This is a genomic window from Enterobacter sp. UCD-UG_FMILLET (assembly GCF_000762975.1).
Lineage (GTDB): Bacteria > Pseudomonadota > Gammaproteobacteria > Enterobacterales > Enterobacteriaceae > Enterobacter > Enterobacter dykesii.
Genome location: NZ_JRJC01000006.1, coordinates 170357 through 285699, shown reverse-complemented (window position 1 = coordinate 285699; position 115343 = coordinate 170357). Strand labels below are relative to the sequence as shown.

Genomic DNA, 115343 nt, shown 5'->3' with positions numbered 1-115343 from the left:
CAAATTTCTCACGCGGAACCTGAGCAAGCGCTTCAAGCACGTGCTCGTCGCGGATCCCCTGCGCGCGGAGTTGTTCCAGAAGAGTTTGTACACGTTTGTTTACCATTGCGCGTTCACTCCTGCGCGTTCCAGCCAGCCCGACACCACATCATGCGCGCTATACGCGGTTAAATCTACGTGCAGCGGGGTAACCGAAACATAGCCTTCATCCACGGCGGCGAAGTCGGTATCCGGGCCCGCGTCGCACTTATCGCCGGGAGGACCAATCCAGTAAAGCGTGTTGCCGCGGGGATCCTGCTGGGGGATCACCTGATCGGCCGGATGGCGGCTCCCGCAACGCGTGACGCGAATGCCTTTAATTTCATCAAGAGGAAGATCCGGCACGTTGATGTTGAGGATGCGCCCGGTACGCAACGGCTCGCGGCCGAGCGCCCGCAGGATCGAACAGGTCACCGCGGCAGCAGTGTCGTAGTGCGTGTGGCCGTTTAACGAGACCGCCAGCGCCGGGAACCCCAGATGGCGCCCTTCCATTGCGGCGGCCACGGTACCGGAGTAAATCACGTCATCGCCGAGGTTAGGACCGGCGTTAATGCCGGAGACGACGATATCCGGACGCGGCCGCATCAGCGCGTTCACGCCCAGAAAAACGCAGTCGGTTGGTGTGCCCATCTGCACGGCAATATCGCCATTTTCAAAGGTAAAGGTGCGAAGCGACGACTCCAGCGTCAGAGAGTTAGACGCTCCACTGCGGTTACGATCGGGCGCCACGACCTGCACGTCCGCGAATTCGCGGAGGTGTTTCGCCAGGGTCTGAATACCCGGCGCGTGGATCCCGTCATCGTTACTCAGCAATATTCGCATAATCACCCGAGGTGTTGATAAGTTCCCTGACAACACTGGTGGCAAAGCTACCTGCCGGTAGCCAGAAGCGTAACTCGACGGTTACGTCATCCCACCAGTTCCAGCTTAACTGCTGCGGATAGAGCAGCATCGCGCGACGTGCCGCCTCGACTTTTTCCCGCACCAGCAAGGATTGCAATTCTGACCCATCCGCTACGGCGAACTGCTCGGCAGCCAGCGCGTCGCCCTGCGTTCCCCAGTCGCCCGTACCCGGCAACGCGGCGGTAATCATCAGCGCTTTTGCGTCCACGCGCGACTGCACATCGGCCATTTCTTCGGCCGTTGCCACAAACCAGCTTCCGCGTCCCGCTAATTGTAGCGCATCGCCAACAACAACTTGATTCGCGTCCGTTTTTTTCAGCCTTTCGCTCACAATCTGATTAAACAACGCGCTGCGGGCCGCCGACAACCAAAAACTGCGTTTATTCCTGTCGCGCACCGGGGCGTCGCTTTGCGCCCAGCGCAGCGCGCCCTGCAGGTTGCTGCCGCCAATGCCAAAGCGCTGCGCGCCAAAGTAGTTCGGCACACCGCGGTCACTGATGGCGTTCAGACGTTTTTCAACGTCTTCGCAGTCGGTCACTTCACGCAGCACCAGCGTAAAGTCGTTTCCCTTCAGCGCCCCCAGACGCAGTTTGCGCTTGTGGCGGGCGAATTCCAGTACCTTACAGCCCTCAAGCTCAAATTTGCTTAAATCAGGCATCGTATTGCCGGGAACGCGCGCGCAGAGCCACTGTTCAGTGACGGCGTGTTTATCTTTCTGTCCGGCAAAGCTCACTTCGCGGGCATGAATTTTGAGAAATTTTGCCAGCGCGTCGGCCACAAAGCGGGTATTGCAGCCATTTTTCAGAATACGTACCAGGATATGTTCGCCTTCGCCATCCGGCTCAAAGCCCAGATCCTCCACCACGAGGAAGTCTTCAGGGCTAGCTTTCAGCACTCCGCTCCCCTGCGGTTTACCGTGCAGGTAGGTCAGGTTGTCGAAGTCCGTCATTTGCTCGCCTTCACCAGCATCGCCACGGCTTCACAGGCAATTCCTTCGCCGCGCCCGGTAAAGCCCAGCTTCTCGGTCGTCGTCGCTTTGACGTTCACGTCATCCATATGGCAGCCCAGATCCTCTGCAATAAACACGCGCATCTGCGGAATATGCGGCAGCATTTTCGGGGCCTGAGCAATAATCGTCACGTCGACGTTGCCTAGGGTGTAGCCTTTCGCCTGAATGCGGCGCCACGCTTCGCGCAGCAGTTCGCGGCTGTCCGCGCCTTTAAATGTCGGGTCGGTGTCCGGGAACAGCTTGCCGATATCACCCAGCGCGGCCGCGCCCAGCAGCGCGTCGGTCAGCGCATGCAGCGCCACGTCGCCATCAGAATGCGCGAGCAGCCCTTTTTCATAGGGAATGCGCACGCCGCCAATGATAATTGGGCCTTCTCCGCCAAAGGCGTGTACATCAAAACCGTGTCCAATTCGCATTATACCTTCTCCTGATGGGTCGAACGGGTAAGATAAAATTCCGCAAGCTGTAAATCTTCCGGACGCGTCACTTTTATATTATCAGCGCGTCCTTCAACAAGCTCAGGGTGGAAACCGCAATACTCCAGCGCGGAGGCTTCGTCCGTGATGGTCGCACCTTCTTTAAGCGCTCGCGTTAAGCAGTCATGGAGTAATTCGCGGGGGAAAAATTGTGGCGTCAGCGCGTGCCATAAATCGACGCGATCGACTGTGTGGGCGATAGCCTGTTTGCCCGGCTCGGCGCGCTTCATGGTGTCGCGCACCGGCGCGGCCAGAATCCCACCGACCTTGCTTGTTTCGCTCAGCGCCAGCAGGCGCGCAAGATCGTCCTGATGCAGACACGGACGCGCCGCGTCATGCACCAGCACCCACGGCGCGTTTCCGGCGGCCTGAATGCCCGCCAGCACGGAATGGGCGCGCTCGGCGCCGCCGTCAACGACGGTAATGTTTGGATGATTTGCCAGCGGCAGCTGCGCGAAGCGCGCATCGCCAGGGCTGATAGCGATAATCACACGCGTCACCCGCGGGTGCGCCAGCAGCGCCGCCACGGCGTGCTCAAGGATCGTTTTATCGCCAATAGAGAGGTACTGCTTGGGACATTCTGTCTGCATGCGCCGGCCAAAACCTGCGGCCGGCACCACGGCGCATACGTCCGAAAAAGTTACTGCCATGTCGTAATCCTGGGCCTGATTATCGATTGTTTTGTGCTGAGCCCTGATTGCGTTTAGACGCATCCGGAACCAGACGATAAAAGGTTTCGCCCGGCTTAGTCATACTGAGTTCATTGCGTGCGCGTTCCTCAATCGCCTCTTGCCCGCCATTGAGGTCATCAATTTCAGCGAAGAGTTGATCGTTTCGCGCCTTAAGTTTGGCGTTTGTTGCCTGCTGAGCCGCGACGTCATCGCTTACCCGGCTATAGTCGTGCAGTCCGTTCTTACCGAACCACAGCGAATATTGCAGCCAGATTAGCAAAGCCAGCAACAGCAGCGTTAGTTTACCCATCCTGCCCCCTGAAAAACGACATCATCATCCCAAGACTTCCCCAGAGCACTACGCCGGGGTAACAGAGATGCCGCAACATCGCGGGCAAATGTACCACATTTTTTCCGCAGAATCGTCCTGCACAATATCGTTACACAGTTGGTTACGGTTTGAATTATGGCTGAAGTTAGCCCATGAGCCACAAAAATAACAGACCAAACATCAGAACCACCGTCACAATCGTGACCACGGTGCTGTAGAGGAGCTTACCGTTCAGCAGCGAGTGCAGCGCAATGCCGACGACAACCGCCACGGGCATCAGCGCCAGAAAGAAAGGCCAGGTGTAGAGAAAGAAGAACAGCGTGTTGCCGCCGTAGATGAGAAACGGAATGCCAAGCGCCAACAGCCATGAGACGAAGCCAATGATGGCCCCAGGAAATGACCAGGTCGTTTCGTCGTCGGTCGCTAGCGGCTCCGACCCGGTGGTGGTGATGTAATGTTCACTGTTGCGCATAGCTAATCCTGTGACCGTGACTCATCGTTCGGGAAGACAGCTCCCGAACGATACCGCCTCAGGATCTGATAATATCGTCCCGTCTGAGCAGGTCTAATAATTGGCTTACTAAATTTGTTACCAATTGTTGACCTTCAAGGTGAATCTCAGGCGATTCAGGCGCTTCGTAGACCGCGTCAATTCCGGTGAAGTTGCGCAGTTCTCCGGCACGCGCTTTCTTGTAAAGCCCTTTCGGGTCGCGCGCTTCGCAAATCTCCAGCGGCGTATCGACAAACACCTCGATAAAGCGATCCTGGCCCACGCGTTCGCGCACCATCTGGCGCTCGGCGCGGTGCGGAGAGATAAACGCGGTCAGCACCACCAGCCCGGCGTCAGCCATCAGGCTGGAGACTTCGCCCACCCGGCGGATGTTCTCTTTGCGGTCGTCGTCGCTAAACCCTAAATCGCTGCACAGGCCGTGACGCACGTTGTCACCGTCCAGCAGGTACGTGCTTACGCCCTGCTGATGCAACGCCTCTTCCAGCGCGCCTGCCACCGTCGATTTACCCGAGCCGGACAGCCCGGTAAACCACAGCACAACCCCACGGTGACCGTGGAGCTGTTCGCGCTGGGCGACGGTGACCGGATGAGGATGCCAGACGACGTTCTCATCATGGGCGGCCATTACTTGCCTCCCAGCAGATCGCGTGCGCCCCAGTGCGGGAAGTGTTTACGCACCAGCGCGTTCAGTTCCAGCTCGAAGGCGCTGAATTCAGACGTCGCGGCAGCCTGTTTAATCGGTTCGCGAACCATACCGGCCCCGACGGTAACGTTGGTCAGCCTGTCGATAAAGATCAGCCCTCCCGTTACCGGATTCTGCTGATACGGATCCAGCACCAGCGGTTCGTCGAAAGTCAGATCGACCAGACCGATGCCGTTCAGCGGCAGCTCGGTGACGTCACGCTGGGTCAGGTTGTTAATATCCACCTGGAACTGAATACCGTCCACGCGGGCGCGGGTTTTCTTGCCGGCAATTTTGATGTCATAGCTTTGGCCTGCGGTCAGCGGCTGTTCGGCCATCCACACCACGTCCACGGAAGCCCCTTGCACCGCCGCCAGCGTTTCCTGCGCGTCGACCAGCAGGTCGCCCCGGCTGATATCAATTTCGTCTTTCAGCACCAGCGTTACGGCTTCACCGGCGCCCGCTTCCTGCAGGTCACCGTCGAAGGTGACGATACGGGCGATAGTCGATTCCACGCCGGATGGCAGCACCTTGACGCGCTGACCTACCTTCACGGAACCTGACGCGAGGGTGCCCGAGAAACCGCGGAAATCGAGGTTTGGACGGTTCACGTACTGCACCGGGAAGCGCATCGGCTGGGTGTCGACCACGCGCTGAATTTCAACGGTTTCCAGCACTTCCAGCAGCGTCGGGCCGCTATACCAAGGCATGTTCGCGCTCTGGGAGGCGACGTTATCCCCTTCCAGCGCCGAGAGCGGCACAAAGCGGATATCCAGGTTGCCCGGCAGCTGTTCGGCAAAGGTCAGGTAGCTCTGGCGGATCTCCTCGAACTTCTCTTCGCTGAAGTTGACCAGATCCATCTTGTTGACCGCCACCACCAGGTGTTTGATCCCCAGCAGCGTGGAGATAAAGCTGTGACGACGGGTCTGATCCAGCACGCCTTTACGCGCGTCCATCAGCAGGATCGCCAGATCGCAGGTGGACGCGCCGGTCGCCATGTTGCGGGTGTATTGCTCGTGCCCCGGGGTGTCGGCGATAATAAATTTGCGCTTCTCGGTAGAGAAATAGCGGTAGGCCACGTCGATGGTGATGCCCTGCTCGCGCTCCGCCTGCAGGCCGTCCACCAGCAGGGCCAGATCGAGTTTTTCACCCTGGGTGCCGTGACGTTTACTGTCGTTATGCAGGGAAGAGAGCTGATCTTCATAAATCTGGCGCGTATCGTGCAGCAGGCGGCCAATCAGGGTACTTTTCCCGTCATCCACGCTGCCGCAGGTCAGAAAACGCAGCAGGCTTTTGTGTTGTTGCGCGTGCAGATACGCTTCCACGCCGCCTTCGTTGGCAATTTGTTGAGCAATAGTGGTATTCATGGCGGCTCCTTAGAAATAACCCTGACGTTTCTTCAGCTCCATGGAGCCTGCCTGGTCGCGGTCAATCACGCGCCCCTGTCGCTCGCTGGTGGTGGACACCAGCATCTCTTCGATGATCTCCGGCAGCGTCTGCGCGCTAGATTCCACCGCCCCGGTCAGCGGCCAGCAGCCGAGAGTACGGAAGCGCACCATCTGTTTTTTGATCACTTCGCCCGGCTGCAGGTCGATGCGATCGTCGTCGATCATCATCAGCATGCCGTCGCGCTCCAGCACCGGGCGCTCGGCGGCCAGATACAGCGGAACGATCTCGATGTTTTCCAGATAGATGTACTGCCAGATGTCCAGCTCGGTCCAGTTGGAGAGCGGGAAGACGCGAATGCTTTCGCCTTTGTTAATCTGACCGTTGTAGTTGTGCCACAGCTCCGGACGCTGGTTTTTTGGGTCCCAGCGGTGGAAGCGGTCGCGGAAGGAGTAGATACGCTCTTTGGCGCGGGATTTCTCTTCGTCACGGCGCGCGCCGCCGAAGGCCGCGTCAAAACCGTATTTGTTCAGCGCCTGCTTCAGCCCTTCGGTTTTCATAATATCGGTGTGCTTGGCGCTACCGTGCACGAACGGGTTAATGCCCATCGCCACCCCTTCCGGGTTTTTATGCACCAGCAGCTCGCAGCCGTAGGCTTTGGCGGTACGGTCGCGGAACTCGTACATTTCGCGGAATTTCCAGCCTGTATCCACGTGCAGAAGCGGGAACGGCAGCGTGCCCGGATAAAACGCTTTACGCGCCAGGTGCAGCATGACGCTGGAATCTTTACCGATGGAGTACATCATCACCGGGTTAGAAAACTCGGCTGCCACTTCGCGGATGATATGGATACTCTCCGCTTCGAGCTGCCGCAGGTGTGTAAGACGTTTTTGGTCCATAACCGTTCCTTAAGCCAAATTTACAACAGAAGAACCAAAGCCTTCTGTATCGGTTGTGTGTTGGAACCAGGCGAGCGTGCTGTGCAGCTGCACCACTTCTCCCACCACAATCAGGGCGGGCATCGGGGCGTCTTTCGCCAGGGTTGCAAGATGTTCCAGCGTGCCCGTCGCAACGTGCTGATCGACGCGCGTGCCGCGAGAAATGACGGCAACGGGCGTCGTCGCCTCGCGACCGTGCTGAATAAGCTGTTCGCTGATGTCCGCCGCCTTCATCGTGCCCATGTAGATCGCCAGCGTCTGGCGGCTCTGGGCGAGATGCGACCAGTCGAACGGCGTGCTGTCGGCCTTGTAGTGGCCGGTCACAAAGGTGACGCTCTGGGCGTAATCGCGGTGGGTCAGCGGGATACCGGCGTAGGCCGTAACCGCAGAGGCCGCCGTGATGCCGGGCACCACCTGGAACGGTACGCCCGCTTCGGCTGCCGCCTGAAGCTCTTCGCCGCCGCGACCGAAAATGAACGGATCGCCCCCTTTCAGGCGCACCACGGTTTTACCCGCTTTGGCGGCGTCAACCAGCATCTGGTTGGTGTCGTGCTGCGGCACCGAGTGCTCGCCAGCCCGTTTGCCGACGCAGATTTGCTCCGCGTCCCGACGGATCAGCTCGCGCACGCCGTCGGTGACCAGATGGTCGTAGAACACCACGTCGGCGTCCTGCAGCACCTGCAGGCCGCGCAGCGTCAGAAGTCCGGCATCGCCCGGCCCTGCCCCCACCAGAATGATCTCCCCGCCCGTGCTGCCGGGGTTATCCAGTTCGTCCTCGAGGATTTTCTGCGCTGCCGTCTCATTACCGGCATGCATCAGGCTGGCAAAGCGGCCGCGAAACACGCGTTCCCAGAAACGACGGCGTTCCGTCACGCTGGTCAGGCGCGTTTTCAGGTGGTTGCGCCAGTAGCTGGCTTTTTCCGCCATGCGCCCGAGGCTGGTCGGCAGCAGCGCTTCGATTTTTTCACGCAGCACGCGCGCCAGCACCGGTGCGGTACCGCCGGAGGAGATCGCCACCAGCAGCGGAGAACGGTCAACGATCGACGGGAAGATAAACGAGCATAACGGCTGGTCGTCCACCACGTTCACCAGGCGGTAACGGGCCTGCGCGGCGTCGGAAATCCGCCGGTTCAGGTCGCGATCTTCGGTCGCCGCAATCACCAGCACTACGGTATCGATTTGTGATTCGTCAAAATCCGCTTCTGCCACTACCCGCACCTGCGCCCCTGCGCGCTGTAGAAACGCGATTTTGCGATCGGCAATTTCACCCGTGCCAACAACCAGCACCGGCTTCTCTTTTATCGCGGCAAATAAGGGCAGATAGTCCACAAGCAACAACTCACTAACAACGAGGAATAAAGGGACTATAGGGGGCGGCTTAGACCGAATGAAATTACGAATTGGAATGAGTAGTTACTCAATGGAATAACGCCGTGAAAAAGCTAATACCAAAAAGTGCTTAACACGCGAAATTTCGGGCATTTAAGAGCAATTCAAATTGTGTATGGGCGATCACAGTTTCATACTAGGCGGGTTAATATTTTGCTCTGTTTTTAAGGACTCACTATGTTTTCCGCAACGCGCCACCGTATTGCTGCCCTGGCGCTCGGCGTTTGCTTTATTCTTCCTGCCCAGGCAAAAAACCAACCTTATGGTGAAATCGCCACTATGCAGGCGCGGCATATTGCCACCGTCTTTCCTGGCCGCATGACCGGCTCGCCTGCAGAGATGCTCTCTGCGGACTATCTTCGCCAGCAGTTTGCCGGGATGGGCTACCAGAGCGATATCCGGTCGTTTCACAGCCGCTACGTCTATACCTCACGAAATAAAACGAAAAACTGGCATAACGTGACCGGCAGTACGGTTATCGCGGCGCATGAAGGTCGCGCGGCTGAACAGATTATTATTATGGCGCACCTTGATACCTACGCCCCGATGAGCGATGCCGATACGGATAACAACCTCGGCGGGCTGACGCTGCAGGGCATGGACGACAACGCGGCGGGCCTGGGCGTGATGCTCGAACTGGCCGAGCGGATGAAAGATATTCCAACCCAGTATGGCATTCGTTTCGTGGCCACCAGCGGTGAAGAAGAGGGCAAACTCGGGGCTGAGAATCTCCTTAAACGCATGAGCGCTGAGGAGAAGAAAAATACGCTGCTGGTGATCAACCTCGATAACCTGATCGTCGGCGACAAGCTTTATTTCAACAGCGGGCAGAGTACGCCGGGACCCGTGCGGAAACTAACGCGCGACCGGGCGCTGGCGATAGCCCGCAGCCATGGCGTTTTTGCCACGACCAATCCGGGCGGGAATCCTGCTTTCCCACGCGGAACAGGCTGCTGCAACGACGGGGAAGTCTTCGACAAGGCGGGCATTCCGGTGCTGTACGTGGAAGCGACAAACTGGGCACTGGGCAAGAAAGATGGCTATCAGCAGCGCGCTAAATCGAAAGCCTTCCCGGACGGGACAAGCTGGCACAACGTGATGCTGGATAATCAGCAGCACATTGATAGCGCGCTGCCGCAGCGGATTGAGCACCGCAGTCGTGATGTGGTGAAGGTCATGCTGCCGCTGGTGAAGGAGCTGGCGAAGGCGGGGAAAGCCTGAGGTCGTTAAGCATAGCGCGGCCTGATGCCCTCACCCAAACCCTCTCCCACAGGGAGAGGGAGGATAAAGGATCACCCTTCGTGCAGCCCGCACTCGCGCTTCAGCCCAAAGAATCGCGTCTCTTCTTCCGCCATTCCCGGTTCCCATTTGCGCGTGGTGTGGGTATCGCCCACTGACAGATAGCCCTGGTCCCACAGCGGATGGTATTTCAGCCCGTGCTTTTGCAGATACTGATACACCGTCCGGTTATCCCAGTCGATAATCGGCAGCACTTTAAATACCCCGCGCTGGACCGCCAGCACCGGTAAGGTTGCACGGCTGCCGGACTGCTCGCGGCGCAGCCCCGCAAACCACGTCTGCGCATTGAGTTCTTTCAGCGCCCGGTTCATCGGCTCGACTTTGTTGATCTCATTGTATTTCTCAATGCCCTCAACGCCCTGCTCCCACAGCTTACCGTAGCGCGCCTCCTGCCAGGCCGCGCTTTCCGTCGCGCGGTACACTTTGAGGTTCAGCTTGAGCTTGTCCGTCAGCTCGTCAATAAACTGGTAGGTTTCCGGGAACAGGTAGCCGGTATCGGTGAGGATCACCGGAATGTCCGGGCTGATCTGATTCACCAGATGCAGGCTGACCGCCGCCTGAATACCAAAGCTCGACGACAGCACATAGTCTCCCGGCAGGTTTTCCAGCGCCCACGCCACGCGCCCTTCGGCGTCCAGCTTTTCAAGGTGGGCATTGGTTTCTGCCAGGGCCAGAATGCGTTCGACTTTCGGCAGATCGTTAAGGGCGTTTAGATCGAGTACGGACATAATTACCTCTCGTGGTTACTCCCAGAAATCCCTTGCGGGATCGAGCACCGGGCGAATGATGCCCGCACGCACCGTAAAGTCGCCGAAGCCTTCACCCGCTTCGCGCTCTTTCGCCCAGCGCCTGACAAGCTCGTCGATGGAATCAAGGATTTCCGGCTCGGTAATGTTCTCGCGGAACATACGCGGAATGCGCGTGCCGATACGGTTACCGCCCAGGTGCAGGTTGTAACGACCCGGCGCTTTCCCCACCAGACCCAGCTCGGCCAGCATCGCACGACCGCAGCCGTTCGGACAGCCGGTGACGCGCATAACAATATGCTCGTCCGGAATGCCGTGTTTTTCCAGAATCGCTTCCACTTTGTCGGTAAATGACGGCAGGAAACGTTCCGCTTCGGCCATCGCCAGCGGGCAGGTCGGGAACGATACGCAGGCCATCGAGTTTTCACGCTGCGGCTTAACCGCATCCATTAACCCGTGATCGCGCGCCAGCTTCTCGATCTTCGCCTTCTGGCCTTCCGGCACGCCGGCAATGATGAGGTTCTGGTTAGCGGTAATGCGGAATTCGCCTTTATGGATCTTAGCAATTTCCAGCAGACCGGTTTTCAGCGGACGGCCCGGATAATCCAGAATACGACCGTTTTCGATAAACAGCGTCAGGTGCCATTTATTATCGATACCTTTCACCCAGCCAATGCGATCGCCGCGACCGGTGAATTCGTAAGGGCGGATCGGCTCAAACTTGATGCCCGCACGACGCTCCACTTCCGCTTTGAACGTCTCCACGCCCACGCGCTCCAGGGTGTATTTGGTTTTCGCGTTTTTACGGTCGGTACGGTTACCCCAGTCGCGCTGCGTGGTCACTACCGCTTCCGCCACGGCCAGCGTGTGCTCCAGCGGCAGGAAGCCGAACTCGCTCGCGGTGCGGGCGTAGGTTTTCTTATTACCGTGCTCAATAGACAGGCCGCCGCCCACCAGCAGGTTAAAGCCAATCAGCTTGCCGTTTTCGGCAATCGCCACGAAGTTCATGTCGTTGGCGTGCAGGTCGATATCGTTCTGCGGTGGGATCACGACCGTAGTTTTGAACTTACGCGGAAGATAGGTCTGGCCGAGGATCGGTTCTTCATCCGTGGTGGCGACTTTTTCCTGATCGAGCCAAATCTCCGCATAGGCGCGGGTGCGCGGCAGCAGATGCTCAGAGATCTTCTTCGCCCACTCATAGGCTTCGGCGTGCAGCTCAGACTCATACGGGTTCGAGGTGCAAAGCACGTTACGGTTCATGTCGTTAGCGGTCGCCAGCGCGTCCAGCCCGACCGAGTGCAGCATCTGATGCACCGGCTTCACGTTCTTCTTCAGAATGCCGTGGAACTGGAAGGTCTGACGGTTGGTCAGGCGGATGCTGCCGTAGATCGTGTTTTCACCGGCAAACTTGTCGATGGCCTGCCACTGTTTGGTGGTGATCACCCCGCCCGGCAGACGGCAGCGCAGCAGCATCGCATGGCGCGGCTCCAGCTTCTGTTCGGCACGCTCGGCGCGGATGTCGCGATCGTCCTGCTGGTACATGCCGTGGAAGCGGATCAGCAGGAAGTTGTCGCCTTTGAAACCGCCGGTGAGACCGTCATTCAGATCTTCAGCAATGGTGCCGCGCAGATAGTTGCTTTCCAGCTTCATGCGCTCGGCGTCTGTCAGTTTACCTTCGACCACCAGTGGCCCTGGATGTTTTTCGCTCATTAGTAGACATCTCGCTGATAACGGCGCTCAACGCGCAGCTCACTTAAAAATTCATCCGCCGTTTCGGCATCCATACCGCCGAATTCGGCAATCACTTCCAGCAAAGTCTGCTCAACGTCTTTCGCCATGCGATTGGCGTCGCCGCAGACATAAATGTGGGCACCGTCATTGATCCAGCGCCACAGCTCTGCGCCCTGTTCGCGCAGTTTGTCTTGTACGTATACTTTTTCTTTCTGGTCGCGGGACCAGGCCAGATCGATGCGGGTCAGTACGCCTTCTTTTACATAGCGCTGCCACTCAACCTGGTAGAGGAAATCTTCGGTAAAGTGCGGGTTGCCGAAGAACAGCCAGTTTTTACCCGGCGCTTCATCTGCCGCGCGCTGCTGCATGAAGGCGCGGAACGGCGCAATGCCGGTGCCTGGGCCAATCATGATGACCGGGGTTTCCGGATTCGCCGGCAGGCGGAAGTTGTCGTTGTGCTCGATAAAGACGCGCACTTCGCCCTCTTCTTCCACGCGATCCGCCAGGAAACTTGATGCCCCACCCGCACGGGCGCGCCCTTCGATGTCGTAGCGCACCACCCCGACGGTAACATGCACTTCGCTCTCCACTTCGGCCTGCGAAGAGGCGATGGAGTACAGGCGCGGCGTCAGCGGACGCAGCAGGCCGATCAGCGCATCGGCATCCAGCTGAGCCGGAGAGAAACGGACCATATCGACAATTGGCGTCGTCGCGGCGTAATGCTGCAGCTTCGCTTTGTCGCCCACCAGCGGCAGCAGGGATTCGCTGCGCGTTAAGGTGGCATAATTTTCGACGATATTCGGGGTATTCACCGTCAGTTCGAAATGCCACTGCAGCGCCTCTGAAAGCGGCTGGGTTTTGCCGTCAACGGTGACGGGCTCGTCGCCCTTCAGCCACAGCAGCTCAACCAGCTCTTTCACCAGAGCCGGATCGTTCTGATACCAGATACCCAGCGCGTCGCCCGGCTGATAGCGCAGGCCAGAGTCGCCGAGATCGATCTCGATATGGCGCACGTCTTTTTCCGAGTCGCGGCCGGTGATTTTCTGATTCACCGACAGGCTCGCCGTCAGCGGCGCCTCTTTGGTGTAAGGGCTGGTGTGGATGTCGTTAACGGCACCCGTCGCGGTGAACGCGGCCTGCGCCGACGTCTCTTTCGGCACGCGCGCTTTCAGCACATCAACGATGCGCGCACGCCATTCGGCGGCGGCGGTCTGGTATTCAACATCTGCGTCAACGCGGTCCAGCAGGCGCTCCGCGCCCAGCTCCGCCAGCCTGCTGTCGAAGTCTTTACCGGACTGGCAGAAGAATTCATACGAGGTATCGCCCAGGCCAAATACGGCAAACGCCGTGCCGTCCAGCTTCGGCGCTTTTTTCGAGAACAGGAACTTGTGCAGCGCCACCGCTTCTTCAGCGGGTTCACCTTCGCCCTGGGTAGAGGCGACCACCACCAGCAGTTTTTCTGACGCGATTTGCTTGAATTTATAATCCCCGGCGTTGACCAGGTTCACGTTCAGTTTGGCGGCCAGCAGGTCGTCACGCAGCGCTTCGGCCACGCGGCGGGCGTTGCCCGTCTGCGAGGCGGAAATCAGGGTAATGGCCGGAATTTCAACGGCCGTTACCGGTACACCCGCCACAGCGCCAGGCTGCTGATTGAGCATTCCCCAGAAATAACCGGAGACCCAGGCAAGCTGAGTGGGAGAAAAATCAGAGGTGGCAGCCTGAAGGCGCGCCAGTTGCTCCGGGTTCAGGGGAAGCAAATTTGAAGGTGGGGCCTGTGTTGTCATGCGTCGTTATGTTCCAGTAGCCAAGCGGACTTTAAGCGAATAAATCCAAACTGAAGATAAGGTTAACGGCGAGGATAATAACAATTAAAGAAGGGATGGAAATAATAAATAACCAAATGGACTAACCTGTTTTAGTTGTCATACTTAGCGATAAAAGCGATTAATTAACCCACTGAAAATTATCGATAAAAACATCAAAAAACGCCCGTTAACGAGACGCCAGGCTTCAGAGCCGTTTTAGTTAATGCTAAAAATTGTGCTTTCCGGTACTATGCGGCGGTTTTTTCCGCATTACTGAGAGCGATCATGTCCACCACACTGTTTAAAGATTTCACCTTCGAAGCCGCCCACCACCTTCCGCATGTCCCTGAAGGGCATAAATGCGGCCGTCTGCACGGGCATTCGTTCATGGTGCGTCTTGAGATCACCGGTGAAGTTGATCCGCATACCGGCTGGATCATGGATTTTGCCGAGCTGAAGGCGGCGTTTAAGCCGACCTACGATCGTCTGGATCATTACTACCTGAATGATATTCCGGGCCTTGAAAACCCGACCAGCGAAGTGCTGGCGAAATGGATTTGGGATCAGATGAAGCCGCTGGTGCCACTGCTGAGCGCGGTGATGATCAAAGAGACCTGCACCGCCGGCTGCATCTATCGCGGAGAGTGATCCTCTTCATCACGCCCGTTTAGCGGCATGAACTCATAGAGCACGAGCGCGTTACTTTCCAGTGATTCTGTCATTTGCCAGCCGTCATTAAGCCGTTCATCGCGTAAGGAAAGCGTTGGACGCGCTTTGTGCGCAATCCAGCGCCACATCTCTTCATCAGGCCCGCTGTCGCTGCGTACCCCTTCCAGCAGCGGGTAGAGCGCACCATTGTGCCGATCGAAAAGATGGCGCCTGATGCGCCACTCGCCGCACATCCCCTGTAGCTGCAGATGATATTGCTGTTGAAAACGTTGGATGAAAGCCTCCTCGCTGGAGAGCAGCGGATTGAACACCACCACGTTACGCAGCAGCAGCTGATAGCCCCCCTGATGGCGGAGCAGCAGCACGCTCTTGTCGTTGATGAGCACTTCTCCCCGCAGGCGTTGCCACAGCCAGAGCACCCAGTAGATGGGCCGCGGAAGGCCGTGATTATACTGAAGCGCAAGGCTCGATGTATCGAGGGTGTTGTTCGCCCTGGCTTCCCCCTGCAAACCGGAATTCAGCCAGAATCCCGCCAGCCAGACCTGTTCTGAAAGCCCGAGTAAATTTTGCATAAGCAGCGCGCCGCGAAAAAACCAGCCGTTGGTTGCTCGCGTATTCCCGGTAAGGGTATTCCACGAGAGTAACCATACCGGCAGCGTGCGCTGCCGCTGGCGAAGGGCGGCGAGTATTTGGCGGATCTTTAGCACGGGATAGTTTTCAGCCGAGGAGAGATGTGCAGGATCCAGCCGCGCCAGATCGAGCAGCTCGTTGGCATCCGCCTGACAGGCGAGGAAATCGGCCTGGTCCAGAATGCCAGAATGGAACAGCGCGTCGTCGCCGAGTTCAGTACCCACGGGAGAGAAGCGATGCCACACCCCAAACTTTGCCTGTGGAAGGTAGGTCCCGACCGTCGCCCGCTGAGCCTGCCAGACGTGCTCCTGGGTTTCCGCGCTTGCCTGAGGAGACCAGTGCATCACGACGTGCCAGCCTGCGGTAATATCGGGTAAAAATCGGTTAACCGACAGCTGCAAAAAGCGCTTCAGAAGATCGCATCGGGTGGTGACCCCCGTATGCAGCAGGATCGTCCAGCCTTTTTTTGCTACCCAGGTAAACAGCTGCTGCAAATTGTACCAGCAGGCGTAACCCGCCATATGGGGATCGTCCCATCCCGTGGCGAACAGACGGCTGCTGAGAAAAGGTTCAGCGATATCAATCCCCTCAATTGGGATCGCCTCGTGAAGCGCCTCCAGATGCTGGCGAACATCCTCCCGCAGTAAATCGTCGAGCTCGCGCAGGGTGACGACCAGCCGCGCGCGGCGCAGCGCGGACGAGAGCGGATAAAGCTGCTGCAGATCAACTATTCGCTCCTGACGCGGAGAGTGGGTTAGCGGAGCGGGTTCCCAGCCGCGGTTCTCAGCGCCTCTAAGCAGGCTAAACAGCCTATCCACCGCGACGGGAAAGCGCTGCTCGCCCGTACCTGCCCGCTGCGGAGACGCATCGGAGCGATGCCGCCTGGCCTTACGAAACTCGCCCGGAGACATATTGTGATAGCGCCGGAACCGATCGGTCATCATGCGCGTGCTGGCAAACCCGTGCTCCAGCGCAATCTGATGCAAAGGACGGCTGGTGAGGCGCAGGGCGTCAGCCGCTTTTTCCAGCCGCAGGGCGGTGATGTACTGCATAAAACTGACACCCATCTCTTTTCGAAAGAGGCGGGAGAGCCACGCTTCGGAGACGAACTCACTCGCTGCAATTTCGGCCAGCGTAATGCGCCGGGTATAGCTGGCGTTGATCCGTTCCAGCACGCGGGCAATGCGCTTGCTGACGTCGGCGTGCTGGTCCCGGGGTTTCTGGCGGGCAGGCTGCTGAAAGCGGCCAATCAGCAGCAGCAGGATCTCGCTCAGCCAGCGATTTGCCTCCAGCCTGAAGCGGTGCGGATCGTTCACCAGCGTCACCACCAGAAGCTGACGCAGCAGGTGCCGAAGTTCGTCACACTGCGGCCAGTTTCCACCGGACTCTGTCGGAACCGCGTAGTCATGGGCAAAAAAGTCATTGTACAGCTTGATTACCCACCGCCCGGAGAGAACGACACGAAGCGTCACGTTCGCGCTCTGGCTACTGAAGCGCCAGCGCTGATAGCGGTTTATCACCGCAAGACCGTTATTTGACACCGTCTCGCGTCCTGCGGCGGTTTGCAGTTCGGCTTGCCCTTCCAGAACCCACAGTATCGTCAGCGAATCACCTTCATCCTGCGTGAGCAGGCGAATGTCTTCAACGACTACCGCAAACTCGTTCCCATGCTGCTCCATTCGGCTCCCCCGCATGGACAAAAAATGATGCGCCATTTTTTGTCATAACTGAATCGTATGAAAAACAATCAGAAAAAAGGCGTCGCTTTACAACAAAAAAGGGCATTTTCCGGCAATGCGATCGACATAAACTCGAAACTAACACCGTTTGGCAGGAAAAGGATAACAAAAATGACACATCCAATTGTTGACGCTCTGCGGGACACCGAAGATCGGTTCACTGAACTTCGTCGCGAATTTCACCGACACCCCGAAATTGGCTTCGAGGAGCACAAAACCAGCGACCGCGTCGCGTCACTCCTTCAACTGTGGGGCTATGAGGTCCACCGGGGAATGGCAAAAACCGGGGTGGTTGGCACCCTGAAGGTGGGCAACAGCAGCAAAAGCCTGGGCCTGCGCGCCGACATGGATGCGCTGCCAATGCAGGAAAACAGCGGCAAGGCGTGGAGTAGCACCGTCGAGGGAAAATTCCACGGCTGCGGGCACGATGGCCACACCACCACGCTGCTCTATGCCGCAGAATATTTGGCCCGCACCCGCAACTTTAGCGGTACGTTACATCTCATTTTTCAACCTGCGGAAGAGCTGCTGTATGGCGGACGCGTCATGCTGGAGGATGGCCTGTTTGAGCAGTTCCCCTGCGACCATATTTTCGGCCTGCACAATATGCCCTCCCAGCCGCTCGGGAAAATCGGCCTTCGCGATGGCGCCATGATGGCCTCTTCGGACACCGTTCATATTGAAGTCAACGGGGTGGGAGGACACGGCGCCGTTCCGGAACACACCGTCGATGCCACGCTGGTTGCCTGCCACATCACCCTCGCCCTGCAGTCGATTGTGTCGAGGAATATCACCCCGTTCCAGCCGGTCGTCGTGACCGTGGGCAGCATCCAGGCGGGTCATGCTCCGAATATCATCAACGACAAGGTGTTAATGAAGCTAACCGTTCGCACGCTGGATGAAACGGTGCGTCAAACCGTGCTGCAGCGGATCCATGATATCGCCGTGGCGCAGGCTGAGAGCTTCAACGCCACGGCCACGATCCGTCACGTGAACGGGAGTCCGGTGCTAAGGAATAACCCGCAGGCCAATGAAATGGTGCGTACGGTAGCGACCGACCTGTTCGGTCAGGATGCCGTCTCGTCGGTGAATGCCTTTATGGGAAGCGAAGATTTTGCGTTCATGCTCGAGAAAAATCCCAACGGCTGCTACTTCACCCTCGGTGCGGGAGATGAGCCTGAGCGCTGCATGGTGCATAACCCAGGCTATGACTTTAATGACAAGCTTCTCCTCACCGGCGCGGCACTCTGGTGCGCGTTGACCGAACATTATCTGCGTTAATTCTCGCCCACCCCGGAGGCTTGCACGATGAGTACCGTTCCCCTGACAGGCACACCGACCTACGCCGGTAACGATCGGCTGCTGGCCGGTATTGTGATGAGCGTTCTGACGTTCTGGTTATTTGCGCAGTCGGTGATTAACGTTGTCCCGGCAATGAAAAATAGCCTGACTATCTCCCTCGAAACCCTCACGCTGGCGGTCAGCCTCAGCGCCTTGTTCAGCGGCTGTTTTGTCGTTGCCTGCGGGGGATTTGCCGACAAGTTTGGGCGTATGCGCATGACCTATATCGGCCTGACGCTGAGCATCGTCGGAAGCGCCCTGCTTTTCATCTCGTGGGAGCCGGTCCTGTTTTTGCTGGGAAGAGCGATACAGGGGCTGTCAGCGGCCTGCATCATGCCCGCCACGCTGGCGCTGATTAAAACCTGGTATGAAGGAAACGCGCGGCAGCGGGCCATCAGCTTTTGGGTCATTGGTTCATGGGGCGGCAGCGGCCTGAGCGCGTTTGTCGGCGGGACTATTGCCACCACGCTCGGCTGGCGCTGGATTTTTGTTTTTTCCATGCTGGTCGCGGTGGCGGCGCTGCTGCTGATCCGCGGTACGCCGGAAAGCCAAAGCGACGCCGCGAGCCGCCATAAGCTGGATATCAGCGGCCTGGTGAGCTTTGTCTGCATGCTGGTGCTGCTGAACCTGTTTATCAGTAAAGGGCACAGCTGGGGCTGGAGCAGCGTTTTATCGCTACTTGTGCTGGGTGGCGCCGCGCTGGCAGCGGTCTGCTTTGTGCTTACCGGGCGACGTAAAGGTGATGTGGCGCTGATTGATTTTGCCCTGTTTAAAAACCGGGCCTACAGCGCGTCGGTATTCTCAAATTTTTTGCTCAACGGCTGCATTGGCACCATGATGATCGCCAGTATCTGGCTGCAGCAAGGACACCATCTTTCGCCGCTACAAACCGGCATCATGACGCTAGGATATCTGGTCACCGTGCTGGCGATGATTCGGGTCGGGGAAAAGCTGCTCCAGCGTTACGGGGCGCGCCTGCCGATGATGACCGGGCCGCTGCTGACCGCAACGGGTATCACGCTGATCTCCTGCACTTTCTTAAGCAAAGAGATCTATATTGTCACCGTTTTTCTCAGCAACATTTTATTTGGCCTGGGGCTGGGGTGTTACGCCACGCCGTCAACGGATACTGCGGTAATGAATGCGCCTGAAAACAAAGTTGGCGTGGCCTCAGGGGTTTACAAGATGGGCAGTTCGCTGGGCGGAGCAATGGGGATCGCCGTTACCGCGTCGCTGTATGCGCTGCTGCTGCCGCTGGGAATGGCCAGCGCCGCACAGTATGCGCTACTCTTCAACAGCGCAATTTGTCTCGCTTCGGCGGGAGTCACCTGGGCATTGCTTCCTTCAGAACGGGCCCCGCGATAGGCGGGGCCGCGCAACGATCAGGCAATATTCAGATATTTGTGCGTCTGCATCGACAGGCGCCAGTTATGCGCAATACAGGTTTCAATGCACAGGCGCGTTGCATCCTCTTTCTGGCTGATAGGCTGCAGGGCAATCACCCGCTGCTTTTCATCCGTCAGCGTGGCCAGCAGTTCTTCCAGCGCTTCGATATCACGCACGCGCCCTACCGGGTGCTTAATCTCATCCGCGCGCTCCAGCGCCTGAGACAGCACGTCATACCCGCCGCGCATATTCACTTTTGGCGATACCGTTACCCAGGTCGTGTGTGAACAGCGCACTTCATGGGTGCCGCTGGTTTCAATCTGGCAGCTGTAGCCGTTCTTTTCGAGCAGCTCGGTCAGCGGCGTCAGATCGTGGATGCAGGGTTCACCGCCGGTGATCACCACGTGGCGCGCCGTCCAGCCCTGACGACCAATAATGGCCAGCAGATCTTCAGAACTGCCCGCGCCCCACTTATCGCTCTCTTTGGTTTTCGCCAGAATGCTAAACAGCGACACTTCCCGATCTGCGAGCTTATCCCACGTATGTTTGGTATCACACCAGGCACAGCCAACCGGGCATCCCTGTAAACGAATGAAAATAGCGGGAACGCCGGTAAAGTAACCCTCGCCTTGCAGGGTCTGGAACATCTCGTTAATCGGGTACTGCATAGTCATCTCAGTAAAGGGGATAAACGATAAGTATCGCAGATCCCCGCCGGATGGTCATGCTCCATCGGTGCTTTGCGCGCCAATCGCCGCCATAAAACGCTCGGTAATTTGCTGCGGGCGGGTGATCGCGCCGCCGACGACGACCGTATGCGCGCCCAGCGCCAGGCATCTGGCCGCGCGTTCAGGCGTATCCACGTTCCCTTCGGCAACCACGGGAACCGTCACAGCAGCCAGCACGGCCTTCAGGAACGCGCAGTCACTCTCAGGAAGCGAATGGCCCGCCGTTTCCGCCGTATAGCCGTAAAGCGTGGTGCCGACGCAGTCGAAGCCCAGCGCCTGCGCCGTCACGGCTTCGTCCACGGAGGAAATATCGGCCATCAGCAGTACCGCGGGATAGCGCGAGCGGATGCGCGAGACCAGCGTTTCCAGGGATTCACCACCGGGACGCTCGCGCGCCGTCGCATCAAGCGCAATGATTTCCGGAGAGATGCTCATGAGCTCATCCACCTCTTTCATCGTGGCGGTGATAAACACCTCGCTTTCCGGGTAATCCCGTTTGATGATGCCGATAACAGGCAAAGAGACCTGCTGCTTAATGGCCTCAATATCGACCACGCTGTTGGCACGAATGGCCGCGGCTCCGCCCTGCGCCGCCGCCAGCGCCATCCGCGACATAATAAACGGGCTGTGCAGCGGTTCATTCTCCAGCGCCTGACAGGAGACGACCAGTTTTCCCTTCAGGTTATCCAGTACAGTTTTCATTACGATAAGATCTCTTCCACTTCGTTTTTGATAATCGTGACGTGCGGGCCATAGATGACCTGAACCCCGTTACCGCGCACGATAACGCCGCGCGCGCCGGTGGCTTTCAGCGCCGCGTCATTCACTTTGCTGCCGTCCTTCACCGTGACGCGAAGCCGCGTGGCGCAGGAGTCCACCTCTTCCAGATTCTCTTTTCCGCCTAATCCGGCGATTACCGCAACGGCGCGCTCGCTCTGCGAGAAGGTCACTTCACTGGCTATCGCCTCCTTTTCCCGACCCGGCGTGGCAAAATCGAAGCGGTTAATCAGGTAGCGGAAGGTGAAGTAGTAAAGGAAGAACCACGGCACGCCGACCAGCGGAACGAACATCCAGTTAGTTTTGGCCTCCCCCTGCAAAATGCCGAACAGCACGAAGTCGATGAAACCGCCGGAGAAGGTTTGCCCGATGGTGATATGCAGCATGTGCGCGAGCATGAATGCCAGCCCGTCAAACAGCGCATGAATGACGTAAAGCACCGGCGCAATAAACAGGAAGGAGAACTCGATAGGCTCGGTAATCCCGGTCAGGAACGAGGTTAACGCCGCAGAGAGCAGCAGGCCGGCAACGCGCTTTTTGTTCTCCGGTTTTGCCGTGTGGTACATCGCCAGACACGCGCCGAGCAGGCCAAACATCATCGTAATAAAGCGCCCGGACATGAAGCGCGACGTGCCCTCATAGAAATGCTGCGTGTTCGGGTCGGCCAGCTGGGCGAAGAAGATCCGCTGTGTGCCCTCAACGAGGTGACCGTTAACAATCTCACTGCCGCCGAGCGCGGTGGTCCAGAACGGCAGATAGAAGATGTGGTGCAAACCAAACGGGCCCAGCATGCGTAAAATAAAGCCGTACAGCAGGGTGCCAAGATAGCCGGTGGCATCCACCAGCCCGCCGAGACCAAAAATCAGCTTCTGGAAATGCGGCCAGATCACGGTCATGAGCGCGCCGACGAGTATCGCCGCCAGCGAGCTGATAATGGGAACAAAGCGCGAGCCGCCAAAAAAGCCCAGGAATTGCGGAAGTGCAATCTTGTTAAACCGGTGATGGAGCGCGCAGGTCACCAGCCCAATCACCACGCCGCCAAACACGCCGGTTTCCAGCGTCTGGATCCCCAGCGTCATGCCCTGCCCCACAGCGCCCGGGTTGTCGTGCGCCAGTTTGCCGGTGAGGATCAGCAGCGCGTTGATGGTGGCATTCATCACCAGAAACGCGAGCAACGCCGCCAGCCCAGCAGTGCCCTTATCGCTTTTTGCCAACCCGACGGCTACCCCAACCGCAAACAGCACCGAGAGGTTCGCAAACACGATTGAACCGGCGCTGCTCATGATGGTGAAAATGGCCTGAAGCCAGCCCACATCTAAAAACGGATAAGCCGCCAGCGTATTGGGATTCGATAGCGCACCGCCTATCCCCAGCAGCAGACCCGCCGCGGGCAGCACGGCGATAGGCAACATAAAGGATTTACCAAAGCGCTGCGCTTTTTCAAACCATCCCCCCGAAGAAGCGCCACTGAACATTTGCATCATTTTTTCATCTCCCCATTAAACGATGAAAATTTTTACCATATAAATTACATTCAGTGAAAATTATCATCAAAAACCAGGAAGCCGATCATACTTTTTCAAAATGACTGGCATCTTTCCCCTCCTTTCCGCCACACTAGTCGCAGCGAAACACATTAAGGACGTGGCATGTCGGACCATGAAAATCTGCTGCTGAAGCTCCGCCAGGAGGCTTCCGGGTACAGCCCAACGCAACAAAAACTCGGCGAGTTTGTCCTCAGCGATCCTGCCCGGGTGCTCTACCTGACGATCACTGAACTGGCGCGCGAGAGCCACACCAGCGAGGCCAGCGTCACGCGCCTTTGCCGGACGCTGGGCTGCAAGGGCTATAACGAATTTAAAATGGCGCTTGCGCTCGATATTCAGCAGGGCCAGCCCGCGCGTCAGGCGGGGGATGAGATTGATAACGTCGTGGATGAGTCGGTGCAGGCTTTGCAGGATACCGCCCGACTCCTCGACCGCACGCTACTTGAAAAGGCGGCGCTGGCGCTGCACCAGGCGCAATCCGTGCAGATTTATGGCGTCGCGGCCAGCGCGATCCTCGGGGAGTATCTGCATTACAAGCTGTTGCGGCTGGGCAAACCCGCACAGCTGTTTAGCGATATGCACCGCGCGGCCATGAATGCGACAACGCTTTCGAAAGAGACCCTGGTTGTGGCCATCTCCAGCTCGGGTTCAACGCGGGATTTGCTCCACGTGGTGAAGCTTGCCCGCAAGCGCGGCGTTAAGGTTCTGGCACTCAGCAATACGCCCCGCAGCCCGCTGGCGTCTCTGAGCGACATGCAGCTGGTTGCCGCCAAACCAGAAGGCCCCCTTAGCGCAGGTGCGCTCAATGCTAAGGTTGGGGTGATGCTGCTGGTCGAGCTGCTGACCACGTCCATGATTGCGCTGGATGGTCATTACGGCGACGTTAGCCAGCAAACAGCCAGCGCCACGCTTCCCCTTTTGCTCTGAAAATCATTCGCAGGCTAAATAAATCGGCCTGCGACTTATGTTGTCTGATTTGAGTTAAGTGGTATTTAAAACATTTATTCGATAGATGTTTGGTGTAACAAATTATTATATTTATTACATTTTGAATTACGTTCACCATTCGACGCAGAGTTCACAAAAGAATTTAAATTCAACTAGTTAGAATTTAAATTTTAATAGAGTGAATTTTTACCATTGCGATAGTGTCCAATATCTCCACCTGATTTCCTTTCCTTAAAATAAGCTTAAGACGCCATTGATTTCGGCGATTTATTATTTAAATGCCGTTTACTTTTGCGCGCCTACAATCCGCCTCATCAATCATAATGAGACGGTATTAATGAAGATGTTACTGATTACAGGCGTGACCGGATTTCTGGGCGGTGCAGTTCTTGAAAAAATCCTGACCAACGATCAATCCGCAAAACTCCTTTTGCTTGCGCGCGCCGGCGATCCGCAGAGCGGGCTGGAGCGCGTACTGGATAACATGCGCAAGTTCAACGTTCCCGAGGACAAACTGGCCTCCCTGAAGGTGGATAATATCCTGATTGGCGATCTCAGCCAGCCTGAAGCCTTTCTCAACGATCCCCGTCTGGATCGGGTTACGCATGTCGTTAACTGTGCGGCCGTCGCCTCATTTGGTAACAACCCGCTGATCTGGAAGGTCAACGTTGAAGGAACGCTGGCGCTGGCGCGCCGCATGGAGCAGGTCACGGGCCTGCAGCGTTTCCTCCACGTCGGCACCGCGATGTCATGCACGCCGGAGCAGGATTCCCTGGTCGCCGAAAGCGCTGAATTCAGAGAGAATGCTGAACACCTGGTGGAATACACGTTTTCGAAGTCAACCATCGAACAGCTAATGCGCCAGAAGTGCCCTAACCTGCCGCTGCTCATCGCCCGTCCGTCCATCGTCGTCGGCCATACCCGTCACGGCTGCACGCCGTCGAGCAGCATTTTCTGGGTCTTTAGCATGGGCCTGATGCTGCAGAAGTTTATGTGCTCAATGGAAGACAGGATCGACGTTGTTCCGGTAGATTATTGCGCCGACGCGATGTTAATGCTGCTCAACAGCAACGCTCGTCCGGGAGAAGTGGTACACATTTCTGCGGGAGAAGAGAACAGCGTTCGCTTTGCGGATATCGATCAGGCAATGGCGCAGGCGCTGGAGAAAGCCCCCGTCGGGGATAAATATGCGCAGGTCAGCTACGAAACGCTGGTCAGAATGCGCCGCGAGTTGAAACATATTTTTGGGCCGTGCAACGAACGTCTGATGCTGAAAGCCATGCGTTTATACGGTGCGTTTGCCACGCTTAACGTGCGCTTCAGCAACGATAAGCTGCTGAGCATGGGAATGCCGAAGCCGCCCCGGTTTACGGATTACATCGCCCGCTGCGTGCAAACCACCCAGGGGCTGACCATTCCGGAGCAAATGGCGGTCGATTTTAAATAGCAAAAAAAATGCCAGTCTTTCGACTGGCATTTTCATTTTAAGGCTTAAGCAATTATGCCTGGCCTTTGATCTCTTTACGACCGTTGTATGGTGCTTTTTCGCCCAGCGCTTCTTCGATACGAATCAGCTGGTTGTATTTAGCAACACGGTCAGAACGGCTCATAGAACCGGTTTTGATCTGGCCTGCAGCGGTACCCACAGCCAGGTCGGCAATGGTAGCGTCTTCAGTTTCGCCAGAACGGTGAGAGATAACAGCGGTGTAGCCAGCGTCTTTCGCCATTTTGATCGCAGCCAGAGTTTCGGTCAGAGAACCGATCTGGTTGAATTTGATCAGGATGGAGTTAACGATGCCTTTCTCGATACCTTCTTTCAGGATCTTGGTGTTGGTTACGAACAGGTCGTCACCAACCAGCTGGATTTTGTCGCCCAGTACTTTAGTCTGGTATGCGAAGCCAGCCCAGTCAGACTCGTCCAGACCGTCTTCGATAGACACGATTGGGTACTGTTTGGTCAGGTCTTCCAGGAAGTGAGTGAACTCTTCGGAGGTGAACGCTTTATTGCCTTCGCCAGCCAGAACGTATTTACCGTCTTTGTAGAATTCAGATGCTGCACAGTCCATCGCCAGGGTGATGTCTTTGCCCAGCTCGTAGCCAGCAGCTTTAACTGCTTCTGCGATAACGGCCAGCGCTTCTGCGTTAGAACCCAGGTTTGGCGCATAGCCACCTTCGTCACCAACAGCCGTGTTCATACCTTTAGCTTTCAGAACTTTAGCCAGGTTGTGGAACACTTCAGAACCCATACGTACGGCTTCTTTCAGGGATTTCGCGCCAACTGGCTGAATCATGAATTCCTGAATATCAACGTTGTTGTCTGCGTGCTCACCGCCGTTGATGATGTTCATCATTGGTACAGGCATGGAGTATTTGCCTGGGGTGCCGTTCAGTTCAGCGATGTGCTCGAACAGTGGCATACCTTTAGCAGCCGCAGCCGCTTTGGCGTTCGCCAGGGAAACGGCCAGGATTGCGTTCGCACCGAAGTTAGATTTGTTTTCAGTACCGTCCAGATCGATCATGATCTTGTCGATGCCAGCCTGGTCTTTGGCGTCTTTGCCAAGGATTGCCTGAGCAATCGGACCGTTTACAGCGCCAACCGCTTTCAGTACGCCTTTGCCCAGGAAGCGGGATTTGTCGCCATCGCGCAGTTCCAGCGCTTCGCGAGAACCAGTAGAAGCACCTGATGGAGCAGCAGCCATACCAACGAAACCACCTTCCAGGTGAACTTCGGCTTCAACGGTCGGGTTACCACGGGAGTCGATGATTTCACGACCGATGACTTTAACGATTTTGGACATTAGATTTTCCTCAGTACAAGTTAAACTAAAACTCCAGACAAACAACGCGTACCAAAGGTACGCGTTGCCGTTCTAACTTTTTTTACTTCGCCTGACGCTTCTGGTAGTCGCTGGCGGCCTTCACGAAGCCTGCAAACAGCGGATGCCCGTCACGTGGCGTTGAAGTAAATTCCGGGTGGAACTGGCAGGCGACAAACCACGGATGGTTTGGCACTTCAATGATCTCGACTAACTGATCATCCCCGGAGCGGCCCGCAACACGCAGGCCCGCGGCTTCAATAGGTTTCAACAGCATGTTGTTGACTTCATAGCGGTGACGATGGCGCTCGGTGATGACCGGCTCGCCATACAGCTTGCGAACCACGCTATCGTCAGACAGCTGGCAGGCCTGTGCGCCAAGACGCATGGTGCCACCCAGATCGCTCTTCTCGGTACGGACTTCGACGTTACCTTCTTCGTCACGCCATTCGGTGATAAGCGCCACAACAGGGTACTTACAGTCTGGCACAAATTCCGTAGAGTTCGCGTTTTCCATTCCCGCTACGTTGCGCGCAAATTCGATCAGCGCAACCTGCATACCCAGGCAGATGCCGAGGTATGGAATATTGTTTTCACGCGCATAGCGCGCGGTGGCGATCTTGCCTTCAACACCACGGTAGCCGAAGCCGCCAGGGATGAGGATAGCATCCAGATCTTTCAGGATTTCAACGCCACGCGTTTCAACATCCTGCGAATCAATCAGCTTGATGTTCACAGAAACACGGTTCTTCAGACCACCGTGTTTCAGCGCTTCGATCACTGACTTATAGGCATCCGGCAGCTCAATGTACTTGCCGACCATACCGATAGTCACTTCGCCTGCCGGGTTGGCTTCTTCGTAAATAACCTGTTCCCATTCAGACAGGTTCGCTTCCGGACAGTTCAAGCTGAATCGTTTACAAATATAATCGTCCAGGCCCTGCGATTTCAACAGGCCCGGGATTTTATAAATGGAATCGACATCTTTCATTGAAATAACGGCTTTTTCAGGCACGTTACAGAACAATGCAATTTTCGCACGTTCGTTCGCCGGAACCGCGCGATCGGAGCGGCAAACCAGGATGTCTGGCTGAATACCAATGGAGAGCAGTTCTTTCACAGAGTGCTGAGTCGGCTTGGTTTTCACTTCACCTGCGGCGGCCATGTACGGCACCAGAGTCAGGTGCATGAACAGCGCGTGCTCACGGCCGATATCTACCGCCAGCTGACGAATCGCTTCCAGGAATGGCAGGGATTCGATATCACCCACGGTACCGCCGATTTCAACCAGCACCACATCGTGGCCTTCGCCACCCGCAACAATGCGTTCTTTAATTGCGTTAGTGATGTGCGGGATAACCTGAACGGTTGCACCCAGATAGTCACCACGGCGCTCTTTACGCAGAACGTCGGAGTAGATGCGACCAGTCGTGAAGTTGTTACGACGGGTCATTTTGGTGCGGATGAAACGCTCGTAGTGGCCAAGATCCAGATCGGTTTCAGCGCCGTCTTCAGTAACGAACACTTCCCCGTGTTGGATTGGGCTCATGGTGCCCGGATCGACGTTGATGTACGGATCCAGTTTCATCATGGTCACATTGAGGCCACGGGCTTCAAGAATGGCTGCGAGGGAGGCTGCGGCAATGCCTTTACCCAGAGAGGATACGACCCCGCCGGTCACAAAAATATAGTTCGTTGTCATGCTGAACCTGAGAAGTTAGGGTGAAACGATGGAATAACCAGGACGGGAAAGTAGTATACCCGAACACGGCGAGCGCCACAAACTTTCATTCTCCGTCTCCATTCCAGGCCATGACAAACATAAGGAGTGAGAAAATAGCCCCTTTTGGGTAAATGTTTTTGACGCAAATCAAGCGCTTGTCATTTAAAAAATCACACAAATTGCGCTTGATCGCAAAATTTCGTTAGAGATCAGATTCCTGGCGCTTTACTTCCTGCCAGACTTCTTCCATTGCCTCGAGGTCAATTCCGCTCATTTCCAGGCCTCGCGAGGCGACAATCCGCTCAACTTCGCGAAAGCGCCGTTCGAATTTTAGGTTGGCTTTTTGCAGGGCGGTTTCCGCTTTTACACCCAGGTGGCGAGAAAGGTTGACGGTCGCAAACAGCAGATCGCCCATCTCCTCCTCAAGCTTTGCTTCATCCACCACCGCCTGCTGCGCTTCGTGCATGACTTCGTCAATCTCTTCGTGCACTTTATCCAGCACCGGGCCGAGGGAGGTCCAGTCAAAACCCACGGCGGAGCAGCGTTTCTGGATTTTGTGCGCGCGCATCAGCGCGGGCAGGCTCAGCGGAATATCGTCCAGCGCCGAATGCTGGGATTTTTCCGCTCGCTCGGCGCTTTTGATCTGCTCCCAGCGGGCCAGCACCTCCGCGCTGTTCCCTGCGGTGGCATCGCCGAAGATATGGGGATGACGGCGCTCAAGCTTGTCGCTGATGGCAGCGCAGATATCGTAAAAGTTAAAGCGCCCCTCTTCCTGCGCCATTTGCGCATAGAACACCACCTGGAACAGCAGATCGCCCAGCTCGCCGCGCAGGTCGTCAAAGTCTTCGCGGGAAATGGCGTCCAGCACCTCGTAGGTTTCTTCGAGGGTATAAGGCGCAATGGTGGCGAAAGTCTGCTCTTTGTCCCACGGACAGCCATTTTCCGGGTCGCGCAGGCGTTTCATGATGCCGAGCAGGCGGTCGATTTGAGTCATAGTGTTTTCCATTAAAAAACAAGCCGGGCGGCGGTAAAGCCTTACCCGGCCTACAGAAGAGTGTGTTTAACCGCCGTGCAGACGACGCGCGTCTATCACATCCGGCACCTGGTTCAGCTTGCCAAGCACGCGGCCCAGCACCTGCAGGTTGTAGATTTCGATGGTCATATCGATGGTGGCAAGCTGCTCGCGGGTATCGCTGCGGCTGGCGACGCCCAGCACGTTGACCTTCTCGTTGGCGAGAATGGTCGTGATGTCGCGCAGCAGGCCGCTGCGGTCGTTGGCAGTGACGCGCACCACCAGCGAGTAGCCAGCAGAATAGCTCTCACCCCAAACCGCTTCCACGATGCGCTCCGGCGCATGCGACTGCAGCTCGGCAAGCTGGTCACAGTCGGAACGGTGAATCGAAATTCCGCGTCCCTGAGTGATAAAGCCGACGATATCGTCGCCCGGGATTGGCTGACAGCAGCGGGCGATGTGGTGCATCAGGTTGCCCACGCCCTCGACCACCACGCGGCCGTTGTCTTTGCTGCGCTGCTGCGGCGCGTAGGTTTTCTGCTGCAGCTGCTTCAGCGCCGCCGCGTCCTGCTCTTCCGCGCTTGGCTTATTGAACTGCGCCTGCAGGAAGTTCACCATCTGATTCAGACGAATATCACCGCCGCCAATGGCCGCTAACAGCTCGTCAAGCTCGTTGAAGTTGTAGCGCGGCAGCAGGAATTTTTCCGCCTCTTTCAGGCTGATTCCGATATGCTCCAGCTCGTCGTCGAGGATCTGACGACCGGCAAGGATGTTCTTGTCACGATCCTGTTTACGGAACCAGGCGTGAATTTTCGAGCGCCCGCGGCTGGTAGTGACGTAGCCCAGGTTCGGGTTAAGCCAGTCACGGCTCGGGTTGGGCTGCTTCTGGGTAATGATTTCAATCTGGTCACCCATCTGCAGTTGATAGGTGAACGGTACGATTCGTCCGCCGATTTTCGCCCCGATGCAGCGGTGTCCCACATCGCTGTGGATGTGGTAGGCAAAATCTAGCGGCGTAGAGCCCGCCGGCAGGTCGACAACGTCCCCTTTTGGGGTAAAGACGTAGACGCGATCGTCAAAGACCTGGCTACGCACTTCGTCGAGCATCTCGCCGGAGTCGGCCATCTCTTCCTGCCACGCAATCAGCTTGCGCAGCCAGGCAATGCGGTCTTCGTGGCCAGAACGCGCTCCGCCGGACGTACCTTCTTTGTATTTCCAGTGCGCGGCAACGCCCAGCTCGGCGTCTTCATGCATCTGTTTGGTGCGGATCTGAATCTCGACCGTTTTGCCGCCAGGGCCAAGCACAACGGTATGGATAGACTGATAGCCGTTCGGTTTGGGGTTGGCGACATAGTCATCGAACTCATCGGGAAGATGACGGAAATGGGTGTGTACTATCCCCAGCGCGGCGTAGCAGTCCTGCAGACGCTCCGCCACGATACGCACGGCGCGCACGTCAAACAGCTCGTCAAAGGCGAGGTGTTTCTTCTGCATTTTGCGCCAGATGCTGTAGATATGCTTAGGCCGACCGTAGACTTCGGCGCGCACGTTCTCTTCTTTCATCGCCTGGCGCAGCCCGCCGACAAATTCCTCGATATAATGCTCGCGGTCGATACGGCGCTCGTGCAGCAGTTTGGCAATACGTTTGTATTCTGCCGGGTGCAGGTAACGGAAGCAGTAATCTTCCAGCTCCCATTTCAGCTGACCAATCCCTAAGCGGTTCGCCAGCGGCGCGTAGATATTTGTACACTCTTTGGCCGCCAGCACGCGCTCGTCTTCCGGCGCATCCTTCACCTCTCGCAGGTGGGCAATCCGCTCGGCAAGCTTGATGACCACGCAGCGGAAGTCATCCACCATGGCCAGCAGCATCCGGCGAACGTTATCGACCTGCTCAGATGAGACGGAATCGGTGTGCGCGGCTTTGAGCTGGCGAATGGCCGCCATATCGCGCACGCCGTGGATCAGCGCGACGACGGATTTCCCGACGCTGTCGCGCAGCACGTCTTCGCTGACCACGTCCGCATCCGCGAGGGGGAAGAGCAGCGCGGCCTGCAGCGTTTCAATATCCATGTTCAGCATGGATAAGATTTCCACCATCTCCACGCCGCGCCACAGGAGAAGATCGGCATCCGGATGCCCCTGCGTGGTGCGCAGACAATAGGCCCAGGTTTCGGTTAAGCGTTCACACGACTGCTGGCTGGAAATTCCCAGACTTGCGATCCATTTTTGTGGGTCAAACTCCCCAGCTTTATTGAGATGTGCACTTCTTACCGCAACCATTGTCCTCTCCTTTAGGGACCAGGGCCTGTCGAAGTCGACAAGCCAAACAAATTAGATGTGCTCGAACAACACCATCGATTCCAGATGTCCAGTGTGCGGGAACATGTCCAGCATTGCCAGACGCTGAATCTGGTAACCCGCGCTGAGTAATGCCTCGCTGTCTCGTGCAAGCGTTGCCGGGTTACAGGAAACATAGACCACGCGCTTCGGCGCGAGTTTAATAATATGTGCCATCACGCCCGGGGCACCGGCACGCGCCGGGTCGAGCAAAATTTTATCAAAGCCCTGTTTTGCCCACGGCTGTTGGGTGACATCTTCCTCAAGATTTTGATGAAAGAATGTCACATTTTGCAAGCCGTTCTGCTGCGCGTTCTCCTGCCCTTTCGCCACCAGCGCCTCAACGCCTTCCACGCCAACGACGCTGGCCGCTTTTCGCGCCAGCGGCAGCGTGAAGTTGCCCATTCCGCAGAACAGATCGAGCACCCGATCGCTTTTCTGAACGTCCAGCCACGTCAGCGCTTTCTCAACCATCAGTTGGTTAACGCCATCATTCACCTGAATGAAATCCCGCGGGCTGAACGTTAAGCGTAGCCCGTTTGACGCATACCAAGGCGCCTCACCGGTAACCTGCTCAAGTATCTCGCTTTGTGGTGCAAGGAAAAGCGCCAGGTCGTGGGAATGCGAAAAGCGTTCCAGTTTTTCGCGATCTTTTTTCGACAACGGCGCGGTATGGCGCAGGACCATCAGCGGTCCATTGTTGGCCATGACCAGTTCGACATGCCCGAGGTGGCGAACGCCGTCCAGCCCGGAAAGACAGGTGCGCACTTCCGGAAGCAATGCCTCAAGATGGGGCACCAAAATGGAGCACTGCTGCACATCGACAATGTCACTGGAACCGGCCTTGCGAAACCCCATCTCCAGACGATCCGTTTTTGGCTGATAGCTGAGGCTCAGGCGCGCGCGTCGACGATAGCCCCAGGGCTCGTCGGCGAGGATCTCATTAACGTCGTGTTTAAGCAGGCGCGCCAGCGCGCGGCTTTTGCTTTTTTGCTGTAATCCTGTGCTCGCATGCTGTTGCTGGCAGCCCCCGCAGACGCCAAAATGGGGGCAGCGAGGCACTTCGCGTTCCGGGCTATCGCTCAGTCGGCGCTTTACCTGGCCGCGCGCGTACTGGCGTTTATCTTCCGTCAGCGTAATTTCTGCTCGTTCTGATGGCAGCAAACCTGTTATAAACAGTGTCTTACCGTTGTGCCGCGCCACCCCCTGACCAAAAGGATCGAGGTCCGTGGCTTCAACAGTTATGATCTGACGCGTCGTCACGCGTCGCTTTGCAGAGTAGAATTGCGCCATCGCTGAGATTTTTCTCACATATAAACATAATTGTCCTAATTGTCCCATAACGGAACGCCATGACCAACTACAGCCTGCGTGCACGCATGATGATTTTGATCCTCGCCCCCACCGTATTGATCGGTTTGCTGCTGAGTATCTTCTTTGTGGTGCATCGCTATAACGATTTGCAGCGACAGCTGGAAGACGCCGGAGCCAGCATTATCGAACCGCTGGCGGTCTCCAGCGAGTATGGGATGAACCTGCAAAACCGGGAATCCATTGGTCAGTTAATTAGCGTCCTGCATCGTCGTCACTCGGACATCGTGCGGGCTATCTCCGTTTATGATGAAAACAACCGTCTGTTTGTTACCTCGAATTTTCACCTTGACCCGACGTCCCTGAAAATTCCTGACGGCACGCCGTTCCCGCGCCATCTCACCGTATTGCGGCGCGGCGATATCATGATCCTGCGCACGCCGATCGTGTCGGAAAGCTATTCACCCGATGAGTCAGCGCAATCCGACGCTAAATCCAGCAACAATATGCTGGGATATGTGGCGCTCGAGCTGGATCTCAAGTCGGTCCGGCTACAGCAGTACAAAGAAATTTTCATCTCTGGCGTGATGATGCTGTTCTGCATTGGCATTGCGCTGATCTTCGGCTGGCGCCTGATGCGCGACGTGACGGGCCCCATCCGCAACATGGTCAACACGGTTGACCGCATCCGCCGGGGTCAGCTCGACAGCCGTGTGGAAGGGTTTATGCTGGGCGAGCTGGATATGCTGAAAAACGGCATCAACTCGATGGCCATGTCGCTGGCGGCGTATCATGAAGAGATGCAGCACAACGTTGACCAGGCCACCTCCGACCTGCGCGAAACGCTGGAGCAAATGGAGATCCAGAACGTCGAGCTGGATCTGGCGAAAAAACGCGCCCAGGAAGCGGCACGTATTAAGTCAGAATTCCTTGCCAATATGTCGCACGAGCTGCGCACGCCGCTCAATGGCGTGATCGGCTTTACCCGCCTGACGCTGAAAAGCGAACTGAATCCTACTCAGCGCGATCACCTGCACACCATTGAACGCTCGGCCAACAACCTGCTGGCGATCATCAACGACGTGCTGGACTTCTCCAAGCTGGAAGCGGGCAAGCTGATCCTGGAAAGCATTCCGTTCCCGCTGCGCAGTACGCTCGATGAGGTGGTGACGCTGCTCGCGCACTCATCGCATGACAAAGGCCTTGAGCTGACGCTCAACATTAAAAACGACGTGCCGGATAACGTCATTGGCGATCCGCTCCGCCTACAGCAGGTCATTACTAACCTTGTCGGGAATGCCATTAAATTCACCGAAAGCGGTAATATCGACGTCCTGGTAGAGAAACGCTCGATCAGCAGTAATAAGGTGCAGATTGAAGTCCAGATCCGCGATACCGGCATCGGTATTCCGGAACGGGATCAGTCGCGTCTGTTCCAGGCGTTCCGTCAGGCGGATGCCAGTATCTCCCGCCGTCATGGCGGCACCGGTCTGGGGCTGGTAATCACGCAGCGTCTGGTGAACGAGATGGGCGGCGATATCTCTTTCCACAGCCAGCCAAACCGCGGTTCAACATTCTGGTTCCACATTAATCTGGACCTCAACCCGAACGTATTGACCGATGGCCCGGTGACGGACTGCCTGAAAGGCAAGCGTCTGGCCTACGTCGAACCTAATGCGGCGGCAGCGCAGTGTGCGCTCGATATTTTAAGCACCACGCCGCTGGAGGTGGTCTACAGCCCTACCTTCTCAGCCCTTGCCGTTGAGCATTACGACATTCTGCTGATGGGGATCCCGGTCACCTTCACCGGCGAACTGACCATGCAACAGGAGCGGCTGGCGAAAGCCGCATCGATGACCGACTATTTGCTGCTGGCGCTACCCTGCCACGCCCAGATTAATGCGGAGGAGTTGAAAAACGACGGAGCCGCCGCGTGTCTGCTGAAACCGCTCACCTCGACCCGCCTCCTGCCCGCGCTCACGGAGTATTGCCGTCATAGCCAGCATGCTCTCCCGCTGATTAACGACGAGCAAAAATTGCCGATGAGCGTGATGGCGGTGGATGATAATCCGGCCAACCTGAAGCTGATTGGCGCATTGCTTGAGGACCAGGTTCAGCACGTTGAGCTGTGCACCAGCGGCGCGCAGGCGGTTGAACAGGCGAAGCAGATGCAGTTCGATTTAATCCTGATGGATATTCAGATGCCGGGCATGGATGGCATTCGGGCCTGCGAGCTGATCCACCAGTTGCCGCATCAGCAGCAAACTCCGGTCATTGCGGTCACCGCGCACGCGATGGCCGGTCAGAAAGAGAAGCTGCTGAGCGCCGGGATGAATGACTATCTGGCGAAGCCCATCGATGAAGAGAAGCTTCATAACCTGCTGTTACGCTATAAGCCGGGTCACATTGGCGGGACATACACGGTTTCCAGCGAGCCGGTTGAAATCAGCGTTAACCAGAACGCCACCTTTGACTGGCAGCTCGCGCTGCGCCAGGCGGCCGGTAAACCCGATTTGGCCCGCGAAATGCTGCAAATGCTGGTCGCGTTTCTGCCGGAAATTCGCAATAAGGTGGAAGAGCAGCTGGTGGGTGAAAACCCGGAAGCGCTGCTGGAAGCAATCCACAAGCTGCACGGCAGCTGCGGGTACAGCGGCGTACCTCGGCTGAAAAATCTTTGCCAACTGCTGGAGCAGCAGCTGCGTTCCGGCACGCCGGAATCGGAGCTTGAACCGGAGTTCCTGGAGCTGCTGGATGAGATGGATAACGTAACGCGGGAAGCAACGAAGGTGCTGGGAAGCTGAGGTAAAAGCCCGGTGGCGCTACGCTTACCGGGCCTACAATTGCGGGTGCGGCCTGATGCCCTCTCCCACAGGGAGAGGGAGCACTACATTCCCTGCCCCACTTTCAGCACCGCCGCGATATTCCTGGCGGCCATCCTGACGTTCTCGCTGGCATTTTCCAGCGCATCCTCCAGCGAGCAGATGGTGTAGATCACGCTAAAAACCGCATCAATGCCGTGATCGTGTACCACGCCAACGTCCGCCGTCAGGCTGCCTGCAATGCCGATGACGGGTTTGTTAAAGCGTTTCGCCACTTTCGCCACGCCCACCGGGACTTTGCCGTGGATCGTCTGGCTGTCGATGCGGCCTTCTCCCGTGATCACCAGATCCGCATCGGCCACCTGGTCGGCCAGGTGTAGCGCATCGGTCACGATCTCAATGCCCTGGCGCAGCTGCGCGCCGCAAAAGGCGTACAGCGCGGCCCCCATGCCACCCGCCGCGCCGCCGCCAGCAAGGTTTAGCACGTCGATATCCAGATCCCGGGCAATGACTCTTGCATACTGCGCCAGCGCGTTGTCCAGGGTGACGATCATCTCGGGAGTGGCCCCCTTTTGCGGACCAAATACGGCTGACGCGCCATCCTTACCGGTGAGCGGATTCGTCACATCACAGGCGACCTCTATCCGGCACTCCGCCAGACGTCTGTCCAGCCCGCTCAGGTCGATACGCGCGAGTTTTCCCAGCTCGCCCCCGCCCTGCCCAAGGGGCTGCCCGCTGTCGTCCAGCAGCTTTGCCCCCAGCGCCTGCACCATCCCTGCTCCGCCGTCATTGGTGGCGCTGCCGCCAATGCCGATGATGATATGCTTAACGCCTGCGTCCAGCGCGTGACGAATAAGTTCGCCCGTCCCCCACGAGGTGGTTTTCAGGGGATTACGCTGTGAAGGAACGACCAGCTCCAGGCCGCTTGCCGCCGCCATTTCAATAAAGGCACTCTGCTCATCACCGGATAAGCCATAAAACCCTTCCACGCGCTCACCCAGCGGGCCGGTCACCGGAACATGCACAATGCGTCCCTGCGTTGCCGCGATCATCGCCTCAACCGTCCCTTCGCCACCGTCCGCGACCGGCAGTTTGACGTAAACCGCCTCGGGAAAGATCTCGCGAAAACCACGTTCTATCGCTGTCGCAACCTCAAGCGCACTCAAACTTTCCTTATACGAGTCCGGTGCGATAACAATTTTCATAAGCCATCCTTACGCATAGTCGTTACGTTAAGCATACACCACGTAAAAGACCGCCAGTGGGAGCGGTCCCAATGCGTTTATCGTACCATGCACGGGCGTTTATTGTCGAATGCCCAGTCGGGGATCAGATACTGCATCGCCATCGCGTCGTCGCGCGCGCCCAGACCGTGTTTTTGATACAGCTCATGGGCTTTCATGACCTGGTCCATATCCAGCTCAACCCCCAGCCCCGGCGTGGAAGGCACCTGCACCATGCCACCTATTATCTCAAAGGGCTGCTTAGTCAGACGCTGATTACCTTCCTGCCAGATCCAGTGCGTGTCGATAGCGGTAATCGTGCCCGGCGCGGCGGCGGCAACGTGCGTGAACATCGCCAGCGACACGTCGAAGTGGTTATTAGAGTGCGAGCCCCAGGTCAGGCCAAACTCGTGGCACATTTGCGCCACGCGCACCGACCCCTGCATCGTCCAGAAGTGCGGATCCGCCAGCGGAATGTCGACGGACTGCAATGACAGGGTGTGTCCCATCTGACGCCAGTCGGTGGCAATCATATTGGTCGCGGTCGGCAGCCCCGTGGCGCGACGGAATTCCGCCATAACTTCACGGCCCGAGAAGCCCTGTTCAGCCCCGCACGGATCTTCCGCATACGCCAGCACGCCTTTCAGCTGCTTGCCAATTTTGATCGCTTCATCTAGCGACCACGCGCCGTTCGGATCCAGCGTCACGCGTGCCTGCGGGAAACGTTTTGCCAGCGCGGTGACGGCTTCCGCCTCTTCCTCACCGGCCAGCACGCCGCCCTTCAGTTTGAAATCGTTGAAGCCATATTTTTCGTAAGCGGCTTCCGCCAGGCGCACCACCGCTTCCGGGGTCATCGCCTCGTCGTGGCGAAGTCGATACCAGTCGCATTGTTCATCCGCCTGGCTCTGATAAGGCAACGGCGTCAGCCTGCGGTCGCCGACAAAGAACAGATAGCCCAGCATTTCCACTTCGCTGCGCTGCTGCCCCTCGCCCAACAGCGACGCAACGTTAACGCCCAGATGCTGACCCAGCAGATCCAGCATCGCGGATTCAATCCCGGTCACCACATGAATGGTGGTGCGCAGATCGAAGGTCTGCAGGCCACGCCCTCCGGCATCGCGATCGGCAAAGGTATTGCGCACGGTGTTGAGGACATTTTTGTACTCGCCCAGCGCTTTGCCCACCACCAGCGGAATGGCATCTTCCAGCGTCCGGCGGATCTTCTCTCCGCCCGGAATTTCGCCCACGCCCGTATGGCCGGAATTGTCTTTGATAATGACAATGTTGCGGGTAAAGAACGGCGCATGCGCGCCGCTCAGGTTCATCAGCATGCTGTCATGACCCGCAACCGGAATGATTTGCATGGAAGTGACGACAGGGGTCGTAAAAGTACTCATCGTGTAATCCTTTTATCAGTGACGGCCAAAAACAGGGCGCTTGCGGTCAAATGTCCAGCCGGGGATCAGGTACTGCATCGGGCCCGCGTCGTTACGCGCGCCGCCCGGTAGCTTTTTATACGCCTCATGGGCTTTATGGATCTGATCCCAGTCAATCTCCACGCCCAGGCCCGGCGCATCCGGTACGGCAATCTTGCCATTGATGATTTCCAGCGGATTTTTCGTCAGGCGGGCTTCACCTTCCTGCCAAATCCAGTGGGTGTCGATAGCGGTCGGGTTACCCGGCGCCGCCGCGCCAACGTGGGTAAACATCGCCAGCGAAATATCAAAGTGGTTGTTCGAGTGACAGCCCCAGGTCAGCCCCCAGTCATCGCACAGCTGCGCCACGCGCACTGCGCCTGAAAGTGTCCAGAAGTGAGGGTCCGCCAGCTGTATGTCGACAGCGTTCAGCATCACCGCATGACCCATTTCACGCCAGTTGGTGGCGATCATATTGGTCGCGACCGGCAGCCCGGTGGCGCGACGGAACTCAGCCATGACTTCGCGGCCCGAGAAGCCCTGCTCCGCGCCACAGGGATCTTCCGCATAGGTCAGGACATCCCCTAGCCCTTTGCACAGGCTAATCGCTTCATCCAGCAGCCAGGCGCCGTTCGGGTCAACGGTGATCCGCGCATCCGCAAAGCGTTTTTTCAGCGCCCGGGCCGTTTCAATCTCCTGCTCGCCGGGCAGCACGCCGCCCTTCAGCTTGAAATCCTTAAAGCCGTAGCGATCCTGCGCCGCCTCGGCCAGACGCACCACCGCGTCGCTGGAGAGCGCTTCCTGGTGGCGCAGGCGATACCAGTCGTGATCGCCCATGGATCGCGCCAGATAGGGGAGATCGGTTTTATTGCGGTCGCCAACGTAGAACAGATAGCCCAGCACGGTGACCGCATCACGCTGTTTGCCGGGCCCCAGCAGCTCGCAAACCGGGACCTGGAGCGCCTTACCCAGTAAATCCAGCAGGGCGGACTCCAGCGCGGCGACCGCGTTGACTCGCAGTTCGAACGTCCAGGCACCTTTACCGAAGGTATCAAAGTCAGCAGACTGGTTACCCTTATGCACACGCTGAACGACCTTGTTCAGGCGGGCGACCTCCTGACCCACGACCAGCGGAATGGCATCGACCAGCGTCTGGTAGATCACCTCTCCGCCCGGGGCTTCGCCCACGCCGGTATTCCCTGCGCTGTCTTTCAGCACGACGATATTACGGGTAAACCAGGCGTTATGTGCCCCGCCAATATTGAGCAGCATGCTGTCCTGCCCGGCCACCGGAATGACCTTCATCTCCGTAACGGTTGGGCTCGATTGCGTTGTCATCATCCACGCTCCGCAACAGGTTTAAGTTCGACGCGTTTGATATCCCCTACCAGCACCAGGTAACTCAGTACCGCCACCAGCGCATGCACACCCACGTAGATTAGCGCACCGTTGAAAGAGCCGGTGGTGCCGACGATGTAGCCGATAGCGATCGGCGTAACAATTCCGGAGATGTTGCCGAACATGTTGAACAGACCGCCGCTCAGGCCGCTGATTTCTTTCGGCGCCGTATCCGCCATCACCGCCCAGCCCAGCGCGCCAATGCCCTTGCCGAAGAAGGCCATCGCCATAAAGCCGATAATCATCCATTCGGCGTTGACGTAGTTACAGAACACCATGGTCATGGAGAGCAGCATGCCGAGCACGATAGGCGTTTTACGCGCGATGTTCAGGGAACCGGTGCGGCGCATCAGCCAGTCGGAAATCACCCCGCCGAGCACGCCGCCGACGAAGCCGCAGATTGCCGGGACCGACGCGACAAATCCCGCTTTCAGGATCGACATGCCGCGTGCCTGCACCAGGTATACCGGGAACCAGGTGATGAAGAAGTAGGTTAAGGCGTTAATACAGTACTGGCCCAGATAGATACCGATCATCATGCGCGAGCCGACGAGCTGCTTGATCTGCGCCCATTTCTGGCTGAACGGGACTTTTGCTTTTGCGGATTTCTGATCCATGTTGATCAGCGCGCCGCCTTCCGCAATATACTCCAGCTCTTTTTTGTTCACGCCTGGATGCTGGTTGGGTTCGTGGATCACTTTCAGCCAGATAAAGCTGATGACGATCCCAAGCCCGCCCATAAAGAAGAAAACGTGTGACCAGCCCACCTCATGGGTCAGCCAGCCCATAATGGGCGCAAAGATCACCGTCGCGAAGTACTGTGCGGAGTTAAAAATCGCCACCGCCGTTCCCCTCTCCTGCGCCGGGAACCAGGCCGCCACAATGCGGCTGTTCCCCGGGAAGGAAGGTGCTTCCGCTAAGCCTACCAGGAAGCGCAGCGTGAAGAGCGCCACGATAATGCCGAAGCCGCTGAAGATATCGACGAAACCCTGCAACAGGGTAAACATCGACCAGATAAAGATGGACCAGAAATAGACGCGTTTAGATCCAAAACGGTCCAGCAGCCAGCCGCCAGGAATTTGCCCGATGACGTAGGCCCATGAGAATGCGGAGAAAACGTAACCCATGCCCACCGGATCAAGGCCGATATCTTTTGCCATTTCCGAACCGGCAATCGACAGCGTGGCGCGGTCACCATAGTTAAAGGATGTGACGATAAACAGCATCACCACTATCCAGTAGCGGGCATTAGTGCGCTTTTCAGCGCCGCTCGCTGCGTGGCTTAATGTACTCATTGTTGCACTCCTGAAACATAGCTTTCGCCTGGTTCATTCTGTACAGCACCGGTAGGGTAATCAGAATGAGATTGGTATTTGTCGTTTTGGTACGGCCTGACGCCGTTTTATAGTGACCGGAAAAGTATATGAAGGAGTGGTCCGTTCTCTCACCGTGCAAAAACACAGTTTTGAAGGGTGCATGAGAGGTTGTTTATGGCATAAGCCCAGGGGAATGGAAGGTGGTTCACGGAATTGGCGTTTGGAGCGGGGTGTATCGCCGGGTGGCGGCTAAGCCTTACCCGGCCAGGAGAACTATTTAAGGAGCGTTGCCCAGTGTTCGACCCACGGGTTTGATTCGCTTTCAGGTTCAGGGTGCTCACCCGCGTCAATCAGCAGCATCTCGCCGACGCGCTGGGCACTCTGCTCCTGCAGGAGCGCATCGAACTGCTTGCCGCCGCCGCAGAAGTTGGCGTAAGAACGGTCGCCCAGGGCAATGATGCCGTAGTGCACGTCCGGCTGATAGCCAAGCTGGTCTTTAATGCCCTGGTACAGCGGCACGATGCTGTCCGGCAGATCGCCCTGCCCGGTGGTGGAGGTCACCACCAGAATGTATTTATCTTTATACTTTTCCCAGTCTGCCAGCTCCGGGTCTTCATAGACCGTGGCTTTATGGCCCTGGCTGGCGAGTATTGCCTCAGCCTCTTCCGCTACCAGCAGCGAGTTGCCGTACATTGTGCCGACAAAAATGCCTACTTCAGCCATGCTATTTTCCCATATTGAATGCGCTTACTCTTCATCCTGAACGTTGCCCGGTACAAACTCAACCCTTTCATTTTCGGGGAGTTGTCCCAGCCAGCCAAACTGTGACAGCGCCTGCATCCAGACGTCGTCCAGCCCCGCGCGGATAGTCAGCGGCTCGCCGGTAAACGGGTGCGTCAGGCTCAGCTCGCTGGCGTGTAACATCAGACGATGGCAGCCAAAGTGTTCGGCCGCGCTGCGGTTCTGGCGTAAATCACCGTGTTTACTGTCGCCAATAATCGGGTGGCGCAGGTGCGCAAGATGGCGTCGCAGCTGGTGCTTACGCCCGGTTTTAGGCAGAAGCTCAACCAGGCTGTAGCGTGTGGTCGGGAATTTGCTGGTTGCCACCGGCATTTCGGTCGTCGCCATGCCGCGATAGTCCGTCACCGCGGGCTGCGGACCTTTGTCATAGCGGGAAAATTTATCGGCGATTTTGTCCAGTTCCTCCACCAGCGGATAGTCCAGCGTGGCGGCTTCCGTCAGCCAGCCGCGCACGATCGCGTGGTAGCGCTTTTGCATCTGATGCTGTTCAAACTGCTGTGATAGCAGACGCCCCGCCTCGCTGGAAAGCCCCATCAGCAGCACGCCGGAGGTCGGCCTGTCGAGACGATGGGCGGTAAAAACATGCTGACCAATCTGGTCGCGAACGGTCTGCATCACCACCACTTTCTCATCGCGATCGAGCCAGCTGCGGTGCACCAGCCAGCCTGACGGTTTATTCACCGCCACCAGCCACTCGTCCTGATAGAGGATCTCAAGCGTCATGCATCTTCACCGGCGAACAGGGCATCCAGTTTTTCCAGTTCGACCAGCATCACGTCGCGCGCAGGGTGCGTCGCCTCGAGCGCCATTTCATAGTAGGGAGAGACAGCAAACGCCTGCGGAAGCGGGTGACCGCCCTCAAGCAGGGCGTGCATGCGCGGGATTAACACCCACTGCAGCCACTCAAACGGGGCCAGCGTATCCAGGCAGAAGGGCTGGGTGCTCGCGAACGCTTCCGGCTGCGGCGCGGTCTCCTGCCACAGCTGATGTTGGCGCAAAAGGGCTTCGATGGCGTGCAACTGAGCACGAACGCTATCGTGTTGCGTCATAGTAACCTCAACTGAAAAAGTGAACGGCGCGCAGCATAGCATTGCGGAAGGCAGAAATAAAAAAAGGGAGCACTGTAAAAACAGTGCTCCCGGTTCGTTTCGCAGCATTCCAGCTACAATTCGTGCTCCCTGCTCATCCGTGACAACTTTTCCTGAAGCCCGAAGGCCTGGTCATCCGTAAGCCAATACATCCTGCACACATCTTCCTGACGTGTTTGTTTCATCCTGAAACGTCCTGGCCTTCCTGACCCACCGGCCATCCTGACCGGCTCTCGTTCTCCTTCCTGGAGGTGTCCCTTACGCATCCTGCGTTATCCACTTCGCTTCATCCTGAAGCCTTCCTGCAGCGCCATCCTGACGAGTCCTGTTTGAGAAACGCCATCATCCTGATGTTCGTTTGTCGTGTCGGCGTCCTGTCGACAGAAATAGAATCCGCTATTCCGCTTCGTCTTACAACCCACCCTTTCTGGGTTGTAAGCCGCAAGAAATCCCTGGAAACAAGACAATGAACAAGTAATTCGTTGAAAAATAGAGTGATATTAATCTGAATAAAATGAGGTAATACTGAATCTTCAGCGATCTCTCACAAACGTTGTAAGAGATCTCTCACACGCGCTATAGCATCATGGATTACAGAAGTGGCTCAAGTCGGGTGAGGAAATCCGCAAGAGAGGGGGCGAGAGTCTCGCGATTGCGGGTGCCGATAGTCTCTTTAACCACTTCACCTGACAGGTTACAGACGGAGATAACGTCCAGTTCGCTGTCCAGCGTGGCAATAAAGAGCGTAGGAGAAAGCTTAAGGCGTTTTTGCGTGACCAGATGACCAATCAGGTTTTCCTGAACGCGCTGCAGATCGTCTTCGCTCCAGGTCTGCAACAGCGTCAGCGTGATATCAGCAAAGCGCGCGGGCATATCCCCTGCTAACTGCGTGGTATAAAACGCATGAACCGCTGGTTGTACCACAATGTCCATTGCCCGTTCAACCGCATTTACATTTTGCTCGCCGTCGAAAGGTTTTGGCTGCCAGATAACATGATCGTCGACTGAAGAGATAATGCACGGCGAGGGTACGCCATACAAATCAGCACTTTGCGGCCATGTCTGGTGCTTTTCATGCCATGCGTCGCAATAGCGGGTCGTGAAGGTAGTGAGGGCATTTGCAGTTTCGATGTCCACCGATTTCTCTCTTCTTGTCAGACAGGATAAACTCAGGCCATAAGTGTACCTGTAAAGTGGCTATGAAACATGTCTTACGAAAATCATCAGGCGTTAACCGGCTTAACGCTGGGCAAATCGACCGATTACCGCGATACCTACGATGCAAGCCTGCTGCAGGGCGTGCCGCGCAGCCTGAACCGCGATCCTCTGGGTCTTCATGCAGACGCATTGCCGTTTGTCGGCGGTGACATCTGGACGCTGTACGAACTCTCCTGGCTCAACGCGCGCGGCCTGCCGCAGGTGGCAGTGGGCCACGTTGAGCTGGATTACGCCAGCGTGAATCTCGTCGAGTCCAAAAGCTTTAAGCTCTATCTCAACAGCTTTAACCAGACAAAATTCAACAGCTGGGAAGACGTTCAGCACACCCTGGAACGTGATTTAAGCGCCTGCGCGAAGGGAAAGGTAAGCGTTTCACTGTATCGCCTGCACGAGCTGGAGGGGCTGCCAGTCGCCCACTTCAACGGGACCTGCATCGACGATCAGGATATTGAGGTGGAGAATTATGAATTCAGCGCCGATTACCTCGAAAACGCCGCGAGCGGAAAGGTGGTCGAAGAGACGCTGGTCAGCCACCTGCTGAAATCCAACTGCCTGATCACCCACCAGCCGGACTGGGGCTCGGTGCAGATCCAGTACCGCGGCCCGAAAATTGACCAGGAAAAATTGCTGCGCTACCTGGTGTCGTTCCGCCATCACAACGAATTTCACGAGCAGTGCGTGGAGCGTATCTTTAGCGATATTCAGCGTTTCTGCCAGCCAGAAAAACTGAGCGTTTACGCGCGCTACACCCGCCGTGGCGGTCTGGACATCAACCCATGGCGCACCAACACCGATTTTGTGCCAGCAACGGGACGGCTGGTGCGTCAGTAATATAAATATTTTCACAATATGCGCGGTATCTTCCGCGCTTTAGGTTGTGAAACGTCACGCGCCAGGGCTATTGTAATCAACAGGGAAAGACGATAATCGTCCCGTAAGGAGCTCACTTGATTACACATATTAGCCCGCTTGGCTCAATGGATATGTTGTCGCAGCTGGAAGTGGACATGCTTAAGCGCACGGCCAGCAGCGATCTTTATCAACTGTTTCGTAACTGTTCACTTGCCGTACTGAACTCCGGAAGCCTGACAGATAACAGTAAAGAACTGCTGTCCCGCTTCGAAAGCTTTGATATCAATGTGCTGCGCCGCGAGCGTGGCGTGAAGCTTGAAGTCATCAACCCGCCGGAAGAGGCCTTTGTCGACGGGCGCATTATTCGTTCACTTCAGGCGAACCTGTTTGCCGTGCTGCGTGACATCCTGTTTGTTAACGGGCAGATCCACAACGCAGGCCGTTTCCAGCATCTCGACCTGGAAAGCTCAGTCCATATCACCAACCTGGTATTCTCCATTTTGCGTAACGCCCGTGCCCTGCACGTTGGCGAAGCGCCGAACATGGTCGTCTGCTGGGGCGGCCACTCCATTAACGAAACTGAATACCTTTATGCGCGTCGGGTGGGCACCCAGCTCGGCCTGCGCGAGCTGAATATCTGTACCGGCTGCGGTCCAGGTGCGATGGAAGCGCCAATGAAAGGTGCGGCGGTTGGGCATGCGCAACAGCGTTATAAAGAGGGGCGGTTTATCGGCATGACCGAGCCGTCAATCATTGCCGCTGAGCCGCCTAACCCGCTGGTTAACGAGCTGATTATCATGCCGGATATCGAGAAACGTCTTGAAGCGTTTGTCCGTATCGCCCACGGCATTATCATTTTCCCGGGCGGCGTGGGGACAGCGGAAGAGCTGCTCTACCTGCTGGGTATTCTGATGAACCCGGCCAACAAAGATCAGGTTCTGCCGCTGATCCTTACCGGGCCAAAAGAGAGCGCCGACTACTTCCGCGTGCTGGACGAGTTTATCGTACACACGCTGGGCGAAGCCGCGCGCCGTCACTATCGCATCATCATTGACGATGCCGCGGAAGTGGCGCGCCAGATGAAAAAGGCGATGCCGCTGGTTAAGGAAAACCGTCGCGATACCGGCGATGCGTACAGCTTTAACTGGTCAATCCGTATTGCGCCGGACCTGCAGATCCCGTTCGAGCCAACGCATGAAAATATGGCGAACCTGAAACTCTACCCGGACCAGCCGGTGGAAGTCCTGGCTGCCGATCTGCGTCGTGCCTTCTCCGGGATTGTGGCGGGCAACGTCAAAGAGATGGGCATCCGCGCCATTGAACAGTACGGTCCGTACAAAATCCACGGCGACCCGGAGATGATGCGCCGCATGGACGACATGCTGCAGGGCTTTGTCGCTCAGCACCGCATGAAGCTGCCGGGCTCAGCCTATATCCCTTGCTACGAAATCTGCACATAACGCGCAGCAGCATCTCATCAAAGCCGGGTCGCCGTGTCATGCGTCCCGGCTTTTTTATTAACGAGGTAATTCATACGCATCACTTATATCTTTTACAAACTATGCGCAAACGCAAACGATTACCTTGTTTTTTCAACCATAAATTATCAGCCTTAATCCAAATTACCTGCCAGAAAATACTAAAAACCCATTTCTTTACAGCTAAAGACACCTATATCACGGGTCAGTCTTTCAGCTCACATGTCGTTGGTGGTAGCCTTCGCGCCCGTAAATTCTCTTTGACGTTTTTTTAACAGAGAAATGGTCTAAAGATGCCCACTTCATAAGTGGATTATTGCATTTGGGATCAGGATCACTGATAGATTCATAACTAGAATGTATCTTTCCGCCCGCCAATAGTTACGGGCAAAAATTATTAAAAAACCGTCACTGAACGAATTTCATATTACCGTCAGGCACTTTTTCATCGGATTTGACTAAAAACCTGACAATTTGCTTCCTCCAGGAGATACAGATGGAAACCACTCAAACCAGCACCGTTGCTTCGATTGAATCCCGAAGTGGTTGGCGCAAAACGGATACCATGTGGATGCTTGGCCTTTATGGCACAGCAATCGGCGCTGGTGTACTGTTCCTTCCTATCAACGCAGGCGTCGGCGGTCTGATCCCGCTGATCATTATGGCTATCATTGCTTTCCCGATGACCTTCTTTGCACACCGCGGTCTGACCCGCTTCGTGCTGTCCGGTAAAAACCCGGGCGAGGACATCACTGAAGTTGTTGAAGAGCATTTCGGCGTGGGCGCAGGTAAACTGATTACCCTGCTCTACTTCTTCGCGATTTACCCTATTCTGCTGGTCTACAGCGTGGCAATCACCAACACCGTTGAAAGCTTCATGATGCACCAGCTGCACATGACGCCGCCGCCGCGTGCCATTCTGTCTCTGATCCTGATCGTGGGCATGATGACCATCGTTCGCTTCGGTGAGCAGATGATTGTGAAAGCAATGAGCGTACTGGTCTTCCCGTTCGTTATTGCTCTGATGGTACTGGCTTGCTACCTGATCCCACAGTGGAACGGTGCAGCGCTGGAAACCCTGTCCCTGAGCAGCGCATCGGCAACCGGTAACGGCCTGCTGATGACCCTCTGGCTGGCGATTCCGGTGATGGTGTTCTCTTTCAACCACTCTCCAATCATCTCTTCTTTCGCCGTTGCGAAACGTGAAGAGTACGGTAATGGCGCAGAGAAGAAGTGCTCCAGCATCCTGGCGCGCGCTCACATCATGATGGTACTGACCGTAATGTTCTTCGTCTTCAGCTGCGTACTGAGCCTCTCCCCGGCGGATCTGGCGGCAGCGAAAGAGCAGAACATCTCTATTCTGTCTTATCTGGCGAACCACTTTAACGCACCGGTCATTGCGTGGATGGCACCTATCATCGCGATTATCGCCATCACCAAATCCTTCCTGGGCCACTACCTCGGCGCGCGCGAAGGCTTCAACGGTATGGTGATTAAATCTCTGCGCGGTAAAGGCAAGAGCATTGAAATCAACAAGCTGAACAAAATCACTGCGCTGTTCATGCTGCTCACCACCTGGGCGGTAGCGACCCTGAACCCAAGCATCCTGGGCATGATTGAAACCCTGGGCGGCCCGGTCATCGCGATGATTCTGTTCCTGATGCCGATGTACGCGATTCAGAAAGTCCCTGCTATGCGTAAGTACAGCGGTCATGTGAGCAACGTCTTTGTGGTTATCATGGGTCTTATCGCAATCTCTGCGATCTTCTACTCCCTGTACACCATGTTCTGATTATCACCCGCGCCGTCTTCGGACGGCGCACTCCTCCCTCTCTGACTGAAAGCAATGGACGCATCATGATTAGCGTATTCGATATCTTCAAAATCGGTATTGGTCCTTCCAGCTCTCACACCGTCGGACCAATGAAAGCCGGTAAGCAGTTCACGGATGACTTGATTGCCCGCGGCATCTTGCATGACATTACCCGCGTGGTTGTCGATGTATACGGCTCGCTTTCCCTGACCGGGAAAGGCCACCATACCGATATCGCCATTATCATGGGCCTGGCGGGAAATCTGCCGGATACCGTTGATATTGATGCGATCCCTGGCTTCATCCAGGATGTGAACACCCACGGTCGCCTGCTGCTGGCGAACGGTGAGCATGAGGTTGAATTCCCGGTTGACCACTGCATGAATTTCCATGCGGACAACCTGTCGCTGCACGAAAACGGCATGCGCATTACCGCGCTGGCCGGCGACAAAGCGGTATACAGCCAGACGTATTACTCTATCGGCGGCGGTTTTATCGTCGACGAAGACCACTTTGGTCAAACCAATACCTCTTCTGTCGAGGTGCCGTATCCGTACAAAACGGCGGCGGATCTTCAGCGTCACTGCCAGGAGACGGGCCTTTCCCTCTCTGGCCTGATGATGAAAAACGAGCTGGCGCTTCACAGTAAAGAAGAGCTCGAACAGCACTTCACTAACGTCTGGGAAGTGATGCGCGGCGGTATTGAGCGCGGGATAACCACCGAGGGCGTTCTGCCGGGCAAGCTTCGCGTGCCGCGTCGCGCTGCTGCGCTGCGCCGTATGCTGGTGAGCACCGACAAAACGACGACGGACCCGATGGCCGTTGTAGACTGGATCAACATGTTCGCACTGGCTGTAAACGAAGAGAACGCCGCAGGGGGCCGCGTGGTCACCGCGCCGACCAACGGCGCCTGCGGTATCGTTCCGGCGGTGCTGGCGTACTACGACAAGTTTATCCGTGAAGTGAACGCGAACTCACTGGCGCGCTACCTGCTGGTCGCCAGTGCAATTGGTTCGCTGTATAAGATGAACGCGTCTATTTCCGGTGCGGAAGTGGGCTGTCAGGGTGAAGTCGGCGTGGCGTGCTCCATGGCGGCGGCGGGTCTGGCCGAACTGCTGGGTGCAAGCCCGACACAGGTGTGCATTGCTGCGGAAATCGGCATGGAACATAACCTGGGACTGACCTGTGACCCGGTTGCCGGACAGGTACAGGTACCGTGCATCGAACGTAACGCGATTGCCTCCGTGAAGGCGGTGAACGCGGCACGTATGGCGCTGCGCCGAACCAGCGAGCCGCGCGTCTGTCTCGATAAGGTTATCGAAACCATGTACGAAACCGGTAAAGATATGAACGCCAAATACCGCGAAACCTCTCGCGGCGGCCTGGCGATGAAGATCGTAACCTGCGATTAAGCCTCTCAGGAAGCCTCGTTTTGCGAGGCTTCTTCCTGTTTTCCCCACCATTCATAGTTTCACGCTGCTGACAGTGTTACCCTTCACGCATGAGATAGAAGGGAGATTATCTGTGGCCGTTCATTTACTTATCGTCGATGCTCTTAACCTGATCCGCCGTATCCATGCGGTACAGGGGACGCCTTGTAAAGACACCTGCCTGCACGCGCTGGAGCAGCTTATCCGCCACAGTGAGCCCACCCACGCGGTCGCGGTATTTGATGACGAAGCCCGCAACACGGGCTGGCGACACCAGCGTCTGCCCGACTACAAAGCCGGACGCGCCCCGATGCCGGACGATCTTCACGCTGAATTGCCCATGCTGCGCGCTGCATTTGAACAGCGGGGCGTTCCCTGCTGGGGCGCACAGGGAAATGAAGCCGACGATCTTGCGGCCACTCTGGCCGTCAAGGTGGCAAGTGCCGGGCATCAGGCTACTATCGTTTCAACTGACAAAGGCTACTGCCAGCTGCTCTCGCCGACTATCCGCATTCGTGACTATTTTCAAAAACGCTGGCTGGACGCGCCGTTTATTGCCAGCGAGTTCGGCGTCTCACCTGAACAACTGCCGGATTACTGGGGGCTGGCAGGCATCAGCAGTTCTAAAGTTCCGGGTGTCGCCGGTATTGGGCCAAAGAGCGCCGCGCAGCTGCTGACCGATTTTCAGAGTCTGGAAGGGATTTACGCCCGTCTGGATGAGGTACCGGAAAAGTGGCGCAAGAAGCTGGAGGCGCATAAAGAGATGGCGTTTACCTGCCGGGAGATCGCAACGCTACAGACGGATTTGCAGCTGGACGGGAATTTACAGCAGTTAAGGCTAGAACGTTAACGCTTTACTATAGGCCCGGTAAGCGTAGCGCCACCGGGCAATACAACAAGGACTATCGCTCGTCGCGACGTCCGCCGACCGCAGCCCACCAGCGACGAATATGCACCGTCACCTCTTCACGGTCGTGATACAGCTGACGCGCCTGGATCTCCACGTTAATACCGTGTTCGTCCATCTGCTCCTGAATGTAGGCCAGGTTCTGCGACACTTCCTCATAGCGCTTTTTCATCGGCAGCTTGAGGTTGAAAATGGTCTCACGACACCAGCCGTTCACCAGCCAGGAGGCCATCAGCGCGGCGACTTTTGCCGGCTTCTCAACCATATCGCACACCATCCACGAGATGTTGTTACGATTCGGGCGATAGCGGAAACCGTCTTCACGCAGCCAGGTGACCTGCCCGGTGTCCATCAGGCTTTGCGCCATTGGGCCGTTATCAACGGACGATACCCACATATTGCGTTTCACCAGCTGATAGGTCCAGCCGCCCGGGCACGCGCCGAGATCGACAGCGTACATGCCGTTTGCCAGACGCTCATCCCACTCATCCGCCGGGATAAAGACGTGAAACGCCTCTTCCAGCTTGAGCGTGGAACGGCTTGGCGCATCGGACGGGAAGCGCAAACGCGGGATGCCCATAAAGAAGGGAGAGTTGTTGGTGGTGTACGAATAGCCTGCATAGCAGCAGCCCGGTGCGATAAAGAAGATATGCACCACCGGACGCTTCGGCGTTTCGTAGTTCGTCAGCACGCCCGCATCACGCAGCGCCGCACGCAGCGGCACGGTGAACTTGCGGCAGAACTTCATCAGCTCTTTACTTTCGTTGGTATCCGCCACTTCAACGCGCAGATCGCCACCCTTCTCAACCACGCCCTGCAGCATGCCGACAATAGGCGTGATGCGGTCTTCCGGTGGAAGATCCTTCAGCAGCTCACCCGCGACAAACATCTGGCGAGCAAAGATCAGCGAGCTGAACGGCAGCTCGCGCGCCAGCTTGTCTGCGTCTTCAGGCTGGTAGCACTCGAATACCACATAGCCCGCGTTTTCTTTTACGCGGGCAAAGCCGAAGACTTCGCGCTTCGCCGCTTTATCGGTAATTTCCGCGGCGCACTCTTTCTCAAACCCCGGGCGACAATATAAAACAACCTTATTCATGAACAACGCCCTTGCGTTTCAGACGGATAGCTCCGATAAACATTAATACCCAACCCGCCAGGAAGCTGAAGCCGCCGACAGGTGTAACGAACGCCCACAGGCGCAGATGTGAGAGCGCAAGGCAGTACAGGCTACCGCTGAACAACACGGTACCCAGCGCCATAAACACGCTGCTCCAGTAAAACCAGATACTGATACGACGCTGCATCGCCACCGCCAGCCCAAAAATCGCCAGCGTGTGGAATGCCTGATATTCAAGACCGGTTTGGATCCAGCCCATCTCTACAGCGCCCAAAGACTTGCTTAATACATGTGCGCCAAAGGCGCCCAGTGCAACAAAAATAAAGCCACTCACCGCGGCAAAAATCAGCATGAATCGGCTGGTCATGTTTAAGTCCTGAGTTGATGCGTGCCCGGCACACAAACGTTATTGCTCATACCTGAAGCGGAATTTTTCTTGCTCGGTTGCCGCTTTCGCCAGTATCCACTGCCGGAAGGCGGCTATTTTACCCAGTTCTGCCTGACTGTCATGACAAACCAGATAAAACGCATTCTTGCTGACCAGTACATCATTAAAAGGGCAAACCAGGCGGCCTGCCTCAATTTCGGACTGCGCCATGACGTTGTTCGCCAACGCCACGCCCTGCCCGTGTATGGCAGCCTGTAACACCATCGCACTGTGGCTAAAAATGGGTCCCTGCTGCACGTTTATATGTGTAAGACCTAATTGACGTGTATAAGTTTGCCAGTCGCGGCGAGAGGCATCATGCAAAAGCGTATGCTGAGCCAGGTCAGCGGGTGACTTCAGCGCCTTCTCGCCTGTTAACAGCAGGGGAGAACAGACCGGCAGGAGATATTCTGCGTATAATTTTTCAACGCGCAAGCCCGGCCAGTTACCGCGACCATAAAAAATGGCGACATCCACGTCATCGGCCAGCTTGTCCTCCTGACGATCTACCGCCTGGATTCGAACGTCGATCCCCGGATAAGCTGAGTTAAAGCTTGAGAGTCTTGGAACAAGCCAATGAATGGCAAAACTGGGCAATAAACTGACGGTCAGAGCACCTTTTGCACTGCGAGCCTGCAGCTTACGCGTGGCTTCCGTAAGCTGGGAAAAAATCTCTTTAATATCCTGAAAATAGCTCTGCCCCTCTTCGGTCAACAGCAACGAACGGTTGCGTCGACGAAACAGCTTAAGGCCCAGAAAATCCTCAAGAGACTTGATTTGGTGACTTACTGCGGCCTGTGTCACAAAAAGCTCATCTGCCGCGCGGGTGAAGCTCAGGTGACGTGCTGCTGCATCAAAAACACGTAATGCATTAAGGGGTGGCAATCGCTTTGACATGGTTATCTGGCTTAGATGTTAACGGATTTTAACAAACAGGAAACAACGTTTAACCTATTAGTTTTTTTTATCTGAGCCATTATAATTTGTCCGTTGAGGAACTACCAGCAAATACCTATAGTGGCGGCACTTCCTGAGCCGGAACGAAGAGCTTTTTTCGGAATGCGTGTTCTGAAGGGCTTTTGGCTTACGGTTGTGATGTTGTGTTGTTGTGTTTGCAATTGGTCTGCGATTCAGACCACGGTAGCAACGCTACCAATTTTTCACTTCCTGTACATTTACCCTGTCTGTCCATAGTGATTAATGTAGCACCGCCAATTTGCGGTGCTTTTTTTTCGCCTGCGATCTGTTAATGCTCGATCTCTTTCATCTCTTTCACGTCCGTGCGGTTGATCTGCTGCTTGTTCCCGTTAGCATCTTTGTACGAAATCATCCCGGTATCATTATCGGTAGTCGGTTTCCCTTCCGAAACGATAGAACGACCATCGTTGGTGTGCATCACGTAGTTGTTACCAGAACACGCGCTCAGGGCAAAAGTAAACGCACAGGCAGAAATGATTGCAGCTGTCTTATTCATGATTATTCTCCTTTAGCAATTAATGCTATTCAAACCTCGATTTATAACAGGCTAAAACATCCGCCTAACACTATTTAGCATAACCTGCTTTTTTGAGGTCGTAAGGATAAGCAGACAATTCTGATAGATATCAACCTCCTTGCCCTGCCGCTGAAATTGCGCGACGATCGCTATATTGAAATGAGGAATCCCATGAACGCTTTCAGTCCTGCGCAGTTCCGCGCACAGTTTCCGGCCCTGGCCGATGCCGGTATTTACCTGGATAGCGCCGCCACCGCCCTTAAGCCACAGGCGGTGATTGAGGCCACGCAGCAGTTCTACAGCCTGAGCGCCGGGAACGTGCATCGCAGCCAGTTTGCCGAAGCGCAGCGATTAACCGCGCGCTACGAAGCCGCACGCGATCAGGTCGCGCGCCTGATCAATGCCGAAAGCGGGAAAAACATCGTCTGGACGCGCGGCACGACCGAGGCCATCAATATGGTGGCCCAGTGCTACGCGCGCCCGCTGCTTCAGCCGGGCGATGAGATCGTTGTCAGCGAGGCGGAACATCACGCCAACCTGGTACCATGGCTGATGGTGGCCGAGCAAACGGGTGCGCGCGTGGTGAAACTCCCGCTAGGTGCAGACCTTCTGCCCGACGTGGCCCGTCTCCCCAAGCTGATTACCCCCCGCAGCCGCATTCTGGCGCTCGGACAGATGTCGAACGTCACGGGTGGTTGCCCGGACCTCGCTCAGGCTATTCGCATAGCCCATGCCAGCGGGATGGTGGTGATGGTCGATGGCGCTCAGGGCGTGGTGCACTTCCCCGCTGATGTGCAGGCGCTTGATATCGATTTCTATGCCTTCTCAGGACATAAGCTCTACGGGCCAACCGGTACAGGAGCGTTGTACGGCAAGCCAGAACTGCTGGCAAAAATGACGCCGTGGCTGGGTGGCGGCAAAATGATCACCGAAGTGTCGTTCGATGGCTTCAAAACTCAGGATGTTCCCTATCGCCTGGAGGCCGGTACGCCGAACGTGGCGGGGGTGATTGGCTTAAGCGCGGCGCTGGAGTGGCTGGCTGAAACCGACATCGTTCAGGCTGAAAGCTGGAGCCGGGGGCTGGCGACGCTGGCAGAGGAAGAGCTCAAAAAGCGCCCGGGTTTCCGCTCGTTCCGCGTTCAGGACTCAAGCCTGCTCGCCTTTGATTTTGCGGGCGTTCATCATAGCGACATGGTGACACTGCTGGCCGGATATGGCATTGCCCTGCGTGCCGGACAGCACTGCGCCCAGCCGCTGCTGGCGGCGCTTGGCGTTAACGGTACGCTGCGCGCCTCGTTTGCGCCGTATAATACCCAAAGCGATGTCGACGCGCTGGTTGCCGCCGTTGACCGCGCCCTTGAAATACTGGTGGATTAATGACTAGCGCTGCTTTAGCCGGACATCCGTTTGGCACAGTCATCACTGAAGAGACGTTAAAACAGACCTTTGCCCCGCTTTCACAGTGGGAAGATAAATATCGCCAGCTGATTATTCTCGGTAAGCAATTACCAACCCTCTCTGACGATCTCAAAGCGCAGGCGAAAGAGATCGCAGGCTGTGAAAACCGCGTCTGGCTGGGGGTGAGCGTCTCCGGCGAGAAGCTCCACTTCTTCGGCGACAGCGAAGGCCGCATCGTCCGGGGTCTGCTGGCCGTATTGCTGACCGCTGTGGAAGGGAAAAGCGCGGCGGAACTGCTGGCACATTCGCCGCTGGCGTTATTTGATGAGCTGGGGCTGCGCGCGCAGCTCAGCGCCTCGCGCGGTCAGGGGCTGATCGCGCTCAGCGACGCGGTACTGGATGCCGCACGTCAGGCTCAGGCCTGACGTTCCGCTTTCGCCATCATCTTCTTCAGGGCGTGAGACACCGCCACAAAGCCAAAGGAGGCGGTCACCATGGTGGCCGCACCAAAACCTGAGGCGCAGTCCATTCGTTTTGGCCCTTCCGCCGTGCTTTTCATCGCGCAGACTGACCCATCCGCCTGCGGGTAGACCAGCGCTTCGGTCGAGAACACGCAGTCGACGCCGAGCTTGCCTTTGCTGTTCTTCACCACGTTAAAATCGCTCTTCAGGCGTTCACGCAGCTTGGCCGCCAGCGGATCCTGGATCGTTTTCGCCAGGTCGGCTACCTGGATCTGCGTCGGATCGATTTGCCCGCCCGCACCGCCGGTGGTGACCAGCGGCACCTTGTAGCGACGGCAGTATGCGATCAACGCCGCTTTTGGCCGCACGCTGTCGATGGCGTCAATCACATAGCTGTAGCCTTTGCTCATGTATTCGGCGACGTTATCGGCCGTCACAAAGTCGTCGATCACCGTCACGCGGCACTCCGGGTTGATCAAACGGATACGCTCCGCCATCACCTCGGATTTTGCCAGGCCGACGTTATCGCGCAGGGCGTGGATTTGACGGTTAGTGTTGGTGACGCAAACGTCATCCATGTCAATCAGCGTGATTGCGCCAATACCGGTTCTCGCCAGCGCTTCTGCCGCCCACGACCCCACACCACCAATGCCCACGACGCAGACGTGCGCATCCGCAAACAGCTGCAGGGCTTTTTCACCATATAAACGTGCCGTCCCGCCAAAACGCTGGCGCCAGGCGTCGCTGATTACCACAGACATAAAACCTCAGATGTAAAAAGGGTGAGGTTTTCCTCACCCTGAACAGTAATCCATATTGCGCTCAGAATACCACAATCAGCCGCTGAATACGTTTCCAGCACCCGGCGCCGCCTTCAGTACCCACACGCGTCCGTAGTGGTTATACCAGCCCGCGCGATGGCCTGCGTCAGGGCCAATACCCTGATAGATGTCGAAGTGCTGGCCTTTAATCGCCCCGCCGACGTCCAGCGCCACCATCAGACGCAGCTCATACTGGCCGTTGAACTTGCCGTTATTGTCCAGCAGAGGGACCTCAGCCAGCAGCGTAGTGCCTGCAGGAATAATAGAACGATCCGATGCTACCGACGCGCGGCCAATCAGCGGAACCGCGCTGGCCCCTTTCACCGGCGCGAAGTTTTGCGGTTTAAAGAAGACGAAAGACGGGTTCTGCTCCAGCAGCTCGCGCACCTCGGCTTCGCTGTGCTTTTCGCCCCACTCGCGGATCGCCTGCATCGACATATCTTCTTTCTTCACTTCGCCGCGGTCGATCAGTACCTTACCGATACTGCGATAGGCGTGGCCGTTTTTACCGGAATAGCTGAAGAAGTTAAGCGGTGAACCGTCGCCAAAATCAATGTAGCCGCTGCCCTGAACGTCCATGATGAAGTTATCCATCAGGGAGTTGCTGTAGGCCAGAACGTAGTTTTCGCTCAGCGCACCGGCGTAGATCTCGGCGCGCGACGGCAGACGACCGCGTTTTGGCGGCATGCGGTAGATAGGATACTGGAACTCGCCCTGACGCGAGTGTCGTGCCTGGATAACCGGGGTGTAGTAGCCGGTAAACTGGACGTTGCCGTAGTTATCGGCCCCTTCCATCTGCCAGGCGTCGATACCAAACTGGCGCATGTTGCGCGTATCACCGCCTGCTTTCAGCCAGTCCTGGACCGCGTTATACACGCTACTCTGGGTGCCATACAGACGCGGCGACGCGTTGCGGATCTGGTAGACCTGCTCGGAGAAATCACCGGCATTAATCGGTGCGCCAACGGCATCAGGCTGATTAACTAAAGAGAAAGGCTGGGATAACTTCCCGTCTTTATACTGTTGACCGCGATCGGTCGGTTTGGAAGAACAGGCCGCAAGAATCGCTACCATTGCGCCCGCCATCAGATACTTCGCCCAACGTCCTTTCATTATATCTCGTCTTTAAGTTGCCCATTTCCGCGTGATGAAGATAACAAACCGACAGGGCTAATGAAATGCGATCGCATGCCCTTTGGCAAATTTTGCGCAAAAAATAGTCCAAACAGCCCCATGTCGTTCAATTTGCATACAAAATCATGATAAATGTGAAAAAGGGGTTGCATCACAAACCTATCCGAGTATAGTGCGCATCCACGGACGCGGGGTGGAGCAGCCTGGTAGCTCGTCGGGCTCATAACCCGAAGGTCGTCGGTTCAAATCCGGCCCCCGCAACCAATTAAAATTTGATGAAGTATCTTCTACGACTGTAGAAAAACGGACGCGGGGTGGAGCAGCCTGGTAGCTCGTCGGGCTCATAACCCGAAGGTCGTCGGTTCAAATCCGGCCCCCGCAACCAATCAAATTTGAAGAAGTAAGTTTCTACACGAGTAGAAAGACGGACGCGGGGTGGAGCAGCCTGGTAGCTCGTCGGGCTCATAACCCGAAGGTCGTCGGTTCAAATCCGGCCCCCGCAACCAACACTTCTAAAACAATAAACACCCTTAAGGGTGTTTTTTTGTATCTGTCGTTTGTGAATTTGCCGGGCGTTTACCCGGCTGAAAGCATTATCCGCGTCGCGCCAGCGTCGCCCCGTCAGAGAAATATGCCCGTATCCCCGCCAGAATCGACTCCGCAACCTCCTGCTGGAATTTTGCCGTCTTGAGTTTACGCTCCTCTTCGACGTTACTGATAAACGCGGTTTCGACCAGGATGGACGGGATATCCGGTGCCTTGAGTACCGCAAACCCGGCCTGTTCAACGCTGTTTTTATGCAGCTTATTGATATTCCCCAGCTTGCCCAGCACCGCTTTACCAAACTTCAGGCTGTCGTTAATGGTCAGCGACTGCACCATATCGAACATAGTGTGGTCGACGTAGCGGTCGCCGCTTTTGCTCACGCCACCAATCAGGTCAGAGGCGTTCTGGGAGTCCGCCAGGAATCTTGCTGCGGTACTGGTCGCACCTTTAGTTGAGAGCGCAAACACCGACGAGCCGCTTGGCTGGCGGCTGGTAAAGGCATCCGCATGGATCGACACGAACAAATCGGCGCGCTGCTTCTGCGCTTTCGCCACCCGGACCTTCAGCGGAATAAAGATATCTTCATTGCGCGTCATATAGGCGCGCATATTGCCTTCTTTATCAATCAACGCCTTCAGGCGGCGGGCAATTTGCAGCACCACGTCTTTTTCACGCGTGCGGTATTTCCCCACCGCGCCGGAGTCTTCGCCGCCGTGGCCGGGATCGAGCATGATCACAATCGGACGATCGCGCCCTGCTTTCCCGGGCTGCGGGCCACTTTGCGCAGGCGGCACCTGACGCTGAAGATCGCCCTTGTTGTAGTCCTCCAGCAGAGCGAGAAGCGGATCCTGGATATCCGTTGCGTTGGCCGGGTAGAGATCCATCACCAGGCGCTCTTTAAAGGTCGCGACGGGCGCCAGGGCGAACAGCTGCGGCTTAACGTTCTGTTTAAGTTCAAACACCATGCGCACGGTTTGCGGATCGAACTGCCCAACGCGTGCTGATTTAATAAAAGGATCGTCGCCGCGGATCTGCGCCGCCATCCCCTTCAGAACGGAGTTGAGGTTAACGCCTTCGAGATCCACCACCACGCGTTCCGGGTTGCTGAGGGCAAATTGCTTATATTTCAGCACGCGATTGGATTCGACCGTCACGCGCGTATAGGTCGACGACGGCCAGACGCGCACCGCCACCACCTGACTCGTGGCGGCAAGACCGACCTGACTGACGCTAAGCAACCACATTGCCCCGGCCCCTTTTAACAAACGGCGGCGGCTTATTGCTGAATTGGATCCCGACATGCTTCTCCCGAGCAAGAACACTGACTGATATACAAAATGTCCAAATTGACCGAAAACTTTAACGAATGACGCATAAACTGTCATCTATAAAAGGGTAAACAATCATACGCTAACGCACGGATTACTTACCAATTTCTGTGGGTCGCGGAAAATTTGCACTTGCACACGCGGTCACAATCGAATAAAAATACATAAATTACGAATAAACATTCATTAAGGGTTGTGCCATGGTGAAGGAACGTAGAACCGAACTGGTCCAGGGATTCCGCCATTCTGTTCCCTATATCAACGCCCATCGGGGAAAAACGTTTGTCATCATGCTTGGCGGCGAAGCCATTGAGCATGAAAATTTTTCCAGCATCGTCAATGACATTGGCCTGCTGCACAGCCTCGGGATCCGCCTGGTGGTGGTTTATGGCGCGCGTCCGCAGATCGACGCCAACCTGGCCGCTCACCACCACGAGCCGATTTACCATAAACATACCCGCGTCACCGATGCCAAAACCCTGGAGCTGGTGAAACAGGCGGCGGGTCTGCTGCAGCTGGATATCACCGCGCGTCTCTCCATGAGCCTGAACAATACGCCGCTGCAGGGGGCGCATATCAACGTCGTGAGCGGCAACTTTATTATTGCCCAGCCGCTCGGCGTGGACGATGGCGTGGATTACTGCCACAGCGGCCGTATCCGTCGTATTGATGAGGAAGCTATTCACCGCCAGCTGGACAGCGGTGCCATCGTGCTGATGGGCCCGGTCGCTGTTTCCGTGACCGGCGAAAGCTTTAACCTGACGTCCGAAGAGATCGCCACACAGCTGGCGATCAAGCTGAAGGCGGAAAAAATGATTGGGTTCTGCTCCTCCCAGGGCGTCGTGGACGACGAAGGAACGATCGTGCCGGAACTCTTCCCGAATGAAGCCCAGGCCCGCGTAGAAGCGCTGGAAGCCGAAAGTGATTACCACTCCGGCACCGTCCGCTTCCTGCGTGGCGCCGTGAAGGCCTGCCGCAGCGGCGTGCGCCGCAGCCATCTGATCAGCTATCAGGAAGACGGGGCCCTGCTGCAGGAGCTGTTCTCCCGCGACGGTATTGGTACGCAGATTGTGATGGAGAGTGCGGAGCAGATCCGCCGCGCCACCATCAACGACATCGGCGGCATTCTGGAGCTGATCCGCCCGCTGGAACAGCAGGGTATTCTGGTGCGTCGCTCACGCGAACAGCTGGAGATGGAGATCGACAAATTCACCATTATTCAGCGCGATAACCTGACCATTGCCTGCGCCGCGCTCTATCCGTTCCCGGAAGAGAAGATCGGTGAAATGGCCTGCGTGGCGGTGCATCCTGATTACCGTAGCTCTTCACGCGGCGAAATGCTGCTTGAACGCGTGGCGGCACAGGCGCGCCAGATGGGGCTAAGCAAGCTGTTCGTCCTGACGACGCGCAGCATTCACTGGTTCCAGGAGCGCGGATTCACGCCGGTGGATATCGATTCTCTGCCGGAAACGAAGAAAGAGATGTACAACTATCAGCGTCGTTCAAAGGTGCTGATGGCTGACCTGGGATAATACAACGCTTGCCGGGTAGCGCTGCGCGTACCCGGCCTGGATGTCTGGCGTTGTTCAGAGTGACTCAAATATCGCGCCCAGCCCGCTTCGGCGTTCCGTTCGGGTGGCGATCGCCTGCACCAGCACATGTTCATCGGTATAGAGCGACAGGCGCTGACGCGCGCGCGTAATGGCGGTATAGATCAGCTCGCGGGTAACGACGGGTGAAAGCTGCGTGGGCAGGATCAGCGCCGCATGGTTAAACTCGGAGCCCTGGGATTTATGCACCGTCATTGCCCAGGCGGTTTCATGCTCGGGTAAACGGCTGGGCTGGAAGGACTTCACGCTCCCGTCCGGCATCTGGAACCAGACGCGCAGGCCCTGACCGCAGTCGAGCGCAATACCGATATCCCCGTTAAACAACCCCAGCGCGCTGTCGTTGCGGGAGATCATCACCGGCCGCCCTTCATACCATCGCGAGTGCGGGTTACGGTTAATTTTGCGTTTTTGCGCCAGCAGCTGTTCCAGCCTGTCGTTCAGACCCCGGACGCCAAAGGGGCCTTCCCTCAGCGCACAGAGCAACTGGTATTCACCAAACGCGGCAATGACCTGCTCCGGCGTACGTTGCTGTTGTACGCCAGTCAGAAAGTGCTGGTACCCCTTCAGGACGTCGTCCAGCATCGCCTGATACTTTTCCCCGCTTTGCAGCGATTTTTTCTCAATATCCGTAAAGGTACCGTCAAATACCGCTGTGGTGGTGCGCCGGTCGCCCCGGTTCACTGCCGCCGCAAGCTGGCCGATGCCGGAGTCGCTGCCGAAACGGTAGCTTTTTTGCAGCAGACACAGGCTGTCGCGCAGCGCCCCTGCAAGCGAATGGTTTTCAGACGTGAGCGAACATCCGGTGAGACGGGCTAACTCCTGCGCGCGTTCCGCGGTATATCCCAGGCTTGCATAGGTGCAGATATCCCCCAATACGGCTCCCGCCTCTACGGAGGCAAGCTGGTCGCGATCGCCGAGGAAAATAACGCGCGCGTGAGGCGGTAGCGCATCGATCAAACGCGACATCATCGTCAGGTCAATCATCGACGCTTCATCCACGACCAGCACGTCAAGGTGCAGTGGGTTACCGGCATGATAGCGCAGACGCTGGCTACCCGGCTGTGCGCCTAGCAAACGGTGCAGGGTGCTGGCTTCATTGGGGAAAAGCGCAAGCTGCTCCCCGGTCAGCGCCAGTTTTTGCAGCGCGCCGCCTAACGATTCCGTCAGACGTGCCGCCGCTTTACCGGTGGGGGCCGCCAGGCGAATACGGCACTTTTGCTCACCCGATAGCTGAATCAGCGCGGCAAGCAGCTTTGCCACGGTGGTCGTTTTCCCGGTGCCCGGGCCGCCAGAAATCACCGAGATCCGTCGCGTTAAGGCCACGGCTGCCGCCACTTTCTGCCAGTCCGTCGCGTCGTCAGAGATAAACAGCGCATCCAGCGTTTGCCGGAGCTTTACTTCATCGCAGGGAAGCGGGGCGTTGGTCTCGCTGAAGAAGCGCGCCACCGTCAGTTCGTTACGCCACAGCCGGTTAAGATACAAACGCTCGCCGACAAGGATCATCGGCGTCCCGGTATCGGCTCCGCTCACGGCAGGCGAGCCGAGTAATATCCCCTGCCAGTCCACTGCGTCACCCAGCAGCGCGAAACACGCCTGTAAAGCCGGTGGCATTTTCTCATCCACCGCCAGACGCGACAGCGGCAGACATACGTGCCCCTCTCCCGCGTCTTTGCTCAGAATGGCGGCGGCAAGCATGACGGCAGGCTCCTCGCCTGCCACCATCATGGCGAACTGCACATCCAGGTGGCGCAGTAATCGTTGTTCAACCGCGTCCAGCAGTAGCGCCTGCATCGTCATGCCACCTCCTCCGTGCTTGCAGCAAACAGGTTATCCATTTTTTCAATCAGTTCCGCAGACGGACGCGTGCTAAAGACGCCGGAACGCGGGTCGTTTGCATCCACTCCGCGCAGGAACAGGTAAATGACGCCGCCAAAATGCGTTTCGTAGCGGTAATCGGCCATGCGATGGCGCAGGTAACGGTGCAGCGCCAGGGTGTAAAGCTGGTACTGCAGATCGTAGCGATGCATTTGCATGGCAGAGGCCATCGCGTCCTGGGTGTAGGCCTCGCTGCTTTCACCCAGCCAGTTTGATTTGTAATCCAGCAGGTAATAGCGCCCTTCGTGGCGGAAAACCAGGTCGATAAAGCCTTTGAGCATCCCCTGTACCTGGCGGAAATTCAGCGGCGGGCACCCGGCAGATAACGGATCGTACTCGCGGATCAGCGCATCAAGCGCCTCGGCCCTGAGCGGGCTGGCGATGGGGAGATAAAACTCCATCTCCACCTGCTTATCTTTGGCGGTCAACTGGTTCAGGGAGATCCCCTGCGTCGTGAGCGGCGCGTGCAGTACCGCGCGGATCCAGTCGGTGAGAACCGGCTGCCACTGTGCGTCGTAGCCGCCACTCTGTAACATCTTCAGCACCCACTCTTCGGATACCGGCTGGGTAAAATCCAGCTCTTCAAACAGGCTGTGCAAAAACGTGCCCGGCGAGGCGCCGCGCGGGAACTGGTGCGGCGTAAGCACCGGCTCAGCGGGTACGCTACCGGCTCCTGCGGCGTCCACGTCCAGTTTTGGCATCAGATCCTGCGCAATACTCTGTCCGTGCTGCTGCAAACCGGAGTAGCTGGTGACCCGCCAGTCGTCGGCAATGGTACGCACAACCTGGCGGGCATGGAGCTCTGACTCACGCAGCTCCGGCATCTGCCAGCGGCTGTTGTCGGGCTGCGACGGAATATGCAGGGCAACATGCTCCGTGCAAAGCGATGCGATGCACTGGCGCAGGCCCGCCGCGTCTTTGGGTTCGCCGTGCTGAATAAGCCGCCCCAGCGCGCTCAGATGAAAATCGCTCTCCCCGCTCTTTTCGCCACGGCGACGGAACAGCGGCGCAACGCCCAGGCTGCAGTGCCAGACCGAACGGGTCAGCGCCACGTAAAGCAGGCGCAGGTCTTCCGCCAGACGCTCGGCTTCGGCCAGCTCAACGCTGGACTCCGCGTTGCTGAGATCGAGCACCGCCTCAAAAGACTCGCGATCGTGGTAAAAGGCCTGATCCTGCACGCGGTAATTAGCGATAAACGGCAGCCAGACCAGCGGATATTCCAGGCCTTTCGACTTGTGGATGGTGACGATCTGCACCAGATGTTTATCACTCTCAAGGCGCATCTGCTGGCTGGACGAATTACTGTTTGGGTCGGCAATCTGCTGCGCCAGCCAGCGCACCAGGGCGTGTTCGCTCTCCAGCTGCGTACCGGCTTCCTGCAGCAGTTCGCTGATATGTAAAATATCTGTCAAACGGCGCTCGCCGCCTGCTGTCGCCAGCATATTCTCGGCAATGTGGCGCTGCGCCATGAGCTCGCGCACCATCGCCATGACTCCACGCTTCTGCCATTTTTCGCGGTAGCGAACAAACTCTTCTACCACGGCATCCCACGCGGCTTCGTCATTGTTGAGCGCATCGATATCCCGCGCGTTCAGCCCGAGCATCGCGCTCGCCAGTGCGCTACGCAGCGTGCTTTCCCGCTCCGGAGCCAGCACGGCCTGCAGCAGCCATAGCATCTCCTGCGCTTCCAGCGTTTCAAAGACGCTGTCACGGTTTGAGAGATAGACGGAGGGAATATTCAGTAACGTCAGGGCGTCGCGGATGAGCGCGGCCTCCTGACGGCTGCGCACCAGCACCGTGATATCAGATGCCTTTACCGGGGCAGGTTTATCCCCCTTCCACAGCAGCGCTTTACCGTGCGCGCCCGCGCTGAGCCAGTCGCGGATTTGTGCGGCACAGTGCTGGGCCATGGCATTTTGATAGTCGGCAACGCCGCAGCCTTCCCCGTCCAGCAGCCAGAAGTTCATGGCAGGCTGCGTCTCGCCGTTGAACTCGAAGCGCAACGAGGCATTTTTCTCGGCAAATTTTACCGGCTGAAACGGGATCTCCCGGAACATAAACGCCGTATCCATGCGGCTGAAGAGCGCGTTGACGCTTTCCACCATGCCGGGAGAGGAGCGCCAGTTAGTATCGAGCGTGTAGTGCGCGTCAACCTCGCTGCGGGCTTTCATGTAGGTGAAAATATCCGCACCGCGGAAGGCGTAGATGGCCTGTTTCGGATCGCCGATTAACAACAGCGCGGTACCGGGCTGCTGGCGCCAGATGCGGCGGAAAATGCGGTACTGCTGAGGGTCGGTATCCTGAAATTCGTCTATCATCGCCACTGGGAAGCGGGTGCGAATCGCGGCGGCAAGCGCTTCGCCATTTTCACTGCACAGCGCCGCATCGAGGCGGCTCAGCATATCGTCAAACCCCAGTTCACCCCGGCGGCGTTTCTCACGCGCGACGGCGTCGCGAATTTCCGTCATGGCGCGGGTAATCATCAGATCGTTGAGCGTTAAGGGCTCAGCCAGCAGGGTTTCAATCGCCACAAACAGAGGATGCTCAGGCACAATGCCGTCGGCTTTGGTCCGCTCAGCCAGGAAACGCCGGGAGAATTTCTCCAGCGCGTCCGGGAGCTGGTAGCCCCGCGTCTCTTCCTGCGCCCAGGCGCTGATCTTGTCGATCCATTTCCCCTGATTGCCGCGGTTGAACTTGCGACGGTCAATCCCGGAGTTTTCGATGATTGCGTCAATCTCGCCAACGGACTCAATCCATTTTTGCTTGATATCGGCAATTCTCGCGATGATTTTTTCATGCCGTGAGGCCAGGGTTTCATCCGCTGGCGGCGGGGATTTGATGACAGGTGCTTCACCCTGCAGATAACGATCGATAGCGCGCAGCAGCGCCTCCGGGCCCTTCCACAGCGCATGTACCGCTTCGGCGATATCGCGCTGTAACGGGTAGCAGTGGCGACGCCAGAAATCCGCGCAGGCCTGATAGCGAAGCACGGATTCATCTTCAATGAGCTGCTGTTCAAACAGCATTCCGGATTCAAATGCATTCAGGCTCAGCATACGCTGGCAAAAACCGTGAATGGTGAAGACGGAGGCTTCATCCATCTGCCGTTCAGCGAGGAGCAGCCACTGGGCTGCCTGTTGCTTATCGGCAATCTCTTCCAGAAGGCTCGCGTAGAGGGGGTTATCCGTGCTCTGACGCAGACAGGCGATGCGCAGCTCGTGGATATTGCGGCGAATACGGCCCCGCAGCTCAGCAGTGGCAGCCTCGGTGAAGGTGACCACCAGCAGCTCTTCCACGCTTAAAGGGCGTGGAAAAGCTGCGTTGCCGCCAAGCCCCAGCAGCAGACGCAGGTACAGGGCGGCAATGGTGAAGGTTTTTCCCGTTCCCGCTGAGGCTTCAATCAATCGTTCACCCTGCAGAGGTAAACGTAAGGGATCAAGGGACTCAGCGGTATCGGTCATTCTTTCTTACTCCAGGGCATAGATTGCTGCAGTGCGCTGACGCTCTTCCAGACTTTCCAGCCTTTCGGGTTCACGTACTCCGTTTTCCCGTTCTGGCTACCGGAAACCTGAGACAGGATGGTGATTCCCTGCGGCTTAATGACCGTCTGATGGAAGAAGTCGGCAACCTTCTGCGGCGTCAGCTGTTTTATCTCGGCCACTACTTTATCACGCGAATCAAATTTCAGATTACCGCGATCGAAATCTTTGCTCAGCTGCGAGGCTTCTTCACCCAGCGTCTGCGGCGGCTGCATCACCTGTGCGATGACGGCCTGCTGGATCTGCGCAAACTCTTCCGGCTTCATGGCGCGCAGTTTTGCTTCCACCTGCGGGAAGAAGGCCTGGTAACGCTTCCAGAGATACGCCGGCTGTTTATCGCTGCTTTGCAGCAGGAAACCCAGCCCCCACTGTCGGCCTACGTTCATGGAGAAGGCAAACACCGCGTAGCCAAGCTGCTCCTCAGTGCGTAACTGGTTGTAGAACCACGGCTGAATAATTTGCCCCAGTACGGCACTCTGTGCCGAGCTGGCGAATTCATCATAGCCCGTTGGCACAAATACCGCGGCCAGCGCGGAATCCGTGCTGTTACCCGCCTTTTCAAAAATCACATTCTGTTTTTTCTCAACCAGCACGTCCTGGTTGCGGCACCACTCGTCGCCTTTCGAACCGAGCTGAGCGCGCACATTCTCCGCCAGGGTTTTGGCCTGCTCCTCACTCATGTTGCCGACGATCAGAAACTCCGGACGCGTGTTGGTTTTCAGCGCGTCGCGGTAAGCCAGCACGTCTTTTAAGGTGATCGAAGGCAACAGCGCACGGCGATCCTCTCGCTGGAAATAAGGAACTTGCGACAGCATTTGCGCCGGCATAAGCGCCAGATCGTAAGCTTTGCCCTTCTCCGCAGAGTCCATCATCTGCGCATACCACGATTTGGCCTGCTCAAGCTGCTCTTCCGTCGGCGTGTAGCTGAAATACCCTTCCAGCAGGGCCTGGAACAGCTGAGGCAAACGCTGGGTATAGCCGTTTGCATTGAGCATCAAACCGTTGTTGGCGTTGGTGGAGAAGCTGATCCCACCCACGGCTGCCTGGTTGCTGAGTTGATCGAGCGCGATACCGGCGAGATAGTCATTGAGCGCGAACATCACCTGATTTTTGGCGCTGTTCATTGCTTTCGGGTTACGCAGCACCACGCTGACATCGGCTTTAGGCTCACTGGCGAAATAGCGGCTTGGGGTATACACGACGCGCAGCGTCGGCTCATCAACGATGAGCGCCGGGTGCGGATAATCTTGAGTCGTTTTGATCAGCGAAAAGTCATCCGGAATATAGGGGTTCAGCTCCGGCAGCTTCAACGCAATCTCCCCGGCCTGCTTCTGCCAGTCGGCGAAGGTCTGCGCGCTGATTTTATCCACCTGATAGGGGGCATCGACAAAATACGCCGTCTTGTTATGCGGTTCGTTCGGGCTGATGTACCAGATGCGGGCATTCTCCGGCGTCATCATCGCCAGGCGGGCTTTTACCGCATCGGCATCATAGCGGTCGGCAATATTGACCGCGTCGAGGGTGTGTTCCACCGGCACGCGGATCATGGTATCCGCCAGCCACTCAACGTAATCCATATCGCGGGTAATGGACGGGTAACGGAAATCGAGATCCAGCACGTGCGCGAGCTCATCAAAGTAGCGCTTATCGACGCCTTTCTCACGCAGTAAAGAGAGGTAGCTGAAGATCGCCGCCACCACTTCATCACGGTTTGCCAGGCCTTTGTCGGTCAGGGTCGCCGAGATCGCCAGCACGCCGCTATTGCCGTTTACAACTGGATCGGAATCGGCGCGAATACCTTCCACCAGCCCCTGTTTTTGCAGCCAGTCAGAAAGCGTACCCGGACTACGGTTACCTATCAGGTAGGTCACCAGCTCATCGGTTTTACTGCGAAACTGTGCGGTGTTGTTATCAATGCGGAATTCCACGCGCAGCACTTTGCGCGGCAACGCCGGCACGTAGTGGATAACGATCCCTTTTTGCGCGTCCGTGACCACCGGTACGTCTATCTGCGGCAGGTCGATATTTTTATTCGGCACCCGGCCAAACGTTTTAGCCGCCATGCCTGCCAGTTCAGGCAACGGTTTATTGCTGTAGATGACCGCTTTCATCAGGTTGGCGGAGTAGTATTTATCGCGAAACGCGTGCAGGGCATCAAGCACCGGGCTGTTCGGTTTGTCGCTTAACGTCTCCAGGTTACCGCCGGAGAAACGCGAACCCGGGTGCGCAGGGTTGATGGTTTCAGCGCTGACCTGGGCCATGCGCATACCGTCTCGCGTGCGGGCCATGGTCAGCTCGGCATTGACGGCATTGCGTTCACGGTCGGCATATTTTTTATCCAGCAGGGGGGCGGCGATGGAATCAGCAAGGCGATCGACCGCGCCTTCCAGCGCATCATTTTCGACTTCAAGATAAAAGGCCGTGCGGTACGGTGCCGTGCTGGCATTGTGGCTGCCGCCATGCATTTTCAGAAATTCGGACAGGCTATCCGGCTGCGGGTATTTTTTTGACCCCATCAGCGTCATATGTTCCAGATAGTGTGCAAGCCCAGGATGCGCGTCAGGATCTTCCAGCGATCCAACCGGCACCACTAATGCCGAGAGGGACTTCACCGCCTGCGGATCGGAAACCAGCAGTACGGTCATGCCGTTATCAAGACGAATAGCCTGATATTGACGGGTATCTTTTTCGCTTTTACGAATAGTTTCCTGAACGGGTTGCCAACCGGAGCCTGCCTGAGTGACAGGTGCCCAGAGGGCGACAAACAAAACAAACGCTTTAAACAAGGTGCTGCCTGGCATTACGACCTCTTTATCACGGCTACATCATTAACAAATTGCGTGCTGGACACGCCAACATCTCTTTATTGGGTACATCAGTCCGTGATAAGAAGTGCATCATAAATGAACACCCTATGCTGCGCAATTTTTATACAGCGCTCAGGACTGATTATATTTAAACAACGGCAGCAGGTAGCGCTGCGCCTCTTCCGTGATGGCCTCAAAGTACTCTGGCTCAAGCGTTCGCCATAAGCGCTGATACCAGACATCTTCACCTTCGCCCCGCACCATCATGTTTCCTTCGTAGGCCTGCATAAATTTACTGCGCGCTTTCTGCAGTGACGCCTCATCCGTTAACATCGCATCATTCTGCGCGTCATAACAGGCTTTTATCCAGGCACCGCCGCTTTCCGGCAGCAGCAGGAGCGGTTTATTCATTCCCCGACGGTAACCCTCAATGTACAAAGACAGATAACCTAACGCCTCCTCTGCTTCCATCGACGGGAAGCGCCACTCGCCGTCTTTGCGCACGAATATCCGACTTTCACCTTTATGACCATCCGCACTGTAGACAAGATGTTCCAGCCAGAGTTGCAAACCCTGTGAAACGCTAAGCATAGAGGGTCGCCAGCGCAGCAGCCCGTCCGGCTGAACCTGGGTCAACCAGCCCGTAAGCTGTACACCATTGCAGTTGAGATCGATTTCAATACTTTTCCCCGGCTGTCGGCACGCTCTTACTCGCTCTGCCAGGGCGGTCATCTCCTGACACTGCGCCTCCCAGACAATTTCCCCGAATGCCCCATAGGGCAGCTGCCCTGCAGCACGGTAGCGGCGATAAAGTTTGTCAGCATCTTCTTCTTCAACCAGCGCATTCAGCAGCTGGAGGTTTAGCTGATAGCGCTCCAGCCCTTCCAGCGTAAAAGGCTCTGCATCCGGAATTTCGCTCTCTTCAGAACGGAAGTTGACCTGCAATCGCTGCTGGAAGAAGGCCCGCACCGGATGCGCCCAAAACCGCTGAAGCTGTTCGAAGGTAAGCGTATCGACAGGGCGCGGGTCAAGCTCCTGAATGAAATCGGTATGTGCACTCCCCTCCTTTTTCGCCGCCGGTAGCCACTCCTGCGCATAGCTCTGGCGCTCGCTGGGCGTGAAGTTCACCGGGTCAAACGGCATGCGGCTGTGGAAACAGGTGATATGGGCTTTCACCCTCTTCTCGCTTTCATCGCAGTTGCGATCTTCATCCCCCGGCAGATAGTGACTCTGGCCGATATAGTCCACCAGCTCCTGTACCAGAACGGAGGGAAAACGCTCGCTGTTGTCCTGAATGGAACGGCCGATATAGCTGATATAGAGCTTACTCTGGGCGGAAATGAGCGCCTCAAGGAAGAGGTAGCGGTCATCATCGCGGCGGCTACGGTCGCCCCGCTTTGGATCTGCGCTCATCAAATCGAACCCCAGCGGTGCCAGCGCTCGCGGATAAACGCCATCGTTCATGCCAAGCAGACAGACCACTTTAAACGGGATAGAACGCATTGGCATCAGGGTGCAGATATTGATGGGGCCAGCAAGGAAACGCTGGCTGATTCGCTCCTGATCGAGCCGCTGCGTTAGCTCATCTCTCAACAGCGAAAGCGGGATGGCCTCCTGATAGTGGGAGTTCACGCCTTCATCGATGATCGCCTGCCACTGCGTTTCAATCAGTGCCATTGCCGCTTCGGTGTCACTGTCTGGCAGGAAGAAATCATTTAGCAATGCCCTGCAAACCGGGAGCCACGCTTCAAGCGGACGCGGCTGCATCAGCTCGTGTCGCCAGCGGTTAAGCTGCATCAGGAGTGACGCTAAATGCCCCACCAGTTCAGCAATTAACCCGCTGGACTCATCGTAAGGCAGCACCTCATTCCACTCGCCCTGGCTGCTCTCCATGGCGTAGCCCAGCAGCATACGCGTCAGGCCAAAACGCCACGTATGCTGCCCGGTTGGAGGAAGTTCGAACTCCTGAACGTTATCGTCATCGATCCCCCAACGAACGCCAGATTCGTTCACCCACTGACGAAGGTAGCGCAGCCCCTCTTCAGTGATGCTGAAGCGTGCAGCCAGCACGGGAACATCCAGTAACGCCAGGACATCTTCGGAGATAAAGCGGCTATCCGGCAGTGAAAGCAGAGTGATAAAGGCCTGCAGTGCCGGATGCGACTGGCGGGCACGACGGTCAGAGATAGCGTAAGGCAGATATCGCTCGCCCGTCGCACTACCAAAGACAGCCTGAATGAAGGGACTGTAGCTGTCGATATCCGCCACCATCACCACAATATCGCGTGGCGTCAGTTCGGGAGCGTCCTGCAGCATCGCCAGCAGCTGGTCGTGAAGCACTTCGACCTCACGCTGAGGGCTATGGCAAACATGGATCGTGACGCTGCGATCGTCAGCATCCAGCTTGCGCTTGCTGTCGCTACGTTCGAATTCTTTCGCCGTCACGCCCATCACGGCACGGTTTTCCAGATCGAGGATATCAAGCTGAATATGATGCAGCAGGCTATCCGGGGTAATATCGACAAAGGCATCCACGTCGCCTTCGCCTGATGAAGTGATGTCTGAAAGCATGTGAATGTAGTCACGCCCCAGCTTCCCCCACGAGGCAAGCAGTGGATTGGGCAGGTTCTGGATACCGTCTTCATCAAAAAGCTGACCGGCAGTCGAGCCGTCTTTAAACAGCGGGACGGAACGTTCTTCAAAAAGACGCTTTCGCTGGCGAGTTACCAGCCGCGCAAGCCAACGTTCGTCGAGGATATCCCCCCAATACTGTCGGCAAGGGTTGGTGAACAAAATATGGATATCAATATGTTTACCCAGCGCGTTCAACGCCTTCAGATAAACAGGCGGTAATGCGGATATCCCGCAGATAAAAACGCGTGACGGCAGTCGGGCCGGGCGCTCCGGGGCATTCTCGAGTATTGAGATAAACCGCTCGTACAGGTTGGCACGGTGCCACTTAGGCTGCCCAAGTTTCTCCGTGTGTTCTACCAGCGCTTTCCACAGCGGTGCCTGCCATATTTGCGCCTCCGGTAGCCCTTCAACCAACTCGCCCGCTTCCCAACGAATTAACCAGTCAGAACGGTAAACAAGGTATTGGTCATAGAGATCGGCGGTGCGCGACGCCAGCTGGAACAGCTTGCGCTTATCGGTATCGTCATTGAGGTAGTGGCGCAGCATGGCGAATTCATCGTGCTGCAGCATTTCCGGCAGCAGCGCCATGAGCTTCCAGCTCATGCCTTGTTTGTTGAAGGCGCTCTGCTCCGGGATGTCCGGCAACACGCGCACAAACATCTCCCAGATAAAGCTCGCGGGCAGCGGGAAATCAATATTTGCGGCTATGCCAAATTTACGGGAAAGCGACATTTGCAGCCACTGTGCCATACCGGTGCTCTGCACCAGCACCATTTCAGGCTCAAAAGGATCGTCAAGCCGCTCGTGCTCTACGATAAATTCCATCAGCGCTTCCAGCACATCCAGACGATTTGAGTGGTAGACCCTTAACATAGACGCTCCCGACTACTGGCTAACCGGGCAATGCAGACGCGTTATCTCACCGCGCCGCCCCAGAGGAGAAATAAGTGTGACCGTGATGCTGACACATCCTGCGTGCGTTGTCTGCCCCCGACTGGCCTGCCAGCCTGCCGGGAGAACATTTGTTGAGAGCTGAGACTGATTCCAGGCATGGTGCCAGAGCTGGCGATACTGGTTAAACAGGGTGAACCGCGCCGCCAGCGCCCGGTGATAACCCGACAGAGCCGTCACGACGATCACCAGCAGCATCATCGCCAGCAGTACCTCAACCATGCTAAATCCTTTTTCTCTGCTCACGGCAACTGACATAACGCACTCTCCTTAATGGGACAAAAATCACTCCAGCCGTGAGGCGAAAAGCGAACATTCCCGTCGACAATCTCTCCTGCGCGCCAGAGCAGCAGGTCGCTGTCTCCGGCAATCAGTAACACACGCGCTCCATTCAACTGGCGCAAACACACTCGCCACGCCGGTGTCATTTTGCACTGAACCTGTGGCTCCGACGACCAGCTCTGAACTCGTCCCCACTCAAGCGCGGACTGCACCGTCGCCTGCTGCTGAATCGAACTTTTCTCACCGCCAACGAGCGCGCTAAAGGTTGTGAGCTGCTGATTGAGACCGGTGAGGATCAGGGTACCGAGCACCAGTAAAAGCAGAACCATCGCCAGCGAAGACATGCCGCGTTGACGATTCACAGGTTGTACCCCGTGACCGTATACAACGCCTGCCAGGGCTCCCCCTGCTCGCCTTTACGAATCGCCGCCAGTTCGATATTAACCTCTGGCGCAAAACCGGCATGTTCAACTGTCCTCACCACAAAATGCGTGATCGCTAGCCTGTCAGGGTCCGTGAGCTTTTCCCATCCTTTTCCTTCACATGAGGTCGCTCCACGCTGGGTTTCAAGCGCACCAGACTCCAGTCGAAAACCAGTGCTGTCATTTTCTGATGAGCTGTTATCCCAGCTGCCGTTACTGTTGGCATCCCACCGCACAATGACGCAACCTCCAAGCCTCGCGGTCACCAGCGCCTGTCCCTGACAGTTTCCCGCACAGTACCCCGCACGCTGAAGCTGTTTGCCCAAGGCAAACAGGTGGTGCCAGACCTCTTCCTCCAGTTGTCTCTGGCCAGATTGCCCTAAGACCGCCCGCTGCAAGCCGGGTAAAAAACGCGATGCGCTTATCAGCAGGAGGCTGCTAATCGCCGTGGCAATCAGAACTTCAGACAGTGAGAAACCTCGCTGCTTCATCGACATGAACCTCCCGCAGAGACCTTACACATCCTGATGCGCCCTCCATTTGAGACAATAATCAGCCATTCTCCTGCACGGCTCTGAACGCGTATCCGCCCTGCCCAGGCCGTATCCTTTAATCCATAGAACGCGAGCGACGGCGTGACCTCGCTGATCGCGACCTCAGGCCAGAGTGGTATCAGCACAAAGGGACTGCCCTTCTCACAGCCTTGCGCGGCAGAGCTCACCAGACAGTCCCGACCACCCACCCGCTGACGGGTAATTTGATGGTCGCGGTTGTAGCGGTTGGCATGATTGCGCAGAAACAGCAGGTATTCTCGCACCTGACTGGCGGTTTGCCACAGCCGCTGCTGCCGCTGCCAGCTGTCCCAGCCGTACAGACCTGAAGCGCTGAGGATAACGACAAGCGAAATCGCGACCAGCGTTTCGATAAGCGTAAAACCGTTCTCTTTTTTCATACCGGGAGTGTGGCGAAGCGCGGTGAACATGACGAGCGACGGATCCTCGTTTTACGAGGCGTTATCCGGAGAATCAGGAGTGTTGCAGCGCGTTGCACGCTTTCTGGATAGCGCTTCGGGAAACGGGATAAAGGCGAAAAAAAACCGGCGCTAAAGAGCACCGGTTGTGTCACGCTTTATCGCATCAGATAGCGACAGGCGCTTTGATGCCCGGATGCGGGTCATAACCCTCAATCTCGAAATCATCAAAGCGGTAATCGAAGATTGATGCCGGTTTGCGCTTGATAATCAGCTTCGGCAGCGCACGCGGTTCGCGGGTCAGCTGGAGATGCGTCTGTTCCATATGGTTGCTGTAAAGATGGGTGTCCCCACCGGTCCAGACAAAATCGCCCACTTCCAGATCGCACTGCTGCGCCATCATGTGGACCAACAGCGCATAGCTGGCAATGTTAAACGGCAGGCCGAGGAACACGTCACAGGAGCGCTGGTAGAGCTGGCAGGAAAGCTTTCCATCCGCCACATAGAACTGGAAGAACGCGTGGCACGGTGCCAGCGCCATTTTATCCAGCTCGCCGACGTTCCAGGCGGAAACGATGATTCGGCGCGAGTCCGGATCGTTTTTCAGCTGGTTCATCACGGTGGTGATCTGGTCAATATGGCGGCCATCAGGCGTTGGCCATGCGCGCCACTGCTTGCCGTAAACCGGCCCCAGGTTGCCATTTTCATCTGCCCATTCGTCCCAGATTGAGACGTTATTTTCGTGCAGATACGCAACGTTGGTATCGCCTTGCAGGAACCAGAGCAGTTCATGAATGATCGAGCGCAGGTGGCAGCGCTTTGTCGTCACCAGTGGGAAGCCTTCTTGCAGATTGAAGCGCATCTGGTGGCCAAAAATAGAGAGCGTACCGGTGCCGGTGCGGTCGTTTTTCGGCGTGCCCTCATCGAGCACTTTTTTCATCAATTCAAGATACTGTTTCATGGTTCCTCAGGAAATTTGTTGCTGTGGACGACGACGATACGCCCAAATCATCATAATGGCACCCGCGACAATCATCGGAATGGAGAGGATCTGCCCCATGCTGATGTACTGTACCCATTCGCCGGTAAACTGTGCGTCAGGCTGACGGAAGAACTCGACGATAATACGGAATGCGCCGTAGCCAATCAGGAACAGGCCGGAGACAGCACCCATCGGACGCGGTTTGCGGATAAACAGGTTGAGGATGATAAACAGCACCACGCCTTCCAGCGCCAGCTCGTACAGCTGAGACATATGGCGCGGCAGAACGCCGTAGGTATCGAAAATGGACTGCCACTCCGGGTGTGATGGCAGCAGCGCGATATCTTCTGCGCGGGAGCCCGGGAAGAGCATCGTATACGGCACGCTCGGGTCGACGCGGCCCCACAGCTCGCCGTTGATAAAGTTACCCAGACGGCCAGCGCCGAGACCAAACGGGATCAGCGGTGCGATAAAATCTGACACCTGGAAGAAGTTGCGTTTGGTGCGTTTGGCAAAAATTACCATCACCAGGATCACCCCAATCAGGCCGCCGTGGAAGGACATGCCGCCGTCCCAGACGCGGAACAGATAGAGCGGATCGTTCAGGAATACCGGGAAGTTATAGAACAGCACGTACCCAATACGGCCACCGAGGAACACGCCGAGGAAACCCGCATAGAGCAGGTTTTCAACTTCGTTTTTCGTCCAGCCGCTACCCGGACGACTGGCGCGACGGCCGGCAAGCCACATGGCAAAAATGAAGCCCACCAGGTACATCAGACCGTACCAGTGAAGCGAAACAGGTCCTACTGAGAAAATGACCGGATCAAATTCCGGAAAATGCAGATAACCACTGTTCATCTGTCACCACAAGATGTTGTTATTCCGCTGAAAGTGGACAGCGGTAGAAATGCGATTCTGCCGTAAGCAGAGGCTCCAAAGTTGCGAATCATAGCACAAGGCGGGCGCGGAGGATGCGCCAGAGATGTAAAAGATGTGTATAGGGTTTTATGAGCGCAGGTGCCCTCTCCCGGAGGGAGAGGGAGAAAGGCGATTAGCGGCCGCCGCGGATCAGGCCGCCCATACCGCGTCGTTCCATAAACGCTGCGACCTGATGACGAACCTCAGCGGACAGCTGCGCGTCAAGGCTGCGTTCAGCCAGCTCTCGGGCATCATTAATGTCGATATGCCGCAGCAGGTACTTCACGCGGGCGACAGCGCGACCGTTCATCGACAGATGGCGGTATCCCAGACCAATCAGGATCGCAACGCACATGGAATCCCCGGCCATTTCACCGCACAGGCGTAAATCAATGCCGTACTGTTCCGCTTCACGGGCAATCATCGCTAACGCGCGAATGATCGCCGGATGCAGGCTGTCGTAGATACTGGCGACGCGCGTATTGTTACGGTCGACGGCCAGAATATATTGCGTCAGGTCGTTTGTGCCGACAGAGATAAAATCAACACGGTTTGCCAGCTGCGGCAGCATAAAGACCATAGACGGCACTTCAAGCATCACCCCGATCCGCGGTTTCGGGATCGCATAGCCGATCATCTCTTCCACTTCACGGCCGGCACGTTCGATCAGCCGCCGGGACTCGTCGATCTCATCAATGCTGGTGACCATCGGAAGTAAAATGCTGAGATTGCCCGTCGCCGCGTTGGCGCGCAGCATCGCACGCACCTGGATCAGGAAGATCTCCGGCTGATCGAGCGTAATGCGGATCCCACGCCAGCCCAGGCACGGGTTTTCTTCGCTGATCGGCATATAGGGCAGCTGTTTATCCGCGCCGACATCGAGGGTTCGCAGGGTGACAGGTTTGTCGTTAAACATCTGCAGCATCCCCTGATACTGCGCCACCTGCTCCTCTTCGGAGGGGAAACCGCTCTGCAGCATGAACGGGATTTCAGTACGGTACAGGCCAATACCGTCGATGCGGCTGCCAAGCTTTTCTTCATGCTCAGGGCTTAAACCGGCGTTGAGCATGACTTTGATCCGCTCTCCGCTCTTAAGCTGTGCGGGCAGGTTAACGTCATCTTCCGCCAGCTTGCTTAATTCATTCTCTTCGCTGATAAGGCGCTGATATTCCTGGAGCAGAACCGGCTCAGGATCGACCAGCAGCTCACCGCGATAGCCGTCAACGACCAGCGTACGGCGGTGCAGCACCGACGGCTGGATATCCGCGCCCATAACGGTTGGGATACCCAGCGCGCGCACCATAATGGCAGCATGCGAGTTGGCGGCACCATCGCGCACCACCACACCGGCCAACCTGTCCTGGGGCAGTTCAGCCAGCGTCGTTGCCGAGAGTTCATCGGCGACCAGAACAAACCGTTTTGGCCAGGCATTCGGCCCCTGAATGGTGTCATCAAGATGGAACAGCAGACGTTGTCCCAGGGCACGGAGATCGCCAGCCCGTTCTTTCAGGTAACCGTCGGTAAGTGCCGCAAATTGATCGGCAAATTTTTCGATGACCTTCTTAACCGCCCACTCTGCGACCGAGCCTTTATCCACCTCCGCAAACAGCTCACGACGCAGACGCGCGTCGGAGAGCAGGTGCGAATAGAGGTCGAAGATGGCCGCCGTCTCTTTCTGGGCGCCTGCGGCAAAGCGCTTGCTGTAACGACGAAATTCATTCGCCGCCTCTTCCAGCGCGGCGGTAAGACGCTCTCGCTCAAGCGCTTCATCAAGCGTAGAGGCTTCGTAAACCTGCTCCATCAGCGGCAGCGTGGCGTCCATCCAGCCTTCAGCAATCGCTACGCCCGGCGATGCAGGAAGGGCACGAATGCGCGTATGGCGATATTGACCAAAGAGCGCGGCAAGCTGGGACTGGGAGAGGATCGCCGCCATCTGCGTGGCCAGCGTGACGAGGAAAGACTCTTCGCTTTCATCGTACTGACGTAGCTCGCGCTGCTGAACAACCAGCACGCCGAGCAGCTGGCGACGCTGGATAATCGGCACGCCAAGGAAAGCGCGGAAGCGCTCTTCTTTTACGGAAGGAATGTATTTAAAGCTGGGGTGTTTTTGCGCGTCAGCAAGGTTGATGGGTTCAGCCAGCCGCCCAACCAGGCCCACGATACCTTCATCAAAGGCGAGCGTGACGGTGCGTCCACGTGGTTTTTTCAAACCACGGGTCGCCATCAGGTAATAGCAGCGCCGATCGTGGTCGGCCAGATACACCGAACAGACCTCGGTCTCCATCGCAAGACAGATGTCAGTGACCAGAATATTCAGCGCCTCGTTCAGACGCGGAGCACTGGCCACCTTCTCGACTATTTCTCGCAAGCGGGTGAGCATGATTTGCGTAGCTTAACCTCTTTTACGTCGCCATGCAGGTGCGTTCTGCGGCTTAGGCGGGATCTCCTGAAGCTGCATTACCACACTTGCAAACTCTTTCATCACCCTACGGTAAACATCGCGTTTAAATGACACGACCTGACGAACAGGATACCAATAGCTCACCCAGCGCCAGCCATCGAACTCCGGCGTACTGCTGGTTTGCATATTGATGTCTGAATCGTTGCCCACCAACTGCAACAGAAACCACTTCTGTTTCTGGCCGATACAAACCGGCTTTGTGTCCCAACGCACCAAACGTTTCGGTAACTTGTAACGCAACCAGTTGCGGGTCGAAGCCAGGATGCGAACATCTTTTCGGCTTAAACCGACCTCTTCAAAAAGCTCCCGGTACATCGCTTGTTCTGGGGACTCTCCCGGATTGATCCCGCCTTGAGGGAACTGCCAGGAGTGCTGACCATATCGCCGGGCCCACATTACCTGGCCCTGACGATTACAAATTACTATTCCTACGTTCGGGCGGTAGCCATCGTCATCAATCACCGGACTACCCCAAACTAAACCTTATATATGAATGATTGTTTCACACTACAGGGAGGCGGTAAACCACTCTCTTACAGGGCTGCAACCTAATAACATTTGAATAACTCACAAATAAGCGCTGAGTTATAAACAGATGAGAGGCGGTGAAGGGAATTTTATTCACCTTTTCTGTGGATATAGTTGTGAAGAAGTGTCTGATTACCGATGAACAACCTCAAACCCTGCCTTGCCACCGCTTTCGCGACAGTTAAATAACCTAATACTTTTCATAACGTTAAATGTATTTCCATGAACCAAAAGCAGAATAGCGTGACGATCGTCACATCAGAGATCGTCGTGCTGATGAAAGATCGAACAGCGTCGGTTTTATCCACAGATTGTGCCAATAAGTTAGTCACAATTTGTTTGAAAATTGGATTTTCATCGCACGTCAAGGCTGTAAATTGAAACAGTAGTCAGGGTTATGCCCAGTTATCCCATTTTTCTGTGGATAACATGGTGTAAGATCCTGTTCATTGTCAGTGACCAGATTTGAACAACCGGTTTTCCGCCTCAGGTGAAACGATTTCAAACCACTAAAAAAACCTATAAATCATAGACATGGAATATTGGTACAGAAATAGTTAAACTCTATCCACAGGGGACAATTTCTTCGTTTATTTTTTAATCAAAAGGTTACCTTCATGCATCCGCTTACACCCTTGCTCTCGCCGCCGTCCAGCGAGGGCCAGTTGCTACAGCAGGCACAGCGTCTTGCAGGCTTTTCGCTTGGCGAGCTGGCGGCAATGGCAGGGCTTCAGATCCCGAAGGATCTGAAACGGGATAAAGGCTGGATCGGCATGCTGCTTGAGCTGTGGCTGGGTGCCAGCGCAGGGAGCAAACCCGAGCAGGATTTTGCAGCGCTTGGCGTGGAGTTAAAAACCATCCCCATAGACAGCCAGGGCAAACCGCTTGAGACCACCTTCGTCTGCGTTGCGCCACTAACCGGCAACACCGGCGTGACGTGGGAAACCAGCCACGTTCGTCACAAGCTGAAGCGCGTGTTGTGGGTGCCGGTCGAAGGTGAGCGTCAGATCCCCCTGGCTGAGCGTCGCGTTGGTGCGCCGCTGCTCTGGAGCCCGAACGACGATGAGGAGCAACAGCTGCGTCTGGACTGGGAGGAGCTGATGGACATGATTGTGCTTGGGCAGGTAGAGCGCATCACCGCCCGGCACGGAGAAGTATTACAGCTGCGCCCGAAAGCGGCTAACAGCAAAGCGCTTACCGAGGCAATCGGCGCGAAGGGTGAGCCGATACTAACGTTGCCGCGCGGTTTTTATCTCAAAAAGAACTTCACAGGCGCGCTTCTTGCTCGCCATTTTCTTCTAAAAACATAGTTTTTTACTTATTTTGCGAGCTCTCAAACATAATCAGCTGGTTTTTAAGATTTTACCGCTTCCTCCTGTTGCCATATCGGGTTAAAACTAAACTATGATTTGATACGAGCCAGATGAGGACGATAACGATGAAAAAATGGGCAGTGTTAGTTTCAGCAGTCGGTTTAGCGTTTGCCGTATCGGGCTGTAGCAGCGATTACGTCATGGCGACAAAAGATGGTCGAATGATCCTGACCGACGGCAAACCCGAAGTCGACGATGATACCGGTCTGGTAAGCTACCGCGACCAGGAAGGCAATAAAATGCAGATCAATCGCGACGAAGTATCGCAAATTATCGAGCGATAAACAGAGAGAGGTCAGTCGCTTGCTGGCCTTTTTGATTTTTTTCTTCCCCTTTTGCTTCCCCTCTGCCATGTTTATATTCCTTTGTCGGGTACGCCCTGACGCGGTTTATATGTCTACTGAGGAAGCCGGCTATGCATTATCACCGTATCCCCCACAGCGCTCTGGAAATTAGCCAACTGGGGTTGGGCACGATGACATTTGGTGAACAAAACAGCGAAGCCGATGCCCATGCACAACTCGATTACGCCGTCAGCCAGGGGATTAACCTGATTGATGTTGCAGAGATGTACCCTGTTCCACCACGTCCGGAAACGCAGGGACTTACCGAAACCTACGTCGGTAACTGGCTGGCAAAACGCGGCAACCGTGAAAAGCTGGTGATTGCCTCCAAAGTCAGTGGCCCCGCGCGCAACAACGATACCGGGATCCGCCCGAATCAGATCCTCGATCGCAAAAATATCCGCGCCGCGCTGGACGCCAGCCTGAAGCGCCTGCAAACCGACTATCTCGATCTGTATCAGGTGCACTGGCCGCAGCGGCCAACCAACTGCTTTGGCAAGCTCGGCTACAGCTGGAATGAGAGCGCCCCCGCCGTAACGCTGCTGGAAACCCTGGAAGCGCTGACCGAGTGCCAGCGCGCGGGAAAAATACGCTACATTGGCGTCTCTAACGAAACGGCCTTTGGCGTAATGCGCTATCTTCACCTGGCGGATAAACACGATCTGCCGCGTATCGTCACCATCCAGAACCCGTACAGCCTGCTTAACCGAAGCTATGAAGTGGGTCTGGCCGAAGTGACGCAATATGAAGAAGTGGAACTGCTCGCCTATTCCTGTCTCGGCTTTGGCACGCTGACGGGGAAATACCTGAACGGCGCGAAACCGGCCGGGGCGCGAAATACCCTCTTTAGCCGCTTTACCCGCTACAGCGGCGAGCAGACGCAGAAAGCCGTTGCAGCCTATGTGGATATCGCGAAGCGTCACGGTCTTGACCCTGCACAGATGGCGCTGGCCTTCGTGCGTCGTCAGCCGTTTGTTGCCAGCACCCTGCTGGGCGCGACCACGATGGAACAGCTGAAAACCAATATTGAGAGTTTCCACCTGAGCCTGAGTGAAGAAGTGTTAGCGGAGATTGAAGCGGTGCATCAGGTATACACATACCCGGCACCGTAATAAAAGCAAAACGGCAACACAGGTTGCCGTTTTTAGGGTTTGCTTCCTCTCCCTGTGGGAGAGGGGTGGCGTGAGGGCATCAGGCCGCACTTATCAACGCCGACGCTGCCAAACCCACAATCCCGCAATCGCCAGCGCAAATAGCCCACCAAACCCGACGCCAATCCCCACCACCGGCACACCGACTTTTACCGCCAGCGAGTAGAGCCCCAGCATTAGCAGCATCGCCAGGTTTTCACCCAGGTTTTGTACCGCGATGGCATTCCCCGCCCCGACGGTCTGCTTGCCACGTTCCTGCAGCAACGCGTTCAGCGGCACCACGAAGAAACCGCCCAGAATTCCAATCAGGATGAGGAGGACATAGGCAGGCAATAAAGCATGTTGCAGCGAGAAAATAAGCACTACGACGCCAATCAGGATCCCTGCGGGCATGCAGCGTGCGACCGTCTCGAGCGTCACCAGCTTCGCCGCCGCACCTGCCCCCACCACAATGCCGATGGCCACCATCGCGTTAAGATAGGTCGGCGTCGCGTTGTCGGTAATTCCCAGCGCCACCGGCACCCACAGCACCAAAAGGAAGCGCAGCGTGACGCCCGCGCCCCAGAACATACTGGTTCCCATCAGGGAGAAACGCGTTTCTCCGTTACGCCACAGCACGCGACAGGCGGTAAAGAAACTGCCGGTCATCGGTTTAAAGCGCCAGGATTGCCCCGGACGAGCCACAGGTAGCTTAGGAATAAACAGGTTCGCCACAACTGCCCCGCCATACACCACCGCGCAGATGCGCAGTGCCGCCAGGACATGCCAGTCGGCCAGTACGCCGCCCGCGACGGATCCGAGCAGGATTGCGGCGATGGTTGACGACTCCATCAGGCCGTTGGCTTTCACCAGCTTATCGCCCGTGGTCAGCTCTCCGAGAATGCCATACTTCGCCGGGGAGTAAGCGGCAGCGCCAATGCCCACCAGCGTGTAACCAATAAACGGATTGAAGCCAAAGCAAATGCTGGCGGCACCCAGCAGCTTGAGACCGTTGGCAAACATCATCACCCGGCCTTTGGGGAAGCTGTCCGCCACCTGCCCGACGAACGGTGCAAAGATAATGTAAGCGCCCACAAACACCATCTGCAGGATCGGCTGGCTCCAGTCGGGGTAAAATTCAGCCTTCAGCAGCGCCAGCGTGGCAAACAGCAGCGCGTTATCACCAAACGCAGAGAGAAACTGCGCAGCGATAACGGCCATCATACCTTTCGATCTGAGCGATGTGTTAGTGTGTACTGACTCACGCATTTTGCTGTTCCGCCTCTTCAACCATGCCTTTCAGGGTCACGAAATCGGGCTTCCCGCTACCCAGCACCGGGAGCTGCTTCAGGAAGCGAATGTCGCGCGGCACGGCCAGTTCAGGAATACCGTGTTCGCGCGCATAGCTCAGTAACCTGTCGCGCTTAAGCTCAGCGTCGGTCGTAAACAGCACCAGCGCCTCGCCTTTGCTGGCATCACTCTTCACCACCGTCGCATGCATCTTATCCGCGGAGACGGCCGTCGCCAGCTGCTCAACCATTTCCAGAGAGACCATTTCACCGGCGATTTTGGCGAAGCGCTTCGCGCGTCCCTGAATCTGTACAAAGCCTTGTTCGTCAAAACGGACAATATCACCGGTGTCGTACCAGCCGGTTTCAATCTCACCGTTGACGTTTTCCGCCGTTGGCACCTCAAGCACGCCTGGGTTTTCCACGCGCAGATAACCGTTCATCACGTTTGGCCCTTTCAGCTGCAGACGGCCACCGTCCTCAATGCCCGGCACGGCCAGCAGACGCGCATCCATCCCCGGCAGAATTCGGCCCACCGTACCCGGCTTCGCCGCCATCGGTACGTTAATCGAGACCACGGGCGCACACTCGGTAACGCCATAACCTTCAAGAATGCGCAGGCCAAACTTGTCCTGCCAGATCTGACGCGTGCTCTCCTGCAGTTTTTCCGCACCGGCCACCACATACCGCACGCGATAGAAGTCATACGGATTGGCGAAACGCGCGTAGTTGCCGAGGAACGTTGAGGTGCCGAACAGGACGGTGCAGTTTCGGTCATACACCAGCTCCGGCACAATGCGGTAATGCAGCGGGCTTGGATAGAGGAACACTTCTGCGCCGGTCAGCAGCGGCGTAAAGAGTCCCACCGTCAGGCCAAAGGAGTGGAACAGCGGCAGCGCCGACATAAAACGGTCATTCGCGGTAAAGTCGGCAATGCTTTTGATCTGCTCAACGTTCGCCAGAATGCTCTTGTGGCTGTGGACGACGCCTTTCGGGTTGCCCTCCGATCCTGATGTGAAGAGGATAATCGCATCATCTTCCGGCTGCTGTTTGACCTGCGCCAGACGCGGCATCAGCAGGTGAGCAAAAATCCATAGCTTGTCGCCGGTGGTCACGTCCGCTTTCAGGTCCTCCAGGAAGACCCAGCGCACCTGGGTGAGCTGCTCGGGAAGATGCCAGAGCTTGCCTTTGTCCAGGAACTGACGAGAGGTAAAGACGGTATTAATCTGGGCCGCGGTGATGGCGCTGGTCAACCCTTTCACGCCCGCCGTGTAGTTCATCATTGCCGGGATGCGCCCCCGGGAAACCGCACCAAAAATCACCGCCGCGCTGATGCCCGCGTTAGGCAGCATCAGGCCAATCTTTTCGCCCTTTTTGCTGTACTTCTCCAGAATGCGGCCCACAAACAGGGTCTTGGTCAGCAGCTTGCGATAGGTATCCGGGGTAAAGTTGACGTCTTCGATGCAGTTTTTCTTCGCGCCATAGCGGTGCTGCGCGGAAAGCAGAGATTCGTACAGCGTTTCGCGCGGGCGCACGGCCATGCGCGCTTCCATCATAATCTGATGCAGCATTTCCCCGGCGATTTTACGGCGATCGCGGGCACGCGGCGCGTCCGGCATCGGTAACGACGTTGGCGGCAGAATGTGCAGCGTGATTTTTGGGAACAGACGCTGCTTCATCAACCCTTTCAGGCGGCTGAAATGCGTTAGCTCTGCGCCTTCAATGCGCAGCGGTACCACGGTCGCTTTTGATTTCGCCGCGACAAACCCCGCGCCGTCGTAGATTTTCATCAGCGAACCGGTCACTGAAATACGCCCTTCCGGGAAAATCACCACCGGACGCCCCTGCTCAACCAGACGCACCAGATGCTTAATCATCATCGGCTTTGCCGGGTCGAGCGGCACAAAATCAATCAGCGGCGTGAGCCAGCGCATGTACCACTGCTGGCTGATAGAGGTATAGACCGCAAACACCGGGCGCACGGGTAAAAATAGCGCCAGCAGAATGCCGTCTATAAAGGAAACATGATTTGGCGTGATAAGAACGCGTTCGCCGCGAAGGGCCTGGGCATCGCCAGTGACGCGGATGCGAAAAAGAATACGGAAGAGTGTACGGAAGAACCCAAATAGCATCTCAACTCCCTTTGCCAGCCAGTGTGGAGGGTTGATAGTAAATGGTGGCAGATTACACGAGAAGTGATACGGGAGCGACAGCAAAAGTGGAGGCGAAAAAAAACCTGCGCATCCGCGCAGGTTGGTGCAAGAGATGAGTACGAAGCCGTACTAAGAATTCTCACCAATCAATACCTCTGGGATCTCGACTGTATCAATCCTGTTAACGTTCCCGCTATCAGACAATCGCAACAGCCTGAGGCAAAGTGTAACCAAAGGTTCAGATTGACATTTTTCAGACATGACTGCGCGTGTAACGATTACACTACCAGTGTTGTCCTGCGTCACGTTTGTGGAGAGCGAAAATCCGCTCCCCTTGAATGCGCGGCGCTTTTCCGCAACACTATTTGGTGTGTAAACGCTTACCCCCAATAAGAAGGTAATGAATGGCGACAATAAAGGATGTGGCCCGTCTGGCAGGCGTGTCGGTGGCAACCGTCTCCCGCGTGATTAACGATTCACCGAAAGCCAGTGACGCATCGCGCCAGGCGGTACAAAACGCCATGGAATCCCTTAACTATCATCCCAATGCCAATGCCCGCGCGCTCGCCCAGCAGTCCACCGAAACCATTGGGCTGGTGGTGGGTGATGTTTCCGACCCCTTTTTCGGCGCCATGGTGAAAGCGGTTGAACAGGTCTCTTATCAGACGGGTAATTTTTTGCTGATCGGCAATGGCTATCATAATGAGCAAAAAGAACGCCAGGCCATTGAACAGCTGATCCGCCACCGCTGCGCGGCGCTGGTAGTTCACGCCAAAATGATCCCGGATGCCGAGTTGATTCACCTGATGAAGCAGATGCCCGGAATGGTGATCATCAACCGCATTATTCCCGGGTTTGAAAAACGCTGTGTGGCCCTCGACGACCGCTACGGTGCCTGGCTTGCGACCCGTCATCTGATTCAACAGGGCCATACCCGAATTGGCTATCTCTGTTCCAATCATCCCATTTCTGATGCGGAAGACCGCCTGCAGGGCTACTACGACGCCCTGCGTGAAAACGGTCTGCCGTGTAACGATCGTCTGGTGGCCTACGGTGAACCGGATGAGAGCGGCGGTGAACAGGCCATGACCGAACTGCTGGGTCGCGGACGAAATTTCACGGCGGTTGCCAGCTATAACGACTCCATGGCCGCGGGGGCAATGGGGGTGCTGAATGACAACGGGATTGAGGTACCGGCAGAAATTTCGCTGATTGGCTTCGATGACGTGTTGGTCTCTCGCTACGTGCGCCCGCGTCTGACCACCGTGCGCTACCCGATTATCACCATGGCGACGCAGGCCGCCGAGCTGGCGCTAGCGCTGGCTGAACAGCGCCAGCCGCCGGATATTACGCATCTGTTTAGCCCGACGCTGGTTCGCCGTCACTCCGTTGCGTCACCTGCGGAAGCGCAGAGCGAATAACGATAGAGGTGAACCCTCGTGTTGGGGTATTCCAGCCCATCACCGATATACTGCCAGCCGTAACGTTCGTAGAAGTCGCGGCAGGCAGACCAGAGGTGCAGTTCTTCATATCCCGCCTGCGCGGCCCAGGAAATAACATGCTGCTGTAGCTTTCCTGCCAGTCCCTTGCCTCGCGCCGCGTCGTCAACGTAGAGCGCCGCCAGCCACGGAAAGAGATCCTGACGGGTGATCAAATCGCAGCGCCAGAGCCCTACCGTACCAACAAGCTGTTCGTCTTCTACGGCGATAAAGGTCAGCGGTAATGCTCCCGGCGTCTGGCTGTGCTCAATAATGCTGTGGAAAAATTCCCGAGAAAGCCCTTCGCCAAAGGCCTGCCAGAGCCAGTCGGTGACCTGCTCCGCATAGTGCGGTGCCTGGTAAAGCGGGAGGATGGCTATCTTTTTCACGTTTCACCTGCGTTTTTTCATCTATTTGCTGGCCTGTCGCCCAAGCTCGGTTCGGCGATTATTTTACCAGAGTCAGACTATTTCGTTTTACTTCACGCAGACCAGACGAATCGTGACCAAAAAGCGTGATCGTGGCAGAAGTTTTGCGCTTCCCGCATCGCTTATACGCCGTGAGGTCTGTGTTAAACTGCAAATCATTACGTGGAAGCAGGAATGTAGAATGGCAACAATGCTGGATGTCTCACTGCGTGCGGGCGTGTCGAAGGCTACCGTCTCGCGCGTGCTGAACGGCACAGGTCAGGTTAAAGAGAGTACGCGTCAGCAGGTCTTTGCTGCGATGGAAGAGCTGGGCTATCGCCCGAACTTTCTCGCGCGTTCACTGGCTAACCAGACCAGCAACAGCATTGGCCTGGTCGTCTCGACCTTCGACGGCTTTTACTTTGGTCGTCTTCTCCAGCAGGCGTCGCGGCAGACGGAAACTCACGGGAAACAGCTGATCGTCACCGACGGTCACGACGCGCCGGAACAGGAAGAACAGGCGGTGCAGATGCTGGCCGATCGCCAGTGCGATGCCATCGTGCTTTACACGCGCTATATGAGCGAAAAAGCGATCGTCAAACTGATGAATACCGTGAAAACGCCGCTGGTGGTCATTAACCGCGAAGTGAGCCAGGCGCCGGATCGCTGCGTGTTTTTCGAACAGCAGGATGCCGCGTTTAAGGCCGTGGATTACCTGATCGCCCAGGGCCATCGGGAGATCGCCTGTATCACCGTTCCGATCCATACCCCAACCGGGAAAGCGCGGCTGATGGGCTACCGTAAAGCGCTGGAAAAGCACGGCATTCGCCTGGACGAGCGTCGGATAAAGTACGGCGATGCGGGAATGACGCGGGGATACGAGCTGTGCAAGGAGTTGATTGCCGACGGAGTGCCGTTTAGCGCCTTGTTTGCCTGTAACGACGATATGGCGCTGGGTGCGTCCAAAGCGTTACACCAGGCAGGGCTTAAAATTCCGCAGGATATTTCACTGTTCGGCTTTGACGATGCCCCAAGCGCGAAATGGCTGGAGCCTGCGCTCTCATCGGTTTATCTGCCCATCGACAATATGATTGTCACGGCCATCGATCAGGCGATCCGGCTGGCAAAAAACCAGCCGGTCGATGCCATCCCGCCGTTTACCGGCACGCTGGTGTTACGCGATTCGGTCACAACGGGGCCGTACTTTCATCAGATGAGTTCTAAAGCCAGCAGTTCCTGAATGGTCTGGCGACGACGGATCAGCCGCGCCTTGCCGTTATCAAACAGCACTTCCGGCAGCAGCGGGCGGCTGTTGTAGTTAGATGACATCGACGCCCCGTAGGCACCGGTATCATGCAGCACAAGATAATCACCCGGTTTGACCTCTGGCAGCGCGCGGGTCTCCACTTTGCCGCCTTCCTGCTGGGTAAAAACGTCACCCGATTCGCACAGCGGGCCCGCAACGACCGTCTCAACGCGCGGCGCCTGCGTTAAATCACGGCCGTCGGCGGCCAGGGCGGTAATGTGGTGATAGCTGCCGTACATGGACGGACGCATCAGGTCGTTAAAACCTGCGTCAATCAATACGAAGTGGCGAGACCCCATCTCTTTCACGCTGCGCACCTGTGAAACCAGCACGCCGGCTTCCGCGACCAGGAAACGACCCGGCTCAATTTCCAGCTTCACCGCGTGGCCAAGATGCGCGGCGATTTGGTCACGCGCGGCGCTCCACAGACCGTAATAGTGATCGGTATCGATCGCCTCTTCGCCTTCGCGATAAGGAATAGAGAGACCGCCGCCGGCTGAGATCGCCTCAAGATCCTGGCCGAAGTCGATAACCTGGCGCACCATCGCGCCGCACACCTGCTCCAGGTGGCCGTAATCCACGCCAGAGCCAATATGCATATGAATCCCTACCAGCTTCAGGCCGTAGCGCTGTAATACCTCCAGCGCGGCAGGCATATCGGCATACCAGATCCCGTGCTTGCTGTTTTCGCCGCCGGTATTGGTTTTTTGGCTGTGACCATGACCAAAGCCCGGATTCACGCGCAGCCAGACGCGGTGGCCGGGAGAAACCTGCCCCAGCTGCTCCAGCATATCCACAGAACCGGCGTTCACCGGGATCTGCAGTTCATGGACGCGCGCAAGCGTCGCATCGTCGATCACATCGGCGGTGAAGACGATCGCGTCGCCGTCGGCTTTCGGATCGAATCCGGCCGCCAGCGCACGCTCGATTTCGCCAAGCGAGACGGAATCCACCTTCACGCCCTGCTCACGCATCAGGCGCAGAATATGAATATTGGAGCATGCCTTCTGGGCAAAACGCACCACGTCAAACTGATGCAGGGCGGCGATCTTCTCGCGGACAATCTGCGCGTCGTAGACCCACACCGGACAGCCAAATTCGGCAGGCAGGCGCAGCAGGTTGTCGGCGTTCAAATCGGTATCAGTCTGGTTCAGCGGGCGTGGCATGGTCTTCTCCGGATAAATGCGTTTTGATGATTACGCCACAGCGCAAAGAGAATAAAAAATATCGTTTTATCGCGAGTCTATGCAAAAATGATATGCACAGTTCTCTGCTTTCAGGTGCCCTATGCCCGCCGTCAATTTGCGCCACATCGAAATTTTTCATGCCGTGATGACCACCGGCAATCTCACCGAAGCCGCACAGATGCTGCATACCTCGCAGCCGACGGTGAGCCGCGAACTGGCCCGCTTCGAGAAAGTGCTGGGGCTGAAGCTGTTCGAGCGTACCCGGGGCAGGCTTCACCCGACGGTGCAGGGGTTACGCCTGTTCGAGGAAGTTCAGCGCTCCTGGTACGGACTGGACAGAATAGTGAGTGCTGCGGAAAGCCTGCGCGAGTTTCGCCAGGGCGAGCTGTCGATCGTCTGCCTGCCCGTCTTTTCGCAATCCTTTTTGCCGATGCTGCTGCAGCCCTTTCTGGCCCGTTACCCGGAGGTCAGCCTCACTATCGTGCCTCAGGAATCACCTCTGCTTGAAGAGTGGCTTTCGGCCCAGCGCCATGATTTAGGGCTAACCGAAACCCTTTCCACACCGGCGGGAACGGCGCGCACGGAGCTGATCTCGTTAGATGAAGTGTGCGTTCTGCCCGCCGGGCATCCGCTTGCCGGTAAGGCGGTGCTCACGCCAGAGGATTTCCACGGGGAAAACTACATTAGCCTGTCGCAGACCGACAGTTACAGACAGCTGCTGGATACGCTATTTGCCGAGCATCAGGTCAAACGGCGAATGGTGGTGGAAACGCACAGCGCGGCTTCGATTTGCGCGATGGTGCGTGCGGGCGTCGGCGTCGCGGTGGTGAATCCGCTCACGGCGCTGGACTATGCCGGAAGCGGGATCGTCATCCGCCGCTTTAGCGTTTCCGTCCCGTTCACCGTGAGCCTGATCCGCCCGCTGCACCGTCCGGCTTCCGCGCTGGTGGACGCTTTCACCGAACACTTAATGGAGCATGCGCGTCAGGTGGCGCTTCGCTTACCTGACCTGCAAAACCCGTTATGACAGCATAAACGCCACGGCATCCGCGGCATGGATGGCGGTGGTATCAAATACCGGGACAGGGCTTCGATCGGCCGGCACCAGCAGGCCAATCTCGGTGCAGCCGAAGATCACCCCTTCAGCCCCCTGCTGCGCCAGCTTTTCAATTACGCTGAAGTAATACGCCCGGGAAGATTCGCTGAAGGTACCGAGGCAGAGCTCGTCAAAGATAATCTGATTGATGCGCGCCCGATCTTCTTCATCCGGGATCAGGCTCTCGATCCCAAATTCACTGTGCAAACGCCCGCGATAAAAATCCTGTTCCATGGTGTAGCGTGTGCCCAGCAGGGCTACGCGGCGCATCCCGGATGCCGCAATCGCACGCCCGGTTGCGTCCGCGATATGCAGAAACGGCAGCGCGCAGCGGTCCTCAATATGCGACGCCACTTTGTGCATGGTATTGGTACAAAGCACGATACCCTCGGCGCCGGCGCGCTCCAGCCCCAGCGCCGCCTGGGCCAGGATCTCCCCGGCTTTATCCCACTCACCGCTCGACTGGCAGGCTTCGATTTCATGGAAATCAACGCTGTGCAGCAGCAGGCTGGCGGAGTGCAGACCGCCAAGACGCTGCTTTACCCCTTCATTAATCAGGCGGTAATAAGGGATTGTCGATTCCCAGCTCATTCCACCTAACAGGCCGATCGTTTTCATCATCCCTCCTTATCTTTGTTCCTTTTGTAACACAACCGAAGTACATAAAAAAAGGCGCTTTATTCAGCGCCTTTTTAAACAAAAATCGGTTAGCTTCTGCATACGTTAGGATACGTAAACAGGCAATACAATCACACACCGATGTTCCGCAGTTTCTCGCCAGCCATCAGCTTGCGCTCGATGTGTTCCAGCGTCACGCCTTTGGTTTCCGGGATCAGCCAGAACGTGACGCCAATAAACGCTACGTTCAGCACAGTATAGAGCCAGAAGGTTCCCGCTGCGCTAATCGCGTCCAGCAGCGTCAGGAACGTCGCGCCGATGATCATGTTCGACACCCAGTTGGTGGTCGTGGAACAGGTGATGCCAAAGTCACGGCATTTGAGCGGCTGAATTTCGGAGCACAGGATCCACACCACGGGCGCGGCGCTCATCGCGTAACCTGCGATACACATCATGGTCATCCCGACAGAAAGCCAGGAAAGCCCGCTTGAGGCCGTGCCGTTATCAAACTGCATCAGGCAGTAGCCGAGAATCAGCGTGCCGAGCGCCATCACGCTGAAGCCAATTTTCAGCGCCGGTTTACGGCCGGCTTTGTCCACGGTGAATACCGCAATAAAGGTGGCGAACATGAAGGTCAGCCCGACCACCAGAGTCGCGATCATCTGCTGTTCCGTAGTGGTAAACCCGGCCATTTTGAAAATGCGCGGCGCGTAGTACATGATGATGTTCATGCCGGTGAACTGCTGCATCGCCTGCAGCAGCATGCCGAGGAAGACCGCGCGGCGCACGTTGCGGTTGATCTTAAACAGCGCCCAGCCGCCCTGCTTTAACTTCAGGCTTTCGCGGATTTCGTTCAGCTCTTCGCGCGCTTTTTCCGAAGTATCGCGCAGCATGCGCAGAACCTCTTCCGCCTCCACGTGACGCCCTTTTTGCGCCAGCCAGCGCGGGCTGTTTGGCAGGAAAATCACCAGGATGATCAGCACCAGCGCCGGTAAGGCCAGCACGCCCAGCATCGCGCGCCAGTTGCCGCTGTAGCTGAAGTAGGTATCAGACAGGAACGCCAGCACAATACCCAGCGTGACCATCAGCTGATACATGCTGATCATCTTGCCACGCACGTTTTCGCTCGCCATTTCGGAAAGATAAAGCGGCGCGGTGTAGGACGCAATCCCCACCGCCACGCCCAGCAGCACGCGGGAGAGCAGCAGGATTTCAACGTTAGCGGCAAACGCCGAGCCAATGGAGCCGGCAACGAACAGAATCGCCCCGACCATCAGGCTGTATTTGCGCCCCAGACGGAACGACAGCCAGCCGTTGAACAGCGCGCCAATGGCCGCGCCGAGCATCATGCTGCTCACCACCCACTCCTGCAGGCGACTGCTGAGGGTAAAGTGATCGGTAATAAACGGTAACGCGCCGGCAATGACGCCGATATCCAGTCCAAATAACAGGCCCGCCACGGCGGCGGCAATGGAGACAAACTGGTTCATGCGGCGAGTATCGCGCAGCGCAGCGGGCATTAGGGTAGAGTCATTTATCGATGTCATATTTTTCCTGCCTCAACAGCAAAATTCGTTAACTGAAATTACGAGAAAGCGAGGAAAAGTGTCAGGCCGGAAATCGCGAAGTTATGGATTATTCCGCTACGGCATACGGTTCTGTGATGGACATTACAATTTCAACTCGTGGCGAATAATCACGCATTTTTACTAATCAGTTAATATTTAAGCAATAAAAGTGTGATTACCGTCATTTGTGATTTTTTAGTATGGATTTTTCATCTTTATCGATATGGACTAAGCCAATTATTGCGCAAAAAAAACCTCCGCCCACAGGCAGAGGTTCTTAATACGGGTGGAATTAACGCGCCAGCCAGCCACCGTCTACAGCCACGGTGTAGCCGTTGATGTAATCCGATGCGGAGGAGGCCAGGAAGACAATCGGCCCCATTAGATCGCTCGGCAGCCCCCAGCGTCCCGCCGGAATGCGGTCGAGGATTTCCGCGCTACGCTGCTCGTCCGCACGCAGCTGCTGCGTGTTGTTCGTCGCCATGTAGCCCGGCGCAATCGCATTCACGTTGATGTTATGTTTCGCCCATTCGTTTGCCAGCAGGCGGGTCACGCCCATTACGGCGCTTTTGGACGCGGTGTACGACGGCACGCGGATGCCGCCCTGAAACGAGAGCATAGAGGCAATATTGATGATTTTGCCGCCTTTCCCCTGCGCAATAAAATGCTTCGCCGCCGCCTGGGACATGAAAAATACGCTCTTGATGTTCAAATCCATCACGTCGTCCCAGTCGCGCTCGCTGAAGCTGATGGCGTCTTCGCGGCGGATCAGCCCGGCGTTGTTCACCAGAATGTCGATATGTCCGAATTCAGCCACCGCGCGGTCCAGCAGTTCAGGAATGGCATCGATTTTACGCAGGTCAGCAGTCAGGCTCAGGAAACGGCGGCCCAGGGCCGTCACGCGTTCGATGGTTTCAGTCGGTTCAACGATATTAATTCCGACGATATCGCAGCCCGCTTCCGCCAGGCCTAACGCCATCCCCTGACCCAGCCCGGTGTCGCACCCGGAAACCACAGCCACTTTTCCCTGCAGAGAGAATGCATCCAGAATCATGTTTATTCCTTACTCTTTCAGAGCCTGTCACTCACAGGCAGGTTTATGCTTCACCGCCCGCGACTAGCGCAGATCGCTGACCGCAACATGGTCCATATCATCGAAGACCTGGTTTTCACCCACCATTCCCCAGATAAAGGTGTAGGCTTTCGTCCCTACGCCGGAGTGAATGGACCAGCTCGGTGAAATCACCGCCTGCTCGTTGTGCATCACGATATGGCGCGTTTCCTGCGGCTGTCCCATCATGTGGAACACGCAGGCGTCCTCATCCATATTGAAGTAGAAGTAGACTTCCATGCGGCGCTCGTGGGTATGGCACGGCATGGTGTTCCACAGGTTGCCCGGTGCCAGCTCGGTCAATCCCATGCTGAGCTGACAGGTCTCCAGCACGTCCGGCACGAAGTATTTATTGATGGTGCGGCGGTTGCTGGTGAGGTTGTCGCCCAGCGTCACGGGAGCGACGTCTGCGGTGGTCACTTTTTTGGTTGGGTAGGTGGAGTGAGCCGGCGCGCAGTTGTAGTAAAACTTCGCAGGCCTGCTGCCGTCGATGCTGGCAAAGTCTACGTCTTTCGCCCCTTTACCCACGTACAACGCCTCACGATGGCCAATCTCATAGCACTTTCCATCTACGGTGATGGTGCCCGGCCCGCCGATGTTAATCACCCCCAGCTCGCGACGCTCCAGGAAGTAGCTCACGCCCAGCTGTTTACCGACCTCACCGCCCACGGAGACGCTTTTCGTGACGGGCATAATCCCGCCCACAATAATGCGATCGATATGGCTGTAAACCATGGTGTACCTGTCGGCCTCGAATACCTGCTCGACTAAAAATGCATTGCGCAGCCCCTGAGTATCCAGCGTTTTGGCGTGCGCACTGTGGATGCTTTCTCTGACGTCCACGGTAACCTCCAGATGTGGTCATGCCCTAAGGCGGAAATAAACGAAACAACGTTCCGTTTTTCATAATAAGCACATACTATCGGCATAAAGTGGGCTTTTCAATTATATTTAAAACAACGTTTCATTTTTATTTTTGTTTATAACGAAAATGATGTTCGGATCACATTTAAGCCGCTGGGAGAAAAAGAAGGCGAAAAAAAACCTCCCGAAGGAGGTCATTTTCAATAAGGAGATGTTAGCGTTCGATGGCCAGCGCCACCCCTTGCCCGCCGCCTATACAGAGCGTGGCAATCCCTTTGCGGGCATTACGCTTCTTCATTTCGTGGACCAGCGAAACCAGGATCCGGCAGCCGGACGCACCGATAGGATGACCCAGCGCGATCGCGCCGCCGTTAACGTTGACCCGCAGAGGATCCCACTCCAGCATTTTTCCGACGGAGATCGCCTGCGCGGCATAGGCTTCGTTCACTTCGATCAGATCCACATCCGAAAGCTGCCATCCCGCGCGCTCCAGACAGCGGCGGGTCGCGTAGACCGGTGCGATCCCCATTAACGCAGGATCAACCCCTACGCTGGCGAATGCTTTAATGCGGGCCAGGACGGGAAGATCGAGTTCAAGGGCTTTGCTTTCGCTCATCATCATCACGGCGGCAGCGCCGTCGTTAATGGAAGAGGCATTTCCCGCCGTCACCGAGCCCTGCATTTCAAACGCGGGGTTCAGTCTCGCCAGGCCTTCGGCACTGGCGTCGGTGCGGGGCTGTTCATCGGTATCAACGAGGATGCGCTCGCCGCTCTGACGCTGCGTGCTGACCGGGACAATTTCGTCGCGAAAACGACCGGAATCAATCGCCGCGCGCGCTTTTTGCTGCGAGCTTAGCGCATAGGCATCCTGCACCTCACGGCTGATGCCGTACTCGCGCGCCAGGTTTTCCGCCGTCACGCCCATATGATAGTCATTGAACGCATCCCACAGCCCGTCATGCACCAGGCTGTCGAGCAGCTGACTGTTGCCCAGCTGTGCGCCGGTCCGGCTGTCGGTCAACACGTGCGGCGCGCGGCTCATATTTTCCTGCCCGCCCGCGATGATCACATCCGCTTCACCACACTGAATGGCTTGCGTCGCGAGATGCAGCGCTTTTAATCCTGAACCGCAGACGTCGTTGATGGTGATGGCCGAAACGGTATTGGGCAGCCCGCCCTTCAGCGCCGCCTGACGCGCAGGGTTTTGCCCGGCACCGGCCGTGAGGACCTGTCCCAGGATCACCTCATCAACTTCATGTGCTGCAATCCCGCTGCGTTCCACCAGCGCTTTTACCACTACGCTGCCCAGGTCTACCGCCGAGTGACGCGCGAGCGATCCCTGAAAACAGCCGATAGCTGTACGCAACGCACCCACTATTACGACATCTTTCATCACGACCTCTGTGTTAAATGACATGACGATAGTAGAGGATTGTTACTGGCAATTATCTTAATTGTTTAAAAATAGTGAGTTTAATCACAAGGATCAGCGCGCATCCTGCAGATACTGCCGCAGCCAGCTTCCGGCAACGCCGGGAGGGGATCGTTTATTCCACAGCAGATCGATGCCGATCGCCCGCGGCCAGCCGGGAACATTGAGCTGTACCAGGGATTTCGCGGCGGCAAATTCATCCACCAGCGCGCACGGCAGCACGCACCAGCCAAATCCCTGTACCGCCATACTCAAGAGTAACAGGTAATTCGGCGCTGACCAGACGGGCCCGCGCGCGATCTCAGCCTCGCGCTCAAGATAGGTGCTGAGCCGCAGCTCCCGCCAGCCGTGCAGCTCATCATGCTGAACGTCATGTTGTCCGGCCAGCGGATGCGTGGTCGCGACGTAGATCGCCATGCGGGTCTGCATCGGCAACCGGGTGACGCCAATATCCGTAGGGTAACTGTCTCGCGCTTCCGTCAGGCCAATCTGCGCTCGCTCCTTTTGCAGCAGATCGATCACGTCCTCCTCCTCACCAATCAGACATTCGAATTCCGTATGGGGAAAACGCGCATCAAACTGTTTCATCATCTCTTCCAGCACGTCCGGGTTAAGAGTATCGGAAAGGACAAACGTCAAACGCGCCTCCGTTTGCGCCGTTAGCGACACCGCCAGCTCATCCAGCCGCGTGCTGGCGGCCAGGATGGCCTGCACGTAGCCCAGCACCTGTTCTCCCTGCACCGTTAACACCGGCTGGCGCGCCGAGCGGTCAAACAGCTCGAAACCCAGATCGGCTTCAAGATTGGCAATCGACGTACTGATCGTCGACTGGCTTTTACGCAGCCTTCGCGCGGCAGCGGAAAAAGAGCCCGCCGCAACGGTCTCGACAAACGCCTTAAGGGCTTCGGGTGAATAGCGCATAACCTATCTACTTTAGCGATGGATACCATCTTTAATATATCAGCTTTAGCGATGAAAATAGGCCACATCAACGCCCATACCGGCGAATTAATGAGGTCTATGACTATGCAACATCAGGATGCACTCCAACGTAAACTGCCGGAGCGGATCTTTCATGCTGTCTGTTTTGAAGGGATTGCGACGGCGATCCTCGCCCCTACGGCGGCGTGGCTCATGCAGCGTTCCGTGGTGGAGATGGGTGGGCTGACCATTATTCTGGCCACCACCGCCATGCTGTGGAACATTATTTATAACTTCGGCTTCGACCGTTTCTGGCCCGTTCAGCGCGTCAAACGTACCGCAAAAGTGCGTGCGCTGCATGCGCTGGGGTTCGAATGCGGGTTTATCGTGATTGGCGTGTCGATTGTCGCCGCCGTGCTGGGCGTTACCCTGCTTCAGGCATTCACGCTGGAAATAGGTTTCTTCCTGTTCTTCCTGCCGTACACCATGTTCTATAACTGGGCATACGATTGCCTTCGCGAGAAATTTCTTAAGCGTCGCCAGCAACGGCGCGCCCTGGCAGGCTAAACAGCCTCTGGCCGGACGCCCGTTCCGGCCAAACTCCTTCGAAGCAACTGCGCTCTCCGTGCATAACTATGGTAAATTGCACTCCATTCCGATGGTTTGATAGTTGATACGTTGCTCTAATGTCGAAAATTTGGTCAAAAGATGAGACTCTCTGGAGTTTCGCTCTCTACGGCACTGCCGTGGGTGCAGGGACGCTGTTTTTACCCATTCAGCTGGGATCCGCAGGCGCTATCGTCCTGTTTATTACCGCCCTCGTGGCCTACCCCTTAACCTACTGGCCGCATAAAGCGCTGGCGCAATTTATTCTGTCGTCGAAAACAAAAGGCAACGAAGGGATCACCGGCGCCGTTTCGCACTACTACGGCAGGAAGATTGGCAACCTGATCACCACGCTCTATTTCATCGCCTTCTTTGTGGTGGTGCAGATTTATGCGGTGGCCATCACCAACTCGTTAACCGAGCAGCTGGCGAAACACCTGACGGTGGATACCGCCGTTCGCGTGCTGGTCAGCCTGGGGGTGGTGCTGGTCCTGAATCTGATCTTCCTGATGGGGCGCCATATCACGATAAAAGTGATGGGCTTCCTGGTGTTTCCGCTGATTGCCTATTTTCTGTTTGTCTCGCTCTATCTGACCGGAAGCTGGCAACCCTCGCTGTTGACCAGCCAGATGGCGTTCGATCGCCATACGCTGCACCAGGTCTGGATTTCGATTCCGGTGATGGTGTTTGCTTTCAGCCATACCCCGATTATCTCAACGTTTGCCGTTGACCGTCGCGAGAAGTTTGCCGACGGTGCCATGGATAAATGCAAGAAAATCATGAAGGTGGCGTACCTGATCATCTGCCTGAGCGTGCTGTTCTTTGTCTTCAGCTGCCTGCTCTCAATTCCGCCGTCGTACATTGTGGCCGCCAAAGAGCAAGGGGTAACGATCCTGTCCGCGCTGTCGATGATGCCTTCTTCACCGGCGTGGCTGGGCATTTCCGGGATTATCGTGGCGATTATTGCGATGTCGAAATCGTTCCTCGGCACCTATTTTGGGGTGATTGAAGGGGCGACGGAGATCGTGAAGTCGTCGCTCAATCAGGTGGGCGTGAAAAAGAGCCGCGCCTTTAACCGCGCGATTTCCATTATGGGGGTGTCGTTAATCACCTTTGCCGTCTGCTGCATTAACCCGAACGCCATTTCGATGATTTACGCCATCAGCGGCCCGCTTATCGCCATGATCCTGTTTATCATGCCGACGCTGTCGACGTATCTGATCCCCTCCCTGAAACAGTACCGCTCGATTGGCAACCTGCTGACGCTGATCGTCGGCGTGCTGTGCGTGTCGGTGATGTTTGTCGGCTAACTCCCTTTCATGCCCGGCGTTCTGCCGGGCATGACTCTCAGTCTCGCCCTGCGGATTCCAGTGGAAAAGGCCTGTCCTGCACGACCGTTTTCATGACAAGCGTAGATCGAAGATGCTGCACGCCGGGCATGGCGGAGAGCTTCTCGTCATAGAGCTTCTGGAAAGCGGAGAGGTCGCGGGTCACGACGTGCATCAGATAATCGGGATCGCCAAACAGACGCTGTGCCAGCACGATCTGCGGAATTTCCTCCACCGCCGCTTCAAACGCGCTAACCGCCTTTCTGTCACCCTCCTTCAGCGTCGCAAACACTATCGCCAGGAAGTTGAATCCCATTTTGGCGGGGTCGAGGCTGGCACGGTATCCCGTTATCGCCCCGCTTTGCTCCAGCGCCCGCACGCGGCGATGGCACGGCGAGAGGCTCAGATTCACTCTTTCCGCCAGCTCGGTAAGGGATAAACGGCCATCAGACTGCAGCTCAGCAAGAATTTTTCGATCGATGCTATCCATGTGGAAGATTTTCTCATTTTCACGGTGTTATGAGCATAACATTGAAAGCCTATTTCGCAGGGTTAGCGATATTCTTTTTCTCAACGTTTGACGCACTGCGGGAGTCTTCAGGACGATGGAAATGAGTATTGTGGCCGGCTTTTGGGTGGTTTCTTTTCTGCTTATCATGACGCCGGGCGCCGACTGGGCCTACGCCATTAGCGCCGGGATTAACGGGCGACGCGTGGTACCGGCGGTGATGGGGTTAATGTCCGGGCATCTGTTAGCCACGCTGATTGTGGTGGCAGGCGTGGGCGTAGTGATTGCTCAACACCCGATGGCGTTAACCGGGCTGACCGTCGCGGGGGCCGCGTATCTCCTGTGGCTTGGCATAACGTTGCTGCGTCATCCGGCCGCCCCGGAAAAGGCCAGCCACCACGCGGGAAACTGGAAACAGTGGGCGGTGAAAGGGCTCTGCATTAGCGGCCTTAACCCGAAAGTTTTTTTGCTGTTTTTGGCGCTGCTTCCGCAGTTTACCGACCCGACCGGAAGCTGGTCGATAGCGATGCAGATGTCCGCGCTTGGCGTGATGCACCTTATCACCTGTACGCTGGTCTATATGCTGGTGGGGTATGGTTCGAAAGCGGTACTGGCGACCCGGCCACAGGCAGCGCGTCTGGTGAGCAGGGCGTCGGGAGGGATAATGGTGCTGATCGCGATGGTATTGCTGTTTGAGCAGGTAAGATAAAAAAACACCGGCCATCGCCGGTGTTATTTACGCCCGAATATCGTCATATTCCCGCGTTTTATCAAACTCATGCTTCGCGAACGGGCACAGCGGGATAATTTTGCGGTTCTCACCGCGCATCTTCTCCACCACTTTCGCCACCAGCTGTTTACCGACGCCCTGCCCTTTCAGGCTCTCATCCACGTCGGTGTGCTCGATAATGCTCAGGTGCTCGCCGGTCGGCACGAAGACAATCTCCGCAACCTGGTTGCCGTTCGCATCATTGACGTAAAACTTGTTATGGCCTTCCAGAATATCCATGGTTCCTCGCTTATTTTTGGCGATACTTCAGCGCACCGCTCGGGCAGGTATCAATTACGCGTACAACCGTTTCAATGTCCACTTCATCGGGAATGATCCACGGCTTACGTTTCAGATTAAACAGCTTAGCGCTGCCACGCACGCAGTTACCTGAGTGTTTGCAGATCCCGGTATTGAAGTAAACGTCAATTTTCTCGCCGGTATAGGCCCGGTAACCCGCATCCAGTAGTTCTTTATCCATGACATTGCCTCTGTAATTATTATCGTGCTGAATGAAGCATAGCCTTACGGGATCCTGATGGCTATATACCCGTCATACTTCAAGCTGCAGGTGCGTTGGCTGCACTCACTCACCCCAGTCACGTACTTATGTACGCTCCCGGGGATTCGTTCCCTTGCCGCCTTCCCGCAACTCGAATTATTTAGGGTATAACGCCGAAAACGAAAAGCCAGGTCACAACTCTTTTCTCGCCAGATTGCGTCCGCTATTGGCCCATGTCAGGCTCGGCAAATGTCACTTTTACATAACTTCCGCAGGTTGAATGAAACGCAGACTCTCTTTTCAGGTAAAGCTGTTTTTAGCGCTGGTGTGCTTCTCCTGCCTGCTGTTAGGTCTGCTGGGGACAATCCTGTTTCATTTTATTGACCGTCAGCTTCATCACGATCTCGGCCAGCGCGCCCGGGTTCAGGCCAGCCAGATCGCGCTGATGCCGGGTCTGGCGGCAATGGTTGCGGCCAGGGATATTCCGGGAATAGCCCGCTTAATTCAGCCGCTGCGCGCCGAAAGCGATGCCAGCTACATTGTGATTGGCGATACCGAGGAGCAGCACCTCTATCATTCGGAGTCCCCGGAGCGGATTAATTTACCGATGATCGGCGGGGATAATGCGGAGGTGTTAAAGGGCAAAACCATTATTTCCGTACGTCAGGGCGGAATTGGGGTTTCACTGCGCAGCAAAGCGCCGATTTTTAACGCGCAGCACCAGGTGATTGGCATTGTCTCGGTCGGCTATCTGACGTCGTATATTGCCAATATTAACGCCCGCATTCTCTGGCAGGCCGGGCTTTACGGCGCAGCGCTTCTGCTGCTGCTGTTTATTTTCTCCTGGCTGTTTACCCGCAATTTAAAAAAACAGATGTTCCGGCTGGAGCCGAAAGATATCGCTCAGCTGGTTTTGCAGCAGCGCGCGCTATTAGAAGCCATGTACGAAGGCGTATTTGCCGTTAATGGCGAGAAGCAGCTGATTTTAATTAACCGCGCGGCACGCGAAATGCTGGATATTCGGCAAAGTGAGAAAGAGCTTATCGGTAAACCGCTGGAAGACATTCTGCAGACGGCGCCGGGCTTTTTATCCCAGCGCTACGCCTCGGTAAGCAGCGGCAGCCATGACCAGATTGCGGTGCTGAACCAGCGCGAGGTGATCGTCAACCGGGTAGCGATTGAGGTCGAACCGGGCGTTGAAAGCGGTTGGGTGTACAGCTTTCGCGACAAAAATGACATCAACACGCTCAGCAGCCAGCTCAGCCAGATCAAACGCTATGCGGATAACCTGCGCATTATGCGCCACGAACAGCTGAACTGGACCGCCACGCTGGTGGGGCTGCTGCAGATGAAGCACTATGACGAGGCGATCCGCTACATTCAGATACAGTCAGAAGGTGCGCAGCGCGTGCTGGACTTTGTCTCAGCCCATTTTGTCTCCCCGGCGCTGTGCGGGCTGCTGCTCGGAAAATACGTCAGCGCGCGCGAAAAAGGCATCGAGCTGCTGTTTGACCCCGCCTGCCAGCTCACCCGCATGCCTGCCGCGCTGAGTGAAACGGAGCTGATGTCCATTATTGGTAACCTGCTGGACAACGCCGTGGAGGCGACCCTCAACGCCCCGGTTCACGCGCCGGTAGAGCTCTACATTTCTGATCGTAACCAGGAGCTGCTGATCGAGGTGGCTGACCGGGGCTGCGGGGTGGACGATGCGTTGAAGCCGCACATTTTCCGCCAGGGATTCAGCAGTAAGCCGAACAGCGAAAACGACATTGTGGGTACCGAGCACGGTATCGGCCTGTTCCTGGTGGCAGGATATATCGACAAGGTCGGCGGCAGCATTGAGATTGCCGACAACACCCCGCAGGGCACTATTTTTTCTGTGTTTATCCCGAATGGACAAAAGCATGACCCGACCACTTGACGTTGTGATCGTTGAAGATGAGCCGCACCTGGCGGAGCTGCATCGCGAGTATATTGAGCAGAATTTTCATTTGCGCGTGGTGGGCATCGCCGCGTCGATTGAGCAGGCATGCAGCCTGATTCGTCAGCATCAGCCGCGGCTGATCCTGCTGGACAACTATCTCCCGGACGGTAAAGGCGTGGAGCTCATCGATAATCCGCTGCTGAAAAGCTATGAATGCTCGGTGATCTTCATCACCGCCGCCAGCGATATGCAGACCTGCAGCCACGCCATGCGCAGCGGCGCGTTTGACTACCTGATTAAGCCCGTCTTTTTCCAGCGCCTGCACGCCTCGCTGGAACGGTTTATGCGCTTCATCCACACCGTGCAGCAGGTGAAGGTGGTCGACCAGCATGCGCTGGATCGCCTGTTTAATCTTCCCGCCGCGGAAGCCTCCATTACGCCGTCGACGAAGGGCATTGAACCCCAGACGCTGGAACGGATTAAATGCCTGTTCGCCGAGTATCCCGACACCGCGATGTCGGTTGAAGAGGTGGTGGAAAGCGTGGGGATCAGCAAAACCACGGGGCGTCGCTACCTTGAATACTGCGTGGAGAGCGGGTTAATCAGCATTGAAATGCTGTACGGCAATATTGGTCATCCGCGCAGGTTATACCGCAAAGCGCCCGATAAACCATGATCCGCAACCGTTCGTTGGCTAACGTTCGCGGATTTTATGGTGTTAATTGCTGAAACGACGGCGACAATCACACTTCGGAATCATTGCCCTCGCCTCCCTATTGTAGGAGGCGCGCTTTACGCTATGTTGACAATTAGTTCCTCAAATGTAACTAAAAGGTTAACTATAATGTCGAACACGTTCCGAATTTCTCTGCTTACCGCTACTGTATTGTTCTCTGCTTCTGCACTTTCTGCCCTGCCGCAGGGCTATCCTGCTGAGTATCAAAAAGTTGTTGATGCCGCAACGAAAGAGGGCAAGGTTGTTATTTACTCCACCACCGACATCAAGGCCGCCGGGCCGCTGATCCAGGGCTTCGAAAAAACCTACCCGGGCATTAAAGTTGAATACAACGACATGAACAGCACCGAGCTGTACAACCGTTTTATCAGCGAACAGGCCTCCGGTGGGGTGAGCGGCGACGTGGTCTGGAGCTCCTCTATGGACACCGGCCTGAAGCTCGCCACCGACTACGCCATGGAGTATAAATCGCCGGAGCAAAGCCAGCTGCCGAAATGGGCGGTCTGGAAAGATAAGGCTTATGGCACTACCTATGAGCCGGTGGTCTTCATCTACAACAAGCGCCTGATCCCGGCCGGCGACGTGCCGGATTCTCACGCCGCGCTGGCGAAGCTGATTGCCAGCCAGACGGACAAATTCAAGGGCAAAGTCACCACCTACGACATCGAAAAATCGGGTCTGGGCTTTATGCTCTCGGTTCAGGATCACAACGCCGATCCTAATTACTTCAAAACCCTGGCCGACGTCGCCAAAGGGGGCTTATCGGTGCAGTCCTCTACCGGCACCATGATGGAGCGCGTCTCCTCCGGTGAAAACCTGATCGGCTTCAACATCCTCGGTTCCTACGCGGAAGCGCGTGCGAAGAACGATCCGTCGCTCGGCATCTCCTATCCAAAAGATTATACCCTGGTGCTGTCGCGCGTGTCGTTCATCAGCCAGCAATCGCAAAACAGCAACGCCGCGAAGCTGTGGCTTGACTATGTGCTGTCTGAGCAAGGGCAAAGTATTCTGGCCAGTCAGGCGGATATTCCCTCCATTCGTAACGATATCGAAGGGAAAAATGATATCGACGGCCTGACCAAAATCCTCGGCAACGCGCTGAAGCCAATTCCGGTTGATGAAACGCTGCTGGAATACCTGCAGCCGAAAAAACGCCTGGAGTACATCAAAGAGTGGCGTACCGCCGCCGGTAAATAAGCGTCTGAGCGCGGCGCAGGCCGCCGCGCTCCCTTATCGACTGAGTTCGTTTTTCTGGGCTGCAACACCAGGGATACCCCATGAATACATTACGCAGAAAGTGGCAAAGCCTGCCGCGAGGCATCGTCGTGCTGATAACCGCCCTGGTTATCTACACCCCGCTGTCGTTTATCGTGATACAGAGCTTCCTGTCCGCCCCGTTCTTTTCGCCGTCAAAAGAGTGGAGCTTTGAATCGTTTGAGTTTATTTTCACCGACCCTGATTTTTATAAGGCCCTGAAAAGCGGCTTTATTCTTGCTTTCGGGCTGGTCTTTATCTCCATCCCGCTGGGCGGCGTGCTGGCGTTTCTGATGGTGCGTACCGACCTGCCCGGCCGCCGGCTGATTGAGCCGCTGATCCTGGTCCCGATCTTCGTTTCACCGATGGTGCTGGGCTTTGGCTACGTGGTGGCCGCCGGTCCGGTGGGCTTTCTCTCCCAGTGGGCTCAGGCGCTGATTGGCTTTGTGCCGTGGAATATCTACGACATGTCGAGCATCGTGGTCATTGCCGGCCTGACGCACGTCCCGCACGCCTATCTGTATATCTCGTCAGCGCTGCGCAGCGTGAGCTCTGATGTGGAAGAAGCCGCGCGCACCGCGGGCGCGTCGCCCTGGCAGGTGATGACCTCCGTCAGCCTGCCGATGGTGCGCCCGTCCATTCTGTACGCCACGGTGCTGCTGTTCTTCCTCGGGCTGGAAGTGTTCGGCCTGATGCTGGTCCTCGGCGACCCGGAAGGCAACATGGTGCTGGCGACCTATCTCTATAAGCTGACGAACAAGATGGGCACCCCATCCTATAACCTGATGGCGGCGGTTGCCGTGGTGCTGATCTGCATCACCATCCCGCTGGTGATGCTCCAGCGTCGCCTGATGCGCACCGCCAACCGCTTCGTCACCATGAAGGGCAAAGCCTCGCAGGCCCGCGCGCTGCCGCTGGGTAAATGGCGCTGGGTGGCTGGCGGAGTGATTGCCTTCTGGCTCACCGTCACCATCGGCGTTCCGCTGCTCGGCGTGGTATTGCGCGCGTTTATCTCCAACTGGGGCGTGGGCGTTTCGCTGTGGGACGAGCTTTCTCTGAACACCTTCCGCACAATCTGGGCGCAGCCCAACCTGCTGCGCGCCATCGTCAACTCCATGGCGATTGGCGTCATTGGCGGCGCGCTGGCCGTGGTGTGCTACCTGTTTGTCGGCATTGCCATGCACCGCAAGCCGGACAACACCACGCGTTTTCTGGACTACAGCGTGCTGGTGCCTCGCGCCGTGCCTGGCCTGCTGGCGGGTCTGGCGTTCCTGTGGGTGTTCCTGTTCCTGCCGATGTGGCTCGATAACTCGCTGAAATCCGGCTGGCTTTCCGGGTTCGCCTGGACCGACTGGATGCGCGAAAACGTCATCGTCTGGCTGCGTTCGCTGCGCAGCACCATTTTCAGCGTCTGGCTGGCCTATACCGTGGTGTGGATGGCTTACGGGCTAAGGCTCATCTCTTCCACGCTGCTGCAGGTGGGGCCGGAGCTTGAGGAAGCGGCGCGTAGCACCGGGGCGACGCGCGGGCAGATCACCCGCCACGTCACCATACCGCTCTCCCGCTACGGTCTTATCGGTTCGTGGCTGCTGATGTTCCTGATCTTTGAGCGCGAATATTCAACGGGTGTGTACCTGCTTTCACCCGGCACGGAAACCATCGGCTCGATGCTGGTTTCCCTCTGGGCCGCGGGTGCCATCGATATCGTGGCGGCGCTCTCTTTCATTAACATCCTGCTGGTCGTGGTAGGTCTGGGCATTGCCCTTCGTTTCGGAGTGAAAATACATGATTGAATTAGCGGTTGACGATCTGCACTTAACCTACGGCGACAATCCTGTTTTAAAAGGTGTCTCCATGAACCTGAAGCGCGGCGAAGTGGTCTCCCTGTTAGGCCCCTCCGGCAGCGGTAAAACCACCCTGCTGCGCGCCGTCGCGGGTCTGGAAAAACCGACCCAGGGGTCGATTGTTATTGGCAACAATAAGGTTTACGACGGCACGCCGCGCAGCGAGGTCCCGGCGGAAGAGCGTAACCTGGGGCTGGTATTCCAGTCCTATGCCCTGTGGCCGCACAAAACCGTGTTTGAGAACGTGGCCTATCCGCTCAAGCTGCGCAAAGTCCCGGCCAAAGAGATCCAGCAGCGCGTGCAGGACGTGCTGGACCAGCTTGGTCTGGGCCATCTTGGCAAACGTCACCCGCACCAGCTCTCCGGCGGGCAGCAGCAGCGCGTGGCGATTGGCCGGGCGCTGGTGTACAACCCGCCGGTAATTTTGCTGGACGAGCCGCTTTCCAACCTCGACGCCAAGCTGCGCGAAGAGGCCCGCGTGTTCCTGCGCGAGTTGATTATCAAGCTCGGGCTATCGGCACTGATGGTGACGCACGACCAGAACGAAGCGATGTCCATTTCCGACCGTATCCTGCTGCTCAACAACGGCAAAATTGAGCAACAGGGCACACCGCAGGAGATGTACGGCTCGCCGAAAACGCTGTTTACCGCCGAGTTTATGGGCAGCAACAATCGCCTGCACGGCAAGGTCACCGAAGTGCGCGACGGCAAAGCGCGTATCGAAGGAAAAGGCTGGTTGCTGTGGGGTCAGGCCGGTGAAGGGGTGCAGAGCGGTGAAGAAGCGACGGCGGTGATCCGCGTCGAGCGCGTGGCGGTAGTCGAGGGGCCAGGGGAAAATCAGCTTGAGCTGCCGCTGCTCACCAGCATGTATCTCGGCGACCGCTGGGAGTACCTGTTCCGCACGGTGGGGGATGATTTTGTCATCCGCGCGTATGGGCATGAGGTTCGGGATCCGCAGCACTGCCATCTTTCGCTGCCGGAGAAGCATGTTTGGGTGTTCCCGAAAGGGTGAATGTGAGAGGAAAAGGCTGCGGGATGCAGCCTTTTTGCTTTTACAGGGTGAGAGCATGCAATCTAGCTCTCAAATATCTAATTGATGATACTTTTCCGATGTCAACAACACCTGCACTTGCCTGGTTTACAGACATTGCGGGATGCCCTGGGCTGCCGCAGATAGTGGCAGTGGCAGTGGCAGTGGCAGTGGCACGGCCAGTGTCGCACAGGAGTTCCATGCGCCCATTACGTGATGGCGCCGCAGGCTGTCCCTGCTGCAGAACTCAGGAAGCGGCCCCGATCATGCCGGCGACAATGCCAAGGAATGAGGCCCTGGTCAGCCAACTGCGGGCAAAGTTGAGGGAAAGCAGCTAGGACGGGGCAGGATTAACCGGGTCTTTACCTCCGGGCAGCATTGGCATGAAATTCTCATTGGGCAGAATGACAGCTGGCGACAGGTTAAGCTCTGGAGCATCAGATATCAGGGGGATTCAGGGCCCCGTCCGGGGCGGAAGCCATCCGGCGCGCTGCGTGAAAAATCGAGGTGAATGATTCCGAAAAGCGTACCGCAGAGAGTCTACTTTTCAAAGGTACATTTTAGTAAGTAGATTTATTGATAATCATGTGATTTTCTGCCTTTAATATTTGAAAGTAGAAAAACAGAAAGAAAAAAGCAACTTATTTAACTATTTAACTATTTAACTATTTAACTTAAGCAATGGAACATAAGATGATCTTTAAAAGATTTATTATGCTTTTGACAAATCAAGGGGAGTGCTGATGGCGTCATTGAGGTATAAGAAAACCGAAAGATCCGAGCCGGAAAGATTGAATTTCCGGCTTAGGCTTACTGCATTCGGAAATCTTATTACCTTAAGCCATCATTGCCAACCAAAGGGGATGTAAATGAATACCCCCCTTGTTTTTTCTGTCTTTTGTTAACATTTCTTAATTGTTCCTGCCTTACTATATCTTGAATCGAACTGTTGAACTCATCTATATTATTGTGCAAAACAATAGACAATTGATTTATTTTATCCAACTCATCAGATTCAATGTTGCTTTTTTTAAGAATTTGCTCAAGGTTATGATGAAAGCCCCTGATCAGGTCTAAAAGTCGTTGCGAACTATCATTGTGTTTTATTTTTTCACTTTGATAATAATCGTTTTCAAGCATAAGATTTTCAATCTCTTCCTGTAACTCTTCATTTCTTTGAGCAACACCAAAAGCTTTATTTTTCTCAAGTGTTAACTCACTTTCCACGGAGGAGACTTTTTTAATCGTTTCTGCCTGAATTACACTTGATATTTCGGACTTGATTTTATCTTTTATAACACCAAGTTCTATCGAGTGCCTTTTGTTTTGTCTTGATAGTAACTCTAAATATATTGTTCTAATCCCTTTCTTCTCATTTTCTATTTTTTCGTTAGTTTCTGATTCTGTGAGCTTAGATGAGATATAAATACTTACTAGAACCACGATTGGGTATACCAATTGAGCGGCTGAATTATCTATAGATGGTACATATTTGTTTAGCAAAAATATAATGAGTGATGGAATCGCATATTGTAGTAATGTTATGAATTTCATTTTTATTACATATTTTCGTTAGATATGTTTTTATGCCGAATGCCATACTTTGTCATCATTTCGCTGAATAATGAAGGTGCATTACTGAGGATATTTAAGCAAATAGTAAATGATCTTTTTGTTTCTTCTTTAGATAGGTCTGTATGACGATAAAAAACCAAGTCAGTGTTGAAGGTTACTGAAAGCGTATCGTTCATATCTCGCTTAAGACTCAAGCCAATAATACTTTCATCCTTCCTTTTTTCTAATACGAATGCCTTGTATCCCATATATGTTGAATTGAAATCATTCACCATTTTAAATAATCTGGTATCGGAATATAAGCCAATTGTGTCATACTCGAAACTGTTCGATAAAGTTACTAACTTTACCTCATTTCTTGTTTGTATGAGGTAGGTATAGGACATTATACCGACTTCATCATTGTAATAGTCTAGCGAACCAAAAGAGTATGCCACATCGCTATCAGTTTTTTCCTCTTTGACGTTGGTTATGTTTTCTATTGTCTTTAATACGCCACCCAACTCAGAAATACTCATTTTTTAACTCATTTAAATATCAACACTACCACTACTATACCCTATTTGCGGTGGATGGTGTATATGATAGCAGCATCTGCCAGAGATTTTTTCTACCATGGTCACAAGCATCCTGATGTCTCCATGGCCTGAGGATTTGCTCCCTATGCCAGAAACAGTGACATAAATGGGTTCAAAAAGTGACATCAGAATATTGCAGTTACATAATCACTACGCATAACAATGAATATGTTAAATAACTGTACAATTAGTGAACAGACGCACTTCAAAACATCAAGTTATCTCCCTTGCGTCAGCCCAAAGCAGCATTGTGTAACTGCACTGCTTGTTGCAGTGAGGCGTGTCGCTGAAGGCATCACGTAGCGATATTTGGAGAAGAAAAGCGCTTTTTACCGAGGGCTTGGGCTGACGGTCTAGCAGATCACCAACAGAGCCGGGGATATTTTGAACAGGAGAATGTAAACTGCAAGGATAAAGCAACGGGACACCCACGGGGGCGGGTTGTGAAAGTATTTCCTGTTGTCTTCGACCTTATTGCACGTAAAATGACCAGACACATTTTAGGAAGGAGTCTTTAATGGATATTGCGCTGCTCAACAGGGGCTGGAACAGAACATGGTCAGATACCATGGTAAATCTGGAAGCCCGGAAACTCGTCGAAACTGCAAATCGGCTATCAGCATTCTATTTGCAAGATGGGATAACACGTATCAGGTTTGTCGAAGAGATAAGGCAGGTCGTAGAGAAAGAATTTGAAACTGCACGACGGGCCAAAACCGATGAAGAATGCATTGCATGCATCAAAAATCTGCGTGCCGAAACAGATAATCTGCAAGAACAAGAACGCTTGTTAAGAACCAAAGCCGCCCAACTTTATGCAAAGGTCGAGTTTGTCAGGGAAAACAATAAAATCGTCGGATACGTGATTTCGGCAATCCATATAGTGGTATCTGGAGCAGCATTATTTGGTGGGATGGTTATGATGTCCACTATGACCCCTGTTGGAGTTCTTGCAGGAGCAGTTTTATTTGTTGATGGTATTAACGGTATAACAAAAGAAGCAAGCCATCTTCGCTATGGTGAACAATCCAAATCGGAAGGAATTTTTGCTGATGGCGCAATGGAGACCGCACAATTTATGGGGTTTAGCCCAAGAAGTGGATTAGCTCTTTATAACACGGTGACTCTAGGGGCGAGTGTCTATAGTATCTTCGGCTTAGCAAGGAAACCCGGAGCTTGGCGATTATTCCGTTGGCTACCGCGTGATTACTACCGAAAAGTTGACACAATGAGCAAGCCTAAGCTAACGATGAAAATCGCTGGATATGGTGTTAAAGCGAAAGTCATTTTTGATCTTTTAGCTACTGATAACAATGCTAATTAAGATTTGTTCACTCTACAGAATCGCCAAGATTTATAAGCAAGTACAGGCGGTTGTATAAAAATTGCAACCGCTGCGCCACAAGAAAGGCCAATAGCACCAGAGAAAACACTCTGCTCAGATGCGAACATCACAAGAAAAATGAATACAGCAAGGCAACCGGATACAACCCACACGGCAAGAATAAATCGCTTGGCCAGGTCCCTGATTGCATTCCCCAGCGTTCCACCATAGCTTTCAACGTTGTTCTTTATCTTCTTCAAATCCGATGGTGTAAAGCCAGAACTCAACAAAGCCTCATCAGTAACATCCATATTGTCCTCTCCGCATTTCTTAACTGGCAATGGCACACATAATCATAGTGATGAACTTTACAGTAATCCACATGATGTTTGTGCAATGTATCAGATTTCAGACAATAGAAGCCATAAAGCCCCGTTAGTGGTACAAGCAACAAGCGGAGCGTAGCGACTGCATCAGGCCAACCTAGTTGGTTTCGCTTTGCGAAAGTCACCAGTGACCAAATCAGATTGTCAGAGGGATCACAACTTATCAGGGTGCTCGTGTACCTTTCGGAGCGTGAGCGAAGCTCTGGCAGGGCCTGCATATCGTGTGCAGGTACGTTTAGCATTATTCACCTGTTTACGTGGCTCATACGGCCACACATCGGGCTTAAATGCGTGTGATCAATCTGTTCGGGAGTTATGCCAGGTATGCGGCTTTTGTTCGTTGTTGTATTGTCGCGGTAAGAACTTGGAACCACCGCCAGCGTGATGATATGCTCCCTTGTACCACAGACCAATCACGCGACAGGTGCGGGCGTAGAACAATGGGTAGTTTAAGTTGTACCTGCTAAAGCGGGGCAACGTAAATAACTGATAAATCATAACTTGTTGATTTATCAGGAGACTGGAGCGGGCGAAGGGAATCGAACCCTCGTATAGAGCTTGGGAAGCTCTCGTTCTACCATTGAACTACGCCCGCTTTGAGGTGCGTAAGGCATTATAGACCTTACGCACCTTCATACAAGCCTATTCACAACTAACCGGCGATTAAATAATCACTTAGCACTTCGGTTTGCTGCCGGGCGCAGGCAGATAGCGCTGCGGGTCGATGGCCGTTGCCTTATAGCGAATCTGGAAGTGCAGCTTCACTGCGTCCGTACCGGTGCTGCCCATGGTGGCAATCTTCTGCCCGGCTTTGACGTTCTGCCCGTTGTTGACCAGCATCGTGTCGTTGTGCGCATAGGCCGTAATGTAGTCTTCACCATGCTTAATCATGATCAGGTTACCGTAGCCGCGCAGCTGGTTACCCACGTAAACCACCTTCCCGGCCCCGGAGGCATAAACCGGCGTACCGCGCGCAGCGGCGATATCAATACCCTTGTTGCCACCTTCAGAGAGCGAGTAAGGGGCGACCACTTTACCGCTGGCAGGCCAGATCCAGCAGCGCTGACCGACCGGCGGCCAGGATGATTGAGGCACCTGATAGGACGGCGTCACTTTGGCGGTTTTGCCTTTCGAAGAGGATTTTTTGCCCGAGGACGAGCCGCCGCTAACCTTCAGCTTTTGCCCCACCTCGATGGTGTAGGGTGGTGAGAGATTATTCAGACGCGCCAGATCCTTCACGCTGGTCCCCGTTGCGCGCGAAATTCGATACAGGGTATCCCCGCGCTTAACGGTATAGACCGAACCGGAATAGCTACCCATATCCGAAGATTTGCTCCCTGAACAGCCCGCCAGCAATAGCGTCAGCGTCAGGCAAAAAATGGCGATGATGGGATTTCTCGTCAGGCTTCCTGCAAACAAAACAGATCCTCGGTCAGCGTGAATGGCGCACTATGATAACAGCCAAAACGAATATGGGTCATGCCCTTTTCCGCTCTACGCGCCAAACCGTTCGTATAAGAATGCAGTATAATGATCCTGCTGATGGTGCTGAACCACTCGGCATTTTGGCACTGGAGCATCAATGAGTATTCAAGAACACGTTATTTTGGTAAATGACCAGGGAAAGGTGATTGGCACTCAGGAAAAATATGCCGCGCACACCTTACATACCCCGCTGCATCTGGCTTTCTCTTCCTGGCTTTTTAACGCAAAAGGCGAGTGTCTGATCACCCGACGCGCCTTAAGCAAAAAGGCCTGGCCCGGCGTCTGGACCAACTCCGTCTGCGGACACCCACAGTCCGGCGAAGAGACGATACAGGCGATAATCCGCCGCTGCCGCTTTGAAGTAGGCGCTGAGCTAACCGATATCACCGCCGTCGCCCCTGAATTTCGCTATCGGGAAACCGACCCGTCCGGGATCGTGGAAAATGAAATTTGCCCAGTATTCGCCGCCCGCATCACCAATGACGTGACGATAAACGAAGATGAAGTGATGGACTATCAGTGGGTTGAGCTGGACGCGTTATTCCGCGCGCTGGACGCGACGCCCTGGGCCTTTAGCCCGTGGATGGTCATGGAAGCGACGACCGCCCGCGAAAAACTCAAAGCCTTCGCGGCGCAATAAAAAAGCCCCTTTCGGGGCTTTTTTGACATCTAAACGCCTTATTTCACCGGGCGCATCGCCGGGAACAGGATCACGTCGCGGATGGTGTGGCTGTTGGTGAACAGCATGACCATACGGTCGATACCAATACCCAGACCCGCCGTTGGTGGCAGGCCGTGCTCCAGCGCGGTCACGTAGTCTTCGTCGAAGAACATCGCTTCGTCGTCGCCTGCCGCTTTCGCGTCAACCTGATCCTGGAAGCGCTGAGCCTGGTCTTCCGCATCGTTCAGCTCGCTAAAGCCGTTGCCGATTTCACGGCCGCCGATGAAGAATTCGAAGCGATCGGTGATTTCCGGGTTCTCGTCATTACGACGCGCCAGCGGAGAGACTTCCGCCGGGTATTCGGTGATGAAGGTCGGCTGAATCAGGTGCGCTTCGGCCACTTCTTCGAAGATCTCGGTCACGATACGGCCCAGACCCCAGCTCTTCTCAACCTTGATACCGATGCTTTCGGCGATCGCTTTCGCAGAATCGAAGTTATCCAGATCCGCCATGTTGGTTTCCGGGCGGTACTTCTTGATCGCTTCGCGCATGGTCAGTTTTTCGAACGGCTTGCCGAAGTCGAAGACTTCTTCACCGTAAGGAACCTGCGTGGTGCCCAGGATGTCCTGCGCCAGGGTACGGAACAGGGATTCGGTCAGCTCGATTAGATCTTTGTAATCTGCATACGCCATGTAGAGTTCCATCATGGTGAACTCTGGGTTATGACGAACGGAGATACCTTCGTTACGGAAGTTACGGTTGATTTCGAACACACGGTCGAAACCACCGACCACCAGACGCTTCAGGTACAGTTCCGGCGCGATACGCAGGTACATGTCCAGGTCCAGGGCGTTGTGATGGGTGATGAACGGACGCGCAGACGCGCCGCCAGGGATCACCTGCATCATTGGGGTTTCCACTTCCATAAAGTCGCGGTTCACCATGAACTGGCGGATACCGGCCATGATCTGGGAGCGAATTTTAAAGGTCTTGCGGGATTCATCGTTAGAGATGAGATCCAGGTAGCGCTGACGATAGCGCGCTTCCTGATCCTGCAGGCCGTGGAATTTGTCCGGCAGCGGGCGCAGGGCTTTGGTCAGCAGACGCAGCTCGGTGCAGTGGATAGACAGTTCACCGGTTTTGGTTTTGAACAGTTTACCTTTCGCGCCCAGGATATCGCCCAGGTCCCACTTCTTGAACTGCTCGTTG

Annotated in this window: 99 protein-coding genes and 4 tRNA genes (2 of these 103 running past the window's edge); 34 read left to right on the top strand and 69 right to left on the bottom strand. The window is 56.0% G+C overall.

From position 1 onward, the window contains the following. From LA04_RS01780 to cysG, 11 genes are all read right to left on the bottom strand, one after another. Positions 1–106: the 5' end (the start) of a protein-L-isoaspartate(D-aspartate) O-methyltransferase gene (locus LA04_RS01780; RefSeq protein ID WP_047650268.1), read on the bottom strand. It extends 521 nt beyond the left edge of the window; only the first 106 of its 627 coding nucleotides appear in the window; its start codon is at positions 104–106; the stop codon falls past the left edge of the window. Then, positions 100–861, bottom strand: a complete 762-nt coding sequence (gene surE / locus LA04_RS01775) for a 5'/3'-nucleotidase SurE (protein WP_029741539.1) — start codon at positions 859–861, stop codon at positions 100–102. Before surE ends, LA04_RS01780 begins: the two co-directional genes overlap by 7 nt. After that, complete coding sequence (gene truD, locus LA04_RS01770; protein WP_047650267.1) at positions 842–1891, bottom strand: tRNA pseudouridine(13) synthase TruD; 1050 nt, start codon at positions 1889–1891, stop codon at positions 842–844. The genes surE and truD overlap by 20 nt, the downstream gene beginning before the upstream one ends. Further along, on the bottom strand, positions 1888–2367 hold the full coding sequence (gene ispF / locus LA04_RS01765; protein ID WP_047650266.1) for a 2-C-methyl-D-erythritol 2,4-cyclodiphosphate synthase: 480 nt from the start codon (positions 2365–2367) through the stop codon (positions 1888–1890). The genes truD and ispF overlap by 4 nt, the downstream gene beginning before the upstream one ends. Next, on the bottom strand, positions 2367–3077 hold the full coding sequence (gene ispD / locus LA04_RS01760) for a 2-C-methyl-D-erythritol 4-phosphate cytidylyltransferase (protein WP_047650265.1): 711 nt from the start codon (positions 3075–3077) through the stop codon (positions 2367–2369). Before ispD ends, ispF begins: the two co-directional genes overlap by 1 nt. 19 nt (positions 3078–3096) lie before the next feature. Then, the gene (ftsB, locus tag LA04_RS01755) at positions 3097–3408 is read right to left on the bottom strand and encodes a cell division protein FtsB (protein ID WP_008499609.1); all 312 of its coding nucleotides are present in this window, start codon (positions 3406–3408) and stop codon (positions 3097–3099) included. A 166-nt stretch (positions 3409–3574) separates the two neighbouring features. Beyond that, positions 3575–3901 (bottom strand): DUF3561 family protein, encoded by a 327-nt coding sequence (locus tag LA04_RS01750; protein ID WP_008499610.1) that lies wholly within the window; start codon positions 3899–3901, stop codon positions 3575–3577. A 58-nt stretch (positions 3902–3959) separates the two neighbouring features. Then, positions 3960–4565, bottom strand: a complete 606-nt coding sequence (gene cysC, locus LA04_RS01745; protein ID WP_047650264.1) for an adenylyl-sulfate kinase — start codon at positions 4563–4565, stop codon at positions 3960–3962. Continuing rightward, entirely contained in the window at positions 4565–5989 is a 1425-nt protein-coding gene (gene cysN / locus LA04_RS01740) for a sulfate adenylyltransferase subunit CysN (RefSeq protein ID WP_023308996.1), read from the bottom strand. Before cysN ends, cysC begins: the two co-directional genes overlap by 1 nt. Before the next feature lie 9 nt (positions 5990–5998). Continuing rightward, positions 5999–6907, bottom strand: coding sequence for a sulfate adenylyltransferase subunit CysD (gene cysD, locus LA04_RS01735; RefSeq protein ID WP_006811770.1), 909 nt, complete (start codon positions 6905–6907; stop codon positions 5999–6001). Positions 6908–6916: 9 nt separating this feature from the next. Next, on the bottom strand, positions 6917–8275 hold the full coding sequence (gene cysG, locus LA04_RS01730; protein WP_047650263.1) for a siroheme synthase CysG: 1359 nt from the start codon (positions 8273–8275) through the stop codon (positions 6917–6919). A 237-nt stretch (positions 8276–8512) separates the two neighbouring features. Between cysG and LA04_RS01725 the strand changes: the two genes are divergently transcribed. Beyond that, positions 8513–9556 (top strand): aminopeptidase, encoded by a 1044-nt coding sequence (locus LA04_RS01725; protein WP_047650262.1) that lies wholly within the window; start codon positions 8513–8515, stop codon positions 9554–9556. A 71-nt stretch (positions 9557–9627) separates the two neighbouring features. Here LA04_RS01725 and cysH read toward each other — a convergent pair whose 3' ends face one another. From cysH to cysJ, 3 genes are read right to left on the bottom strand one after another with little or no spacing between them, the layout of a single operon-like run. Continuing rightward, the gene (gene cysH, locus LA04_RS01720) at positions 9628–10362 is read right to left on the bottom strand and encodes a phosphoadenosine phosphosulfate reductase (protein WP_047650261.1); all 735 of its coding nucleotides are present in this window, start codon (positions 10360–10362) and stop codon (positions 9628–9630) included. Between the two features lie 15 nt (positions 10363–10377). Further along, the gene (gene cysI / locus LA04_RS01715; RefSeq protein ID WP_047650260.1) at positions 10378–12090 is read right to left on the bottom strand and encodes an assimilatory sulfite reductase (NADPH) hemoprotein subunit; all 1713 of its coding nucleotides are present in this window, start codon (positions 12088–12090) and stop codon (positions 10378–10380) included. Further along, on the bottom strand, positions 12090–13895 hold the full coding sequence (gene cysJ, locus LA04_RS01710) for an NADPH-dependent assimilatory sulfite reductase flavoprotein subunit (protein ID WP_047650259.1): 1806 nt from the start codon (positions 13893–13895) through the stop codon (positions 12090–12092). Before cysJ ends, cysI begins: the two co-directional genes overlap by 1 nt. Before the next feature lie 306 nt (positions 13896–14201). Between cysJ and queD the strand changes: the two genes are divergently transcribed. Continuing rightward, positions 14202–14564 (top strand): 6-carboxytetrahydropterin synthase QueD, encoded by a 363-nt coding sequence (gene queD / locus LA04_RS01705; RefSeq protein ID WP_023309002.1) that lies wholly within the window; start codon positions 14202–14204, stop codon positions 14562–14564. Here the strand turns inward: queD and LA04_RS01700 are convergent. After that, on the bottom strand, positions 14549–16894 hold the full coding sequence (locus LA04_RS01700) for a helix-turn-helix transcriptional regulator (RefSeq protein ID WP_047650258.1): 2346 nt from the start codon (positions 16892–16894) through the stop codon (positions 14549–14551). The genes queD and LA04_RS01700 overlap by 16 nt on opposite strands. Before the next feature lie 171 nt (positions 16895–17065). Between LA04_RS01700 and LA04_RS01695 the strand changes: the two genes are divergently transcribed. Next, positions 17066–18235 carry a M20 aminoacylase family protein gene (locus LA04_RS01695; protein WP_047650257.1) on the top strand — a complete coding sequence of 390 codons (1170 nt, stop codon included), beginning with the start codon at positions 17066–17068 and terminating at the stop codon, positions 18233–18235. Between the two features lie 27 nt (positions 18236–18262). Further along, entirely contained in the window at positions 18263–19660 is a 1398-nt protein-coding gene (locus tag LA04_RS01690) for an MFS transporter (protein WP_047650256.1), read from the top strand. 17 nt (positions 19661–19677) lie between these two features. Here LA04_RS01690 and queE read toward each other — a convergent pair whose 3' ends face one another. The 3 genes from queE to LA04_RS01675 are packed head-to-tail and all read right to left on the bottom strand — an operon-like array spanning position 19678 to position 22670. Next, a complete protein-coding gene (gene queE / locus LA04_RS01685; protein ID WP_047650255.1) occupies positions 19678–20349 on the bottom strand; it encodes a 7-carboxy-7-deazaguanine synthase QueE in 672 nt (223 codons plus the stop codon). Positions 20350–20403: 54 nt separating this feature from the next. Next, on the bottom strand, positions 20404–21111 hold the full coding sequence (locus LA04_RS01680) for an N-acetylmannosamine-6-phosphate 2-epimerase (RefSeq protein ID WP_047650254.1): 708 nt from the start codon (positions 21109–21111) through the stop codon (positions 20404–20406). Further along, the gene (locus LA04_RS01675; RefSeq protein ID WP_047650253.1) at positions 21111–22670 is read right to left on the bottom strand and encodes a PTS transporter subunit EIIC; all 1560 of its coding nucleotides are present in this window, start codon (positions 22668–22670) and stop codon (positions 21111–21113) included. The genes LA04_RS01680 and LA04_RS01675 overlap by 1 nt, the downstream gene beginning before the upstream one ends. 165 nt (positions 22671–22835) lie before the next feature. On the opposite strand from LA04_RS01675, the gene LA04_RS01670 reads away from it, so the two are divergent. Together LA04_RS01670 and LA04_RS01665 are read left to right on the top strand one after the other, a co-directional pair. Continuing rightward, positions 22836–23660 (top strand): MurR/RpiR family transcriptional regulator, encoded by an 825-nt coding sequence (locus LA04_RS01670; RefSeq protein ID WP_010434594.1) that lies wholly within the window; start codon positions 22836–22838, stop codon positions 23658–23660. A gap of 358 nt (positions 23661–24018) precedes the next feature. Continuing rightward, positions 24019–25128, top strand: coding sequence for an SDR family oxidoreductase (locus tag LA04_RS01665; RefSeq protein ID WP_047650252.1), 1110 nt, complete (start codon positions 24019–24021; stop codon positions 25126–25128). A gap of 52 nt (positions 25129–25180) precedes the next feature. Here LA04_RS01665 and eno read toward each other — a convergent pair whose 3' ends face one another. From eno to rlmD, 5 genes are all read right to left on the bottom strand, one after another. Continuing rightward, complete coding sequence (gene eno / locus LA04_RS01660; protein WP_045355766.1) at positions 25181–26479, bottom strand: phosphopyruvate hydratase; 1299 nt, start codon at positions 26477–26479, stop codon at positions 25181–25183. Positions 26480–26561: 82 nt separating this feature from the next. Continuing rightward, complete coding sequence (gene pyrG / locus LA04_RS01655; RefSeq protein ID WP_023309013.1) at positions 26562–28199, bottom strand: glutamine hydrolyzing CTP synthase; 1638 nt, start codon at positions 28197–28199, stop codon at positions 26562–26564. A 223-nt stretch (positions 28200–28422) separates the two neighbouring features. Further along, the gene (gene mazG / locus LA04_RS01650; RefSeq protein WP_047650251.1) at positions 28423–29214 is read right to left on the bottom strand and encodes a nucleoside triphosphate pyrophosphohydrolase; all 792 of its coding nucleotides are present in this window, start codon (positions 29212–29214) and stop codon (positions 28423–28425) included. Between the two features lie 66 nt (positions 29215–29280). Next, positions 29281–31512 carry a GTP diphosphokinase gene (gene relA, locus LA04_RS01645; RefSeq protein WP_008499628.1) on the bottom strand — a complete coding sequence of 744 codons (2232 nt, stop codon included), beginning with the start codon at positions 31510–31512 and terminating at the stop codon, positions 29281–29283. A gap of 51 nt (positions 31513–31563) precedes the next feature. Next, the gene (gene rlmD / locus LA04_RS01640; protein WP_047650250.1) at positions 31564–32862 is read right to left on the bottom strand and encodes a 23S rRNA (uracil(1939)-C(5))-methyltransferase RlmD; all 1299 of its coding nucleotides are present in this window, start codon (positions 32860–32862) and stop codon (positions 31564–31566) included. A 59-nt stretch (positions 32863–32921) separates the two neighbouring features. Between rlmD and barA the strand changes: the two genes are divergently transcribed. Then, positions 32922–35681, top strand: coding sequence for a two-component sensor histidine kinase BarA (gene barA / locus LA04_RS01635; RefSeq protein ID WP_047650249.1), 2760 nt, complete (start codon positions 32922–32924; stop codon positions 35679–35681). An 83-nt stretch (positions 35682–35764) separates the two neighbouring features. Here the strand turns inward: barA and LA04_RS01630 are convergent, their stop codons facing one another. From LA04_RS01630 to syd, 8 genes are all read right to left on the bottom strand, one after another. Next, complete coding sequence (locus tag LA04_RS01630; protein ID WP_032660254.1) at positions 35765–36904, bottom strand: glycerate kinase; 1140 nt, start codon at positions 36902–36904, stop codon at positions 35765–35767. Positions 36905–36981: 77 nt separating this feature from the next. Further along, positions 36982–38319, bottom strand: a complete 1338-nt coding sequence (gudD, locus tag LA04_RS01625) for a glucarate dehydratase (protein ID WP_047650248.1) — start codon at positions 38317–38319, stop codon at positions 36982–36984. Between the two features lie 15 nt (positions 38320–38334). Further along, positions 38335–39675 carry an enolase C-terminal domain-like protein gene (locus LA04_RS01620; protein WP_047650372.1) on the bottom strand — a complete coding sequence of 447 codons (1341 nt, stop codon included), beginning with the start codon at positions 39673–39675 and terminating at the stop codon, positions 38335–38337. Beyond that, positions 39675–41030, bottom strand: coding sequence for a galactarate/glucarate/glycerate transporter GudP (gene gudP / locus LA04_RS01615; RefSeq protein ID WP_047650247.1), 1356 nt, complete (start codon positions 41028–41030; stop codon positions 39675–39677). Before gudP ends, LA04_RS01620 begins: the two co-directional genes overlap by 1 nt. A 294-nt stretch (positions 41031–41324) precedes the next feature. Further along, on the bottom strand, positions 41325–41774 hold the full coding sequence (locus LA04_RS01610; RefSeq protein WP_047650246.1) for a flavodoxin: 450 nt from the start codon (positions 41772–41774) through the stop codon (positions 41325–41327). A gap of 24 nt (positions 41775–41798) precedes the next feature. Further along, a complete protein-coding gene (truC, locus tag LA04_RS01605) occupies positions 41799–42575 on the bottom strand; it encodes a tRNA pseudouridine(65) synthase TruC (RefSeq protein ID WP_047650245.1) in 777 nt (258 codons plus the stop codon). Beyond that, on the bottom strand, positions 42572–42901 hold the full coding sequence (locus tag LA04_RS01600) for a YqcC family protein (RefSeq protein WP_023309024.1): 330 nt from the start codon (positions 42899–42901) through the stop codon (positions 42572–42574). The genes truC and LA04_RS01600 overlap by 4 nt, the downstream gene beginning before the upstream one ends. A gap of 630 nt (positions 42902–43531) precedes the next feature. Continuing rightward, positions 43532–44077, bottom strand: coding sequence for a SecY-interacting protein (syd, locus tag LA04_RS01590; RefSeq protein ID WP_047650244.1), 546 nt, complete (start codon positions 44075–44077; stop codon positions 43532–43534). A gap of 69 nt (positions 44078–44146) precedes the next feature. Between syd and queF the strand changes: the two genes are divergently transcribed. The 5 genes from queF (at position 44147) to xni (ending at position 50581) form a co-directional block, all read left to right on the top strand. Next, positions 44147–44989, top strand: coding sequence for an NADPH-dependent 7-cyano-7-deazaguanine reductase QueF (gene queF, locus LA04_RS01585; protein ID WP_047650243.1), 843 nt, complete (start codon positions 44147–44149; stop codon positions 44987–44989). A gap of 116 nt (positions 44990–45105) precedes the next feature. Then, entirely contained in the window at positions 45106–46470 is a 1365-nt protein-coding gene (gene ppnN, locus LA04_RS01580) for a nucleotide 5'-monophosphate nucleosidase PpnN (RefSeq protein WP_023309027.1), read from the top strand. Positions 46471–46984: 514 nt separating this feature from the next. After that, positions 46985–48280 (top strand): HAAAP family serine/threonine permease, encoded by a 1296-nt coding sequence (locus LA04_RS01575; RefSeq protein ID WP_024909280.1) that lies wholly within the window; start codon positions 46985–46987, stop codon positions 48278–48280. A 65-nt stretch (positions 48281–48345) separates the two neighbouring features. Further along, the gene (locus tag LA04_RS01570; protein ID WP_033146431.1) at positions 48346–49713 is read left to right on the top strand and encodes an L-serine ammonia-lyase; all 1368 of its coding nucleotides are present in this window, start codon (positions 48346–48348) and stop codon (positions 49711–49713) included. 112 nt (positions 49714–49825) lie between these two features. Continuing rightward, positions 49826–50581 carry a flap endonuclease Xni gene (gene xni / locus LA04_RS01565; RefSeq protein ID WP_047650242.1) on the top strand — a complete coding sequence of 252 codons (756 nt, stop codon included), beginning with the start codon at positions 49826–49828 and terminating at the stop codon, positions 50579–50581. A gap of 52 nt (positions 50582–50633) precedes the next feature. On the opposite strand, the gene rlmM is transcribed toward xni, so the two are convergent. From rlmM to LA04_RS01545, 4 genes are all read right to left on the bottom strand, one after another. Beyond that, positions 50634–51734, bottom strand: a complete 1101-nt coding sequence (gene rlmM, locus LA04_RS01560) for a 23S rRNA (cytidine(2498)-2'-O)-methyltransferase RlmM (RefSeq protein WP_047650241.1) — start codon at positions 51732–51734, stop codon at positions 50634–50636. Then, positions 51727–52122, bottom strand: coding sequence for a DUF423 domain-containing protein (locus tag LA04_RS01555; RefSeq protein ID WP_023309031.1), 396 nt, complete (start codon positions 52120–52122; stop codon positions 51727–51729). The genes rlmM and LA04_RS01555 overlap by 8 nt, the downstream gene beginning before the upstream one ends. A gap of 39 nt (positions 52123–52161) precedes the next feature. Continuing rightward, positions 52162–53079 (bottom strand): glycine cleavage system transcriptional regulator GcvA, encoded by a 918-nt coding sequence (gcvA, locus tag LA04_RS01550; RefSeq protein ID WP_023309032.1) that lies wholly within the window; start codon positions 53077–53079, stop codon positions 52162–52164. A gap of 349 nt (positions 53080–53428) precedes the next feature. After that, the gene (locus tag LA04_RS01545) at positions 53429–53656 is read right to left on the bottom strand and encodes a YgdI/YgdR family lipoprotein (RefSeq protein WP_008499648.1); all 228 of its coding nucleotides are present in this window, start codon (positions 53654–53656) and stop codon (positions 53429–53431) included. A gap of 192 nt (positions 53657–53848) precedes the next feature. Here LA04_RS01545 and csdA point away from each other — a divergent pair, with 192 nt between their 5' ends. After that, entirely contained in the window at positions 53849–55054 is a 1206-nt protein-coding gene (csdA, locus tag LA04_RS01540; RefSeq protein ID WP_047650240.1) for a cysteine desulfurase CsdA, read from the top strand. Beyond that, entirely contained in the window at positions 55054–55500 is a 447-nt protein-coding gene (csdE, locus tag LA04_RS01535; RefSeq protein WP_047650239.1) for a cysteine desulfurase sulfur acceptor subunit CsdE, read from the top strand. The genes csdA and csdE overlap by 1 nt, the downstream gene beginning before the upstream one ends. Here the strand turns inward: csdE and tcdA are convergent. Together tcdA and mltA are read right to left on the bottom strand one after the other, a co-directional pair. Further along, complete coding sequence (tcdA, locus tag LA04_RS01530; protein ID WP_006811804.1) at positions 55491–56297, bottom strand: tRNA cyclic N6-threonylcarbamoyladenosine(37) synthase TcdA; 807 nt, start codon at positions 56295–56297, stop codon at positions 55491–55493. The genes csdE and tcdA overlap by 10 nt on opposite strands. Before the next feature lie 75 nt (positions 56298–56372). Then, positions 56373–57470, bottom strand: coding sequence for a murein transglycosylase A (mltA, locus tag LA04_RS01525; RefSeq protein ID WP_023309035.1), 1098 nt, complete (start codon positions 57468–57470; stop codon positions 56373–56375). 208 nt (positions 57471–57678) lie between these two features. On the opposite strand from mltA, the gene LA04_RS01520 reads away from it, so the two are divergent. The 3 genes from LA04_RS01520 to LA04_RS01510 all read left to right on the top strand — a co-directional run bounded on the left by LA04_RS01520 (position 57679) and on the right by LA04_RS01510 (position 57997). After that, positions 57679–57755 (top strand) — tRNA-Met (locus LA04_RS01520). Positions 57756–57799: 44 nt separating this feature from the next. After that, positions 57800–57876 (top strand) — tRNA-Met (locus tag LA04_RS01515). 44 nt (positions 57877–57920) lie between these two features. Then, positions 57921–57997, top strand: a tRNA-Met gene (locus LA04_RS01510). Between the two features lie 87 nt (positions 57998–58084). On the opposite strand, the gene amiC is transcribed toward LA04_RS01510, so the two are convergent. Continuing rightward, on the bottom strand, positions 58085–59338 hold the full coding sequence (gene amiC, locus LA04_RS01505; protein WP_029740496.1) for an N-acetylmuramoyl-L-alanine amidase AmiC: 1254 nt from the start codon (positions 59336–59338) through the stop codon (positions 58085–58087). Positions 59339–59565: 227 nt separating this feature from the next. Here amiC and argA point away from each other — a divergent pair, with 227 nt between their 5' ends. After that, positions 59566–60897 carry an amino-acid N-acetyltransferase gene (argA, locus tag LA04_RS01500; RefSeq protein ID WP_047650238.1) on the top strand — a complete coding sequence of 444 codons (1332 nt, stop codon included), beginning with the start codon at positions 59566–59568 and terminating at the stop codon, positions 60895–60897. Positions 60898–60951: 54 nt separating this feature from the next. Here the strand turns inward: argA and recD are convergent, their stop codons facing one another. From recD to rppH, 12 genes are all read right to left on the bottom strand, one after another. Next, positions 60952–62772, bottom strand: a complete 1821-nt coding sequence (gene recD / locus LA04_RS01495) for an exodeoxyribonuclease V subunit alpha (protein WP_047650237.1) — start codon at positions 62770–62772, stop codon at positions 60952–60954. Then, entirely contained in the window at positions 62769–66311 is a 3543-nt protein-coding gene (gene recB, locus LA04_RS01490) for an exodeoxyribonuclease V subunit beta (RefSeq protein WP_047650236.1), read from the bottom strand. The genes recD and recB overlap by 4 nt, the downstream gene beginning before the upstream one ends. Continuing rightward, positions 66308–69190, bottom strand: a complete 2883-nt coding sequence (ptrA, locus tag LA04_RS01485) for a pitrilysin (RefSeq protein ID WP_047650235.1) — start codon at positions 69188–69190, stop codon at positions 66308–66310. The genes recB and ptrA overlap by 4 nt, the downstream gene beginning before the upstream one ends. Before the next feature lie 138 nt (positions 69191–69328). Continuing rightward, on the bottom strand, positions 69329–72703 hold the full coding sequence (recC, locus tag LA04_RS01480; RefSeq protein ID WP_047650234.1) for an exodeoxyribonuclease V subunit gamma: 3375 nt from the start codon (positions 72701–72703) through the stop codon (positions 69329–69331). Positions 72704–72715: 12 nt separating this feature from the next. Continuing rightward, complete coding sequence (locus LA04_RS01475) at positions 72716–73039, bottom strand: prepilin-type N-terminal cleavage/methylation domain-containing protein (protein ID WP_047650233.1); 324 nt, start codon at positions 73037–73039, stop codon at positions 72716–72718. Further along, positions 73024–73425, bottom strand: a complete 402-nt coding sequence (locus tag LA04_RS01470) for a DUF2509 family protein (protein ID WP_047650232.1) — start codon at positions 73423–73425, stop codon at positions 73024–73026. The genes LA04_RS01475 and LA04_RS01470 overlap by 16 nt, the downstream gene beginning before the upstream one ends. Then, positions 73422–73982, bottom strand: a complete 561-nt coding sequence (locus LA04_RS01465; protein WP_047650231.1) for a prepilin peptidase-dependent protein — start codon at positions 73980–73982, stop codon at positions 73422–73424. The genes LA04_RS01470 and LA04_RS01465 overlap by 4 nt, the downstream gene beginning before the upstream one ends. Continuing rightward, the gene (locus tag LA04_RS01460; RefSeq protein ID WP_047650371.1) at positions 73973–74437 is read right to left on the bottom strand and encodes a prepilin peptidase-dependent protein; all 465 of its coding nucleotides are present in this window, start codon (positions 74435–74437) and stop codon (positions 73973–73975) included. The genes LA04_RS01465 and LA04_RS01460 overlap by 10 nt, the downstream gene beginning before the upstream one ends. A gap of 184 nt (positions 74438–74621) precedes the next feature. Then, complete coding sequence (gene thyA / locus LA04_RS01455) at positions 74622–75416, bottom strand: thymidylate synthase (RefSeq protein WP_014885081.1); 795 nt, start codon at positions 75414–75416, stop codon at positions 74622–74624. Positions 75417–75422: 6 nt separating this feature from the next. Then, positions 75423–76298, bottom strand: a complete 876-nt coding sequence (gene lgt, locus LA04_RS01450; RefSeq protein WP_023309046.1) for a prolipoprotein diacylglyceryl transferase — start codon at positions 76296–76298, stop codon at positions 75423–75425. Positions 76299–76491: 193 nt separating this feature from the next. After that, positions 76492–78738 (bottom strand): phosphoenolpyruvate--protein phosphotransferase, encoded by a 2247-nt coding sequence (gene ptsP, locus LA04_RS01445; protein ID WP_047650230.1) that lies wholly within the window; start codon positions 78736–78738, stop codon positions 76492–76494. 12 nt (positions 78739–78750) lie between these two features. Beyond that, positions 78751–79281, bottom strand: coding sequence for an RNA pyrophosphohydrolase (gene rppH / locus LA04_RS01440; RefSeq protein ID WP_047650229.1), 531 nt, complete (start codon positions 79279–79281; stop codon positions 78751–78753). A gap of 683 nt (positions 79282–79964) precedes the next feature. On the opposite strand from rppH, the gene mutH reads away from it, so the two are divergent. From mutH to LA04_RS01425, 3 genes are all read left to right on the top strand, one after another. Then, entirely contained in the window at positions 79965–80657 is a 693-nt protein-coding gene (mutH, locus tag LA04_RS01435; protein WP_038417291.1) for a DNA mismatch repair endonuclease MutH, read from the top strand. A 128-nt stretch (positions 80658–80785) separates the two neighbouring features. Further along, a complete protein-coding gene (locus tag LA04_RS01430) occupies positions 80786–81004 on the top strand; it encodes a YgdI/YgdR family lipoprotein (protein WP_008499668.1) in 219 nt (72 codons plus the stop codon). A 131-nt stretch (positions 81005–81135) separates the two neighbouring features. Beyond that, on the top strand, positions 81136–82176 hold the full coding sequence (locus LA04_RS01425) for an NADP(H)-dependent aldo-keto reductase (protein ID WP_047650228.1): 1041 nt from the start codon (positions 81136–81138) through the stop codon (positions 82174–82176). 93 nt (positions 82177–82269) lie between these two features. On the opposite strand, the gene lplT is transcribed toward LA04_RS01425, so the two are convergent. Both lplT and aas read right to left on the bottom strand, forming a co-directional pair. Then, a complete protein-coding gene (gene lplT, locus LA04_RS01420; RefSeq protein ID WP_047650227.1) occupies positions 82270–83463 on the bottom strand; it encodes a lysophospholipid transporter LplT in 1194 nt (397 codons plus the stop codon). Beyond that, entirely contained in the window at positions 83456–85615 is a 2160-nt protein-coding gene (gene aas / locus LA04_RS01415) for a bifunctional acyl-ACP--phospholipid O-acyltransferase/long-chain-fatty-acid--ACP ligase (RefSeq protein ID WP_047650226.1), read from the bottom strand. The genes lplT and aas overlap by 8 nt, the downstream gene beginning before the upstream one ends. A 425-nt stretch (positions 85616–86040) precedes the next feature. Between aas and galR the strand changes: the two genes are divergently transcribed. Further along, positions 86041–87057 carry an HTH-type transcriptional regulator GalR gene (gene galR, locus LA04_RS01410; RefSeq protein WP_047650225.1) on the top strand — a complete coding sequence of 339 codons (1017 nt, stop codon included), beginning with the start codon at positions 86041–86043 and terminating at the stop codon, positions 87055–87057. Here galR and LA04_RS01405 read toward each other — a convergent pair. Then, on the bottom strand, positions 87018–87494 hold the full coding sequence (locus tag LA04_RS01405; RefSeq protein WP_033146583.1) for a GNAT family N-acetyltransferase: 477 nt from the start codon (positions 87492–87494) through the stop codon (positions 87018–87020). The two genes, galR and LA04_RS01405, sit on opposite strands and share 40 nt — an antisense overlap. Positions 87495–87723: 229 nt before the next feature. Between LA04_RS01405 and LA04_RS01400 the strand changes: the two genes are divergently transcribed. Next, positions 87724–88761 (top strand): LacI family DNA-binding transcriptional regulator, encoded by a 1038-nt coding sequence (locus LA04_RS01400; RefSeq protein WP_033146449.1) that lies wholly within the window; start codon positions 87724–87726, stop codon positions 88759–88761. Here LA04_RS01400 and lysA read toward each other — a convergent pair. Beyond that, positions 88731–89993, bottom strand: a complete 1263-nt coding sequence (lysA, locus tag LA04_RS01395; RefSeq protein WP_047650224.1) for a diaminopimelate decarboxylase — start codon at positions 89991–89993, stop codon at positions 88731–88733. The two genes, LA04_RS01400 and lysA, sit on opposite strands and share 31 nt — an antisense overlap. Before the next feature lie 121 nt (positions 89994–90114). Here lysA and LA04_RS01390 point away from each other — a divergent pair, with 121 nt between their 5' ends. Next, a complete protein-coding gene (locus LA04_RS01390; protein WP_047650223.1) occupies positions 90115–91041 on the top strand; it encodes a LysR family transcriptional regulator in 927 nt (308 codons plus the stop codon). Here LA04_RS01390 and LA04_RS01385 read toward each other — a convergent pair. From LA04_RS01385 to LA04_RS01360, 6 genes are all read right to left on the bottom strand, one after another. After that, positions 91036–91728, bottom strand: a complete 693-nt coding sequence (locus tag LA04_RS01385; protein ID WP_047650222.1) for an aspartate/glutamate racemase — start codon at positions 91726–91728, stop codon at positions 91036–91038. The genes LA04_RS01390 and LA04_RS01385 overlap by 6 nt on opposite strands. 131 nt (positions 91729–91859) lie before the next feature. After that, complete coding sequence (gene araE / locus LA04_RS01380; protein WP_047650221.1) at positions 91860–93275, bottom strand: arabinose-proton symporter AraE; 1416 nt, start codon at positions 93273–93275, stop codon at positions 91860–91862. 313 nt (positions 93276–93588) lie between these two features. Next, a complete protein-coding gene (gene kduD / locus LA04_RS01375; protein WP_047650220.1) occupies positions 93589–94350 on the bottom strand; it encodes a 2-dehydro-3-deoxy-D-gluconate 5-dehydrogenase KduD in 762 nt (253 codons plus the stop codon). A 63-nt stretch (positions 94351–94413) separates the two neighbouring features. Further along, complete coding sequence (kduI, locus tag LA04_RS01370; protein ID WP_047650219.1) at positions 94414–95250, bottom strand: 5-dehydro-4-deoxy-D-glucuronate isomerase; 837 nt, start codon at positions 95248–95250, stop codon at positions 94414–94416. Between the two features lie 235 nt (positions 95251–95485). Beyond that, a complete protein-coding gene (locus LA04_RS01365; RefSeq protein ID WP_047650218.1) occupies positions 95486–96664 on the bottom strand; it encodes an acetyl-CoA C-acetyltransferase in 1179 nt (392 codons plus the stop codon). Between the two features lie 93 nt (positions 96665–96757). After that, a complete protein-coding gene (locus LA04_RS01360) occupies positions 96758–97624 on the bottom strand; it encodes a LysR family transcriptional regulator (protein ID WP_047650217.1) in 867 nt (288 codons plus the stop codon). 105 nt (positions 97625–97729) lie between these two features. Between LA04_RS01360 and LA04_RS01355 the strand changes: the two genes are divergently transcribed. Both LA04_RS01355 and LA04_RS01350 read left to right on the top strand, forming a co-directional pair. After that, entirely contained in the window at positions 97730–98191 is a 462-nt protein-coding gene (locus LA04_RS01355) for a multidrug/biocide efflux PACE transporter (RefSeq protein WP_023333288.1), read from the top strand. 119 nt (positions 98192–98310) lie between these two features. Beyond that, a complete protein-coding gene (locus LA04_RS01350) occupies positions 98311–99540 on the top strand; it encodes an amino acid permease (protein WP_047650216.1) in 1230 nt (409 codons plus the stop codon). 37 nt (positions 99541–99577) lie between these two features. On the opposite strand, the gene LA04_RS01345 is transcribed toward LA04_RS01350, so the two are convergent. Continuing rightward, complete coding sequence (locus LA04_RS01345) at positions 99578–100048, bottom strand: Lrp/AsnC family transcriptional regulator (RefSeq protein ID WP_023309067.1); 471 nt, start codon at positions 100046–100048, stop codon at positions 99578–99580. A gap of 115 nt (positions 100049–100163) precedes the next feature. On the opposite strand from LA04_RS01345, the gene LA04_RS01340 reads away from it, so the two are divergent. Next, a complete protein-coding gene (locus LA04_RS01340) occupies positions 100164–100775 on the top strand; it encodes a LysE family translocator (protein WP_047650215.1) in 612 nt (203 codons plus the stop codon). Positions 100776–100802: 27 nt separating this feature from the next. Here the strand turns inward: LA04_RS01340 and LA04_RS01335 are convergent, their stop codons facing one another. Both LA04_RS01335 and yjdI read right to left on the bottom strand, forming a co-directional pair. Continuing rightward, positions 100803–101075, bottom strand: coding sequence for a GNAT family N-acetyltransferase (locus tag LA04_RS01335; RefSeq protein WP_008499687.1), 273 nt, complete (start codon positions 101073–101075; stop codon positions 100803–100805). Between the two features lie 10 nt (positions 101076–101085). Further along, positions 101086–101316 carry a 4Fe-4S mono-cluster protein YjdI gene (gene yjdI, locus LA04_RS01330; protein WP_047650214.1) on the bottom strand — a complete coding sequence of 77 codons (231 nt, stop codon included), beginning with the start codon at positions 101314–101316 and terminating at the stop codon, positions 101086–101088. 301 nt (positions 101317–101617) lie between these two features. Between yjdI and LA04_RS01325 the strand changes: the two genes are divergently transcribed. From LA04_RS01325 to LA04_RS01305, 5 genes are all read left to right on the top strand, one after another. Continuing rightward, positions 101618–103258 (top strand): ATP-binding protein, encoded by a 1641-nt coding sequence (locus LA04_RS01325; protein ID WP_047650213.1) that lies wholly within the window; start codon positions 101618–101620, stop codon positions 103256–103258. Then, a complete protein-coding gene (locus tag LA04_RS01320) occupies positions 103242–103937 on the top strand; it encodes a response regulator (RefSeq protein WP_047650212.1) in 696 nt (231 codons plus the stop codon). Before LA04_RS01325 ends, LA04_RS01320 begins: the two co-directional genes overlap by 17 nt. Positions 103938–104105: 168 nt before the next feature. Beyond that, a complete protein-coding gene (locus LA04_RS01315) occupies positions 104106–105194 on the top strand; it encodes an ABC transporter substrate-binding protein (protein ID WP_045355601.1) in 1089 nt (362 codons plus the stop codon). Positions 105195–105274: 80 nt separating this feature from the next. Continuing rightward, the gene (locus LA04_RS01310; RefSeq protein WP_047650211.1) at positions 105275–107044 is read left to right on the top strand and encodes an ABC transporter permease; all 1770 of its coding nucleotides are present in this window, start codon (positions 105275–105277) and stop codon (positions 107042–107044) included. Continuing rightward, a complete protein-coding gene (locus LA04_RS01305) occupies positions 107037–108107 on the top strand; it encodes an ABC transporter ATP-binding protein (RefSeq protein ID WP_047650210.1) in 1071 nt (356 codons plus the stop codon). The genes LA04_RS01310 and LA04_RS01305 overlap by 8 nt, the downstream gene beginning before the upstream one ends. An 849-nt stretch (positions 108108–108956) precedes the next feature. On the opposite strand, the gene LA04_RS01300 is transcribed toward LA04_RS01305, so the two are convergent. Both LA04_RS01300 and LA04_RS01295 read right to left on the bottom strand, forming a co-directional pair. Continuing rightward, positions 108957–109679 carry a hypothetical protein gene (locus LA04_RS01300; RefSeq protein WP_047650209.1) on the bottom strand — a complete coding sequence of 241 codons (723 nt, stop codon included), beginning with the start codon at positions 109677–109679 and terminating at the stop codon, positions 108957–108959. A gap of 5 nt (positions 109680–109684) precedes the next feature. After that, on the bottom strand, positions 109685–110218 hold the full coding sequence (locus tag LA04_RS01295) for a hypothetical protein (protein WP_023307520.1): 534 nt from the start codon (positions 110216–110218) through the stop codon (positions 109685–109687). Between the two features lie 577 nt (positions 110219–110795). Here LA04_RS01295 and LA04_RS01290 point away from each other — a divergent pair. Beyond that, positions 110796–111602, top strand: a complete 807-nt coding sequence (locus LA04_RS01290) for a DUF4225 domain-containing protein (RefSeq protein WP_047650208.1) — start codon at positions 110796–110798, stop codon at positions 111600–111602. Here LA04_RS01290 and LA04_RS01285 read toward each other — a convergent pair. From LA04_RS01285 to actS, 3 genes are all read right to left on the bottom strand, one after another. Beyond that, positions 111599–111913 (bottom strand): hypothetical protein, encoded by a 315-nt coding sequence (locus LA04_RS01285; protein WP_047650207.1) that lies wholly within the window; start codon positions 111911–111913, stop codon positions 111599–111601. The genes LA04_RS01290 and LA04_RS01285 overlap by 4 nt on opposite strands. 596 nt (positions 111914–112509) lie before the next feature. Next, positions 112510–112583: transfer RNA gene (locus tag LA04_RS01280), tRNA-Gly, on the bottom strand. An 80-nt stretch (positions 112584–112663) separates the two neighbouring features. Then, entirely contained in the window at positions 112664–113407 is a 744-nt protein-coding gene (gene actS / locus LA04_RS01275) for an amidase activator ActS (RefSeq protein ID WP_047650206.1), read from the bottom strand. A 163-nt stretch (positions 113408–113570) separates the two neighbouring features. Between actS and idi the strand changes: the two genes are divergently transcribed. Next, the gene (idi, locus tag LA04_RS01270) at positions 113571–114113 is read left to right on the top strand and encodes an isopentenyl-diphosphate Delta-isomerase (protein ID WP_047650204.1); all 543 of its coding nucleotides are present in this window, start codon (positions 113571–113573) and stop codon (positions 114111–114113) included. A gap of 38 nt (positions 114114–114151) precedes the next feature. On the opposite strand, the gene lysS is transcribed toward idi, so the two are convergent. After that, a protein-coding gene (gene lysS / locus LA04_RS01265) for a lysine--tRNA ligase (protein ID WP_023309094.1) crosses the window boundary here: on the bottom strand, positions 114152–115343 show its 3' portion. The gene runs 326 nt beyond the window's last position; only the last 1192 of its 1518 coding nucleotides appear in the window; its start codon lies off the right edge, out of view; the stop codon is at positions 114152–114154.

Excerpts from the sequence above, each read along its gene's own strand:
- recB (WP_047650236.1), bottom strand. The coding sequence starts at position 66,311 with ATGACCGATACCGCTGAGTCCCTTGATCCCTTACGTTTACCTCTGCAG.
- kduD (WP_047650220.1), bottom strand. The coding sequence starts at position 94,350 with ATGATTCTGGATGCATTCTCTCTGCAGGGAAAAGTGGCTGTGGTTTCC.
- yjdI (WP_047650214.1), bottom strand. The coding sequence starts at position 101,316 with ATGGATAAAGAACTACTGGATGCGGGTTACCGGGCCTATACCGGCGAG.
- pyrG (WP_023309013.1), bottom strand. The coding sequence starts at position 28,199 with ATGACAACGAACTATATTTTTGTGACCGGCGGGGTCGTATCCTCTCTG.
- LA04_RS01295 (WP_023307520.1), bottom strand. The coding sequence starts at position 110,218 with ATGAGTATTTCTGAGTTGGGTGGCGTATTAAAGACAATAGAAAACATA.
- barA (WP_047650249.1), top strand. The coding sequence starts at position 32,922 with ATGACCAACTACAGCCTGCGTGCACGCATGATGATTTTGATCCTCGCC.
- queD (WP_023309002.1), top strand. The coding sequence starts at position 14,202 with ATGTCCACCACACTGTTTAAAGATTTCACCTTCGAAGCCGCCCACCAC.
- gudP (WP_047650247.1), bottom strand. The coding sequence starts at position 41,030 with ATGAGTACATTAAGCCACGCAGCGAGCGGCGCTGAAAAGCGCACTAAT.
- LA04_RS01290 (WP_047650208.1), top strand. The coding sequence starts at position 110,796 with ATGGATATTGCGCTGCTCAACAGGGGCTGGAACAGAACATGGTCAGAT.
- LA04_RS01555 (WP_023309031.1), bottom strand. The coding sequence starts at position 52,122 with ATGACCAGCCGATTCATGCTGATTTTTGCCGCGGTGAGTGGCTTTATT.
- LA04_RS01315 (WP_045355601.1), top strand. The coding sequence starts at position 104,106 with ATGTCGAACACGTTCCGAATTTCTCTGCTTACCGCTACTGTATTGTTC.
- LA04_RS01360 (WP_047650217.1), bottom strand. The coding sequence starts at position 97,624 with ATGCGCTATTCACCCGAAGCCCTTAAGGCGTTTGTCGAGACCGTTGCG.
- LA04_RS01570 (WP_033146431.1), top strand. The coding sequence starts at position 48,346 with ATGATTAGCGTATTCGATATCTTCAAAATCGGTATTGGTCCTTCCAGC.
- lplT (WP_047650227.1), bottom strand. The coding sequence starts at position 83,463 with ATGCGTGAGTCAGTACACACTAACACATCGCTCAGATCGAAAGGTATG.
- rlmM (WP_047650241.1), bottom strand. The coding sequence starts at position 51,734 with ATGAATAAGGTTGTTTTATATTGTCGCCCGGGGTTTGAGAAAGAGTGC.
- argA (WP_047650238.1), top strand. The coding sequence starts at position 59,566 with ATGGTGAAGGAACGTAGAACCGAACTGGTCCAGGGATTCCGCCATTCT.
- surE (WP_029741539.1), bottom strand. The coding sequence starts at position 861 with ATGCGAATATTGCTGAGTAACGATGACGGGATCCACGCGCCGGGTATT.
- LA04_RS01335 (WP_008499687.1), bottom strand. The coding sequence starts at position 101,075 with ATGGATATTCTGGAAGGCCATAACAAGTTTTACGTCAATGATGCGAAC.
- cysH (WP_047650261.1), bottom strand. The coding sequence starts at position 10,362 with ATGTCCGTACTCGATCTAAACGCCCTTAACGATCTGCCGAAAGTCGAA.
- LA04_RS01725 (WP_047650262.1), top strand. The coding sequence starts at position 8,513 with ATGTTTTCCGCAACGCGCCACCGTATTGCTGCCCTGGCGCTCGGCGTT.
- LA04_RS01700 (WP_047650258.1), bottom strand. The coding sequence starts at position 16,894 with ATGGAGCAGCATGGGAACGAGTTTGCGGTAGTCGTTGAAGACATTCGC.
- recC (WP_047650234.1), bottom strand. The coding sequence starts at position 72,703 with ATGTTAAGGGTCTACCACTCAAATCGTCTGGATGTGCTGGAAGCGCTG.
- amiC (WP_029740496.1), bottom strand. The coding sequence starts at position 59,338 with ATGTCGGGATCCAATTCAGCAATAAGCCGCCGCCGTTTGTTAAAAGGG.
- LA04_RS01300 (WP_047650209.1), bottom strand. The coding sequence starts at position 109,679 with ATGAAATTCATAACATTACTACAATATGCGATTCCATCACTCATTATA.
- LA04_RS01355 (WP_023333288.1), top strand. The coding sequence starts at position 97,730 with ATGCAACATCAGGATGCACTCCAACGTAAACTGCCGGAGCGGATCTTT.
- queF (WP_047650243.1), top strand. The coding sequence starts at position 44,147 with ATGTCTTACGAAAATCATCAGGCGTTAACCGGCTTAACGCTGGGCAAA.
- LA04_RS01630 (WP_032660254.1), bottom strand. The coding sequence starts at position 36,904 with ATGAAAATTGTTATCGCACCGGACTCGTATAAGGAAAGTTTGAGTGCG.
- eno (WP_045355766.1), bottom strand. The coding sequence starts at position 26,479 with ATGTCCAAAATCGTTAAAGTCATCGGTCGTGAAATCATCGACTCCCGT.
- LA04_RS01575 (WP_024909280.1), top strand. The coding sequence starts at position 46,985 with ATGGAAACCACTCAAACCAGCACCGTTGCTTCGATTGAATCCCGAAGT.
- LA04_RS01320 (WP_047650212.1), top strand. The coding sequence starts at position 103,242 with ATGACCCGACCACTTGACGTTGTGATCGTTGAAGATGAGCCGCACCTG.
- csdE (WP_047650239.1), top strand. The coding sequence starts at position 55,054 with ATGACTAGCGCTGCTTTAGCCGGACATCCGTTTGGCACAGTCATCACT.
- LA04_RS01390 (WP_047650223.1), top strand. The coding sequence starts at position 90,115 with ATGCCCGCCGTCAATTTGCGCCACATCGAAATTTTTCATGCCGTGATG.
- ispD (WP_047650265.1), bottom strand. The coding sequence starts at position 3,077 with ATGGCAGTAACTTTTTCGGACGTATGCGCCGTGGTGCCGGCCGCAGGT.
- queE (WP_047650255.1), bottom strand. The coding sequence starts at position 20,349 with ATGCAGTACCCGATTAACGAGATGTTCCAGACCCTGCAAGGCGAGGGT.
- LA04_RS01310 (WP_047650211.1), top strand. The coding sequence starts at position 105,275 with ATGAATACATTACGCAGAAAGTGGCAAAGCCTGCCGCGAGGCATCGTC.
- araE (WP_047650221.1), bottom strand. The coding sequence starts at position 93,275 with ATGACATCGATAAATGACTCTACCCTAATGCCCGCTGCGCTGCGCGAT.
- gcvA (WP_023309032.1), bottom strand. The coding sequence starts at position 53,079 with ATGTCAAAGCGATTGCCACCCCTTAATGCATTACGTGTTTTTGATGCA.
- truD (WP_047650267.1), bottom strand. The coding sequence starts at position 1,891 with ATGACGGACTTCGACAACCTGACCTACCTGCACGGTAAACCGCAGGGG.
- tcdA (WP_006811804.1), bottom strand. The coding sequence starts at position 56,297 with ATGTCTGTGGTAATCAGCGACGCCTGGCGCCAGCGTTTTGGCGGGACG.
- LA04_RS01400 (WP_033146449.1), top strand. The coding sequence starts at position 87,724 with ATGGCAACAATGCTGGATGTCTCACTGCGTGCGGGCGTGTCGAAGGCT.
- cysN (WP_023308996.1), bottom strand. The coding sequence starts at position 5,989 with ATGAATACCACTATTGCTCAACAAATTGCCAACGAAGGCGGCGTGGAA.
- LA04_RS01345 (WP_023309067.1), bottom strand. The coding sequence starts at position 100,048 with ATGGATAGCATCGATCGAAAAATTCTTGCTGAGCTGCAGTCTGATGGC.
- cysC (WP_047650264.1), bottom strand. The coding sequence starts at position 4,565 with ATGGCCGCCCATGATGAGAACGTCGTCTGGCATCCTCATCCGGTCACC.
- LA04_RS01465 (WP_047650231.1), bottom strand. The coding sequence starts at position 73,982 with ATGTCGATGAAGCAGCGAGGTTTCTCACTGTCTGAAGTTCTGATTGCC.
- LA04_RS01430 (WP_008499668.1), top strand. The coding sequence starts at position 80,786 with ATGAAAAAATGGGCAGTGTTAGTTTCAGCAGTCGGTTTAGCGTTTGCC.
- cysJ (WP_047650259.1), bottom strand. The coding sequence starts at position 13,895 with ATGACAACACAGGCCCCACCTTCAAATTTGCTTCCCCTGAACCCGGAG.
- rlmD (WP_047650250.1), bottom strand. The coding sequence starts at position 32,862 with ATGGCGCAATTCTACTCTGCAAAGCGACGCGTGACGACGCGTCAGATC.
- lysA (WP_047650224.1), bottom strand. The coding sequence starts at position 89,993 with ATGCCACGCCCGCTGAACCAGACTGATACCGATTTGAACGCCGACAAC.
- LA04_RS01750 (WP_008499610.1), bottom strand. The coding sequence starts at position 3,901 with ATGCGCAACAGTGAACATTACATCACCACCACCGGGTCGGAGCCGCTA.
- ispF (WP_047650266.1), bottom strand. The coding sequence starts at position 2,367 with ATGCGAATTGGACACGGTTTTGATGTACACGCCTTTGGCGGAGAAGGC.
- LA04_RS01675 (WP_047650253.1), bottom strand. The coding sequence starts at position 22,670 with ATGATGCAAATGTTCAGTGGCGCTTCTTCGGGGGGATGGTTTGAAAAA.
- aas (WP_047650226.1), bottom strand. The coding sequence starts at position 85,615 with ATGCTATTTGGGTTCTTCCGTACACTCTTCCGTATTCTTTTTCGCATC.
- lgt (WP_023309046.1), bottom strand. The coding sequence starts at position 76,298 with ATGAACAGTGGTTATCTGCATTTTCCGGAATTTGATCCGGTCATTTTC.
- LA04_RS01305 (WP_047650210.1), top strand. The coding sequence starts at position 107,037 with ATGATTGAATTAGCGGTTGACGATCTGCACTTAACCTACGGCGACAAT.
- LA04_RS01670 (WP_010434594.1), top strand. The coding sequence starts at position 22,836 with ATGTCGGACCATGAAAATCTGCTGCTGAAGCTCCGCCAGGAGGCTTCC.
- LA04_RS01425 (WP_047650228.1), top strand. The coding sequence starts at position 81,136 with ATGCATTATCACCGTATCCCCCACAGCGCTCTGGAAATTAGCCAACTG.
- ptsP (WP_047650230.1), bottom strand. The coding sequence starts at position 78,738 with ATGCTCACCCGCTTGCGAGAAATAGTCGAGAAGGTGGCCAGTGCTCCG.
- LA04_RS01325 (WP_047650213.1), top strand. The coding sequence starts at position 101,618 with ATGAAACGCAGACTCTCTTTTCAGGTAAAGCTGTTTTTAGCGCTGGTG.
- ftsB (WP_008499609.1), bottom strand. The coding sequence starts at position 3,408 with ATGGGTAAACTAACGCTGCTGTTGCTGGCTTTGCTAATCTGGCTGCAA.
- LA04_RS01620 (WP_047650372.1), bottom strand. The coding sequence starts at position 39,675 with ATGACAACGCAATCGAGCCCAACCGTTACGGAGATGAAGGTCATTCCG.
- thyA (WP_014885081.1), bottom strand. The coding sequence starts at position 75,416 with ATGAAACAGTATCTTGAATTGATGAAAAAAGTGCTCGATGAGGGCACG.
- LA04_RS01600 (WP_023309024.1), bottom strand. The coding sequence starts at position 42,901 with ATGACGCAACACGATAGCGTTCGTGCTCAGTTGCACGCCATCGAAGCC.
- mltA (WP_023309035.1), bottom strand. The coding sequence starts at position 57,470 with ATGAAAGGACGTTGGGCGAAGTATCTGATGGCGGGCGCAATGGTAGCG.
- relA (WP_008499628.1), bottom strand. The coding sequence starts at position 31,512 with ATGGTTGCGGTAAGAAGTGCACATCTCAATAAAGCTGGGGAGTTTGAC.
- LA04_RS01610 (WP_047650246.1), bottom strand. The coding sequence starts at position 41,774 with ATGGCTGAAGTAGGCATTTTTGTCGGCACAATGTACGGCAACTCGCTG.
- LA04_RS01285 (WP_047650207.1), bottom strand. The coding sequence starts at position 111,913 with ATGGATGTTACTGATGAGGCTTTGTTGAGTTCTGGCTTTACACCATCG.
- gudD (WP_047650248.1), bottom strand. The coding sequence starts at position 38,319 with ATGAGTACTTTTACGACCCCTGTCGTCACTTCCATGCAAATCATTCCG.
- LA04_RS01665 (WP_047650252.1), top strand. The coding sequence starts at position 24,019 with ATGAAGATGTTACTGATTACAGGCGTGACCGGATTTCTGGGCGGTGCA.
- csdA (WP_047650240.1), top strand. The coding sequence starts at position 53,849 with ATGAACGCTTTCAGTCCTGCGCAGTTCCGCGCACAGTTTCCGGCCCTG.
- recD (WP_047650237.1), bottom strand. The coding sequence starts at position 62,772 with ATGACGATGCAGGCGCTACTGCTGGACGCGGTTGAACAACGATTACTG.
- LA04_RS01365 (WP_047650218.1), bottom strand. The coding sequence starts at position 96,664 with ATGAAAGATGTCGTAATAGTGGGTGCGTTGCGTACAGCTATCGGCTGT.
- ptrA (WP_047650235.1), bottom strand. The coding sequence starts at position 69,190 with ATGCCAGGCAGCACCTTGTTTAAAGCGTTTGTTTTGTTTGTCGCCCTC.
- cysD (WP_006811770.1), bottom strand. The coding sequence starts at position 6,907 with ATGGACCAAAAACGTCTTACACACCTGCGGCAGCTCGAAGCGGAGAGT.
- LA04_RS01475 (WP_047650233.1), bottom strand. The coding sequence starts at position 73,039 with ATGTCAGTTGCCGTGAGCAGAGAAAAAGGATTTAGCATGGTTGAGGTA.
- LA04_RS01385 (WP_047650222.1), bottom strand. The coding sequence starts at position 91,728 with ATGAAAACGATCGGCCTGTTAGGTGGAATGAGCTGGGAATCGACAATC.
- LA04_RS01680 (WP_047650254.1), bottom strand. The coding sequence starts at position 21,111 with ATGAAAACTGTACTGGATAACCTGAAGGGAAAACTGGTCGTCTCCTGT.
- idi (WP_047650204.1), top strand. The coding sequence starts at position 113,571 with ATGAGTATTCAAGAACACGTTATTTTGGTAAATGACCAGGGAAAGGTG.
- galR (WP_047650225.1), top strand. The coding sequence starts at position 86,041 with ATGGCGACAATAAAGGATGTGGCCCGTCTGGCAGGCGTGTCGGTGGCA.
- mazG (WP_047650251.1), bottom strand. The coding sequence starts at position 29,214 with ATGACTCAAATCGACCGCCTGCTCGGCATCATGAAACGCCTGCGCGAC.
- cysI (WP_047650260.1), bottom strand. The coding sequence starts at position 12,090 with ATGAGCGAAAAACATCCAGGGCCACTGGTGGTCGAAGGTAAACTGACA.
- LA04_RS01690 (WP_047650256.1), top strand. The coding sequence starts at position 18,263 with ATGAGTACCGTTCCCCTGACAGGCACACCGACCTACGCCGGTAACGAT.
- mutH (WP_038417291.1), top strand. The coding sequence starts at position 79,965 with ATGCATCCGCTTACACCCTTGCTCTCGCCGCCGTCCAGCGAGGGCCAG.
- LA04_RS01460 (WP_047650371.1), bottom strand. The coding sequence starts at position 74,437 with ATGAAAAAAGAGAACGGTTTTACGCTTATCGAAACGCTGGTCGCGATT.
- LA04_RS01695 (WP_047650257.1), top strand. The coding sequence starts at position 17,066 with ATGACACATCCAATTGTTGACGCTCTGCGGGACACCGAAGATCGGTTC.
- truC (WP_047650245.1), bottom strand. The coding sequence starts at position 42,575 with ATGACGCTTGAGATCCTCTATCAGGACGAGTGGCTGGTGGCGGTGAAT.
- LA04_RS01545 (WP_008499648.1), bottom strand. The coding sequence starts at position 53,656 with ATGAATAAGACAGCTGCAATCATTTCTGCCTGTGCGTTTACTTTTGCC.
- LA04_RS01350 (WP_047650216.1), top strand. The coding sequence starts at position 98,311 with ATGTCGAAAATTTGGTCAAAAGATGAGACTCTCTGGAGTTTCGCTCTC.
- LA04_RS01340 (WP_047650215.1), top strand. The coding sequence starts at position 100,164 with ATGGAAATGAGTATTGTGGCCGGCTTTTGGGTGGTTTCTTTTCTGCTT.